A 114,056-nucleotide genomic window follows, 5' to 3' on the forward strand; every position below is an offset into this window, starting at 1 on the left:
GATCCGTCGAGACCGAGGCCGGCTCTTCGGGCTATGCTATACGGAGTGCACCAGGGTTTTTCGCACCGCAGGCCCGGCCTGCGCGGGGCGTGCAATGCGGCGAAAAACCCACGTGCGCTCGGTATAGATCATGTCATGCCGGACGCGGTTTAATCGGGAGTGATTCGTGGATATCGCCGAACTGCTGGCTTTCAGCGTCAAGAACAACGCCTCGGACCTCCATCTATCGGCCGGCCTGCCGCCGATGATCCGCGTCGACGGCGACATGCGCCGCATCAATGTCCCGCCGCTCGAGCATCGTTCGGTGCACTCGCTTGTTTACGACATCATGAACGACAAGCAGCGCAAGGACTACGAGGAGTTTCTGGAAACGGACTTCTCGTTCGAGATTCCGGGTCTGGCCCGGTTCCGCGTCAACGCCTTCAACCAGAAGCGCGGTGCCGGTGCGGTTTTTCGGACCATTCCGTCCAAGGTTCTGTCGCTCGAAGAGCTCAACGCGCCCGAGAGCTTCAAGGAGATCGTGAGTGTCCCGCGCGGTCTCATCCTGGTGACCGGGCCGACCGGCTCGGGCAAGTCAACGACCCTCGCCGCGATGGTCGACTATCTCAACGAGACCGAGTACGCGCACATCCTCACCATCGAGGACCCGATCGAGTTCGTGCACACCAGCAAGAAATGCCTGGTCAACCAGCGCGAGGTTCATCGCGACACGCTCGGCTTCAGCGAGGCGTTGCGCTCCGCCTTGCGTCAGGATCCGGACATCATCCTGGTCGGCGAGATGCGTGACCTCGAGACCATTCGGCTGGCCATGACTGCGGCGGAGACCGGTCATCTGGTCTTCGGGACGCTGCACACCACCTCGGCGGCCAAGACCATCGACCGCATCATCGACGTCTTTCCCGCGGCGGAGAAGGAGATGATCCGTGCGATGCTCTCGGAGTCTCTGCGCTCGGTCATCGCGCAGACGCTGTTGAAGCGCGTCGGCGGCGGGCGGGTTGCCGCGCACGAGATCATGATCGGCACCCCGGCCATCCGTAACCTGATCCGCGAGGCGAAGGTGGCTCAGATGTATTCGGCGATCCAGACCGGGCAAGCGCACGGCATGCAGACCCTGGATCAGAACCTCAAGGAGCTGGTCCAACAAGGCTTGGTGTCGCGCAAGGATGCGCGGATGAAGGCTCAAAACAAGGATGGCTTTACGTGATCCCGCCCCGCCGAAGTCTGCCGGATCGAGCGCTGCCCGAGGGCGCGATCCTGCACGATGCCGATTTCGGCGTTTGTCGATCTTCTGCAAGATCGTAGCTCCGGCCGAGGATGGATGGCTGCCGCCGGTGTGCGTCTTTCTTGACTAACGAGGTCTCGTATGGACCTGAATCGTGCGATCGAACAACTGCTGTGCATGGTGGTCGAGCGCAAGGCGTCCGACCTCTTCATCACCGCGGGCTGGCCGCCCAGCGTCAAGATCGACGGGGCTATCTATCCCGCCACGAAGCATCCCTTGTCGGCCGAGCAAGCACACGACATGGTGGTCGGTCTCATGAACGATCGCCAACGCGAGGAGTTTCAGGCGACCAAGGAGTGTCAGTTCGCGATCGATCGCCCGCATCTGGGGCGGTTCCGTGTCAGCGCATTCGTCCAGCGCGAGGCGACCGGGATGGTCCTGCGCCGGATCGAGACCGATATTCCGACCATCGAGGCGCTCAAGCTCCCCTCGATCCTGCGCGAGCTGGCCCTGACCAAGCGCGGCATGGTGATCTTCGTCGGCGGCACCGGGACGGGTAAATCGACCTCGCTCGCCGCGCTGGTGGGGTATCGCAACCAGCACAGCTCGGGCCACATCATCACGGTCGAGGACCCGATCGAGTTCGTCCACGAGCATCACGGCTGCATCATCACGCAGCGCGAGGTCGGCGTGGATACCGAGTCCTACGAGGTTGCGCTCAAGAACACCCTGCGGCAGGCCCCGGATGTCATCCTGATCGGCGAGATCCGCACGCGCGCCACCATGGAATACGCCATCGCGTTCGCCGAGACCGGCCATCTCGTCTTGGCGACCCTGCACGCGAACAACGCCAACCAGGCGCTGGACCGGATCATCAGCTTCTTTCCGGACGACTCGCGCAACCAGCTTCTGCTCGATCTCTCGCTGAATCTCAAGGCCGTCGTGGCGCAACAGCTCGCCCCGCGCAAGAGCGGTCAGGGCCGCCGGGCCGTCGTGGAGATCCTGTTGAACACGCCGTTGGCTTCAGATCTCATCCGCAAGGGCGAGGTGCACAAGCTCAAAGAGCTGATGAAGAAGTCCAGCGAGCAGGGCATGATCACCTTCGATCAGGCCCTCTTCAATCTCTATCGAGAGGGCGAGATCAGCTACGAGGATGCGCTGCGCTACGCCGACTCGGCCAACGAGGTGCGGCTTGTCATCAAGCTCCAAGGCGGTGCCGCGCAGCGCGAGGCGACCGATCGATTGATCGACGAGGTGTCCCTCGTGCACGACACCGAGTACCGCGGGCGGCGACCCTGATCCGAGCATCCCCGGTGTCCCCGACTCGGTGTCCCCGAGCCGGTCTCCGCAACCGTTCGCCGAGAGCCTATCGCATCATGCCCAAACCGACCGAACGCGATCACGCCGCCTTACCGACCGCCCGCGAGGATGCCGCACGGGCCGCCGAGACCAGCTCGACGCCCCAGACGCGCTCCGCGGCCTACCGTCTGGCCTACACGGACGTCGATTTTTTGATGCGCGACGAGGCCCGGCCGCTGCGCCTGCAGCTCGAGCTGCTCAAGCCCGAGCTGGAGCTGCAGGATCAGCGGGTCGAGTCGACCATCGTGGTCTTCGGCAGTGCTCGGATTCCCGATCCCGAGACGGCTGCGCAGAACCTGGTGGATGCCGAGCGGGTGTGGGCTGGCGCGCCGGCGGACGCGCAGGCCCAAGCCGCGGTCGAGCGCTGTCGGCGGGCGCTCGATCGCTCGCACTACTATGCGGAGGCGAGGCGTTTCGCGCGCATCGTCTCCGAGCAGGAGCAGGACGCGGAGTCGCGCTGCTTTGTGATCGTCACGGGTGGCGGGCCCGGCATCATGGAGGCCGCCAATCGCGGCGCCGCCGACGTCGATGCGGTCTCGATCGGACTCAGCATCACGCTCCCGCACGAGCAGGCTCCGAACCCCTACATCACCCCGGAGCTGTCGTTCCAGTTTCACTACTTCGCCCTGCGAAAGATGCATTTCCTGCTGCGTGCGAAGGCGTTGGTGGTCTTTCCGGGCGGTTTCGGCACCTTCGACGAGCTCTTCGAGACGCTCTGCTTGATTCAGACGAAGAAGATCCGACCCATGCCGGTGATGCTCTTCGGGCGGGCGTTCTGGGAGCGCGTCATCGACTTCGAGGCGTTGGTCGATGAAGGGGTGATCGGTCGCGACGACCTCGCCCTCTTCAGTTTCGTCGAGACCGCGGAGGATGCCTGGTCACGGATCTGTGCGCATTACGACGGGTTGGTCTGCGAATCCTGATCGGGATCCCCGAGTGACTCGCCCCGCCGGCCCGACCATCGGTCGCACCGTGCGCGAGACCGGGTCGACTCTCGGTGGCCTCGCGGTCGTGGTCGCGGCTCTCCAATGGGGGAATGCGTTCGCGCAGGGGCTCCCGACGGTGGAGTCCGATGCGGAGACTATCGAGCTGGCCCCTTTGGTCGTGACCGCGACACGCTCGGGCGAGAGTACCTTCGACCTGCCGGTCGCCATCGATGTCCTGGACAAGGCGATCATCCAGGATCAAAAGCCGATGGTGCTGATCTCCGAGGATCTGCCGCGCGTCCCCGGAACAGTGGTGACCAACCGCGGGACCTACGCGCAGGAAGAGCAGATCATGATCCGCGGTTTCGGCGGGCGTGCCCAGTTCGGGACACGCGGGGTCAAGCTGATCGCAGACGGCATCCCCGCGAGCACGCCTGACGGACAAGGCGGACCCGGGCTCTTCGATCTGGGCTCGGCGCGGTCCATCGAGGTGATGCGCGGCGGTTTCTCCGCCCTCTACGGCAACCACTCCGGCGGCGTCGTGCAGGTCTTCACCGAGGACGGTCCGCCCGAGCCGACCCTGTCGGTCCGTCTGATGGGCGGCAGCGACTCCACCTGGATCGCCGGGACCAAGCTCGGCGGCCAGACGGGGCGTCTCAACTATGTCGTCGATCTCTCCCGCGCGCAGACCGACGGCTACCGCGACTGGAGTCGAGCCACCAAGGAGCAGGCCAACAGCAAGCTCGGGATCGCGCTCGACGGCGGCGGTACCCTCAGCCTGATCGTCAACGCCTTGAATCTGCCCGAGGCCAGGGATCCGCTCGGCCTGACGGCGGAGGAGGTCAAGCGCGATCGCCGCCAGGCCGCGCCTGCGGCACGGACCTTTCAAACAGGGCGCACGCTCGACAACCTCCAGGGCGGTGTCGTCCTGGATCAGCCGATCGGTGCTGCGGACGATCTGCGCGTGATGGCCTACACCGGGACACGCGGCAACGAGCAGTACCTCGCCATCCCGCTCGCCAACCAGAATGCGATCACGGCCTCGGGCGGCGTGAGCGCATTCGATCGCCGTTTCGCCGGCGGAAATCTACTCTGGACCCGTTCGACGACGTTCGCCGACGGCCCCCTGACGTTGATCTTTGGCGGGGAATACGACCGGTCGGCGGAGGCGCGCAAGGGCTATCTCAACGACTTGGGCGAGCGTGCCGCGCTCAAGCGGGACGCAGACAATACCGTAGACAGTTGGGGCACCTTCGTGCAAGGCACCTGGGGTTTCGCGCCCCGCTGGAGTCTGGACTTGGGCTTGCGCTACACCGAGGTCCGTTTCGACTCCGACGACGGCTTCATCTGCACACCCGATCGGGTGACCGCACCCGGCACACGGCCAGGCACCTGCAGCGGCTCGACCGTCCCGATCACGGCCACCAACCTCAACCCCGACGACAGCGGCAGCCGGACCTACGGTGCCTGGACGCCGGCCCTGGGTCTTCTCTACAACCTGACGCCATCGATCAATCTCTACGCCAACCTCGGCAAGACCTTCGAGACGCCGACCTTCATCGAGCTGGCCTACCGTCCCGACGGCGGCGCGGGGCTGAACCTGGGTCTGGATCCCGCCGTGAGCCGGCATTACGAGATCGGCGCCAAGGTTTTACTCGGATCGGATGCCCGCCTGAACCTCGCGCTCTTCCAGATCGACACGGACGACGAGCTGACCGTGGCGACCAACGGGGGCGGACGTGCAACCTATCGGAATGCGCCCGCGTCGCGTCGCCGAGGTGTGGAGCTGCTGCTGGAGTCACCCCTCGGTCGGGGCTTCGCCGGCTCTCTGGCGGCGACCTACCTGGAGAGCGAATTCACCGAGAGCTTCGCGGCCTGCGCGGGCATCCCCTGCCGCACCGTTGCGCCGACCCTCAATGTGACGACCGTCGAGGCGGGCAACCGCATCCCGGGCGTTCCCGCGTTCACGCTCTTCGGCGAGCTCTCCTACGCCTACGAGCCCCTGGGGTTCGAGGCCGCGATCAGCCTTTACGGTCAGGACAAGGTCTATGTGAACGACCGCAACAGCGAGACGGCGCCTGCCTATTGGCTCGCCAACCTCCGCGGCGGCTTTACGCAGGATCTGGGCGGACTCAGGCTCTCGCAGTTCCTGCGCATCGACAATCTGCTGGACGAGCCCTACATCTCCGCCGTCAGCGTGAACGCCTCAAACGGCCGGTTCTATGCGCCGGGCCCCGGCACCAATTACCTGATCGGCATCACCGCGAGCTACAGCTTCTGAGTCATTGCGCAGGGCAAGCCGCCCGTCACGCCGCCCCGAGCCTCTCCAAGAGGGTCTGCACGGCGTGCAGGACGTGCCCGGCGATCAGGGTGATGAAGTCGGTTTTGTCGGCCTCCAGGTTGGCCTTCTCCAGGGCATCGTAGTAAGCGCGACGGCTTTCGGTGTCGCCGGGGATATTGGCGATGCAGTAGCCGTCGGCCAGCAGGCCCAGGTTCATGACCAATCGCGCCGTTCGGCCATTGCCGTCGAGAAATGGATGGATCGTCACGAGCCGCTCGTGGGCCTCGGCGGCGCGCACCACTGGATGCAGGTCCAAGGATTGGTCGGTAAGCCACCGCCCGTAGTCCTCCATCAGCTTGGGCACGGCCCAAGGCTGCGGCGGCAGATGGCGGCTACCGGAGATCATCACCGGCAGGTTGCGGTAGCGTCCGGCGTTGTCGCGGTCGATGCCGCGCAGCACCAGCGCATGAATGTTGCGCACCTCCGCTTCATTCAGCGCCGCGCCGCGGGCTGCCAGCTGGCGGATATAGAGGATGGCCTCGTAATGGTTGATCGCCTCGAGATGCTCGCGAAGGGGTTTGCCGCCGATCGTGAGGCCCTTGTTGACCACCAGATCGGTCTCGCGCAGGGTGAGGGTGCTGCCCTCGATACGGTTGCTTTCGTAGGTGTACTCGATATCCAGCGCCTGTTGCAGTTGTGCGCTGGTCAGTGGCCGAGCGGCATCGAGCCGGGTCTTCAGACCGTCGATCTGCTTGAGTAGGGTCTCGAGGTCAGCCATCGTCGTGGTCTCGGTGTATCACCAATGCTCGGGGATCCATCGCCGATCGACCATCGACGCTTGGTCGTCGTAGGCGTCTTTCATGTCGCGATCCGGCAGCTTCACCTTGGTCTTGGGGAGCGGGTCGTACGGGAATTGGCTGAGCAGGTGGCGGATCACGTTGAGGCGCGCCCGCTTCTTGTCGTCGGAGCGTACGATCGACCAAGGGGCCGCATCCGTGTCGGTGGCGCTCAACATGCGGTCGCGTGCGCGCGAGTAGTCGTACCAGCGCTTGCGGGACTCCAAGTCCATCGGCGAGAGCTTCCACTGCCGCACGGGGTCTTCGATGCGGGCGCGGAAACGCCGCTCCTGCTCGGCGTCGCCGACCTCGAGCCAGTATTTGATGAGCGTGATGCCTTGCTCGACCAGGTTGTTCTCGAACCAGGGCGCCGCCGTTAGGAAGTGATCGCGCTCGTCCTCGGTGCAGAACCCCATCACGATCTCGACCCCGGCGCGGTTGTACCAGCTGCGGTCGAAGATCACGACCTCGCCGGCGGCCGGGAAATGTTGCAGATAACGCTGCATGTAGAGCTGTGTCTTCTCGCGGTCGGAGGGCGCCGGCAGCGCGACGACCTGGAAGACGCGTGGGCTCAGGCGCTCGGTGATCGCGCGAATGGTGCCGCCCTTGCCGGCGGCATCGCGTCCCTCGAAGACGATGACCACGCGCTGTCCGGTGCGCTTGATCCATGCCTGGAGGGCGCTGAGCTCGATCTGGAGCGCGCCGAGCTCGCGCTCGTAGTCCTTGCGGCGCATCTTCTCTCGGGGGGCGGCCGTTTCCGGAGCCGTCTCCGCGTGCTTCCCTTTCTTCTTCCCGTCGTGTTTCGACATGCGCTCGCCTCCTCGTCGTGATTAACCTCGCCCGGAAATCCGTCCACGTCGCTGCAGAGCGGTCGGGTGGACAAGCGCTGTAGGGTGGACAAGCGCTGTAGGGTGGACAAGCGCTGTAGGGTGGACAAGCGAAGCGCAGTCCACCCATGCACCGGCGTCGTCGCAGGGTTCGGTGGACTTCGCTCTCGCTCGTCCACCCTACGTGGTCTGCAGCGTCGTCGGTCCTGCCCGGAAATGACCTTAAACCGCGCCGGCTCCGGCGGTCCTCAGGTCTGCCGGGGCCGATCCCATCCAAAAACTCGCATACCGTGCCGGGCGCGGTTTAACTCTGCATCTGATGTGGACCCTCGGCCTCGGGGCCACTTGCCGTGCTCGGTTGTTCCCACGGGAAGTGGGGGAGGCCGAAGAAGGCATGGCGCAAACTCTCCATCCAATCACGCGTCATTGTTTCCAGCTCGGCGGACTGCTCCTCGAGCCGGAGGCGTTGCGACGGCGCCAAGGCATCTTTCGGGCAGATGGCCACCTCGAAGGGCGGTCCGACGGTCAGGTTTGAGCGCGCTGTTCCGGCAAGCGAGACCAGACACACGCGTGCTCCGTCGTTGAGGGAGAGGTCCGGCGTCACGATCTGATCCAGGATCGGTTTGCCGTACTTGCTCTCGCCGATCTGCAAAAAGGGTGTCTCGGGGGTCGCGGCGATGCTGTTTCCTTGAGGGTAGATCATGAAGAGTCCGTGCGGTTGACCGGCGATCTGTCCACCCAGGATAAAGGTGGCTTCCACGCTCGCGCCGATCTGCCGCAGCGCCGGACCATGCTCGTTCTGGACCGCCAGGTTGACTTGGCCGATATAGTTTGCCGCCTCGAACAGGTAGTTCACGCTCGCGAGCGTGACGGCGGGGCCCGGGTCGGTTTGATTCGGATTTGCCGCTTGATCGAGATCGCGGCGGATCCTGTTCAATACCTCTTGAGTCGTCGCCAAGTTCCCGGCTGCGAGCAGGACAAACATCCGATCGGGCGCGGGCTGGAAGAGATGCAGCTTGCTGTACGAGGAGATGTAATCCACGCCCGCATTGGTGCGGGAGTCGGATGCCATGACGAGCCCCTGGTCGAGACAGAGTCCAACGCAATAGGTCATTCGGGTGAGTCTCCGAGGAGTGGACGTCGACTCGGGTGACGCGGAGCGACGAAAGACACCGTTCCACCCGAGCGGAATTACGAGAGCCAGAGCAGCATCGAACTTCATCCGGGCGCCGTCAAGATGCGCCACGCAGAACGTCACGTCGGTTGGCGAGGCTTGGGCGGGATTGTCATCGCGCCTTGCGCGCGCGGACAATGCAGACGACGGTCGGGTCATCCGGCAGCTCAACCGTGTCCAGAATGACATGCGTCATGATCATGGTGTCCGGGGCTCAAGGGCTTTTCCGAACTTTGTGGGGGTTTCGTTGAAAAGTTTTATTTTTTAATATTTTAGCTCATTTCGGGTCCGACGGTTATCGGAGCTGGCGCGGCCGAGCCGCTCCACAACATACGACGCATACCGCACCGGGCGCGGTTTAATCCGAGGAGAATCAGGTGAAAGAACGCAACGTCGACGTCGCCATCATCGGCTCCGGCAGCGCCGGACTGAACGCCATGGGGCAGGTCCGCCGGGCGGGCAAGAGCTTCGTGCTGATCAACGGGGGCGAGCCGGGGACCACCTGTGCACGGGTCGGCTGCATGCCGTCGAAGGCCATGATCCAGATCGCCGAGGATTATCATCGGCGCACGCATCTGGGCAAGTTCGGCATCGACGGTCACGAGGAGATGACCCTGGACATCCCCGAGGCGCTGGAGCATGTCCAGGACCTGCGCGACACCTTCGTGGATCGTGTCCTCGGCAGCAGCACCGACGACATGCCGGAGGATCTCTTTGTCCAGGACTACGCCCGCTTCATCGAGCCGACCCTGATCGAGGTCGCCGGTCAGCGGATCCGCGCGAAGGCGGTCGTCATCGCGACCGGCTCGCGACCCTTGGTACCCGAGCTCTGGAAGGCGTTCGGCGACCGCGTCATCACCACCGACGAGATCTTCGAGCTCGAGGATCTACCCGCCGCCATGGCCGTGATCGGACTCGGGACCATCGGTTTGGAGATCGGTCAAAGCCTGGCCCGGATGGGGGTGAAGATCACCGGGTTCGATGCAGTCGATCACATTGCCGGGGCTCAAGACCCGGAGGTCAACCAGTCGGCCATCGAGCTGCTCGGCAAGGAGTTTCCCATCCATCTGGGCGCACCGGCCGAGATCGCAGCGGAGGGCGATCGGTTGCGCGTCACCGCGGGCGAGCAGAGTGTTTTGGTCGACAAGGTGCTGTGCAGTATCGGGCGCGTGCCCAACGTGGAGGGCCTTGGTCTGGAGATCCTCGGGGTTCCCCTGGACGCTCGCGGTATCCCGTCCTTCGATCCGAACAGCATGCAGGTCGGCGATCTGCCGGTCTTCATCGCGGGGGACGTCTCCGGGTACCGGCCCATCCTCCACGAGGCCGGCGACGAGGGCAAGATCGCGGGCTACAACGCGGCCCGCATCGACAGCGGCGCCGCGCCCGCGCGTTTCCGCCGCAAGGTGCCGCTCTTCATCAACTTCTGCGACCCGAACATCTGCGCCGTCGGGACGCGCTGGAACGCGCTCGACCCCGAGACGGCCGCGGTCGGGCAGATCAAGCTGGCCCCGGTCGGACGCGCGCTCATCATGGGCAAGAACAAAGGGGTCATCCGCGTCTATGCGGACAAGGCGACCGGCCGCATCCTCGGCAGCGAGATGATCGGACCCAAAGGCGAGAACCTCGCCCACCTGCTCTGTTGGGCAATCGAGCAGGGCTTGACCGTCGGCGAGCTGCTGCGCATGCCCTTTTATCACCCGGTGATCGAAGAGGCCCTGCAGGCCGCACTCTACGACCTCTATTCAAAGGTCGAGGCCAAGAACAGCGGAGGGATTACGGAGCTGGAGCCTCTGGCGGATTGAGACGACGGCGGCATGATCGGCTCGCTTTCTCCTCGGCGAGCTGATCGGAAGCACCCTGTTGTATATCGTCGCTGTAAGATGCAGTCTTTTCCCTGGGATGTTCCATCCGCGAGGTCCAACGTGAGCCCCAAAAACCTGCCTGTCCTGACCATTGGCCCTCTGCTGTTGGCGATCGCGCTTGCCGCCTCCGCTGAAGAGGAGGTCAGCACAGATGGGATCGACGTGGACGTCCGTCAGTCTATCGATGAGAATCCCCAAGGCCGAACTTACCCGGGCATCGACGATGTCCAGGATCTGGGCGATGGAATCACGGACGAGGGCGGATTCCCCGACGTTCTTGTCGACCCGCGGGACGCCGCACTCGAGGACGAGAAGAACCTGGGCCCAAACGCCCCGGGCTACATCCCGTAAGGGGATGAATCCGTCGGCGATGCCGTGTATTTTGACACTCCCGCCCCTTCGGTGAAGGGCGGCTGAATACTTGCGGGATCTCAACTGCGCTGGTGCGTGGCGCGCGAGCCGACGGTGGTTGGTGCCGTGCTTCAGCTCTTCCTGCGCGTCATCGAGCACCCGCAAGCACAAGGCGGATAGACACGAAGCCGCGCTTTCGCTTGTGCGTTCCCCAACAATCACGAGGCACGACTATGGAGCTGTTGGACGGCATCATCCGGATCGAGTCATTCCTTGCCGTGACGATCGGTATCATCGTGCTGTTCGTCGGCAAGCTGTTGAATACCAAGATCGGGTTTCTGCGCGAGTTCAGCATCCCCGAGCCGGTGACCGGCGGCCTGCTCTTCTCTGTCCTCTTCGGGCTGCTCTATGTTGCCTCGGGGCACGCGATCGAGTTCGAGCTGCGTGCACGCGACGTCCTGTTGGTCTACTTCTTCACCACCATCGGCATCAACGCGAGCGCGCGCGATCTGCTGGCCGGCGGCCGGCCCCTCTTGATCCTGCTGACGATCACGATCGCCTTCATGTTTGCGCAGAATCTCACCGGGATCGGGGTGGCCTCGCTGTTCGATCTGCCTGCGGCGGTCGGTGTGGTCGGGGGCAGCATGTCCTTGATCGGCGGACACGGTACGACCATCGCCTGGGCGCCCTCGATTGCCGAGAACTTCGGCATCTCCAATGCGATGGAGATCGGCATCGCCAGCGCGACCTTCGGCTTGATCCTCGCCAGCATCATGGGCGGGCCCATCGCCAAGTTCCTGATTACGCGGCACAAGCTCACGCCCGCGCCGCAGGTCATCGAAGAGGTTCAGGACGTGGGGCTGACCGAGAAGCAGCGCAAGGTCGGCGTCGATCACATGGATTTTCTGGGCGCCGTGCTTGCCATCCATATCTGCATCATCATCGGGTACGCGCTGAACGAGGCGATCGCGGAGGCTGGTCTCATGCTGCCGCTCTTCGTCACCTGCCTCTTCGCGGGCATCCTGATCACCAATCTGGTGCCCAAGAACTTCTCCAAATGGAGCGGGGTCACTTGGCCGACACGCACACCTGCGGTCGCGCTGATCGCGGACATCTCGCTCGGTGCCTTTCTCGCCATGTCCCTGATGAGCATGCAGCTCTGGACCCTGATCGATCTGGCCGGACCCATCTTCACCATCCTGGCGGCTCAGTTCGTCCTGGCGGTGACGGTCACGATCTTTGTTCTGTTCCCGTTGATGGGCAAGAACTACGATGCGGCGGTCGTCTCGGCAGGGTTCGGCGGTGTGACGCTCGGCTCGACGCCGACGGCCATGGCCAACATGGCGGCGGTGACCCAGCGCTTCGGTCCATCGCACCGGGCCTTCATTATCGTCCCGCTGGTCTCGGCCTTCTTCATCGACCTGACCAATGCGATGGTGATTCCCTTCTTCCTGAGGACCTTTTAGGGTTCGGTCGATTCAAGTAGCCGCCGGGGATCGAGCGATCCTCGGCGAGCTGTTCGTCTCTGTTCGCGACCTACATGTCTTGAGGGATGTCGACGTACGCGGTCGGGGCGTCGGCGCCGACGACCTTGATTGCGTTGCTTCCGAACAAGCTGCCGAGCGAGACCGTAAACCGCGCCAGCTCGGACGTTCCAAGAGCCCGGCGGGTGAGCTCTAATCCACACACGATCCATGCCATTCTGGACGCGGTTTAATAGAGCGGCAGCAGCCAAGGCACCAGCAGCACGCTCATGACCATGACCAATAGCGTCAAGGGCAAACCGATGCGAATGAAATCCATAAAGGTGTAATTGCCTGCGGTCGCGACCAGTGTATTGATTGGCGAGATCGGCGTCATGAAGGCGGATGATGCCGCGAGCGCGATGATCATCGCAAAGGGATAGGGCGATGCGCCCAAGGCTTCGGCGACGGCAAGTGCAACCGGGATCATCAGGACCGCATTGGCCGTATTCACGATGAAAAGGCCCAGCAACACCGTGATCGCGAACAAGACGCCGAGCACCACATAGGGACCGGCACCCCCGATCCAAGCCACCAAGGCGTTCGCCGCGATGTCGACCCCGCCGGTGCGGTCCAGTGCGAGGGCAAAGGGCATCATCCCCACGATCATGACGATGCTTCTCAGCTGGATCGAGCGGTACGCCTTGTCCAGATCGATGCAGCGAAAAAGGCCCATCATGAGACAGCCGATCAGGGCGGCCTGGACGTTCGGGACGATACCGCTCGCCATCAGGGCGACCACCACGACGAGGGTCAGGACTGCATAGGGTGCGCGCTTGGCCGCCGGCAGGTACTCGTCGAATTCTCTCGGGAGGTTGAGCACGATCAGGTCCCGCGTATCCTCCTGCAGGCGGCGGATCGTCTTCCAGGGCCCGACGAGCAGCAGCGTATCGCCGACCTTCAGGGTCTCCCCGCGCAGACCGTGCGGAGCATGCGCCTCCGGGCCGCGCCGCATCCCGACTACGGTCAGCTCGGAGCGGACCATCAGCTCCGCCTCCGCGATCGTCTTGGCGGCAAAGCGCGACTCGTCCGCGATCATGATCTCCACCATGCCGATGTCCTGCGACCGGTCGACGAAATAGCGGCCCGTCCGCGGCAGGAGATCGACCCCGTAGCGCTCGCAGAACTCGGTCACGTCGATCCGTTTCTCCTCGAGATCGACGTCGATCAAGAGGATGTCGTGCGCCTGCAGAAAGGTCAGCGACGTGCGCGGGAGTAATTGGCGTGCGCGGCCGAGACCGCGCTCGATCAGGATGATCCGCACGCCGATCTTCGCCGGCAGATCCAGCTCGCCCAGCGTCTTGCCGAGCAAGGGCGAGTCGGGTCGCACCCGCACTCGATATTCGCGATCGGCGAGCCGGTAGCGCTCGACCCACTGCATGAGCTTCGGGCGCATCCGTGTCGTCGGTGCCTCGGGCGCCTTCGGACGCAGCCAGCGCTGCGTGATCAGCATGTAGAGGGTCGCCACCAGCAGAATCGGCAGCCCGAACGGCGTGAACGAAAAGAAATTGAACCCCTCCGCACCGGTGCGGACGAGCTCGTAGTTGATCACCAGATTGGGCGAGGTGGCGACCAAGGTCATCATGCCGCTGATCAGTGCGGCGTAGGCCATCGGCATCATCAGCTGGCTCGCCGGGATGTGACGGCGACTCGCGATTCGCAGCACCACCGGGATAAAGATGGCGACCACACCGGTCGAGCTCATGACCGAGCCCAGGAGACCGACCGACAGCATCAGCAGCACCAGAAGCCGCCAGGCGCTGTTGCCGCCTCGATGGGCCAGCCAATCGCCGATGCCGCGCGCCACCCCGGTCCGAGCCAGCGCCTCGCCGATCACGAACATGGCCGCGATCAGGACAATGTTGGGATTGCTGAAACCGGCGAGTGCCTCCTGCATCGAGATCACGCCGGTAAAGGGCAAGGCCACCATCATGATCAGGGCGACGGCATCCACGCGCGGCTTGTTGAGCGCGAACATCAGGATCGCGGCGCCAAGCATGAGAAGGACGATCAAAAGGTCTTGCGACATGCCCTTTCCTCCGTGGCGCTGCGACCCGTGACCGGCCCGGCGCGTTGGCCCTCGGGTCCGGAGCCCCGCGCTCCGACCCGAAACGGGTTTATCCTATCGGAAATAGCCAGGGATCTCGCACGCACTGCCGTGCGAGCATCGACGGCGATGTGCGCGGCGTGAACCGATCGACACCGGAGACCACCCCCCATGTCCATGCAAGCCCGGTATCAGCAACCCGACCCGCAACCGACCCAGGACGGCATCGTCCATTTCTCCGGCGTGAGCTGGGAGGACTACGAGCGCCTGCTCGTGATGCGTGGCGATCATTCAGCCCCGCGGATCGCCTACCTGGATGGAGAGGTCGAGATCATGAGCCCGTCGCAGACCCACGAAAGCATCAAGTCCCTGATCGGCTGCTTGGTCGAGACCTATTGCCTGGAGCGCGACATCGTCTTCTCGACCTACGGCTCATGGACACTCAAGGACAAGGCGCGCAACCGCGGTGCCGAGCCGGACGAGTGCTATGTCTTCGGGACAGCGCCGGCCGAGCGCCCGCATCTCGCCATCGAGGTCGTTTGGACCCACGGCCGTATCGACAAGCTCGAGATCTACCGCCAGCTCGGCGTCGCCGAGGTCTGGTACTGGCGCCAGGGTCTCATCCAGCCCTACTGTCTGCGCGGCGAGCGTTACGAGCCGGTGAGCGAGAGCCAGATCCTGCCCGGCCTGGACCTGGCGCTCCTGATGCGCTTCATCGACGAGCCGACCACCTCGCATGCGATTAGGGGCTATCGCGATGCGTTGCGAGGCGATGCAAGCGGCTGATCGCCGAAAGACTCAACAACGGCCGCCCCCGGGATAGTCGACTTGCAGTCGACCTCTTCCGCAGACCCGACGGCCAGGCGATCCAGCTCAAGGCTGGCATTCGTGATCCGGCGTGAAGTCCGCCTCCCCGGGTGCCGACTGACGTCGGCTTACCCGGGCGCGCGCCTCGAGTCGCGCGACCGGTCGGGGAACCCAAGATGTCTGGACGAAAGGATGACCACGGCCCCTCGGGGCCGTGATCAGGACAACAGCGGATCGATCCAATCCCAGCGCTTATCCTTGACCATCACGAATCTGCAACGGCCCTCCGAGAGGTCGGCCCAAAGGCCACCGATCAGACGGTCGTCTTCCGACGCCTTCCAGCGGTCCGCCCCCTTGTATTCGACCGCGAGGGTCGGTCCCGGCTCGTCCTCCGATCCGGGCAGGCGACACAGGAAGTCCGGGTAGAAGCGCCCGTCGGCCTTCTGCAGAAAAAAAGCGCTGCCTTCACGTCTGACAAGATTGCGAACCCAGAACAGGATGCGGCCTTTTTGCGCCTGTATATCTAGCCAGCAGGCGCATTCGAATTCCTCCTTGCTGTCGAAATCGCCGATTCGCCCGTAGAAGTGCTTGCGAAACTCGAAGGAGCCGTGAGGCGATGTCCGCGGATCGTAGTCGCGGCTCGGCGCATAGGCTTGGTTGTGGAATTCGAAGGGGTCTTGGTCGCTGACCGACACCCGTGATTCGACATCGTCGCCGAACAAGGTGTGTTGGAACGCCTGACCGATCGCTGTCTTACGCAGGTTCCGGATCCGTGCCTCGATACGCTCTCGGATCAGGAACTTCTGTAGATTCGCTCGGGCGAGATTGAAGCCATCTCGCTCCAGGAGATCGCTCAGCCATGCGGCGACATAGGACCGTTTGGCGGCATGTGTCAGGGATTGCTCCGGCAGATTGCGGCACAGCCACGTCGCCAGTCGGATCGCGTCCCAATGCTCGGGCTGGTAGACCAACCCAAGATCCCGCTGCAGGTCCGGCAGAAAGCGGGACACCATCTTGCCGCTTGCATTGTCGACATCGATCTCGCCGCCCTCGGACACTTGAAGAGCGGCGCCCAAAGCAGCGATGTCGTCGGCCGTTGGCGCCGCATCGTGAAGCGAAAGATTCCAGGAGTATTCGAGCACCTCCGGGTCGTCGAACAATCGCAACTGCTCCGATCCGTCCGCGGCACGCACTCGCAAGGCCAGTTGCGGAATCCGAAAGCATTCGCCCGACTCGGCGGGTGTTTGGAAGATTGCGAGGGCGGATGTTCGACTGGTCTCTGCGGCAACGGCGATCGCCGCCGCAGCGGATAGACTCTCGACCGATGCCTTGAGCAGCTCGGTCTCGTCTTCCGCCAAGGGGGCATTGATGGTCAGCGTATTGCGCTTGCCGTCCCAGCTCACCTTGTCACGGATGGCTTTGGGGACACTCTTCAGATCGGGCTTCTCGGTGAGAGGCGTCGACACCGGTTGCATGACCACACGTCCGGCATGGCCGGCAAGATCCAGGCGTCCTTGGTCGGGTTTGGCCGCCGTCACGAAATCGCTCACTTCGCGCCGCTCGAAACCGGCGCCGGCGACCAAGCGGTCGCGAAGCGTGCCCGCGGTCTCGGCGAAATGGCGCGAGACGACGAACGCGTAAGACTGATTCAGCTCCCGTGCGTGTCGATGACTCGCCTCGGGCTGGCGCAGCACGCGCCCGAGCAACTGCTCCACTGCCGTGGCCGAGGAGAGCGAGGCCATGCTGACCAGAATGTAGGCGAACGGGCAGTCCCAACCCTCCGCCAATGCTTTCTGAGTGATGATGAATCGCACCGGACAGGCCGGGTCCGCCAAGCCGAGCCTGTATTCGGATTCGACCTTTTCCAGCCCTCTTTCTTCGCCGGTAGCGACCAGGATTGCCTCGGGCGGGATGCGATGATTCGTGATCAGCTCCTGTCGTACACGATCGAAGTCGAGTGTCTCGACCCCGGCACGGCGCGGCTCGGACTGAATCAACACAATCGGCCGTAGATAGGCGGCCCCTGTGCGGTGCTCGTCATCCGCCAGCCTGTGCAGCTCCTCGCGTCGGCCGATGGCGTCGGCAAGACACTGTTGCCAGTCCGGCTCGGTTTGCAGCACCACCGGCAGCTTGATCATTTCTTCCGCTTTCAGCTCTGCGGCAGAGACGCTGTGCAGCACGTTGCTCGGGGTGCGCTCCAGATCCGGAGTGGCCGTCAACTCCATCACGCCGCTCGGGCGCAAGCGCGCCAGCATATCGAAGGCGAGCTCCGTGCGGCTGTTGTGCGCCTCGTCGACAATCACGAAGGGGCGGCGCAGACGCAGCACATTGGCCAGCGAGCAGGGCGGAGTGCGCTCCGGTCCGGTGTCGTCGGTTAACAACGCGTCACGCTGCACCGGCGACAGGTTGTCGAAGTGATGCATCAGTGCCCCGCTGGACTGATACACCTTGCGACATTCCTCGTCCTCCACCTGGAATGCCTGTCGGGTCGCCACGATGACGGTCGTCGCGGTATCGAGCGTCGAGCGGGTCAGGCTCTTGGCTTCATCCAGATCCATCACCGCGATCGGACCGGTCTCGCGCAACGCGGTGTAATAGGGGTGGCGCCGGTTCCGCAACGCCCTCAAGGTCTGTTCGCGGATCGGTTTGCTCGGAACCAGCCAGAGAATCACGCTGTGCTCGCAACGCAAGAGATCCCGGTTGACCAGCGCGACGCTCTTCGCCGCCAGCCAGGTCTTGCCGCCGCCCGTGGGAACGCGCAGACAGAAATAAGGCATGTCCGGCGGGAAGCCGGACAGCGGGTGATAGGACAGACTCCGTCCCCATAGACGCTCTGTCGTGGCGCTGAAGGCAAGCGACGGCGATGGTTGCGCGTGACACGCTTGGAAATAGGTCTCCAGGGTTTCGAGCAGCTGCGATTGGTAGCCTTTTGGCGTGAACGTGGTCATGACTGATTGCGCCCGACCCAGTATTCCGGGGCACGGTGCGTGTGGGCCACGGCAACGATGTAAATGCGATCCGCCTCGATCGCGTAGAGAAGCTTGTAAGGGAAGCGGCTGAGGAGCAAGCGGCGTATCTCGCCGCGCTCGACTTGGGCCGCAAGCGGCCAGTGTCGTAGGCGTACCAGTGCGTCTCGGACATCCGAGCGAAACTTTCGGCCAAGCCCCGGCACCTGCCGCTCGTGATAGCGAACGCCGTCTTCCTACTCAGCCTTCGCCTCGGGTGAGAATTCGAAACGCATCAAAATTCCCCCAGAACGTCCTCCGCGGGAATCCCCTTGACCTGACCGGAGCGATAAGCTGCGAGACGCCGCTCGGCTTCCTCGATCCAGAGACGGTCGATTTCCGGATCAGGACGGTCCAGGCTGTGCAAGAGCTCGTCAATCAGCTCAAAGCGCTCGGCAGAGGAGAGTTTCAGAGCCGAATCGATCAGCGCCTTCGCGTTCATGGTTTCATCGACCTCTTGGGATTTGATTGCACGATCTGCCGATGACGCAGTTACCAACCTTTCCGATATCCTCGCCCTCGGGCCTCACATATTCAATGGCGCAGGCTCGGATGATCACGAGTGTGGTGTCCGTTCTCGCTGAATTCTCCTATGCACGAAGGGCGGCGCGTTTCAGCACGATCCAGAAGAGCCGCAGATCGGCATCACACGCGTTTTCAATTAGTGATGCTTGATTTCTCAACCGTATCATTTCAGGTCGTGCGCGGGGGTGGTAAGGTCGTCACGGTAAGCATTATTAAAAGCGCCAGTTACGCGTGGACTCTAAACGCATCCGCCCCAATTCTTGCGCGCGATACCTGCATCGATATGATTGCAGGTGCTATATGTCTTCCTCAAAAAAATCGGAGTCTATTTTCTTGAGTTCGAATACGTCCATAACGGATACTCCAACACCGTAGTCAATCATGTACTTCGCGAGTTGACTCCCGTCGATTAAAACGATGCGAGAAGTATAATCTTTCAAAGATGCCTGAGCGTCTTTTGTAAACGTTGATGTCGTTATGAAAATGCCTTTTGTCGCCTTTTTCTTCGAGAGGGCTCCGGAAAACTGATCGAGATCCGGACTGCCAACGGGCTTGTCAACCCAGCGTTTTGCTTGGATGTAGATGTTGTCAAGACCCAGCTTGTCTTCTCTGATGACTCCGTCTATCCCACCGTCCCCGGTTTTCCCGAGAGCCGCTCCGGCATCCTTGAATGAGCCACCGTACCCCATCTTTAAAAGAACGTGAATGACAAGGCGTTCAAAAAATTGAGGCGAGCATTTCTTGACTCGATCAAGCAACTCCGTTGCGAGTGCTTCTCGAAACTGTTCGTAAAATGAGGATATGGATTCAATCGGTGTCTCTTTCGAGTGGTCTCCGGACTCCACTTTAGGCGATTTCTTTTTGCCCTGAAAAGCCGCGAACTCTGGAAACTGCGACAAAATTTTGTTGTCGATTTTGACGGGAGATTGCTTGAGTATTCTTATGCCTCGCTGAGTGAGTCGAAAGTAGCCTCGCTTCGGGGCTTCGAGTAACCCAGCTTTCTGCAGATAGGTGCGGGCCCAGGACGCTCGAGAGGAGAACTTAAAGGTGCCTCCGCTCGGCAACAACTCCGTTCTCTCACTCTCGCTCAACTTGAATCGTGAGGCTAGCTGATCAACTGCATCGGATAGCTTGACGTCTTGACCCTGGGCTGAGGCTGCGATTTCAAGTAACGGCAACATCAATGTTTCGTAATCCGGTATAGGCATGAGTTCGGCGAGAGCTTTTGAGGTGTGATTCGGGAGTTTATTGGGGTCTCTCTCAAGGTGGTGGCAGCCAAACCATTCTTGTGGGTATCCATTTGTGGGCGGATGGCTTCTTTGATCTAAGCGCGCCGAACCTCAAGGTCGCGTTGATTGAAATGCTCATCGCCTCTGTCCGGCACGTCAAGTCGTGTATGTGGATTCGACTTGAGCACTATCTCGACGTTTATTGAGTATCGATGCTTGACTCCTGATCTGGTGTGAATGGGCTGCACGATGCGACTGATCTAGCACGTCAAGCCTAAATCCCCGATCTCCTAAACCGCGTCCCCGCAAAGGCGCCAAGAACCCGCAAGCCTCGACCCGGACGCCAGCAGCGCTCATCCCGGATGACGCGGTTTAGTGCTAGAAACGCCCGATCAAAGACACCCCCAGCATCGCCGCCGGATCCTGATCCTCCTCGTACAGACGCCGACCCTTCTCGTCCTCGACCCTCAACCGGGTCTCCATTGCAGCACCGGCGTAGAGATTGATTCTCAGGTTCTCCGTCAGGTCACGCCCGACCTGGACGAAGACGGGGATGAATCTGTGCTCGCCGACGCCGTCCGGGAAGGGACCGTCGGAGTCGAGTCGAAAGCGATAAGATCGGTAGGCCGCGCCCGCGCCTGCGGTCCAGCCCGAATCGAGCGTATAGGACAGCTCCAACCCCGCCGGACCGGCCGGGCCAGCCGGGAAGGGGTTGGTGAGTCGCAAGCGATCGTTGATCCGCCAGTCGATGATCAGGAAGGGGAAGGCGCTCGTCTCCTCGATGCGCTCGAAGACGCCGACGCCCAACCCGAGGGTCAGATCAGGCCGCACGGCGCGCGACACGGAGGCCGTGGCGCCGTATTCGAGCGTCTCCGAGAAGTTGGCGCCGGATTCCCCCGAGGACTCGATCGTCGGGTTTAGCCCCAACCGCCAGCCGCTCTCGGTCGTAAAGCCGTAGGGTACGGAGATGCCGGCTCGGTAGAGCCTGTCCCAGGGCTGCTCGCCGCCGAATCCGAGTGGCTTGTCGAAGTCCCAGTCCTCGTAGTCGAGGCGCAGGCGCACCCCGAGAGACGATCGCTCGTCGATTCTCCAGCTTGTTCCGAGCGATGTGAGGATCGCGGCATATGCGGCATCGCCGCCGGAGTCCAGGTCGCTGTCGAATTGAACGAGGGGGGCGATCGAGAAGCTGGCGCCCGGCGGCGATTGCGCCATCGAGACCGCGGCGATCCCGGTCGACAATACGATGGTACCGGCGACACGAGCGAGGCAAGGCGCTGGCATCGGAGACACTCCTTAAAGTTAGAAGTCAGCAGTGATGAAGATGGGTGGCTGAAGCGCCGTGACCATAGCATCCCGAGATCGAGCAGGACCAGCACCGGCGCCGGCCATCCGAGCCGGGTTGCGTTGCGCGTCCGCTTCGAGGACGATTTCCGGCGATTCGCGACATGGCCACACGCGCATCCGGCGGCGGATCGATCACCCCCGCGGCTGCGACGGCCTGCGTCGGTTTCTCGGAGGTTGCCCGGATCGCGCACGCCGAGGGATCCGAGTCATCGACGAACAAAGCGCAAATCAGGGCAGAGAACCCGGATTGTAAGGTGACCGCGATAAGGCCCGCGACGTTTCAGAGGAGGACCGAATGACGCTGTTTCAGCAGCTCAAGGGGCTCGGCGCAACGGCGCTGATGGCGGCGACCCTGATGCAGGGCGGTCCGGTTCGCGCCGATGCCCCATTGCCGAGCATCGCTGAATGCGCGGGGATTCAGGCGGATCAGGCGCGGCTTGCCTGTTACGACCGCGCCAGCGGGCGTCTTCCCGTCGCCGTGCAGGCATCGCGCGACGCGGCCCCGGAGCGAGCCGCGATGGTCGCGCCCTCGGCACCCGCGTCGGGCGGTGTCGCGCCGGGTCCGAGCGAGAGCCGAACCCCTGGGGAGACCTCGTCGATCGACAAGGCATGGGCCTTCGATCCGGGATCGAGCCCTTACGATATCAGCTTCTACAACCCCAACTATCTGCTGGTCGGCAACTATACCGACCGCATCAACAACCGGCCTTTCTCGCCGCTCTTCGATGCCCTCGAAGTCGACGAGCAAGACCTTGACAACACCGAGGCGCGTTTTCAGCTCAGCTTCAAATTCCGGGTGTGGACGACGGATGATCGACGCTGGGGGGTGTGGGCCGCCTACTCGCAGATGAGCCAGTGGCAGGTCTACAACGACAGGATCTCGCGCCCCTTTCGCGAGACCAACTTCATGCCCGAGTTAATGGTCAGCTTCAGACCGGACATCAGTTTCGGCGGTTTCGATTGGCGCCTGCTCAACGTCGGCTACAATCACCAATCCAACGGCCGATCCGATCCCATCTCGCGCAGCTGGGACCGCCTCGTCGCCTCGATCGGTATCGAAAGGGGCAACTTCGCGTTGGTGTTGCGGCCCTGGGTGCGCATCGATGACGGCGATGCCGACGACGACAACCCCGACATCACGGACTACTACGGCTACGGCGATATCACGGCCTTCTATAAATGGCGCGATCACAGCTTCACGCTCATGGGCCGCGGCAATCCGAGCACCGATAAGGGTGCCGCGCAGTTCACTTGGATGTTGCCGCAAGTCCTCGGGCCCTTGCGCGTCTATGTCCGCGCCTTTACCGGCTACGGCGACAGCCTGATCGACTACAACTGGAAGCAGAATACGATCGGGATCGGCATGGCATTGAACGACATCCTCTGATGGGTTTGAAGTAGGGAAATACGGCATCTGCGGGATCGAAGCCGGTGTCGCCGTCGCTTGCTGCGACCTCCGACCGCCGTTACCATCCAGGCACACCGCACGCCATTCCATATCCTGTGTGGCCGACGTCCCCGGGATCCCCCGCCCGCTCGGCTCGAGACATGCAGCACCCATCGGGAGTCACCATGCAACGCATTCCGGGAACCATTGTCACGATGTTTGCACTGGCCCTCGCCGGTTGCGAGCAAGGCGCCGTGACGGTACCGGTCGCGGGTCCGCCGCCTTCGGTCGGCGTCGCCGCGGCAACCGTGCGCGAGGTGACGCCCTCGATGGAGTTCGTTGCCCGCGTGGAGGCGACGGATTCGGTCGATCTGATCGCCCGCGTCAACGGGTTCCTTTCCGCGCGCGAGTTCGAAGAGGGCGCGAGCGTCGAGGCAGGTCAGCTCCTGTTCCGCATCGAGCGCGAGCCCTTCGAGGCGATCGTGGCGGCGCGCCGCGCGGATGTGGAGCGTGCGGAGGCGACACTCCTCAATGCCCGACTGCAGCGCGAACGCATCGAGCCGCTGGTGGCGCGCAATTCCGCATCCCAGTCCGAGCTCGATCAATCGGTTGCCGCCCAGCAGGAGGCGGACGCGGCTCGCAGCGCCGCCCTGGCAGCGCTGCAAAGCGCCGAGATCGACCTCGGCTACACCGAGATCCGCGCCCCCTTCGAGGGCACCATCGGTCGCGCCAACTTCGCCGAGGGTGCCGTGGTCGGTCCCGCGGCCGGGCCGCTGGCGCGTCTGGTTCGGCTCGATCCCATCTTCGTGACCATTCCCGTCACCGATCGCGCCATGTTGGCCGTGCGCCAAGCGCAGACATCGAACGACTTCGCGCCCTATCTGCGTCTCGCCGATGGGACCATGCTCGAGGAGCCCGGCGAGTTTCAGTTCTTCGACCCCGAGGTGAACGCGACCACGGATACCGTGCGGGTCCGGGCGCTCTTCGACAATCCCGGCGGGGTGTTGTTGCCGGGCCAGTTCGTCACCGTGAAGGCGCGCGCACTGCAACCCGAGCAGGCCCTGGTGATCCCGCAGGTGGCGGTTCAACAGGATCAGGCCGGCCGGCTGGTGCTGACCCTGACCGATGACGAGCGCGTGCAGGTGACCCGGGTCACGCTCGGCGATCGCATCGAGACCGATTGGGTCGTACTCTCCGGCCTCGAGCCGGGCCAGCGGGTGATCGTCGACGGCATCCAGAAGGCCCGGCCGGGCATGATCGTGCAGCCGGTCTCGTCCGAGCTCTACAGCGGAGACTGACCCCATGTTCTCCGCCTTCTTCATCTCCCGCGCCCGCTTCGCGATGGTGATCTCGCTCGTCATCATCATCGCGGGGGTCATCGCCATCCGCGTACTGCCGGTCGCGCAGTTCCCGGACATCGTTCCGCCGCAGGTCTCGGTGCAGGCCTTCTATCCCGGCGCCAGCTCCGAGATCGTTGCCGAGACGGTCGCCGCACCGATCGAGGCCGAGGTCAACGGCGTCGACGACATGCTCTACATGACCTCGACCACCGACAGCTCGGGTGGTTACCGGCTCGACGTCACCTTCGCCGTCGGCACCGACCCGGACATCGCCGCGGTCAACGTGCAGAACCGCGTGGGTCTGGCGCTGCCGACTCTGCCGAACGAGGTGACCCAGCAGGGCGTGTCGGTGCGCAAGCAGTCGACCAGCATGCTGCTGACGGTAAACCTGCTCTCGCCCGAGGGGACATTCGACCGGCTCTTCCTCTCCAACTACATGGAGATCAACATCCGCGATGCCTTGGCGCGTCTGCCCGGCGTCGGCGAGGCGAGCCAGTTCGGCGCGCTCGACTACGCGATGCGCATCTGGCTCGACCCGCAGGTGATGACCTCCCTCGGGGTCAGCGAGGCGGAGGTGGCCGATGCGATCCGTCGCCAGAACCTCCAGGCCGCTGCCGGTCGGCTCGGGGCACCGCCGGACAACGAAGGGCGCGCCTTCACCTACACGCTCCAGGCCAAGGGGCGGTTGACGACACCCGAGGAGTTCGACCGCATCCTGGTTCGCGCCAACCCGGACGGCTCGGTGATCCGCCTTGCCGACGTCGCGCGCATCGAGCTCGGCGCCCAGACCTACGACTCGAACGCCTGGATCGACGGGGTGCCGACCGCCGCGCTCGGGATCTATCTCGCCCCGGGCGCCAATGCGCTCGAGACCGCCGATCGGGTCTACGCGACCCTGGACCAGCTCGCGGAGCGCTTCCCGGACGACCTCGAATACGACATCTACTACGACACCACCGACTTCGTACGCATCAGCATGCGCAACGTGGTCATCACCCTCCTGCAGGCGCTCTCGCTGGTCATCCTGGTGACCTACGCCTTTCTCGGCGACTGGCGTGCGACCCTGGTGCCGGTGCTGGCGATCCCGGGCTCCATCATCGGGACCTTCGCGGTCCTGTTGGCCGCGGGCCTGTCGATCAACACCGTCTCGATGTTCGCCGTCATCCTTGCGATCGGCATCGTCGTGGACGACGCCATCGTCGTGGTCGAGAATACCCAGCGCCTGATCGACGAGGAAAAATTGAGCGCGAAGGAGGCGGCCAAGCGTGCGATGCAGCAGGTGACGGGCCCCGTCATCGCAACGACCCTTGTCCTCTACGCGGTCTTCGTGCCGACCGCCTTCCTGCCCGGCATCACCGGCCAGCTCTATCTGCAATTCGCGGTCACCATCTCGGTCGCGGTGACCCTGTCCTCGCTCATCGCGCTGACCCTGAGTCCGGCACTCTGCGGTCTGCTGCTGCGTCCCTCGCGCGAGCCGCGGGGCCCGCTGCGCTGGTTCTTCAATGCCCTGGACTGGAGCCGCGACGGCTATGCACGCGGGGTCGCCTCGCTCGGGCGGCGCTCGTTCGTTGCCGTGCTCATCATCGCCGCCTCCATGGCCGGCACCGTCTGGCTCTTCGAGAAGGTGCCGACCGGCTTCATCCCGACCGAGGACACCGGCTACTTCTTTATCGACGTCTCCCTGCCGGACGCCTCCTCCGTCGACCGCACGGGTGCGGTCCTGCAGGAGGTCCAGCAACTCCTCGCCGCCGAGGAGGAGATCGATCACGTGATGACCGTCGCGGGCTTCAGTCTGCTCGCCGGGGTGCGCTCGAGCGGCGGTATGGCCATCGCCGTCCTGAAGAGCTGGGACGACCGACCGGGTGCGCAAAGTACGTCCGACGCGGTGCTCGCCCGTGTTCAGCCGAAGCTCTTGGCGCTGCCGCAAGCGACCGTCTTCGCCTTCGCCGCCCCGCCGATCCAGGGTCTGGGCACCGCGGGCGGTATCGAGATGGAGCTCTTGGACCTGGCCGGGCGTTCGCCGGATGAGCTGGCGCAGGCGCTGCAGGGCTTCATCATCAACACCAACGAGAACCCCGAGATTCAACGCGCCTTCTCGACCTTCAGCGCCCAGACGCCGCAGTTGTTCCTCGACATCGACCGTGAAAAGGCCGAGACCCTGGGCGTGCGCCTGTCCGATCTCTTCGTGACCCTGCAGGCCAACCTCGGCTCGCTCTACGTCAACGACTTCAACCTCTTCGGGCGAACCTACCGCGTCTTCCTGCAGGCCGATGCGCCCTTCCGGATGACGCCGGAGGATCTGAACCGGCTGCACGTGCGCAACACTCTCGGCGAGATGGTCCCGATCCAATCCCTGGTGACGGTCGAGCCGGTGCTCGGCCCCGAGAGTACGCGGCGCTTCAACATGTTCCGCGCCGCCAGCGTCAACGTCACCCCGGTCGGCAGTACCGGCGAGGGCATCGAGGCCTTGCGCGAGATCGAGCGCAACACCCTGCCGCCCGGTTTCGCCGTCGACTGGAGCGGCACGACCTTCCAAGAGGTGCAGGCCGGCGGCGAGGCCGCCGTGGTATTGATGCTGGCCCTGCTCTTCGTCTATCTCTTCCTGGTCGCCCAATACGAGAGCTGGACGGTACCGACCGCGGTCATCCTGTCGGTCGTCATCGCGGCCCTCGGGGGGTTGGCCGCGACTTGGCTCACCGGGCTCGACAACAACGTCTATACCCAGATCGGGTTGGTCATGCTGATCGGGCTCGCCAGCAAGAACGCGATCCTCATCGTCGAGTTCGCCAAACAGTTGCGCGAGGAGGGCCGCTCCATCCAACAAGCCGCCGCCGACGCTGCACGCATCCGCTATCGCGCGGTGCTCATGACCGCCGTGAGCTTCATCCTCGGGATGCTGCCGCTGGTGCTGGTGACCGGCGCCGGTGCCGCGAGCCAACTCTCGCTCGGTGTCGTGGTCCTGGGCGGCATGAGTGCCGCGACATTTCTCGGCATCTTCGTCATCCCGCCGCTCTATGTCTTCGTGCAAGGTCTGCGCGAGAGGGTGCAAGGCAGCCCGGCACCCGTTGTTGAAAAGCCGGCGGATTCATAGCCCACCGGGGATCATCACGTCGAGCTCGACCTGCTCGCCGACAGGCGAGCATGAGGCCGGGGTGCCGTTCATTCGTCGGACCGGCCACCTAAACCTTAAGGGACTCGTGACACCCGCTCCGCGGTGTCACGCATGCTGTGGCGCTCTGCGCCACGAGCCGTATTGGCCGGCGCTCGAGCAACCCCATCATCCCGCACCTGTCCAAACCCTCGACGACGGGCCGGATCAAGAACACAATCCCGAGATGTCCGCCCGATCAAGCCTTTTTGCCCCGATCAATTGCCCCGCAGGCACACCCTTTACGCCGGGGGAGCAGCAACTGTTGGCGATCTTTGTCACAAACAGTCTGCACCGGTTCGACAGCACCGCCATCGAGCGCATCCTGGTGTTCGGCAGCCGCGCTCGGGGCGAGGGTGGCGAGGATTCCGACCTGGATCTCGCGGTCTTCGTCTCGGGCGCCGCGGACCGGTCGATCGCGCGAGACCTATCCGACATCGCGGAGTCCGCTCAAGAGGGCTGGGAGGATCTCCCGCACCTACGGCCCATCGTCATCCGCGACGGTGACGGGACGAGCCGCCGACTGCTGGACGACATCATGCAAGACGGGATCGAGCTATGGGCGAAGACGAGCGCTTAAGTGCAGTGACCGATGAGCTGGGGCTGCTGCTCGACGAGTTGCGCAGCTTCCGCGCGAATCGTCAGGTCGGCGTCCATCGCAAGTGCATCTCCAACCTCTATTACGCCGCGTTTCATGCGGTCCGCGCGCTCTTGTTCAGCCATGGGTTGGAGACGAAGACCCATGAAGGGACTCAGCGGCTTTTCGCGGCCCACTTCGTCCGATCCGGGGCCTTCGATCGGCAGCACTTGAAGACGCTCGGGCAGCTCGAGGCCGACCGACTTCGCGCGGACTACCAAGGCTTCCACCAATTCGATGCCGAGGACGTTGCCCGCGCGCACGCGCCTGTCATGGCGCTGGTCGCCGCCGCGATGGACGATCTCGAGGTTCGTGTACCCGCATCGATCGAAACGATAGCGCCGTCGATTCGTGCCGAGATCGCCCGCGACGGTTGATGGACAGAGGCCGTCGAGTCGCGTCGGCTGCTTGTCCAAGCAGACATTGCGGGGTATGTTCAGTCCCCAGTTGCGATCCGCGTGCGCTCTCGTTCGAGCGTAGTTTCGGTCCGGACCCGGAGTCCAATCATGTCTATTCAGCCCAAACACCACCTTGATTTTGCAGACTGGCTCGCCGCCGAACGTACATTGGATCAGGGACGTACCGAATATTTGAATGGCGAGGTCTTCGCCATGGCGGGCGGCTCCGAGGGACACAACCTAATCTGCGGAAACGTCCTGCGGGAGCTAGGGAATCATTTCAAGGGCCGCCCTTGCTATGTCTACACCAGCGATATGAAGGTCCGCGTCGAGTCCGCCAAACTGGGCGCTTATCCGGACGTGATGGCGACCTGCGGAGAGCGGCAATTTCTGGATGACCGCCGCGACGTCATCACAAACCCGGCACTCATCGTCGAGGTCCTCTCCGACAGCACCGAGGCCTATGACCGGGGAGATAAATTCGCCTACTACAGGTCCATCCCCAGCCTACGCGCCTATCTGCTCCTGTCCCAGCAACGGGTGAGCGCCGAGCTCTTCCTGCGCCAACCGAGCGGCGATTGGCTACTTTCCGTCTACACCGACCCGAGCGACCTCATCCCCTTGGCGGCGCTCGACACCGAGCTGTCGCTGGCCGAGGTTTACGACAAGGTCGAATTCGCCGCCGATCATTAGCGTGTACATCGCGTGTTGACCGATTCGTGTCGAGCAATCAGCTCTCGATCGATCCCTCCGGCCGAGCTGCATCGACCAATATGAAGCGCTGATTCGTCCGCACCGAAACAACTCTGAAGGTCAATCGGGCTTTCTTGTTCTCCCAGTTCGCCTCGAATGCTCCTAGGTTTTCCAAGTCACGGTCGACCCGTCCCGTGATCAGTTGGCCCTCGTCCAGCCGACACTCGAAGCGCCGTGACTCAGGAAGGATCCCCATCAATACGCCGGAGTGCTCTTCGGTCCGCTCGGCAATGTCTTCGTCCTTGAGTGCGTCGAGGACATGCTCGACCTCGATTCCCCGGTTCAAATGCACGCTCTTGCCGTCGAACTCGGCGGCGAATCCGGCATCGTGATCGGACAGCACCTTGGCGAAGGCGCGCACCTTGGCCGCCGCACGCGGATGGATCTCCGCTATCAGGTCCGACATCCCCACGTCATCCGATGAGGCTGCATCTTTGATCAGCTCGAAGGTTCTTTCGATGGCCTGAGCATAGGGGTCCTGCGCCTCGCCCGGGATCGGCGGCGGGATTTGTGCCGGATCCGTGACCGGCGGAGGGAGCTCCAGCTCGAAACCGAACGAGCCTTGTGCGGTGTCGATGATTCGCAAGGAGCGGCTTGCACTAGGGAGTCGACCGCGGCCCTTAAGCCCTTCCGATGTCAGACTGGCCGCCACCGTATCGGTTGCCTCGATAAACGCCCTGAGTGCCGCGGCCGCAAAGCCGGCAGCGATCGAACGTGTGCCCTCGACCGGCGCACCGCGGAACGTGATGGGCAGCGCCTTGGCCAAGGGGCTGGCCTCGAGCACGGCGAGCCGCTCTTGGGCTTGCCTCGAGCGCTCCTCGAATCCGATACGCTCGATGATTCTGTCTTCCGGCAGGTTGCCGAGGAGTCCCTCGAGTGTCGTGACTTCGGACCGTAGGAACTCGCGTTCTTTAGTGCTCATCGCTCGTCCCTCCGTCTTGTCATCGTGCGCCGGGCGACCGAGGGCGAGGGATTCCGGTTCGACATCCTGGAGCCCCACGACCCGAGCCTCGGCGACAATGTCGAGAAGGCCGTCGGGCTGGCGCGTTTCGCCGAGCGCCACGGGCATCTGTTCGGGCGGATCCAGTTGATCCGCCGCCGGCATTCGCCGGCGGGCGGGGACGCATTCTTCCGGCTCGAGATCAACCGGACAGCGATGCAGAAAAAGCTGCTGTTGGTGACGACCAATCCGCAGCTCGACGCCTTGTTTGCTGCGGAAGCGATGAGCGTCGGCTCGAGTGGAGGGTAGCCAGCAGCAGTCCAGGGTGCGCTATTTCTCCTTCGCGTAAGGCCAAGCGACAACCGCTGTCGCACGACTGCGCAATTTTTTTGCCTAACCGCTCGTGGACAAACGGCACGTCCGAGCATCAATTGAAGCTACGGACATCCGTCGCTGTGTGCGCACGGGACCGAGCCAACCCCAACCGAGAAGACGCCCATGACCCAAACCGACGACAACGCGACCTTTGCCGATCGCGCCCGTGCGGCGCTGTTCGCCCACGCGTGCGGCGATCGCTTCGGTGCCCCGCTCGAGTTCGTAAAGGACGCGAGCGTGCGCACCCGTCCGGTCCACCTGGGCCATTGGACCGACGACACCCACATGTCGCTGTATCTGGGCGAGGCGATCCTGGAGCATGGACCGGGGACGCTCGATCCCGACCGTTTCGGCACGCTGGTCGGCGAGGCCTTCGTGCGCTGGAGCCATGACCCGCTGACCCCGTCGACCGCGCCGGGCAATACCTGCCTGACCGGGGCTGCCCGCTTCGAGCGCGACCGTGATTGGACCACCAGCGGGGTGCGCGCGTCCGACGGCTGCGGGGCGGTGATGCGGATCGTGCCCTTGGCGCTGGTCTATCGGGGTGACGAGTTGATCGAGGCCGCGCGCATCTCGGCGCTGCTCACACACGCCCATCCGAACGCGGTCGAGGCGGCGATCGCTGGGGCCTGGCTGGTGCGGGCGATCCTGGAGACGGGATGCTGGGACACGACGTTGGTGGAGGAGGCGATCCGAGGGCTCGACGGGCCTTGGCACCAAGGCGGCGAGGTCGCGTCAAGCCTGCGCGCGGCCATCGCTTGGGCTGAGCGCGGCGAGGACTGGCTCGACGAGGAAGCCATCCCGCCCGGCGACGGCGGTTGGCGCTCCGGCAGTGCGTTGGGCCTTGCGGTCGCCGCGGCGCTGCGCTGGCCGGAGGATCTGGGTTTGGCGGTCGAGAAGGCTGCGCGGATCCGAGGTGATTCCGATTCGGTTGCCTGCCTCGCCGGGGCTCTTCTGGGCGCGGCGCTGGGCACGGCGGCGATCCCTACGGAATGGCTCGACACCCTGCCGCAGCGCGACGAGATCGCCGGGCTTGCGGATCGCCTGCTCGGGCTCGCAGCATGACGGCTACACGTCCGCCGCTGGTGGGGATCGGCGATCTGCACGGCCATCTGGATCTGTTCGAGCTCCCGAGACGCGCAGGCCTTGGTGACATATCCGAGCGATCGCGGCATCGCGGCTCGTCGTGAGCACGACGAGGCTCAGAGCACCAACAGCAGCACGGCCGGCAGCGTGACCAGGGCCGCGGCGTTGCCGAGGAGGACGATGGATGCGACGCGCTCGGGTTCTTGGGCGTAGCGCTCGGCGAAGATGGCGTTGAGCACCGCGGGCGGCAGGGCGGCGAAGACGATCAAGATGCTCGCCTGCTCGGGGGGTAGGACAAGCGCTAGGGTAATCGCCCAAGCCAGCAGGACACCGACGAGCGGTCGAACGATGGCGCCGAGAAGTCCGACACGCCAATCCGCGAGGTTGACATCGACGAGACGCACGCCGAGGGTGAAGAGCATGAGCGGAATCGAGACCTGACCGAGCATGTCCACGGGCCGGGCAATCAGCTCATGCAGGGAGATGCCGGAGAGGTTCACGGCGAGTCCGGCAATGCAGGCCAGCATCACCGGGGTGCGCAGAACACCGAGGATGTCAGCATGTCGGTCGAGCATCCGGGTCCCGAGCGAGAAGTGCAGGACGTTCTCGATCAGAAAGAGCACGACCGCTGCGGGCATCGCCTGCTCGCCGAAGGCGAGGACAAGCAAGGGGATACCCATGTTGCCCGAGTTGACGAACATCATGGGCGGGACAAAGGTGCGCACCGCGATACCGCTCGATCGGGCGATCGGCCAGGCGATGAGGCCCGAACCCAGCACGAGTGCGACGCCGGCCACCGCCAGTAGCCCGTAGGCACCGAGGTCCGCGTCCTTCGCGGCGAGCGCCGAGAAGACCAGGGCGGGCACGAAGATGTCCATATTGAGCGCGGTGGCCGCGCGCATGTCGGGGCGGTGGCGACGGGCGTAGAAAAACCCGACCGCGACCACGGCAAACAGCGGCAGGACGATGAGGAGAATGCGCTCGAGCAGGATGCGACCTCGTCAACGCAACGAACGAAGCTGGTTGGACACCGGACCGACCTAAACCGCGTCCAGAGTGAAATGCGTCATTTCATGCTGTGTCGGGCTCGAGGATTTTTCCGATCTTCGGAGTGACGCGGTTTAGATGCGTCGCGCCACGCAGGCCATCAGAAGCCTCCGCCGGTGCGAAAGCCGCCACTGCTCCCGCCGCGCCTGGCGGCGCCACCCGACCGACCCCCGCCGCCGGGGCGTGCGGCGCTCCCGCGGCCCAAACCGCCGAAGATGTCCCCTCGGGGGCGTGAATCGCCGAGGCCGCCGCCCCAGACCGTACCGCGACCGAAGGCGCCGGATCCGAAACCCGGGTCGGAGCGCTCCGTGCGGTAGCGCTGCTGCTCCTGCATGACGCGCCAGAGGTTGCGTCGGTCCAGGGCACCGTTCAGGAACTGCCCCAGCATCATGGCGATCATGGCCTCGTTGCCGAATTGCGAGTCGGCACGGTCGTAGCTGCTGCGTTTGAAGTCCGTCCGCAGACCCTCGACCTCGTCGAGACGTTGCCGAGCCTGCACGAGCGACTCGCGCAGCGGCTGGAGTGCGCCCTCGAGTCGGCGCCGCTCGTCCTCGCGCTCCAAGAGGCGGGCGACGATCAGGTCGTCTTCCGGGAAGGGCGTCGCGAGTGCCTCGCGACGCAGCTCCATCAGGTCATCGCGCTGCATCTCGGACGTCATGAGCTCGAGCGCCTTGGCGCTGTAGTCGTCCTGTCCGGCGGCATAGAAGGCCTTGCGTACCTCGAGGCCCTGGAGGTCGTTCTGCGCTTCGGCGATACGCGTGTCGATGGCCTCGATCGCCGCCTGTGCGTCGAGGACATCGGCTTCGAGTGCCGGGATCCCGTCCTCGATCCGTGCGGCTTCGTCGAGTGCCTTCAGGGCGGCAAGCTCGGACTCGGCGGCGCTCGCGAGCGCGGTGGCGTGCTCGCGCAGGCGCTCGGGGATTTCGTTTAAGCGGGCATAGTTCGCGCCGGCGTCGGCATAGCCGATCAGGCGGGCGACCTTGCCGTCGAGCCACCGGGTCAGCCGCCATGCCTTGTAGCCGGGCTGGCCGTAGCGGCGTTTCCAGAGATACATGAAGAGCGGATCTGCTCGGTACGAGACACCCTTTTCTTCGCGTTCCTCGTCGCTGCGGTCTGCCTTCTCGGCGGCGTGCGCGGCCTTGCGTTCGGCATCGGTCGCACGATCGAGCCGGGCCTTGTAGGCGTCGTCGTCTGCGAGCCGAGCCTGGGTACGGGCCTCGGCGGCGTCCACCGCCCCAACCGCGGCATCGACCCGATCCGCCTGCTCGCCGCGCTCGGACTCGAGGGTGCGGAGTGCTGACTCCGCAATCCGGATCTGCTCCTTCAGCAGCGTCAGCGCGGTCTCGCGTTGGGCCAGAAGCGCAGCAACCTGCTGGTCGGATTGGTCCAGGTGCTCGAGCAACGCGGGGTCCGCAAGCAATCCGACGCGAAGCTGCGCGAGCGCCTTGTAGTCTTCGAGCTGTCCCTGGCGTTGCGCCTGCAATTCTTGCTCGGCGGACTCGACACGGGCTTCGACCGCGGCAACCCGAGCGCGTGCCTCCGCGACCGCCCGATCGATCTCGCCGAGGGCTTGTCTGCCGGACATCATGTGCGGTCTCCAGAATAAGCGGTGTCTGTCGTGAAGGTGGGCCGAGCCGCGTCTCGGCCGGTTCCCCCAAGCGTCGGATCTGGACTTACCACCGTGTGATCGCCCCGCCGGTTGTCGGCATGTCGTAGCGCGGAACCAACGCTCCGCGGCCCTTGTAGCCGAAACGGTCCCGCTCGATGATGCCGTCGTCGCGTTTGTCGCGCGCAACCGCATTGAAGGTCTGCTCGTCTACGCGCAGCCCCCAGATGGCGACGGTCTCCGTCTCGCGGGTCTCCTCGTTGCGAATCGGCACGCGGAGCACCCGCCCGGTCGGATCCACGGCCTCGACCAGGATGTAATAGTTGCGCGCGTTCGTGTTCAGGTCAGGGACGCGCCAAACGCCGGTCTGCTCGCCCGGACGGTTGACGATGCGCAGGTTGTATTCCTGCTCCAAGGTCGTCAGGGCTGTTTCAAGCTCGCGCAGCGCAAGGCGGGCGCCCGGGGTGTCGTCGTTGCGCAGCGCGGACCGACCTGCATCGAGATAGCGCTGGAGGGTTTCGCGCGCTTGGTCGTTCTCGGCCAGCGCGATCGCCTCGGAATGGACGCGCGCCAAGTCCTCCGGCAACTCGGCATCCGGGGCCACGAAGGAGACATAGTGGATGACGGCGGCGAGGATCATGACGCCCAGGATCCCGCCGACCCACTTGCCCCAATTGCCGCGGTTCACGTAGATGCGGGCAAGTCGGGTCGTCAGCGATCGAGGTGGCGGGGCATAGGTGAAGCGGCCTTCCTCGAGGGCCGCCACGCCTTGCTCGATGACATGGTCCGGCACATCGATCCCCTGGGCTGCGTAGATCTTGCGCAGCCGCTCCTTGAGATCCTCCTTGCGATCCAGGTCGTCGAGCTCGGCCGTGACGAGGCGCTCCCGGCGTCTGAGCGTATCCACGACGTCCATCGCGAGCATGACCTCGTCGAGCGGATGGCTGCTGCCCGCGATCATGGCGGGCGCCGCCGTTTCGCCGACGGGTCCCGCCCCGGTGTCCGCGGCGGCTTCCGTGCTCATGCGTCGACCTTGAGCTCGAGTCCCTTGCCCTCCTCGGCGAGGCGTGCGAGCTTGCGTTTGCCCTCTTCGACCGCGTCGCGGATCTCCTCGGCGTTGCGGGTGCTTTGGGTGCGCATCTCCTCGATGATCTCGTGCGATCGGGTCTGCCAGGTCACGACGGAGTCGACCAGCTTCTTGACCGCATCGGCGCGCACGGTCGGTCCGTAACCCGCCCGAACCGCCGCTTCCTGGACCTTCCCGCCGATATCGGCCAGGACCTCGAGCGACTGGCTCACGCCCTCCTTCATCGCCTCCACCGTCTGAGTGGCCTCGTGCAGCCCGAACATCCCGGTGAATGAGGCCGTGAGTGCGGTGAGGACCACCTCGTTGGTGCTGAAGAAGCTCACGGCCTGCGCATAGACGCGCTCCTTGGCGTTCGTCGTCTGGAGCAGACGCGCCATCACCACCTCGGAGGTGTTGTACGAGATGGTCAGGTTGTCGGAGAGATCCTTGGCGATCTGATAGCGCTTCTCTTCGAGCTGCAGGGCGCGGACTTGCTCGTCGCGGGCCAGCTCGAGGCGCGCGCGCTCGGCCGGCTCGCCCGAGGTGTTCGCCTCGACCTGCTTCATCGCCGCGTCCAGCGACGCCTTCGCCGCGTCCAGCCGACCCTGCGCGGTCGCGAGAACCTCGAGCGCCAACACCTCGGACTGTTTCAGGGCACCGCGAAAGTCTTGATAGGCCTCGAGGATCTGGTGCTCGCGCCGAATCTGGTCGTCGGTGGCGGAGGTGACGTCCAGATAGGTTGTCTTGATCGTGTCGAAACGCGCGGCGATGTCGCCGCGCGTGACCTTCATCCAGACGTTGCTCATGCGCTCGAAGGTGTCGAGCTTGCCGTCCTCGATCTGATCCACCATCGTCTTGGCATCGTCGCGGATGCTGTTGAAGGCGTTGGTGATGTCCTCGTAGCGACTGCCGATCTCCATGGCCTGGACCTGCTGGCGGACCACGTCGTTGAAGAGCGACGCTTGGCTCAGGGTGCGCGCGATGGCGGTCACGCGGCCTTCGTCGAGGGTCGAGATCTGATTCAGAAGCGCGATGATCGGATCGGCTTGCCGATCGGCTTCGGTCGGGAGCAGGCCCAGATCGTCAAGGCCGTTCATGGCCTTGTCCAGATACTGCATGGGGGTCACGGTTGCGACGGCAGTGGTGTCGGTCATGCTCAGGCTCTCCTCCCGGCGGACCGCCCTGGTCGGTCCGCTTATGCTTGTTGTGGACGGTCTCGGGTCGGGGTTGCCCCTGAGAGAGGCAGCCCATCGCACGCGGTCGATCCCGGATCCGGATCGGCGACCCGGGCAGTGACCCGGCTAAACCGCGCCCAGCGCGGCATGCGATGTTTTTAACTGGGATCAGCCCCGGCAGACGTGACGACCGCTGGAGCCGGCGCGGTTTAGGATACTAAAAAATCGATCATGTTGAAGCGCGTGTCCGGTGAGGGTTTTGGATGCACCGAACGTCGAGCTCGCTCGAAAACGAGCCTCTCGCTCTGGACGTGCTTTACGTCAATATCGCGATTGTGCGTGTCGGGCACAAGTCTTAGCCGACGGCTGACACCGCCGCGGCGGGGTGTTCCGCAATGGCTCGCCATTGCCGAACGCCGTCGCGTGTGCGAGCATTTTCGAGGCAATGCGGCACCGCGGTCTAAACCGAACACACCACCGGAGGACTCCATGGGACTCTTCGATTTCGCGAAAGACATCGGCAAGAAGCTCTTCGGCAACGATGCCGAGGCAGGAGAGAAGATCAAGGCGGAGATCGAGCAGGACAATCCCGGTATCAAGGGATTGACCGTGAATTACGACAACGGCGTGGTCTCGCTGACCGGCGAGGCCGAGAGCCCGGAGGCGATGGAGAAGGCCGTTCTCATGGCCGGCAACGTCAAGGGTGTCGCGGAGGTCAAGATCGATCAGCTCACCGCACCGCCTCAGACCGCCGAGGTCGACTTCTATGTGATCGAGAAAGGCGACACGCTCTCGGCCATCGCCAAGAAATATTACGGCGATGCCAACGCCTATCCCCGAATCTTCGAGGCGAACCGGGAGGTCATCAAGGACGCCAACCTCATCTACCCCGGACAGAAGATTCGGATTCCCAAGTCGGCGGGTTAGCCGGGTCGGGTGGACGAGCGAGAGCGAAGTCCACCGAGCCCTGCGCCGGCGATGGTGGACTGCGCTGCGCTTGTCCACCCTACGGCTCCGACCCGCGACGTGGACGGAGGATATGAGCAAGGAGCGTCACTCCCCTATACGGCCACGTCGACGGGGTCGGGACCTGGCAGCCCCCCTGGATAGTCGACTTGCAGTCGACATCTCGCGCTGGCCTGACGGCCAGCGGGTCGACTGCAAGTCGACTATCCCGGGGAACGCGCTCTTAACCGCACCCCGGAACGACACAACCGCAATTCACAAGCCTGTTTTTATTTTCCTGAATCGCGTCCCCGCCGAGACCTCGCACTGCTCGGCCCTTACCCGCCACGCAAACCCTGCTGTTGACCGCAAGACGCGATTCAGCCGCGCACCAACGCCAGCATATCCGCGTAACTCAACCGCCCCCCGCCCTCGCTTCCTTCCAGCAACCCATCCGCTAAATCCCGCTTGGCGGCATGCAGCGCCAGGATTCGCTCCTCGATCGTATTCTTGGCGACCAGCCGATAGACGGTGACCGGACGCTGCTGCCCGATCCGGTGGGCGCGGTCGGAGGCCTGATCCTCGACGGCCGGGTTCCACCAAGGATCCATGTGGATCACATAGTCGGCGGCAGTGAGATTCAGACCGACGCCGCCGGCGCGCAGGCTGATCAGGAAAAGGTCGCCTTCTCCGGCCTGGAAGGCGGCGACGGCGGCACGCCGCTGCGGCTCGGGGGTGGAGCCGTCGAGATACTGGTAGCGGATGCCGCGGGCGTCGAGATGGGCACGGATCAGTGCGAGATGGTCGACGAACTGGCTGAAGACGAGCGCCTTGTGGCGGTTCTCCAAGAGCTCGTCGAGGATCTCGTTGAAGGCATCCAGCTTGGCGCTCGACAGATCGCTGTCCGGAAGCGCCAGACGCGGATGGCAGCAGGCGCGGCGTAGACGCATGATCTCGGCGAGGAGCTGGATGCGTTGCTGGCCGGGGTTGGCCGCTGCCTCCGGGTCGGACAGGCGTTCGACGGCCTGCCGGCGCATCGCCTCGTAGAGGGCCAGCTCGCCGTCGCTCAGCTCCAGCCTCAAGGTGATCTCGGTGCGCGGCGGCAGTTCGCTGAGAACCTCGCTCTTGAGCCGACGCAGGATGAAGGGGCGCAGCAGTTGGCGCAGACGCTGCCGCGCGCCCGCGTCCTTGTTCTGCTCGATCGGGGTGGCGAAGCGTCGGTTGAAAGTCTCCAGCGAGCCGAGCAGACCCGGATTGATGAAGCGGAAGAGGTTCCACAGCTCGCCGAGATGGTTCTCGACGGGCGTGCCCGTGGTGATCATCCGAAAGCCGCCCTTGAGCCGCATGATGGCCTGCGAGCGCTTGGTCAGGGCATTCTTGAAGGACTGGGCCTCGTCCGCGACGATGGTCTCCCAGGACACCGCGGCCAGGCGCTCCCCTTCGGTCTGCAGCAGACCGTAGCTGCAGATGATCAGATCGAAGGGGCCGGCGGCGTCGAGCATCGCGGCGCGATCGCCGGGGCCGAAGCGAAGCGGCTGCAGGGTCGGCGCGAAACGCTGCGCCTCGTCGACCCAGTTGCCGCAGACCGAGGTGGGCGCCAACACCAGGGTCGGACCCTTGGGTGCGCGCGACAGGATCAGGGTCAATGCCTGGAGGGTCTTGCCGAGACCCATGTCGTCGGCGAGACAGGCGCCGGCGCTCCAGTGCGCGAGCCGGGCGAGCCACCGGTAACCCTCGATCTGGTAGTCGCGCAACTCGGCCTGGAGCGTGGACGGGATCTCCGGCTCCAGATCCTCGACGGCGGCGAGGCGATCGAGCAGGGACTGCCATGCCTTGTCGGCATCGAGCGTCATCCCGTCGATTGCCTCGGCGATAGCCGGTGCGGCGAGCGGGTGGAAGCGGCCGGTGTCGGTTAGACCGCGCAGGCCCTCGAGCTTGCGCCGCAACGCCTGACTGAGGACGAGAAAGTTGCGCTCGCCGAGCGGGATAAAACGTCCCTTTGCGGCAGCCGCCAGATCCAGTAGCTCCTGCATGAGGAGGATCCGACCGCTGTCGAGCCGGATCTGGCCCTGCAGGTCGAGCCAGTCGCCCTCCTGCTCGATCTTGATGCGCAGAGACGCCATCTGCATCTCGGGCGTCAGTCCGATGCGCTTGCCCTCGGGCCAATCCAGAACGACCGCCTCGCCGAGCGCGTGGAGCTGCTCGAGCGTCGTCAACGCCGTTTCCAGGTCGTCGAGCGACCAGGTCCAAGCCTCGTTGTCGCGGAGCGCTGGACAGGCGTCGAGCACCTCGCGGGCCGCCGTTCGCTCACCCTCGAGGTCGCGGGTACAGCGTACGGCGCGCCCCTCGATCTCGGTGAGCAAGGTCGCCCGTCCCTGCCCCGGCAGGAGCTGAAGAGCGCTGTCGCCGAACGGGTGCATGCGCAGCTCCAGGCTCAGACCGGTCGCGAAGGGAATGAGATGCAGGTGGGGCCGGGCGTCGGCGGGCATGGTCTCCGCGGCGCTCTCGTCCCCGGCGATATCCGAATGGACGGTGACCATCGGGGCCACGGCAGCCAGCCCTTCGAGCAGCCGCGCCTCCGCGCCTTCGGGAACCTTGAGGCCCTCGGGTCCCAAGATGCGGGCGATCTCGCGATGGGCAGGCTCGAACCGGACCAGACGGACGCGTTTCGACGTCTCGTCGACCGGCAAGAGCGAACGGCCTTCCGGCGGGAAGGGCTCGATGGTCACCAGGATGTCCCGATTGCGCCGAACCACCGAGAGCGCGGGGTCGCCGAGCACCAGCTCCAGCGGGAGCTCGGTGACGCCGTTGCCGCCCTGCCGGCGCACCGTCAGCAGCGGGTGACCGACCGCGGCGAGCAGAGCGCGGTCCGCATCGAAGCGATAGCTCAGGCGGTCGGAGCCGCCATACCAGGACGACCCTTGCTCGCGGACGATACAGGCGCAGATCTCGCGGTCCTGCGGGGTCAGATAGCCGAAACTCTCCGGCTCTTCGACGAGCTTCTGCAGCGCCACGGCACGCCCGCTCGTCCAACCGCCCCGCTTCATGCGTTTCTGCTCGCGCGGCTCCAGCATGCCGTGCGTCTTGATGAAACCAAGCTGCCAGGCCATGCGCCGGTCGGTGCCCGCGGAGGTGTCCACCCCGGGTGCGGCATGGGCGCCGAGTCCCTTGAGCGCATCGAGCGCGATCTCCCAGGTCGCCTTGCGCGCGAGCAGATCGGTCATCGACACCAAACCGGCGGGCCGCTTGCCGAGCTCAGGTCGCTCGCCTTCGAAACCGAAGGCATCCAGGAGTGCGGCTGCCTCGTGGGCGTACCAGAGAAACCCGGCCTGATTCGCCTTCGCAGTCCAGCCGGCCAGGACGTCGAGCGCCTCGGGCGCCGGCCGCTCGCCGAGCCAATGCAGCATCAGGGACTGGAACAGGAGCACGAAGGCGCCGCGCAAACCGAGGCGTTGTTCCAGCCAGGCGCACTCGTCCACCCGTCGCTGTCCGGCCAAGACGGCCGTCAACTCGCCGAGCAGCCGATACACGGGTTCGACAGGGTCTGTCACATCGGCGCGCAGCGCGATCGCGACCTGCTGCTGAACAAATTCGAAGTCCTCCCGCTCGCCACGCCGCAGCCGCGTCAGCAAGGCCAGAACACCCGGAATTCCGGGCAGATAGACCTTGCGCTTGCGGGTCGTTTTGCGGATGGTCTCCCGTGCTGCATCGAAGACGTCGAGTGACTGCTCGTAGTGGCCGAAGAGGAACTGCAGCCAACCGCGCTGAACCAAGGCCGCTGGATCGCTGCGTCCGTCCAGCAAGGACGGAACCTCGGCAAGCCGGCCGCGCTGTAGTCTCTGCTCGATCAGTGCGTCGGCGACCTCGGGATGAGTTCCGACGAGCGGGACGAAGAGCTCTTCCATGAGGGCATAGGCGCCGGTGCGCTCGATCATGTCGCGTGCGGCCAGGCGCAACGGGGGAACGAGACCGGCGATCTTGAGCCGCGGGTCGAGCGTTTCCAACCAGGCGCGGTCCGTCGAGGACGTCAAGACCTGCGTCAGCGGCATGACATGGGCCGCGGACAAATTGCTCAACGACACCTGATCGCTCAAGGCGAACATCCGCAGCGCCTCCTCCTGACGCCCGGCGTACAGGGCAATACGGACCATCCGCAAACGCCGCTCGGGGCTCGGCACGAGCCAGGTGGATGCGTTCGTGGGGACGACCGGAATGACCCGCTCGGCCGCCGCGACGATCGACTCGAAGGTCCCGTCGGCGAGCGTCTCGCGCGTCAGGGGCTCGAGCAGATCACGACGACACGCGAGTGTGCTGCGTTCCGTCTCGATCTGGCCCGCTGCGGCTAAACGTCGGTACAGCGCCTCATCGACGCGCCGACTCAAGGGCTCTCCCGCCCGATCGCGCCAATCCAAGGCGTCCAGAATCTGGTGCAGCCGATCTCGGGCAATCGGCTCGCAGACGACCGAGAGCACACGCAGGATCCGTTGGTCCTCGATACCCAGCGCGGCGAAGGCGGTAGGTGCATCAGCCATTGCCGGTCTCCGGGAGCACGAAACCCAGCTTGGCAAGTCCCTTTCGGAAGGCGGCGAGCTTGGGCTCGGGGACGCATACCAAGCGCTCGCCCGCGCGGGTGCAGTGCGGCGCCGTGACGGGATCCGAGGTCAGCATGACGGCGATGGCGGGATCACGGCATTTGACGAGCCGAGCCGCTCCTGCATCGACGAGTGCGCTCGCGCGCTCCTCGACGTCGCGCAGCAGTTGGACGACCTCGGCCGGCAGGCCTTCGTCCGTCGACGACTCGATGAACGTTCGGATGCGTCCTCGCTCGCCGGTGTCGGCGCTGTGCCGCAGCACGGCATCGGGATCCAGATGCCAAAGCCTTGGCGAGAGCGGCTTGGCAATCTGCTCCAACACCAGCCGCTCGGCCGGCTCGGGCTCGCGCTCGAGGGTCACGAGCAGATCGGCCCCGATCGAGCACAGCGGCGGTCGTTTCGGGAGCACGGGCTCGTAGGTTTCGGCGAGTCCCAAGCAGTAGAGACCGAGCGCGTTGAGCCGGATGTACCTTAGCCCGTCGTAACGGCTCAGAAAGGCAAACTCGTCGACCCCCCAGGCGTCGTCGTAGTCAGACCTCGCGCCGTAGGGCGAGGTGTAGGCGACATCGATCATGCCCAGTGTGGCGAGATACTCGAAGAGATAGGCAAGGATGTAGCGACCCTGGAGGATCTCGAATCCGTCGGCGCCGTTCATGCCCAAGCTGCCGTAGTTTTGTTCGACGAAATAGAGGCCCCAGGCGTTCTCGGTCACCGCGAAACGGCGGCCGCGGAACTGCATCTGTCGGAAGAGCTCGTCGATGGCCACCCAGCGACCCGGCGGACAGCAGTCCCGCAGCGCATCGGCGATGACCGCTCGGCGCTCCGACACCGCGCTGAGCCGCACCCCTTTTGCCGTCTGCCCCTTGATCAGGTCGACGCGCCGCAGCTCATCGGGTGTGCCTTTGTATTGCCAGCGCGCGAAAAGGTGCGAGACCACCTCCTCGACCGGCTGAGACAGTGCCTTGTTGCCGCGCGCAGTCAGGACGAGCTTGCTGCCGTCGGCCTTCGCGAGCCCGCCGGCCTGCAGCAGGAGTGGCCAGGCAAAGGGGCGAATGGGCCGGATCGGACCGCCGGCCGAGCGTGGCTCGTCCAGGTCGTCGTCCGCGCTGTACCAGTCACCGCCGAGCAGGACGCTCTCCACTTTGGTCATTGAGGCGCTGCTCGGTAGACCCGTCTTGGCGCCGACGCTGATGCGGCCCTGACCGATCAGGCGCAGCACGCCGGGCAGGTCGTGATGGATCAGGGTCTCGGTTGCGAGACGCCGCAGCGACTCGGATGCCTCCTCTTCGGGCTCCAGGATGATCGCCGAGGCCATGCGCGTCGGCAGGTCCTCGTCGGCGAAGCTTACGGTCTCGAGCGGCGTCGGCACCGCGACGATCGACGCCAGTCGTTTGCACAGATCCTCGGGGATCGAGCCGTCGTAGAAGAAGAGCGTCAGCAGCGAACGCCGCTCTTGGCGGTCACGGTCGGGCCGCGAATAGGAATAGGCCACCGGCGGGACGAGGTTCGGAAGCGAGCCGTAGCGTGCCTTGAAGCCGGCACGGTCAAAAAAACCGCCCCAACGATGGACGCTCTCGGCAACGGCGTTTTGCTCGAGCTCGGAGAGTCTCCCCCAGTACTGGCTTAGATCCGCCGATAAGAGCTCATGGGAGATCGCCTCGACCATCTCCGCTTTCCGAGTCGAGCGGTTCCCGCTCAACAACAGGTTGCGGCGCTGTTTGAGTTGCTCGGCAGTCAGGGACCAGAGGGCCTGTTGTAGTGTCATGGGCGGACTCGGCAGAGGGTGTCGAACGTGCGAAGTCGAGGAGGGCGGAGACGAAAGTGCCCCCCGACAAGGCCCGCGCCTGCTTCAGATCGCGGATGGCGCCGGTCCTGTCGTCCTCGGCGAGACGACGAATCGCGCGTGTGAGGGCGGCATCGCCGGCACGATCCACCGCGTACAGCAGATGGAGATCCAGGCCGCAGCGGCGACACTGCTCGGCGCCGTCGAGACGGGCGCGACAATTGGGGCAACGGTCCATAACCTTAACCTGGCAGAGCCGGAACCAAGAGATGTGGTCGAAGGCTTTACTCGTTGTCGTTATCGTTGTCGTAATCGGATTCCGGACGAACACGACAACGACAACGACAACGCACGTTTCTACGACGGTTTGTTCAAGATTTGCGGCATAAGGGACGAACGCCCAACGCGCCGCGCGCGGTTTAGGATTCCAGATAGAAGATCAGATCGGAGAGCCCGTCCATCGCCTCGTGGATGGCGACATCATCGTGCGCCGCGACCGCGTCGCGCAGGGTCTCGATCAGGTTTACCAGGTCTTCGCGGTCCTCCGCATTGGCGGCCTCCATCAGACGCTCGGCCTTTTCGATCAGCGCCGTGGCCTGGACGCCGTCGCGCCGCTCGGCGCTTGCTCCGACGCTCTCCCCGACGTTGTCTCGGTCCTCGTTCGGCTCGGTGCTGAAGTCGCCGTCGATGAGCGCGCCGATGCGCGCGCGTGCGGCGGCCATGGTGTCCTGCTCGAAGCGGGCGGTGGCGTTGTCGATGACGATGCGCTGCTCGAGTCCGGTGCTCTTCTCGCGCGAGGTCACCTTGAGGATGCCGTTCACATCCAGGGAGAAGGTGGTGACGATGACATTGCCGGCCGGCGCGTCGCTCAGCCCCTCGATGCGGAAGGCGCCGATCTCGGTGTTGTTGAGTGCGTCCGGGTCCTCGCCTTGGTAGACGCGCACGTCGATCGCGGGTTGGCCGTCCTCGATGGTGGAGAAGGCCTCGCTCTTGGTGACCGGGATCGGGGTATTCTTACGGATCAAGGGGACATACACGAAGGGGTAATAGTCGCCGTTGAGCTCGCCGAGCGCGCTGGTCCCGAAGGTGTAGGGCGTGACGTCCACCAACACGCGCGAGACGCGCTGCCCCCCGATCACGGCCGCCTGGATGGCCGCGCCGCTCGCCACGCACAGATCCGGGTCGACCTCGCTGCGCGGTTGCATCCGCAGCAGCTCTTCGAGACGCTGTTGGATCAAGGGGGTGCGGGTCGCGCCGCCGACCAACAGCACCTCGCTGAGGTCGTCGATGCCCAGACCGGCCCCTTCGAGCGCGGTGTGCACCGCGTCCATGGTCTCGTCGATATAGGGCGCGATCATCGCCTCGTAGTCGTCGCGCGAGAGCTCGAGCGAGAGATTGACCGGTTTGCCCTGATGCTCGAGGAGATATTCCTCGTCGATACGGACGTAGGGGGCGTCGCTCAGCGCGATCTTGGCTGTTTCCGCCGCGCGGGTCAGGCGCGCCATGGCGACGCGATTCGCACTCGGGTCCGTGCCCTGCTCCTTCAGATGCGCGACCAGGTGATCCAGGATCCTGCCGTCGAAGTCATCTCCGCCGAGCTGGTTGTTGCCGTGGCTCGACAGGACCTCGGTCACCTCCTTGGCCAGACGCACGACCGAGACGTCGAAGGTGCCGCCGCCCAGGTCGTAGACCAGGATGGTCTTGGGCTCATGATGATCGACCTCGTAGGCCAGTGCCGCGGCCGTGGGCTCGTTGATGATGCGCACCACCTCGAGCCCGGCCAGCTGACCGGCATCGCGGGTTGCCTGGCGCTGCGCATCGGAGAAATAGGCCGGAACCGTGATGACCGCCTTGCTCACGGGCTGGCCCAGATCGGACTCCGCCGCGCGCTTGAGCCGGCCGAGGATGAGCGCCGAGATCTCCTGCGGGCTGTAGCGTTGCGCGCCCATCTCGATGACCGTGTCTTCGCCCATACGCCGTTTGACCGAGCGGATGGTGCGCTCCGGGGCCAGGATGTATTGGTTGCGTGCGCTCTGACCGACCAGGAGGGCGCCGTCGTCCGCGATCCCGACCACGGAGGGCAGGATGGGGTTGCCGTCGACCGGGATGAGTCGGACGCGCCCCTCCTCGACCACCGCGACCTCGGAGTTGGTGGTGCCGAGATCGATGCCGATGATGATGTCGCTCACTGGGTATGGTCCTCGAATTTGTTGACGATGACGTCGGCGAGCCGCAAGAGCGACTCGCCGTGGCGGTAACCGGTGCGCAGCTCCGCGAGCACCGTGCCGATCGGCAGGGCGGGATCACGCCCGACCTCGAGTGCACGCATGATCCGCGGATCGAAGGGCCGCCCGACGGTCTCGATCGGACGCACCTCGCGCCGATCCAGGGTCTCGTCGAGCCGGCGCAGGTTCATGCTCAAGCCTTGGGTCATGCCGGCGATGAACTCGGCAGCGCCGCTGGCGTGGGCAAGCCAGTTCGGCCGATAGGCGGCGGCCTGACCGCGGCCGTCCCGCAGCCGGTCGCGCAGCTCGATGAGCTCGAGCAGGATGTCGCGCTCGGCGTTCAGGGCGATGTCGCGGGCATCCTGCTGACGTCGGCCGAGCTCGGCGGACAGGTGCTCGTTCGCCTGCCGGAGGCTGTCGAAGAGGTCGCGAAACAGCTCGAGCGCGCTCTTCACCTGACGCGACTCGAGCTTGACCTCGTTCTTGAGCGCGGCCAGCTCGGCAAGCAGGGTGAAGAGATCCGGCGCGTCGGTCTCGTCCGTGTCCTCGATGCCCGAATCCGAGCCCTCGCGAGAGCCCGGCTCGTCCTCCAGATAGGCCCGGAACCGCTCGAGCAACGCCGCCTTTGCGTCCTCCATGCGTCAGACCTCGCCGCGCAGCAACGCGGTCAGCGTGGCCCGCTTCGGGCGTCGCGGATCGCTCAAGGGCGCGGCCTTCGCCAGGATGTCGGCGGCGGTCGGCGGTGTCTGATCGAAGAGCGCATACGCAAGCCGATCGCGACGCGTGCGGATCTTCTCGTAGGCCCCGCGCAGCGCCTCGAAACCGGCCGGATCGCGCTCGGGAGAGGCGCGGCGCAGACCGGCGAGATAGGCCGCTTCGATGGCGGCGTCGTCCGCATCGAGCGGGACGCCGAGGATGAGAAAGGGGTCGGTCATGAGATCAGGGTCCGATGGTTGTTGAACCGCGTCCGGCGGATCATGCGTTGCTGTCGTTTGGGTTCGATCTCGTGCGGGCCCGCGGGGTCGACGGGGACGCGGTTCAGAGAGTCGAGGTTCGGATGTCCCGGGGTCGCCGCGCCGGGCCGCTCAGCGGCGCTTTCGTTTGGCGCGAGCGCGTTTGCGTGTGCTCGGAGACGGCCCGGGGTTGAAATCGCCCGGATCCGCGAAGGGCAAATCTCTGGCATCGAGGTCGGCCGCCAAGGCATTGATCAGGACATCCAATGCCTCCTTGCCGATCTCGCGCTCCATCGCGCGCATCGATTCGCCGATCGGCCCCGGCATCTGCATCATGGAGCGAAAGCCGCTCGGCCCGAGGGTGCGAATCATGTCGGCCAAGAGCGCGATCGACCTCCCGGCCATGCCGCCGTCGTCGAACGCATCGTCGATGTCCTCGTCCTCGTCCTCGTCATCCCACTCATCTTCGATGAATCCGCCCCCGAAGCCACCGCGCGGCGGTCCACCGAAGGGCAGCGAGGGTCCGCTCAGGATCTCGATGATCCGATGCACGAGACGGGAGTCACCGTTGTCGCGGGCGCGCTCGAGCGCCTGCTCCAAACGCAGCATTTCGCGCATCGGGATGTTCCAGGGCACGACACCGTGGTGACGTGCCTCGAACGCATGGAGCTCGAAGACGGGCTCGCCGCGCCAGCGCTTCAAGGCGGCCTCCGCGAAGGCCAACCGCACGTCGTGCAGATCGGTGCGGCGCAGGGTTTCGCAGATCGACTCCATCTCGCCCTGATCGAGCTTGAGCCGGGCGGTCTGCTTGAGCGGCGCCTTCAACGTGCCCCCGACCTCGCTCGGGAGCTTGGCACCCGTATCCAGATGCGCCCGAACGCGCGAGAAGAAGGCACGCAGGTCCACCACGTCGGGCGTGGGTGCCTTGGTGAGTCCGAGCTGTTTCAGCAGCCGGGCGCCGGGAATACCGCAGGCGTCGGCCTCCAGCAGGAGAATGAGGCGTGCGGCCAGCCCTTTGCCGAGACTCTCGGCCACGGCCTGCAATCGCGCCTCGCCCTGCGGATCGAACGCGAGCAGCTCGGCCAGACCGCGCACTAGATCCAATCGTTCGCGCGTGCGCTCGGTGCGGCTCCAGTCCTCGGCCAGGGCGAGTGCACGCATCGCCAAGTCGGGCCGTTGATCTTTGAGGTTTTTGCGCGCATGGGCGAGATGCGCCTCCACCAGCCGCTCGCGCACCCCGCTGTTGATCGGATCCACCGCCAGGATGTCGGCGGCGATGGTCGCGGCCTTCTTGAAGGCCCCGCCCGCAATGGCGGTATCCATGGCGGCGGTCAGAACGGCCTTGTCTGTCGGCCAGCGCTCTTGGGCGCGCTTGAGGATCCGGCGGGCGTCCTTGAGCGCCTTGCCGCCGCGCAGGTAGTAGGCGATCAGGCCGAGATAGGTGGCGCGGTCGTCGGGGTCGTACTCGAGGCTGGATTCCAGCTCCGCTGCAATGGTTCCCGGCAAGGACTCCGGGTCGGAATCCGGCTCCATCCGCTGGAGGACCTGAAAGAGGGTCTCGGCGCGACGACGAACGAGCGCGATCCGCAACGCGGTCTCGCTGCCCGGCTCGACGCGATGCTCCGCGGCAGCCAACAGGAGGTCCGCGTAATCCTGCCAGTAGGTGACGACCTTCCAAGGATCGGGATCCGCCTCGCTTTCCCAGGCATCCAGCAGGTAGCCGTCGATCTTGCGCAGAGGCTTGCCGCCGACCTCGATCCACCATTTCGCGCCGGTCTGCGGCTTCGGCAAGAGCAGACGCAGCCCACGCTCGTGCACCCAGGTCTCGCCGAGTACCCGACGATGCCGAAACATCAGACGCAGAAGCTCTTTCGGTTGCGGTGAGTCGCCGAGCGTCTGAAGCTCGTTCCAGAGGACCGCGCGCTCGGCCGGCCAGCCGCGCAGAGAGAAGACCAGATCGCGTGTCGCCGGGCCGGCCTCGCGGAGCTTGGGCGCCAGCTCGATCTCCGAGAGCAGCGCCAGGCGTGCAGCATCGCGTAATCGGGCGAAGCCCGAGTCGTCGTCGATGCGGTCCAGGAGCTTGGCCGCCTCGCTACGCGCCTCCTCGGTCCAGTCCCCGCGATGATCGCGCGCGGCAGGATCGAGACGGCTCAATGCCTTGAGGATCTGAACCAGATCGCGATAGGGCGAGCGGAACGGGATCGCCTTCAGCGCCTGCGCGAGTGCCTGATCGTTGCCGACGCAATAGGCGTCGAGGGCCTCCTCGGCGACGGTCGCTTGGACCCGTATGGGGTCCTCGGCGGGCAGGGCCTCGGCAATCCCGGCCGTGCCGGCGAGCATCTGGGCCGCCAGATGGCCGAGCAGCAGCGCTCCGGATCCCGGGTCGGCCTTCAACGAGCGATCCTCCAGCATCGGCATGACCTGCGCGACACGGCCCAGACGGAGCAGGCAGACGGCATGGTCGGGATGCGCCGGGAGGGCCCCGAGGGCAGCGCGGTTTTCCCACATCACCAACGCCTCCTTGTGCATGCCTTTGGCGCCGAGCTGCCGGGCGCGTCCCGCGTAGGCATGTGCAAGTCCGTCGCGGAGCGATTCCCGGTCTTCACCCGCCGGGGCGCTTTTCAGCAACGCCTTGAAGCCTGCCGTCGCCTCGCGAAAACGCCCCGCATCGAGATCGGCGCGCGCCGACTCGGGCGTGACCGAGCACGCCTGCTGCAGGGCCTTGACCGACGGTCGCTTCTGCTTCTTTGCCATATTCGGATCGAATTCAGGGGGGAGAGGTGGCTGCCGACCATGCAGTATATATCGGTTGCCCTGACGTCTTCAGCTCGAACGGACCACGCGCGTTTCGATCCCGAGGCCGCTCGGAGCGCCGGTGGCTCGGTCGGAGCTTTGAGGTCGGCGTGCAAACATTGCCGCTCACACGGAAAGCCTCTAACCTCTGGCGGATACGAAACAACGCAGAGAGCACGCCATGGATTTCGTCGCCGACAAAGATGCGGATCTGATTCCTTTCGTGTTGTCTCAGATCCTCGATACCTCGATCAACGGCATTACACTCTCGGATCCGGATCAGGAGGACAACCCGATCGTTTACGCCAACGAGGCGTTCGAGCTGATCACGGGCTACAGCCGCGAAGAAATCGTCGGGCACAACTGCCGCATCCTCCAGGGTCAAGACCGCGATCAGGAGGGGTTGGAGAAGGTTCGCGAGGCGATTCGCGAGCGCAAGCGGACCACGGTCACGCTGCGCAACTATCGTAAAGACGGGACGCTGTTCTACAACCGATTTTCCATTCGGCCGCTGTACGATCGGCAAGGCAAGCTGATCTATTTCCTCGGGGTCCAGTACGACGTAACCGAGCAGGTCTACGCCAGGGAAGAATTGGAGCGGCTCAAGGAGATGTTGCGCGTCGCCGACCGGGAGACCGGCTAGTGCATCACGGGGGCCGGCTTGGCCGGTTTCTCGAGACCCTCTGTCATGGTGATGCCTTCCGCAGCCGGGCCTCGACCGGCGACGGCGAGCGTCCATGCGAACCACGCCTTGCCGTTCGAGAACGGGCAGGGAACATCGTCCGGATGCCTGATGAAGATCACGGCACGAGCGGCAAGGCACGACTAAACTCCATGGCCGTCGCGACTTGGCCTCGGCCGCTGTAGGGTCGCCTTGGAACCCCGTCGGGCCGATCTCGGCCGTCAAGCCGGTCCGGTACAGGAACGGGCGTCAGTGACCCGGCAGCGCAGGAGCCACAGGAACAATCCATCATGTCGAAGGTGATCGAAACCGAGCAGCCACAGGGCGAGCGCACGCGAGCGGGGCAGTTCCACGGCTATGTGGTGGCGATCGGCGCGTCGGCCGGCGGGCTCGATGCGTTGGAGCGTTTCTTTCAGTCCTTGCCGGCCGATCTGGGCGCCGCCTACGTCGTGATCCAGCATCTCTCGCCGGATCACAAAAGCATGATGGCCAATCTGCTCGGCCGCCATACCTCGATGCCGGTCGTGACGGTCGAGCACGATATGCGTATCGAGCCCGACCGGGTTCATCTGATCCCGCCCGCCAGCATGATGAGCGTCTCCGGCGACGCTCTGCGACTGACGCCGAAAAACCCGCGCGGGCTCACGCTGCCGATCGACCTCTTCTTCACCTCGGTGGCGAAGGAATTCGGCAAGCATGCCATCGGCGTGGTGCTCTCCGGGACCGGATCCGACGGCACACGCGGCGCGGTCGCCATCAATGATGCCGGAGGTCTGCTGCTCGCCCAAGAGCCTGAGTCCGCCAAGTTCGACGGCATGCCGCGCAGTGCGATCGCGACCGGCTTGGTCGACGCCATCCTGCCGCCGGACGAGCTGGGTCCGCGCATCGTCGAGCACATCCATCAGATCCACCGAGCCAAGGTCCAGCCCGACGGGCGCGCCCTGGGCATCGACAAGGACGACGCCTTCGAGGAGACGATGCACCTGTTGCAGCATCAGGGCGGCATCAACTTTCGGGAATACAAGCCGGCCACCGTGATGCGCCGAATCGAGCGGCGGATGCAGGTCCGTCACACCCCGGATCTCGCCAACTATGTCCGGCTGCTCGATAACGATCGGGGGGAGCTGGCGGTTCTGCGCCGGGAGATGCTGATCCCGGTGACCAGCTTCTTCCGGGATCCGGAGACCTTCGACATCTTGGCCGAGACGGTCGTGAAGACGATCGTCGCGGAACGGGGCGAGAACCAACCGATCCGGGTTTGGGTGGCGGGGGCCTCTACCGGCGAAGAGGCCTACAGCCTGGCGATCTTGTTCGCCGAGGCCTTCGACCGGGCTCGGCGCTGGCCGAACTTCAAGCTCTTCGCAACCGACGTGGAGCAGCAAAACGTCGAGGTCGGGGGGGCCGGGGTCTTCTCCGAGGCGATCACCGCGGAGCTCTCCCCGGAGCGCCTCGAGCGCTTCTTCTACAAGCGCGGCAACCACTTCGTGGTCAAGAACGAGATCCGCCAGAGCATCGTCTTTGCCAAGCACAATCTGCTCGAAGATCCGCCCTTCACGCGGATGGATCTGGTTTCGTGCCGCAATCTGCTGATCTATTTCCGTACCCAGGCCCAGGAGCGCGCGCTTCGCCGTATCCAGTACGCGCTGGCGCCCGGCGGCTTCCTCTTCCTGGGTCCGAGCGAGACCCTGGCCGAGCTCCAGTCGGATTTCACCGCCGTCAGCTCCAAGCACAAGATCTACCGCATCCTGCGCCATCTGTCGCTGCCGCTTGATCTGGCGCATACGCCGCTCGCAGCGCGCGTCGCCGGCGCCCCGGGGCGCCGGCCCGGGGGGCGCGGCCATCAGCTCGCCAGCGATGCCGCCGTCATCGATGCCGGACAGTCGATGCTGCTGCGCGGCTATGCGCCGGCCAGTCTCTTGCTCGGCAGTCGCTTCGAGCTGCTCCACGTCTTCGGCGAGGTCGGCGACTATCTGCGTATCGCCGAGGGCAATGCGACCCTGGATGTGGCCAAGCTGCTCGCGGCTCCGATCGCCCCGGTCGCCCAAGCACTGCTGCACAAGGCGAAGCGCAGCGCTGCGCCCTTGCGCTCCGACGTCCTGACGGTCGGACTCGCGAACGGCACCTCGCAGCGGCTGCGTTTGGTGGCGCGTCCGTTGGACGTCATCCAGGGCGAGTCGCATCTGCTGCTGTCCTTCGAGTCCGAACCCGAGCCGCTGCCGATCGAGACGCTCTCGACCTCGGCCGCCATGGAAACGATCAACATCGATCGCGAGACGATCCAGCGCATGGAGACCCTCGAGCGCGAGCTGAACGCCACGCGCGAGAGTCTGCAGGCGACGATCGAGGAGCTGGAGACCGCAAACGAAGAGCTGCAGGCGACCAACGAGGAGCTGATGGCCTCCAACGAGGAGCTTCAAAGCTCCAACGAGGAGCTCCAATCGGTCAACGAGGAGCTCTACACCGTCAACGCCGAGAACCAGGAGAAGATCGAGATCCTCAATCGGCTCAATGCCGATCTGGACAGCATGGCCAAGGCCGCCGCCATCGCCACCGTCTTTGTGGATTCGTCGCTGCGCCTGACGCGTTTCACGCCCGAGGCGACCAGCCTCTTCAAGATTCGCAACGGTGATCTCGGGCGGCCCATCGACGATTTTGCGAATCTGCTTCAGTATCCGAGCTTCATCGAGGAGCTGCATCGCACCGTCGACAGCGGCGAGATGCTCCAGCGCGAGATCCATGCCGCCAACGGGCGCGTCTATCTCGTGCGCGTTCTGCCGTATGCGGTGCGTCCGGGGGATGCGCGCGGCGCGGTCGCGACCTTCGTCGACATCACCACGCTCTACGACAGCGAGCGCATGCAGGCCGTGCTCGACTCGCTGCCCGAGCATGTCGCCGTGCTTGATCCTAAGGGTGTCATCACGCTTGTGAATCGCGCCTGGTGCGAGTTCGCCGCAGCCAACGGCGACCCCGATCTGAAGGTCTCGGGCGTGGGATCCAACTATCTTTCGGCGTGCGATGGCGGCTTGGGCGAGGACAGCCCCGGGGGGCGGGCCGCATTGGAGGGCATCTGCGCGGTCCTCGAGGGGCGGCGCGACGGCTTCTCGATGGAGTACCCCTGCCACTCTCCGCTGGAAAAACGTTGGTTCTCCATGCACGTCGCGCCGATTCGACACGCCGGCGGCGGCGCGATCGTCAGCCATATCAATGTCAGTCAGTGGTCCGAAGGCGACAACGAAGGTTAGCGGCGTGACGACGGCAGACGATCAGCCGGGAGCGGACCCCGGCCACCCGTTCGAGATCCCAGACGAGGAGCTGCGCGCGCGCGCGCTTCTCGCGCTGCGGCAGGGGCGCTTCGATCTGGCCGAAAAACTCCTCGCCGGCAAGGACGTCGACCAAGCCGCCCTGGTCGAAAGTCTGCGGATCTATCAGGCCGAGCTCGAGATCCAGAACGAGGAGCTGCAGCACAGCCATCAGCGGACCCAAACCGCCCTGAACCGCTTCATGGCCTTCTTCGATAGCCTGCCCGTGGCGGAGCTGGTCGTCGACGGACAGGGGCTCGTCAAGGAGGCCAACGAGGAGGCGCGACGTCTCTTCGGTCTTCGCGACACGGTCTACCACCAGTACTTCTTCGTCCGTTTGATCGAGGAACCCGATCGGGGAGTGGCCATTCATGCGTTCGCAAATCTGCATCCCGACGCGCCGATCGATCTTCACGAGCTGAGATTCCGTACCAAGTCCGCAAAGGTCTTCATCGGCGATCTGCACATGGCTGCATTGCCGAGCGACGCGGATGAAGGGCGGCGGGTCCTCTGTGCCGTCGTGGACCGAACCGACGCTGTCCTGCAACGCGAGGCGTTGCGCGAGAGTCGCGAGCGCTATCGGGTCATCGCCGAATTCAGCTCGGACTGGGAATACTGGATCGGGCCCGACGCGCAATACCGCTACGTCTCACCCGCCTGCATGCGCCTCACCGGCTATCCGTCGGCGGCGTTCATCGCCGACCCGGACCTCTTCGCCCGCCTGCTTCATCCGGACGATCGCCACCTTTGGACGCAACACCTCGGGGCCCATCTCGGCGACGAGTCGGGCGGCATCGCGCCGCTCGAGCTGCGTATCCGCCACCTCGATGGCCATGAGTATTGGATCGAGCATTCCTGTACCCCCGTCTTCGGCGAATCGGGAGATTTTCTCGGACGCCGAGGCGTGAATCGAGACATTACGGAGCTGAAACGCTCGCGCGAGCAGCTGCACTTTCTCGCGCAGCACGATGCCCTCACGGGACTGCCGAACCGGAGTCTGTTCCGCCAGCGCTTGGAGGAGGCGATCCCCCGCACGATCCGACGCGGCGGCGAGACGGCACTCCTCTTCCTGGACTTGGACCGCTTCAAGATCGTCAACGACACGCTCGGGCACCCGGTCGGCGACCGCTTGCTCAGACAGGTCGCAGCGCGCTTGACGCAAGCCGTCCGGGCGAGCGATACCGTCGCACGCTTGGGAGGCGATGAGTTCGTCGTCATCTCCGAAGAGGTTGGAGAGCCCAACGACGCGGCGCTCCTCGCAAGACGTCTGCTCGATCTCTTCGCGACACCCTTCGACGTGGACGGTCGCGAACTCTTTCTCAGCTTAAGTATCGGCATCGGCATTTATCCGCTCGACGGAATGGATGTCGACACCTTGCTCCGACATGCCGATATCGCCATGTACCGCGCCAAGGCGGCCGGCCGCAACGGTTTCAGGTTCTTCGATCCCGAGATGTCGGAAGGTGCAGCCGAGCGCCTGCGCCTGGAGCAGGAGTTGCGAAACGCGCTCCCGCGCGACGAGCTGCTGCTCGAATATCAACCCCAGGTCGGTTTGCCCGACGGCAAGCTGTGCGGCGTCGAGGTGCTGTGCCGCTGGGACCATCCGAGGCTGGGGCTGCTGTCTCCCGCGCATTTCCTGCCCTTGGCGAACGACATCGGGCTGATCGATCAATTGGATCTCTGGGTCCTCGAGCATGCTTGCGGTCAGGTTGCGGCATGGGATCGAGGCGGCTTTTCGGTGCCCCGGCTTGCTGTGAATCTATCGGTCCAAAGGATCCAGAGCAACGATGTCCTGGAGAAGATCAAATCGATCCTTGCCCGGACGGGTATGGATCCGCGGCGTTTGGAGCTGGAGCTGACCGAGGCATCGATCATGGATCGCCCGGCGAGCACGATCGCCAATCTGGGACAGCTCAGCGGCCTCGGTATCGGCTTGGCGGTGGACGACTTCGGTACCGGCTGTTCGTCCCTGGCATGCATCAAGCGCCTGGCGATCAGACGCCTGAAGATCGACCGCTCCTTCATCGAGCGGCTGACGACCGGCAGCGACGATGAAGCCATCGTGCATGCGGTCATTGGTCTGGCGCGTAGTTTGGGGCTGGCCGTGCTCGCGGAAGGCGTCGAAACAGCCGGGCAGGCCGATCTGCTGATTCGCGGCGGCTGCGACGAGGCGCAGGGCTATTTCTTCGGCAGAGCGGTCGGAGCGGCGGAGCTCGCATCGCGCTACAGCTCCGGAAAGACTTAAACCGCGTCCCAGCGAAGAGCCATGGATGCATTAAACGTCGAGCTCACCTGAACGTGAGCATCGCGCTCTGGACGCGGTTTGGAAACGTGGCAGAAATAAGCCGAGCACCGAATCGAATCCTTGTCGTTGTCGATTACGACAACGACAACGACAACGACAACGACAACGACAAGCGTGGCAAAGGTATTTTCTCGTCGAGTCGTTTTACCTATTTCTGAACCAAGCCTTATGCGGATGTCCGCGCTTGCGGGTCCGTCAAACCGCACGCGTCGCATCTGCGGGAACGCATCGAGCTTCGCACCGACACCGATCAGGCTCGATCAACCGAGCCGCTCGAGACCTGCACCCCGCTACCGGCATGGGAGATCGAACACGCCGACCCATCCGTCACGGCAAGCCAAAGCGACTCTCCGTTCTTACGCTTCATGTCGAGCACCAGGGTCCGCGGCAGATCTCCGACATACCGAGTGATGGCATCCATGACCCAACCGTGCGTGACGGCAAGGACGTGCCCGCCCGCATTCAGGCGTGCAATCCCATGCAACGCCGCGATGACCCGATCGGCGAACTGATCCATCGATTCGCCTTCGTCGAAATGACAGGCGGGATCTCTGCGCAGGATGTCTGCATGCAGGCCCGGGTGCAGCACGGAGAGATCCTGCTTGGTCATCCCCTGAAGACGGCCGAAATTACGCTCCTTCAGGCCTTCACAGCAGATCGGCGCCGGGAGCCCCAGGAGCTCGGCGACGATCTGCGCGGTCTCCGACGCCCTGCTCAGGGGGCTCGTCCAGACACGCGAAAAGCCGGCGTCCTTGAACGCATCGGCCATCTCGAAGGCCTGCTTTCGGCCGTTGGCGTTGAGTGGAACATCGAGCCATCCCTGCAAAACCCCGGTGATGTTCCAGTCGGTTTCGCCGTGACGGGTCACGCAGATCGTCGCGGGGGCGTGCGCTGAGTCCGTGTCGGTCATGAGGGTCATATCGTGTGGCGAGTCGGATCGCATCCTAGGCGGGCGGGCGTCCTTATGTTATACCGAGCGCCCACGTGCGCTCGGTTTTATCCGGCGCCGAAACCGTCGGGCGTTCGACGGCATCAACTCAAGAGACCGGGGATGACGGGATGAGCGAGAACATCAATCTGGTGCAGCGCCGACGTGCGCAGCTTCAGAGTGCGGTCGGCGGCCTTGGAAAGCTGGTCATCGCCGCCTTGAACCAATCAGTGACCTGCCTGAGCCAACATGACCTCGAGCTTGCCGAGCGCATTATCGAAGGGGACGCTCAGATCAATCAACAGCGGCGTGTGCTCGAGCAGGAATGTCTGGTGACGCTCGCGGCCTATAAGCCGGCCGGTGCCGATCTGCGCGCCATCGGCGCGTGCATGGAGCTGGTCTCGGAGCTCGAGCGCATCGGGGATTATGCCGCGGATGTCGCTCGGATCCTGCGCAGGGCGGGGGAGACGCGGTTCCCGAGCGAATCGGTCGAGGCGATCGTCGAGGTCGCCGCGGATGCGATCGCCATGCTCGGCGAGGCATTGGATGCCTTCACCTGCGGGAGCGACGAGCAGGGTGCCCGGGCGAGCATTGCACGCGAGGATCAGGTCGATCGCAACGAGCAAGCCGTCATGCAGCGAGTGCTCGCCATGATGCGCGCCGACCCGGATTTCGCCGCGACCGGAACCTATCTGCTCTGGATCGTGCACAACTACGAGCGGGTCGCGGATCGGGCGACCAACGTCGCCGAGCGTGCTGTCTATGTCGCCTGCGGCGAGACGCTCGAGCTTGGCTAAACCGCGTCCGGCGCGGTATGCACTGTTGTTGAACGGGGTCGGCCTCGGCGGACGTGACGAGCGTTGGAGTCGGCGCGGTTTCGGTCGGCACGCGACGTCGCGACCGGCGCCGGGCGTCGCGCTTACTTGATCGGGATCGTCATCGCATCCTTGCCGTTGCGTTTCAGCAGGGCGCGCACCTTGTCGACGGCGGCCTGATCGGCATAGGGGCCGGTGCGTACACGATGGTAGGTCTCGCCGCTCGGGATGGTCGCTTTCTCCACGCGACTGGAGATGCCGAGGAGCGCGAGCTCCGCCTTCAGCCGCTCGGCGTCGCTCGCGCGCCTGAAGGATCCGACTTGGACGAGGAAGCCCTTGCCGTTTGTCGAGGTCGGTACCGCGGGCGGCGGCGCAGGCTGCACCGTCTCGACGGCGGCCGGAGGCTCGGGGCGCGGCGCGGCCGGCGGTGGTGGTGGGGGCGGGGCGATATCGACCTCGGTATCGCGCAGAAGGTTGGGAAACTCGAAGCTCGGAGGCGCGGCCGCCGGCCGTTCGACCTTGGCCGGCAAGGCCGCGGGCGGTGTCTGCATGGCGTCCGGGTTCTGGGTCCAATAGAGACCGACCCCGAAGGCGCCCAGCATGCCGCCGAGCAGGAACGACCACAGACAGGAATGTCCCTGCTTGCCGCGCCGCGGCGTCGCCCGCGCGAGGCTGGCCCGCCGATAATCCTTGCTCATCTCACATGGCCTCCGGGGCGGAGACGCCGAGCAGACCCAACCCGTTGCGCAGCACCTCGCGCACCGCCAGGATCAGTTTGATCCGCGCGTCGCGCAGGTCCGCATCCGCGACCAGGAACTGGTGCGCGTTGTAGTAGGTGTGAAGCTCGTTCGCCAGCTCGCGCAGATAATGGGTGAGCAAATGCGGCTCGGCCTTGAGCGCAGCCGCCTCGACCACCTCCGGATAGCGCGCGAGGGTGCGTTGCAGCGCCAGCTCGTGCGTCTCGGTCAGTCGCTCCAGATTCTGGACATCCGGGCTGGGTTCCACCGGCATCCCCTTTTCCGCGGCCTGCCGCAGCACGCTGCACACCCGTGCGTGGGCGTATTGGACGTAGTAGACCGGGTTGTCGGAGGATTCAGACTTGGCCAGATCCAGGTCGAAATCCAGGTGTTGCTCGCAGCGACGCATGACATAGAAGAAGCGAGCGGCATCGCGCCCGACCTCCTTGCGCAACTGGCGCAGCGTCACGAACTCGCCGGAGCGGGTCGACATCTGCGCCTTCTCCCCCCCGCGGTAGAGGATCGCGAACTGGACCAGAAGGACCTCGAGACGCTCGACCTCGTCGCCCATTGCCTGGAGCGCGGCCTTTACGCGCGGCACATAGCCGTGGTGATCGGCGCCCCAGATGTCGATGACGCGCTCGAAGCCGCGCTCGAGCTTGTCCATGTGATAGGCGATGTCGGAGGCGAAATAGGTGCTCTGACCGTTCTCGCGCACCACCACCCGATCCTTCTCGTCGCCGAAGGCGCTGGAGCGGAACCAGAGTGCACCGTTGCGCTCGTAGACGTGGCCCGCCTCGCGCAGGCGCTCGATCGCGCGGGTGACGGCCCCGCTTTCGGCGAGTGTGCGCTCGGAATACCATTCCTGATATTCGACGCCGAACTGGGCCAGATCCTCGCGAATGTCGTCGAGGATGGTGTTCAGCCCCAGCTCGAAGACGTAGCGGTAGCGGTTGTCGCCCAGAAGATGCTTGGCGGCGGCGATGACCCCGTCGATATGGGCCTCCTTGTCGCCGCCGTCCTGTCCGTCGGGCAGCGCATCGGGCGGCAGACCGGCAAAGACCGCGGCGGCATCCACCCGATAGGCGTCGCCGTGCTCGCGATGCAGCGTCGCGGCGATGTCCCAGACATAGTCGCCCTTGTAGCCGTTGCTCGGAAAGGTCAGCTCCTCGCCGCACAGCTCAAGATATCTCAGCCAGACGGAGCTTGCGAGGATGTCCATCTGCCGCCCGGCATCGTTGACGTAATACTCGCGGTGGACATCGAACCCGACGGCTGCGAGCAGATCGGCGACGACCGCGCCGTAGGCGGCCCCGCGACCGTGTCCGACGTGCAGGGGCCCGGTCGGATTGGCCGAGACGAACTCCACCTGCACGCGCCGCCCGGCACCGATTCGGCTGAGCCCGAAGGCGGGGCCGGCGCTCAGGATCTCGGGGATCAGCCTGCGGTAAGCATCTTCGGCGAGAAAGAAGTTGATGAAGCCCGGGCCTGCGATCTCTGCGCGCGCGATCAGCGGGGAGGGGGGCAGGGCGTCCAGAAGGCGTTGCGCCACCTCGCGCGGCTTGGCGCCCAGTCGCTTGGCGAGCACCATCGCGACGTTGGTCGCGAAATCGCCGTGAGACGTGTCCTTGGTTCGATCCACTTGAGGGGCGGGAAGCCCGTCGGCGTCGCCCGTCGGGGCGTCGACGAGGCTCGCCAGTGCCGTGCGGATCAGATCGGTGATGGCCTGTTTCATAGGGACTTCATTGGGTTTCGGTCGGGTCTGCAGGCAATATAGCCTGCGAGGCAGGTGGCGTGCCGCAGAGGGATGCGTCGTCGGGACGATAGAATAACCGAATCCGCCCCTCAGAGGGATCGACCGGGCGGGCGTTGATCCAAAAGACCGACCCGTAGGGTGGACGAGCGAGAGCGAAGTCCACCGATGCCTGCACCGGGGCTGGTGGACTGCGCTGCGCTTGTCCACCCTACGGCGTTTGTTCACCCTACGGCGCTTGTCCCTTCCGGTTCGATCGGGGTGTCGACGGGCGCACCTGGACACCCCGACGATCCGAGCGCCGGAGCGCGCCCCGCTCAGAACAAAAAATACCGCTGAGCAAGCGGCAGCACCTCGGCCGGCTCGCAGGTCAGAAGCTGTCCGTCCGCGCGCACATGGTAGGTCTGGGGATCCACCTCGATCATCGGCTGATAATCGTTGTGGATCATGTTGGACTTGCGCACCAGTCGGCTGTCGCGCGTGATCCCGACCAGACGCTTGAGATCCAGACGCTGAGGCTCGCCGGCCTCCAAGGCCCATTGCGAGACGAAGGTCATGCAGGTCGCGCTCAAGGCACCGCCGAATGCCCCGAACATGGGGCGATAGTGAACCGGCTGGGGCGTGGGGATGGAGGCGTTGGGGTCGCCCATCGCGGCCGCCGCGATCAGGCCGCCCTTGATGATGAGACTGGGTTTGGCCCCGAAGAAGGCCGGCCGCCAGAGCACCAGATCCGCGAGCTTGCCGACCTCCACCGAGCCGACCTCGTGCGCGATGCCGTGGGTGATCGCGGGGTTGATGGTGTATTTGGCGATATAGCGTTTGGCGCGGAAGTTGTCGTGCTCGGCCGGATCGCCCGGTAGCGAGCCGCGCTGGACCTTCATCTTGTGGGCGGTTTGCCAGGTGCGGCAGATGACCTCGCCGACACGACCCATCGCCTGAGAGTCCGAGGAGATCATCGAGAAGGCACCCAGATCGTGCAGGATGTCCTCCGCAGCGATGGTCTCGCGGCGGATGCGCGACTCGGCGAAGGCGACATCCTCCGGAATCGACGGGGACAGATGATGGCAGACCATCAGCATGTCCAGATGCTCGTCGACCGTGTTCACCGTATAGGGTCGGGTCGGATTGGTCGAGGACGGCAGGACGTTCGGCAGGCCGGCTGCCTTGATGATGTCCGGGGCATGGCCGCCGCCCGCGCCCTCGGTATGGTAGGTGTGGATGCAGCGATCCTTGAAGGCGGCGATCGTGTCCTCGACGAAGCCGGACTCGTTGAGCGTGTCGGTGTGGATCGCGACCTGCACGTCCATCTTCTCGGCAACGCCGAGACAGCAGTCGATCGCGGCCGGGGTCGTGCCCCAATCCTCGTGCAGCTTCAGCCCCATGGCGCCGGCGCGGACCTGTTCCTCGAGCGCGTTCGGCAGACTGCCGTTGCCCTTGCCGAGGAACCCGAGATTGACCGGAAGCGCTTCGGCGGCTTGGAGCATACGGCGGATATTCCAGGGCCCGGGTGTGCATGTCGTGGCATTGGTGCCGGTCGCCGGTCCCGTCCCGCCGCCCAGCATCGTCGTCACACCGGACATGAGCGCCTCTTCGATCTGCTGGGGGCAGATGAAGTGGATGTGGGCGTCGATGCCGCCTGCGGTCACGATCTGACCTTCGCCTGCAATCACCTCGGTCCCCGGTCCCACCAGGATGTCCACGCCGACTTGCGTGTCCGGATTGCCGGCCTTGCCGATCCCGACGATGCGGCCCTTCTTGATGCCGATGTCGGCCTTGACGATACCCCAATGATCTAGGATCAAGGCATTGGTGATGACGAGATCCACCACCTCGTCGGCTTGCCGTTGGCACTGTCCCATGCCGTCGCGGATCACCTTGCCGCCGCCGAACGTCACCTCCTCGCCGTAACAGGTGCGATCCTCCTCGACCTGGATGAAGAGCTCGGTGTCGCCCAAACGCACCCGATCCCCGACGGTCGGACCGTACATGGACGCATACGCCGCCCTGCTGATCTTGCTCATGACTGATCTCCGTCGAGCGCGCCCATGACTTGGGCGTTGAAGCCGTAGACGATGCGGTCGCCGGCATAGGGAATCAGGGTCACGGTGCGGGATTGACCCGGTTCGAAGCGCACGGCCGTGCCGGCGGGGATGTCGAGCCGACAGCCTCGGGTCTGCTCCCGATCGAAAGAGAGCGCCGAGTTGGTCTCGTAGAAGTGGTAGTGCGATCCGACCTGGATCGGACGGTCACCGGTGTTGGCGACCGTGATGGTCAGTCCGGGCCGGCCGGCGTTCAGCTCGATGTCGCCCGGAACCGTGATGATCTCACCTGGAATCATGGGCCTACTCCTGACTAAACCGCGCCCGGCGCGGTATGAGATGTTTTTGGATGAGATCGCTCCCGGCAGACTTTATGACCGTGGGAGTCGGCGCGATTTAGGACATTAAAGTTATCAAATCCGAAAAACACATGAACCGCGTCAACGACGACGGTAGCGAGTCGCTTCAAGGTCGATCCCGAACACGGATAAGAACCTGTCCTGCCGGACGCGGCTCATTAGACGATCGGATCGTGAACCGTGACCAGCTTGGTGCCGTCCGGGAAGGTCGCCTCCACCTGGATCTCGTCGATCATCTCCGGGATGCCGTCCATCACATCCTCGCGGGTCAAGAGGGTCCGGCCGTAGTCCATCAGCTCGGCCACGGTGCGGCCGTCGCGCGCGCCCTCCAGGATCGCGCAACTGATGTAGGCGATCGCCTCGGGATAGTTCAGCCGCACGCCTCTTGCCTTGCGCCGCTCGGCGAGCAGTCCGGCGGTAAAGAGCAGCAGCTTATCCTTCTCTCGGGGGCTAAGGTCCATGATCGGCTCCTGGTCGTCGCTGTCTGGATGACCAATAATATACCGAGCGTGCGGGGGTTTTTCGACGCATTGCACGCTCGGCGCACGCCGGGCCGTCCGTCCGCCTTCTCGCCTGAGTGACCGCGACGCCTCGTCGGCGCGCTCCTGCATGGTTCCCCTGTGTGGCTCAGGTTGCCCAAATCCGGGGCGCGCAGGCGGGCAGCCCGAGCAGGCTCGGACGCAGATCGGACCACAGAGCGACGAAAAGACGGCTCACCGGCTCGACCTCGGGGGCGAGCGCGCGGATCATCAGGAGGTCGTCGATAAGTGTCGCTCCGACCGGATATCCCGCGGAATCCGTCAGACGCCGCCGGGCGATCGCCAAGGCATCTCGGTCGGCGCCTGTCGCGAGGAAGGTCGCGGCGATCGGGAAACCGCGCAGGCCGGCCGGGCAATTAAGGCTCGCGTTGCCGGCGACCCGCAGACGCTCGGTCAAGAGCGGACGGGCGTCGCGCAGCACGGTCAGCGCGATCTCGGCGCGTCCTTCGTCGAAGCGCTCGGCGATCACCGGCCGCCCGAGACATTGAATCTCCCACCCCATGAAGCAGGCGGTCCCGGAAAGCTCGACGCGGGTGTCGAGCGTGCAGACGGCGCCGGGGAAGAGGATGTTTTCGTGCGGAAACCATTCAACGATACCGCCTGTAGCCACGCTCAGGCGCTGTCTCTGACGGCATCGGGGTCCGGCGCTTCGATAGAACTTCGTCGCCCCGGGCGACGTGACCAAGGCATGTGCCCCGCTCCCGACACGGATATCGACCTCGAGCGCGTCGCCGCCGACGACGCCGCCCGGCGGATGCAGCAGATAGAGATGGCAGGGCGCACCTTCGGGATGGAAGGCGCGTTGGATCGTCAAGGGACCGAGCTGATGCTTGCCGACGACCCGGCTGCGACCGTGACGCAGCGCGATCTCGATCTCCAGACGGGCCTGCCAGCCGGTGCTCGCGGCGGGCTCGTGCATTCCCGCGGTCACCGAATCTGTCGCGAGAAGCGGGGCGACCGAGCGTGCCGGCGACACACCGCGCGTCGGTTGTCGAGCACCTCGGCACATCGTCCGGGATCGGACGGATCAGTCCTCGCTGACATAGACCTCCACGCGGCGATTCTGAGCGCGCCCCGCGGTCGTCGCGTTGTCCGCGATCGGGCGCTCCGGCCCGAGGCCCTGAGCCGTCAAACGCTCGGGCGCGACGCCCCGCTCGATCAACGCCTGCTTGACCGCCTCGGCGCGTTGCTGCGACAGGGCGAGATTGGCCGCCGCGTCACCGAGGCTGTCGGTATGACCTTCGATTCGAACATCGAGATCGGGATAGGTCTCAAGCAGTGCGGCGACGCGATCCAGGGTCGGAAAATCATCCCCGGTCAGGGTCGCCTTCGCCGGTTGAAAGGTCAGCTCCGTGTCGGCGAGCTTGAGCAGGACGCCGCGCTCGGTGTGGGCGCCGCCAAGCTGCGAGAACCGCCGGTAGAGCTCACGCACCTCCGCCACCTTCCGATCGGCCTCCTGCCGAGCGGACGCGCGCACCCGATCGGCCTTGCTGCGTTCCTCGGCGATCCTCGCCTCGAGTGCGGCGACCCGTTCCGAGGCCTCGTCCAACGCCTTCGAGCCGGTCTGCAAGGACGATGCTCGCACGGCCGTCAACTCGGTCTGCAGGTCGGCCAGCTCGGCTCTTGCGCCATCGAGCGCGGCATTGAGCTCGACGGCCAATGCGTCCTTCTCTTGGGCGACCTTCGCCTTCGCGGCCTGCTCGCTCCGGAGCTGTTCGGCCAGGGTGGCGACCTTCTCCTCGCTCTCCTCGATCCGACGTGCCAGGTCGTCCTTGGTCTGCGCCAGCGCGGCCTCGGCAGCTTCACTGCGCGCCTGCAGAGCCGCCAGGGCATCCGGGGCGACCGACTGTTTCAATTCTTCGGAGAGGGCTTCGATCCGCGCCTGCGCGTCGGCCAACTGCGCGGCGGCGGTGGCCTTGGCCTCCTCCAGCGCAGCGACGGCCTCTGCTTTTGCCGTCTCGTGCTCGGCTTCGGTCTGCGCAAGCCGCTCTTGAAGCGCGCCGAGCGCTTCAGTCGACTCGGTCTGCTCGCCTGACCTGGCGAGCGCCGCCCGGGCTTCGGTCAACTCGCCTTCCAACACGGCGATCCGTTCGGACTGCTCGTCGCGGAGGGCGGAAAACTCGGCCTGCAAGGCATCGAGTGCCGTCTGAGCCGAGGCCGATGTCTCGGCCAGATTCGTGCAGAACGCGGCCGTCTCATCATCCAAGGCGACGGCCTCGGGGAGCAAGCCGGCCTTCTGAGCAGCACGCATCAGCTCGCTGTCCTTCGGGGTGGCCTTCGCCAGTTTTACCCGTTCGTTGAGATGGCGCTCGAGCTCCTCGATCTGCGCGCGATGCTCCATCGCAGAGTCGGCGATCACCTGTTGGAGCCCTGCCAATTCGGTTTGAAGGTCCTCGGCCTTCGCGACAGACATCTCGTACTGGCCTTGCAGGGCCTTGAAGGCGGCGATTCCGCGGTCACGCTCCTCGATCGCCGCGGCAGTCCTATCCTGCTCCTCGGCGAGCGCGCGCGCATCGGTACGTCGCAGCACCTCGATGTCTTCTTCGAGCTTCGAGTTGCCCTGCTCGAGGGCCGCGATACGATCCGCCAGGTCTTGCTTTTCTTTCGAATGCAGGTCGGATAACTGCTGTTTTTCCCCGGAGTGCTGCTCGCTCAGCGCGGCGATCCGTTCCTCGAGCTGTGTGGCTTCTCGGCGAAGGTCGGAGATGCGGGCGTCTCGTTCCTGGACCTGCACGGCCGCTTCGGCGATCTGCGCGTCCTTTGCGACCAGCTGTTCCGCAAGATGGCCCGAATACCAATCGTAGAGCAGATAGATGCCGATCAGCGCTGCCAGCAGCACCCAGACAAGCGGACGCACCAACGAGGAATTGGAACCGGGCATCGTCATCTCCTAAGGCGATCATTGTTATAAGGTATTCGAGCCCGCGCGATTATCCGTGAAAGGGGCGCAGGTGGCCAGCCGCCGTCCGACGGCAACCAGCCATCGAATGGCTCGGAGGACGGCGGTTCTCGCGCGACGACGTATCGGTGTCGTCGATCCTTCTTCAGCCGCCGACGCGGAAGGTCTCGGACAAACCGTCGCATGGTGCTTCCGAGGTGGCCGCGAGGGCCTGCTGAGCGATCTCCAGCTCCTCGTTGGTGGGAATCACCAGCACCTGCACGGTGCTCTCGGGCGTGCTGATGCAGCGCTCGCCGCGCCCTTCGAGCGCATAGTTGGCGGTGTCGTCCATCTTGATCCCGAGGTTCTCCAAGCCCTCGCAGGCGCGACAGCGGATTTCGGCGGCATTCTCGCCGATGCCGCCGGTGAAGACGACGGCATCGACCCGGCCGAGCTCCGCGGAATAGGCGCCGATGTACTTTTTGATGCGATGGGCCGTGATGCCGATGGCAAGCTCCGCGGCGTCGTTGCCTTCCTCGGCAAGACGGTCGATCTCGCGCATGTCGTTCACGCCGCAGATCCCCAGGAGGCCGCTTTGGCGATTCAGGAGGTCCTCGATGGCATCGATCTCCAGGCCGAGGTTCTTGGCGAGATAAAAGTGGATCGCCGGATCGATATCGCCGCAGCGCGTGCCCATCACCAAGCCTTCCAGCGGGGTGAGCCCCATGGAGGTGTCCACGCTCTTGCCGTCGCGGATCGCGGTCGCGCTGGATCCGTTGCCCAGATGCAGGGTGATCAGATTGCAGGTCTCCAACGGTCGATCCAGCATGGCCGCGGCGCGTTTAGCGACGTAATAGTGCGAGGTGCCGTGGAAGCCGTAGCGGCGGATCCGGTGCTCCCGATAGAGCCACTCGGGGATCGCATAGCGGTAGGCGGTCCGCGGCATGGTCTGATGAAACGCGGTATCGAAGACCGCCACCGAGGGGACCGTCGGAAAGAGCCGGCGAGCGACCTCGATACCGGCGAGATGAGCCGGATTATGCAGCGGCGCCAAGGGGACCACGCCTTGAATCGCCTCGGCGACGGCATCGTCGACGATGGTCGGGTGCTTGAAATGCTCGCCGCCGTGGACAACGCGATGACCGATCACGGCCAGCTCGGAGACATCGCCCAAGACCCTCGTTTCGTGCAGCGCCTTGACGATGCGGTCGATGCCGTCTTGGTGGGTCGGGATCGTCACCCGGGCGCGCCCGGATTGCCGAATCCCGGATGCATCCAACCACTCCGCCTTGATCTCGCCCTCCGGCTCTCCGATGCGCGAGACCGAGCCGGAGGCGAGCGCCACCCAATCCTCGCTGCGGAAGAGCTGATACTTGATCGAAGAGCTGCCTGAATTGAGGACGAGTACCTTCACGTGAGTCTCCTGATCAGTCCCGAGCCACATGGGTGATATCGGTGTCGGCTTGCGCCGCGGCGAGTGCGTGATCGTTCTGTGCCTGGATTGCGGTGATCGTCACCGTATTGACGATGTCGGTCACGGTGCACCCTCGGCTCAGATCGTTGACGGGTTTGTTCAGGCCCTGCAGCACCGGGCCGATCGCAACGGCATTGGCGCTGCGCTGCACAGCCTTGTAGGTGTTGTTGCCGGTATTGAGGTCCGGGAAGACGAAGACGGTGGCGCGACCGGCGACCTCGCTCTCGGGCATCTTCGAGCGGGCGACGCCGATGTCGACCGCCGCGTCGTATTGGATCGGACCTTCCAGCTTGAGATCGGGGCGACGCTCGCGCGCGATCCGCACCGCCTCGCGCACCCGCTCCACGTCGGCGCCCTTGCCCGAGCTGCCGCTGGAATAGGAGAGCATGGCCACGCGCGGCTCGATTCCGAACGCGGCTGCCGTCCCGGCCGAGGTGATGGCGATGTCGGCGAGGTCTTCCGAGGTCGGGTTCGGGTTGACCGCGCAGTCGCCGTAGACCAGGACCCGATCGGCGAGACACATGAAGAAGACGCTGGAAACGAGCTTCACCCCCGGCTTGGTCTTGATGATCTCGAACGCCGGACGGATGGTGTGCTGAGTTGTGTGCATTGCACCCGAGACCATCCCGTCGGCATCACCCGTGTAGACCATCATGGTGCCGAAATAGCTCACGTCCTCCAAGGCGTCGCGCGCCATCTGCTCGGAGATGCACTTGTGCTTGCGTAACTCGAAATAGGTCTGGGCGTAGCGCTCGCGATCGGGGGCGGTCGTCGGATCGATGATGGGGATTTCGTCCAGCTTGAGCCCGAGCTCGCCGATCCGCCGGCGGATCTTTTCGGGATCGCCGAGCAGCGTGAGATCCACGACCTGGCGCAGCACGAGGATCTCAGCCGCGCGCAGGATCCGCTCGTCGGTGCCCTCGGGGAGAACGATGCGCTGACGGCGGGTCTTGGCGCGACGCACCAGCTCGTACTCGAACATGAGCGGCGTGGTGCGGTCGGAGTGTCGCACCGCGATCCGAGCCCGCAGCTCGTCCACATCCACATGGCCTTCGAAGACGCCGAGGCCGGCCGCGATCTTGCGCTCGTCGCCGGGGAGGATGGTCGCCTCGATGCCGTTGACCCGCATGGCCGTGGTGAAGGTGTCGGTCGGTACGCGCAGGATCGAGACCTTGGTCCGGCGCAGCCCCTCGAGCAGACGCTGGACGTTCTCGGCCGGTTGCAGTCCGCCGGTCAGCAGCAGCCCGGCCACGCGCGGGAAGGACGAGGACACATCGGCCGCAAGACTCGCGAGGATGATGTCGGAGCGATCGCCCGCGGTGATGATGAGGCAGCCGTCCTCGATGTAGCTGAGGAAGTCCGGGACCTCCATCGCCGCGATCTTGTAGTTGGAGACGACCTGGTTCATCGCATCGCCGTCGCCGCAGAGACACTCGCAGTCGAGTGCCTGTCTGATCTCGCCCACCGTCGGCATCCCGAGTGCCGCCTGGCGCGGCAGCACGTAGACGTTCTCTCGCTCGGGCAAGAGTTTACGGGCGCGGGTCTTGACCGTTTCGACGTACTCCGGGTCGACCCCGTTGATGACGCTCGCGAGGAAGTCCCCGCCGCGATTGCGCATCGACTCGTGGGCCATGTAGAGCGCCTCGAGCGCCTCCTCCGGGCTGCGCCCGAAGCCCTTCACCACGACCACGACGTTGCAGCCGAGGTTGTTGGCCAAGTCGGCGTTGAAGTCGAACTCCAAGGAGGGCACCAGACCGTCGAAGTCGGTCCCGGCACAGACGACGAGATCGCAGCGCTCCTCGAGCATCTTGAATTTGTTCAAGATCATCTTGAGCAGCTCGTCGTACTGACCGGCCGCGACCAGATGGCTGGCGGTCTCCGCCGTGCAGCCGTACAGCATCTCCGGGGAGAAGGGCAGATCGTAACGGCTGCGGATGAGGGTGGTCAGATTGTCGTTCTCGACGCCTTTGGAGACGATCGGGCGGAAGAACCCCACCTTCCGATTGATGGCGTAGAGCATCTCCATGAAGCCCAGAACAACCACGGACTTACCGCTGCCGGAACCGGCACCGGCGATGTAGACGCTTTGCATGGATCTTCCTCTTGCGCGAAACAGGCTGGACGGGGTCGGGCGACCCGATCGAATGATTGGATGCTTCGGCACGACGAACGCCCCGAATGCTGCACTGCGCAAAAATACCAGATAACGCCTACCGGCCGCGACCTCGTTAAGCCGCGTCCGCGCAACATGTGGATGTTGCGCTCAAGTCCGCACCCTCGAGTGCATCAAATGCGTTTTCCCTGACGCGGCTTAAGTCATTAAGATTTTTATCATCTTGAACCGCGTCGACGTGGACGCCTGCCGGTATCCACGAGTCCGACGCAATCTTCGCGCCGTCCATGTCGCGCCGGACGCGGTTCAACTGCCGTTCAAAGGGCCTCGGACAGGCGCCACTCCCCGAAGCTCTCGGTGAGATACGCCTTGCTGCTGATGTAGTTCAGAACGTTGCGCAGCCGATAGAAGCGCACCACCGAATCGACCCGCAGCAGCTCCTTGCCGTGCTCGTCGAAGAAGAGGATTGACGGGGCATAGAAGAGTCCGAGATCGGCGGCCCATTCGCGCGCCGTGGTGCGCTCGCCGGAGGGCGTGACGACGGGCGTATCGGACCACATGTCGAGCTGGACGCTGTCGAAGTTCCCGAAGTAGCCGGTGATCGCGGGCTCCCTCAGGGCTTGGCCGTGCAAGACGTCGCAGGCATGACAGTCACCCTGCTCGAAGAAGACGGCGAGAGGACGCTCGCTCGGGAAGCGTCGATCCAGGTTGTACGGGGGTTTGGCGAAGAAGGGCTGCTCGTTGAGATCCTCGGGCTCGAACACCATCCGATTCTCGCCGCGGGCGAGATAATCCCGAAAGCTCTCGCGGGCGTAGTGGCCGTCGGCGACATATTCGAGCGCTGCTCGGAACTGGTAGGGCGGATAGTACCCGCGCAAGCGCAGTGCGAGCTTGCCCTCGGCGTCGTAGAAGAGCAGGGAGGGGGTGAAATTGGTGTCCTCGCGAACGGAGAGCTCACGCTCTGTCATCACCTCGCCGTCGATCGCCGTGACCTCCTCCACACCCCAGACGTCGATGGCGACCAGATCGAAGTGGCGCTGGGTGTACTCGAGGACATCGGAAAGGCCGAAGTTTTCGTTCAGGAGCTTATGGCAGTAGGCGCAATGTTTTTGCCCGAAATAGACGATGAGCCCCTGTTTGCCCGCGGTGATCGCCTCCTCGAGGTCGCTCGGCAGATCGAGGAACCCCTTCTTGAACCAGTCCGGATGCTCGAGGAGATCCTCGCGGGGGAAGTCGTCGAAGCTGTAGACGGAATCATCCGGTGTCGGCGTGTCTTGGGCCTGCGCGTCGTCGATAGCCGTCGGGGAGCCTGCAAGAAGTCCCAGTGCGAAGACGAATGCGAAGGCTGCGTGCAAACGAAACATGCGGGGTCTCCGTTGGGGTTTAAACCGCGTCCAGAGCGAGATGCTCGCCTTCGAGTGAGCTCGACATTTGGCGCATTCACGGCCCTTAACGGGGACGCGGTTTAAAGAAATTTATTTTTTAATATCTTAAACCGCGCCGCCTCCAGCGGTCGTCAAAACTGCCGGGGCCGATCCCATCAAAAATATCGCAGACCGCATGGGGCGCGGTTTAATCGTCAACGCCGTCCGGGGCGCGCCCGGATCACCGGGCTCGGATCCGTCCCGGTCAGGGCTTGCGATCCAAGATACGCAAGGCGATGAAGAGGGCCGCCACCGACCGGGCCTCGTTGAAATCCTCGCGTGCAATCAGCTCGTCGATCGCATCGAGTCTCCAGGGCACCACCTCGATCGGCTCCGGCTCGTCGCCGGGGAGTGACTTGGGATAGAGGTCGCGTGCCAGCACGATGAGACTATGATGCTCGATGTAACCGGGGACCAGCGAGACGCGTTTGATCATCTGCAAGTCGCGCGCGCCGTAGCCGATCTCCTCCTGGATCTCCCGATCCGCCGCAGCCAACGGATCTTCGCCGGCTTCCACGACGCCCTTGGGCAGGCCGAGCTCGTAGCGGTCGCTGCCGGCGCCGTATTCGCGGATCAGGAGCACCGTCTCGGGGTCGAGCATGGGGACGATCATGACCGAATCCGTGCCGCCGGGCACGCGCTCGAAGGTGCGGCGCGCGCCGTTCGCAAACTCCAGATCGACCTCTTCCACCCGAAACAAGCGGCTCTGGGCGACGATCCGCCGATCCAGTATCTTCGGTTTGCGAAACATGAACGACACTCCGATGGGTCAAGTCGCTGCGAAGCGACGCTGATAACAGGATTCGACAAGGGGCCCGGCATGATCGATTGGCAACGTATCGACAGCGTCTTCCTGGATATGGACGGCACCCTGCTCGACCTGCACTTCGACAATCATTTTTGGCTCGAGCATGTCCCCAAGCGCTACGCCGAAGCCCGCGGGCTCGCGCCCGAGGTGGCCAAGGACCAGCTGCTCGCCCGCTATCGCGACGTCGAGGGCACGCTCGAGTGGTATTGCGTCGACCACTGGAGCCGCGAGCTCGGTCTGGATATCGCTCTGCTCAAGAAGGAGGTCGAGCATCTGATCGCGGTCCATCCGCATGTGCTCGACTTTCTCGAGGCCCTCGAGCGGCGCGGCAAGCGGCGCGTCCTGGTGACCAATGCCCATCAAAAGGCGCTCGCATTGAAGCTCGCGCGGACCCGACTCGGCGGACACCTCGACCGGGTCATCTGCTCGCATGAGCTGAAGGTCGCCAAGGAGTCCCCGGGGTTCTGGTCGCTGGTTCAGGCGATCGAGCCTTTCGACATCGAGCGCACCCTTTTTATCGACGACAGCACAAGCGTCTTGCGGGCGGCGCGCGACTACGGGTTTCGCTGGTTGATGGCCGTTGTCGAGCCCGATTCGAAAGGGCCTCGGCGAGCGGTCGCCGACTTCCCGGCGATCGCTCACTTCGGCGATCTGCTCGCGGGTCTGCATGCGGATTGACCCGCGCACAGGCCGCAGGGGCCGCAACGGAGCGGTTCAAGAATAAGCAAAAAGTGCGGCTCCGCCGCTCAATCGACCGGCTCGGGCGCGGGAGCAGGCGTCTGCGGATTCGTGCCGTCGGCGCTCGGTTTTTTGGACCGACGCCGCCGCCGTCGCTTCTTCGGCTCACCCGTCGAGGTCTCCGTGCGCGGCTCACCCGCCTCCGGGCGATCGGTTGCCGAGCGGCTCGCCGCCGAGGGGTCCGTGAGCGCAGCGATTTCGGGTTGTCTCCGAGGCGCCGCGACAGGGGGGGCGGCCGGAGTCTCCGCGGACGGCGCCGGGGCCGGTGCCTCCGACCGTGCTGCCGGCCGGGACGGCGACCGACGCTCCCCGCCTGTGCGCGGGCGGCGCTCGCCGCGCTCTGTACCGCCCCCGCGGGGCCCGCGTGCAGGCCGCGCCTCGCACCGATCCTCTCGGTCCGGGCGCATCCGGCTGCGCGGATTCACCTCGGCGAGCAGCGCCGGATCGACGGGCTCGACCGGGATCTTCGCACCGATGAAGGCCTCGATGTCCGGCAGACAGAAGGCATAGGTCTCGCAGACGAAGCCGATTGCATCGCCTGCGGCACCGGCACGCGCGGTCCGCCCGATGCGGTGGACATAGTCCTCCGGATCCTCGGGCAGATCGTAATTCACGACATGGGTCACGTCCGGGATGTGCAGCCCGCGCGCGGCCACATCCGTGCCGACCAACACGGGGAGCTTGCCGTCGGTGAAGTCCTTCAGGAGCTTCAAGCGCTTCTTCTGGGGCACGTCCCCGGAGAGGACCGCGGTGTTGATGCCGTTGCCCTGAAGGAAACCCCAGACGCGATCGGCCTCCCGCTTGGTGTTGACGAAGACCATGATGCGCGCATCCTCCCAGCCGCGGACCAGGCCGAGCAGCAAGGCGATCTTCTCCTCGTTGGAGGTCATATAGCAGCATTGGCGCACGCGATCGGCCGTGATGGTCTCGGTCTCGATCTTCACCAGCTGCGGGTGATTCATGTGCTCGTAGGCGAGCTCGGTGACGCGGTAGGAGAGTGTCGCCGAGAAGAGGAGCCCCTGTCGGTTCTCGGGCGGCGGCATCCGTCGGAGCAGGAAGCGGATATCTTTGATGAAGCCGAGGTCGAACATTCGGTCCGCCTCGTCGAGGACGACCGCCTCGATTGCCTGCAGATCGAACACCTTTTGCTTGAAGTAGTCGATCAGGCGCCCGGGTGTGCCGATGAGGATGTCGATGCCTCCGGCGACCCGGTCGCGTTGCTCCTGATAGCCGGCACCGCCGTAGACCACCGCGATACGCAGGCCCGTGTGCGTGGCGAGGAGCTCGGTATCGCGATGGATCTGCACGGCGAGCTCGCGGGTCGGGGCGAGGATCAGCGCGCGCGGACGTGCGATCTGCGCCTGAGCGGGCGCGGGATTGGTCAGCAGGCGCTGCATCAGGACGATCAGGAAGGCCGCGGTCTTGCCCGTTCCGGTCTGGGCCTGACCTGCGACGTCTCGGCCCGACAAGGCGAGCGGCAGGGTCTGTTCCTGGATCGGGGTACAGCGCGCGAAGCCCGCATCGGCAAGCCCGTCGAGGATCCGTTGATCGAGCGCGAAGCTGTCGAAGCGGGTCTGAGTGAGGTGTTTGTCGGTCATGACGTGGGGAGTCCCTGGAGCTACGCGCCTCGCGGAATGGGCAAGGCTTGCAAAATCTCTTCGCTTTGGATCAAATAGCATCTTACTCAAGGGCACATTCCAACGCCAATTCGCCCGCCTGCTCCACGACCCGTTCGCGCCGCGCCCCAGCGACCCCGCTCCGCCGTCATCCGCCGAACGTGAACCGAAACAACCGCCCTTGCCGCAAACACCCTATGGGAGATCACTTCAGTGAGCGATAGCATCGTCCATGTGACCGATGATTCATTCGAAGACGAGGTTTTGAAATCCCTCGAACCCGTGCTCGTGGACTACTGGGCCGATTGGTGCGGCCCCTGCAAGATGATCGCACCCGTGCTCGACGAGATCGCCGGGGAGTACGCGGGCCGCATCAAGGTCGCGAAGCTCAACATCGACGAGAACCCCAACACCCCGCCGCGCTACGGTATCCGCGGCATCCCGACCCTGATGCTGTTCCGTCAGGGCGAGGTCGAAGCAACCAAGGTCGGAGCGGTGTCGAAGTCCCAACTGACGGCCTTCATCGACAGCAATCTGTAACGGCCTCCGGCAACGGCACCCGGTTCAATCCGGCCGGCCGCCCCGCGGACCGGAACCGACACCGGCAACCATGCCTACCGACCGACACTCCCGAGGGGCCGCCGCCAAGGCGCCCCGTCCCCGTAAAGCGACCACCCCCAACCGCGTTCCCCCGCAACACGGGCCCTGCCCCGGGGCGTTGCCGAACACCCCCCCACCTCCGCCGACGACAAAAAATGTGATGAACCTAACCGAATTGAAGAAAGCGCCCGTACCCGAGCTGGTCGCACTGGCTCAGTCCATGGAGATCGAAGGCGTCGGGCGGTCGCGCAAACAGGACCTGATCTTCGCCATCCTCAAGGCGCAGGCCAAGCGCGGCGAGGACATCTACGGCGACGGGGTGCTCGAGATCCTGACCGACGGCTTCGGATTCCTGCGATCCGCGGATGCCTCCTATCTCGCCGGGCCGGACGACATCTATGTCTCCCCCAGCCAGATCCGCCGCTTCGCGCTGCGCACCGGCGACACCATCTCCGGGAAGATTCGGCCACCCAAGGACGGCGAGCGCTATTTTGCGCTGCTCAAGGTCAACGACATCAACTTCGACCGGCCCGAGAACGCCAAGTCGAAGATCCTCTTCGAGAACTTCACGCCGTTGTTCGCCAACAAGCGGCTCACCCTCGAGATCGGCAACGGCAGCACCGAGGACATCACGGCGCGCACCATCGATCTCGTGGCCCCCATCGGCAAGGGCCAGCGCGGACTCATCGTCTCGCCGCCGAAAGCCGGCAAGACCATGATGTTGCAGAACATCGCCCAATCGATCGGCCACAATCACCCGGATTGCTACCTGATCGTGCTGCTGATCGACGAGCGCCCGGAAGAGGTCACCGAGATGGCCCGCTCGGTGCGCGGCGAGGTCATCTCATCGACCTTCGACGAGCCCGCGACGCGTCACGTCCAGGTCGCCGAGATGGTGATCGAAAAGGCCAAGCGCCTCGTCGAGCACAAGCGCGACGTGGTCATCCTGCTCGACTCCATCACCCGACTCGCCCGCGCCTACAACACCGTCGTACCCTCCTCCGGCAAGGTCCTGACCGGCGGTGTCGACGCCAATGCACTGCAACGCCCCAAGCGCTTCTTCGGTGCCGCGCGCAACGTCGAGGAAGGCGGCAGCCTGACCATCCTCGCGACCGCCCTGGTGGACACCGGCTCGCGCATGGACGACGTCATCTACGAGGAGTTCAAGGGCACCGGCAACATGGAGATCCACATGGATCGGCGCATCGCCGAGCGCCGCATCTTCCCGGCCATCAATATCAACCGCTCCGGTACGCGCCGCGAAGAGCTGCTGATGAACCCGGCGGAGCTCCAGAAGATGTGGATCCTGCGCAAGATCCTGCACCCGATGGACGAGCTCGCCGCGATGGAATTCCTGCACGACAAGCTCAAGGCGACCAAGACCAACGACGAGTTCTTCTCGTCCATGAAGGGTTAAACCGCGTCTTGGTGCAACATGCATCGCTCCGAGTCAGTCCGCCGGCCTTGCGCGCGCCAACGAGCAACGCAGTTGACGCGGTTTAAGTCATTTTTTTCTTTGTTTCTAAACCGCGTCCGACTCGGATCTTCCGGTTCCCGCCCGATGGCAATTCCAGACTCGGCCTCAAGGTGCACTCAGGACGCGGTTTAGCATGTACGCACCGAAGCCGATGCGTCCGCTCTGGCCGCCGCCGATCAAGCGGGACAAGCCCCCTAGGGTCGGAGGCACCGAAGATGCGCGCCGACAGCCGAGAATCCCGCTCACGCATCATGAGATCCTGGCCCTTGCGGAGCCCTTCACGCGTCGGGGTCGGCATGTCGATCTCGCCGGGAGCGACCGACTGGCGCGCCGCATCCGTTTCAAGCCGACCGAGTATTCGGCTACGTCGGATAATCCGGGCGGGCTGACCGAGACGCTCGTCCTCGAAAATCCGGGTCGACAACACTTCCGTTTGATCCGGACGCTGACCGACGCGGCCGGGCGCGTCGCGACCCTGCGCAGCGACGGGCCGGATCCGAAGGTCCTGATCGAGCGGGTCGAGGCGGTTGATCCGAGGGGTCAGTTCCCGACGCTCGGCGGCGTTTGCGTGGCTTGCAGCTATCGGGTCGAGACTGATCCGGACGCCGATGGCGGCTCGAACGGGAAGGCGCGTCTCGTCCTCCTACGCGCCTCGACGGACTTCGACGGGCTCGGGATCGAGCTCGACGCACAGGTCGGGCATGGGATGCCTGCCGAGATCCGGCTCCTTCCGACCCCGCAGCGAACGCTGCGTCCACCGGAGGATCTACTGGCGGTCTTGGGCTGGGCGTGGCGGTCCCTACGTCCGTTTGAAGCGGGGTGGCGCGCCCACCTGCGCATCCCGGCTGCCGAGCCGGCACGCACGCCGGATGTCGAGGCCAAGCTCGCGCGGACCTTGGAGCATCTCGTTGGGACACTCGGCTCGCCCCCCGCCGACTTTCACCGGACCTGGCTACGTCAGCGTTGGTTCGCTCTGGCGAGACGCACGCTCGGATTCCTCACGATCGCAAGCCTGCTGGCCATCGGCCCGGGGATCCTGATGCTCGGCGCCCCCGAGGGCTCGCCGTTGCGCCTCTTGTCGTTCGTGATGCCCGCGCTTCTGGTCCTCGTCCTCATCGCGCGGCACGAGGCACCGAGCATGAAGATCACCCCGCTGCCGCGGCCTTTGCCCGGAGACGCCTGGGGTTCCGAGCCGGCTCACCGAGACGGACTCCCCGAGGCAGGTCGTCGGGATCCATCCGTCGCGCGATAGAAGCCGACCTCGGCGATACAGACGTCGGCGTGAAACACGCGACCGATGCCGAGGACCCCGAGCTTGGTCAGTCGACGGGTATCGAGCCTCTGGACCAGCCGATGCGGCTCGAAGGATTCGAAGGGCAGATAGACCTCGCGCCACTCGGGTCCGGCGACGAAGGTGGCGCGATAGGATTGCCAAGGCAGAAGGGTTGCCGTTGATTTGAGATGGAGGTTGTAGACCTCGCGGTTGCCGTGCACCAGGAGCCGAACCCCGTCGAAGGCGCTCGCATCCAACCCGGTCTCGGGACCGCCCGGCGGTGTCAGGTCCAACATCGCCTGTACGAAACCGCCGTTGTTCGCCAGACTGACCTCCCCGGCGAGACACAGCGCCTGCCGCCCGTCGACCACTCGGCGCACGATGGCCCCCTCCGAGCGCCCGCCCATCACCTGATCGGTCACGGCGCGCCAAGGCGTACCCATCGCCGAGAGTCCGTCCGGGCGTGAGAAATCATCGATCAGACCCTCGTCCGCGAGGGATGGATTGAGGATGGCAAGCATGAGCAGCAACCCCGCGATAATGGAACCGAATGAGCGACCTTGATACATTGGCTGAATGAACGATAGGTGATTCCCGACATCACGCAACCTGGACCCCCCATGATCGACCGAGTGAGAAGCCTGATTCTCATCGTCCCGGCCGCCACTGCGGCACTCTGGTTGTCCATGAATATCGCGATGGGCGATGCGCCGGCGAGCGAGCCCCAATACCTGCCGGTCTCGGCCAAGGCCGAGCTGGGCTCGGAAACCATTCTCTTGGAGGTCGCACGCACGCCGCAGGAGCGCGCACTCGGCCTCATGTTCAGGCCTGCCCTTCCGGACGATCGCGGGATGCTCTTCCCCGCCGATCCCTCGCGCCCGATCCGGATGTGGATGAAGAACGTCCCGGTCGCGCTCGACCTGATCTTCATGTACGAAGGTCGGGTCGTGGCATTGGCCGAGCAGGTGCCGCCCTGTCTCGAGGCGTCCTGTCCGAGCTACGGCCCCTTCAGACGAGCGGTCGATCAGGTGCTTGAGCTGCGTGCGGGGCGTGCCGCGGAGTTGGGGCTGCGCGCGGGCGATCCGATTCGAATCAACGACATAGCCCCGTAGGCGAAGAGGGGCGATCTAACGTCGTCCGATCTCCTCGATGCGTTCGAGCCTTGTGAGGCTGTGATCCGGGCTGGACCGCCGCAGTCAGTCTCCTTCACGCCCCCCATGCTCGAAAACGACCTTATTGTAGATCTCCCGCAGTGCGACCCGGCACCCGAGAGAGGCAAACACCGCCTCCGCATCGAGACCCTCGCTCTCGCTCAGCACCCAACGGCCGTCGGACTGGCGGCTGAAGACCTCGACGAGCGGCTGATCCTGGCTGACCAGGGCGTATTCTTCGAGGCTCGGCAGTCGGCGGTAGGCCGCGAACTTGCCGCCGCGATCGTAGGCTTCGGTCGATGCGGACAAAACCTCGACGATCAGCGCCGGATTCAGCAGTACATCCTGTCGATCGTCGTGGAAACGAGGCGCGTCGCAGAGCGCCGTCAGATCCGGATACTTCCCGGCGTTCGCCGCCTCGATACGAACCCGCATGTCGCTCGGCAGCACGTAACAGGGTGAGCCCTTCAGTCGGGCGCGCAGCTCGCTTCCCAGATTGAGCACGATCAGATTGTGATTGAACGAGGCGCCCGTCATGGCGAACACCTCGCCGTTCACGTACTCATGCTTGACGTCGCGACCCGCGCGCTCGGCAGCGAGGTAGTCCTCGAATCCATACTGCGGTTGGGTCTTCAGCGTCATTGATCGTGTCCCGTTCGGGATGCTGCGCCGCCTGATCCGTCAGGCTACAAAAGTCGCGTCAGCGCGCTCAGAAAGGCGGCGTTCTCCTCGGCCCGACCGACCGTGACCCGCAGACACTCATCCAGCATGGGGTGCGCGCCGTTGAGGTTCTTGATCAAGATACCCTGATCCTTCAGCCCCTCGAAAATGGTGTCGGCGCGATCCTCGCCGACACGCATCAGGATGAAGTTGGCCTCGCTCGGATAGGCGTGGACGCCGTTCAGGGTCGAGAGCGCGGTGTGGAGACGCTGGCGCTCGGCTCGAATCATCCGTGCCTGCTCGTCGAGGAGCGGCTTGTGCTTCAGTGCAAAGGCCGCGGACGCCTGGGTCAAGACATTGATGTTGTAGGGCAGGCGCACCTTGTCGATCTGCTCGAGCCAGGCGTGCGGACCGACCAGATAGCCCAGGCGGATCCCCGCCAGCCCCATCTTCGAGACCGTGCGCATGACCAGGAGGTTCTGCCAGTCGCCGAGCAGACCCAGGAAACTGCAATCGGTGAAGGGCGCATAGGCCTCGTCGACGATGACCAGTCCGGGCGCCGCCTCGATGATGCGCACCATGTCGTCGGAATCGAAGCGATTGCCGGTCGGGTTGTTCGGATACGCCAGATAGACCAAGGCCGGCTGCTCGCGCTCGATGGCGTCGAGCATGACCGGCAGATCGATCGAGAAGTCCTCCGAGCGCAGGGGCACGCCGACATAGTCCATGCCGGCGAAGCGGGCGATCATGCGGTACATGACGAAGCCGGGATCGAGCGACAGGACCTTGCGTCCGGGCTGCGCGACGGCCATGGCGAGCATCTGGATCAGCTCGTCGGAGCCGTTGCCCAAGAGCAATCCCATGTCCTCGGGAATGGCCATCGCCTCGCGCACGGCCGCCTGGACAGCCGCACCCTGCGGGTCCGGATAGCGGTTCAGGGCGACCTCGCGCAGGACCTCGAGCCACTCGGCCTTGAGTGCGTCGGGCCAGCTGTAGGGGTTCTCCATGGCGTCGAGCTTCACCAGTCCCGCCGGGTCGGGGACATGGTAGGCCGTCAGTGCACGGATGTCGGGACGAATGAGCTGGCTGATCAGGTCGTGCATGGGTGTCTCGTGAAGATCTTAGGATACGCTCGGCTCGGCCGGCGACTGCGCGTCGCCGCGAAATTCGGCCGAGCGCGCATGGGCGGTGAGCCCCTCCCCTCGGGCCAGGACCGAAGCCGTCTCGGCCAATTGCGCCGCACCGGCGGCCGAGGCCATGATGAGGCTGGATCGCTTCTGAAAGTCATAGACGCCCAGGGGCGAGGAGAAGCGCGCCGTGCGCGAGGTCGGCAGGACATGGTTGGGCCCGGCGCAATAGTCGCCGACCGCCTCGGCGGTGTAGCGCCCCATGAAGATGGCGCCGGCGTGGCGGATGCGGCCCACGATGGCCTGCGGATCCTCGACCGACAGCTCCAGATGCTCGGGCGCGATCCGGTTGGCGACGGCGATGGCGTCGTCCAGGTCGCGCGCCTGGATCATGGCCCCGCGCCCGCGTAAGGCGGTCGCGATGATCGTCTCGCGCTCCATGCTCGGGAGCAGCCGTTGGATGCTCGCGGCGACTCGATCCAGGAACGCGCCATCCCAGCTCAGCAGGATGGACTGGGCGTCCTCGTCGTGCTCGGCCTGCGAGAAGAGGTCCATGGCGATCCAGTCCGGATCGGTCTTGCCGTCGCAGACGACCAGGATCTCGGAGGGACCGGCGACCATGTCGATGCCGACCTGCCCGAAGACGGCGCGTTTGGCCGTCGCCACATAGATATTGCCGGGCCCGACGATCTTGTCGACACCCGGGATGGTCTCGGTCCCGAAGGCGAGCGCGGCGACCGCTTGCGCCCCGCCGACGGCGAAGGCGCGATCCGTTCCGGCGATATGGGCCGCGGCCAGGACCAGCTCGTTGAGCTCCCCGTCGGGTGTGGGCACCACCATGACGAGCTCGCCGACACCGGCGACCTTGGCCGGGATGGCGTTCATGAGGACCGAGGAGGGATAGGCTGCCTTGCCGCCCGGCACATAGAGCCCGACGCGATCCAGCGGCGTGACCTGCTGCCCCAGCAGGGTCCCGTCGGCCTCCGTGTAGCTCCAGCTCTCGAGCCTCTGATGCTCGGCATAGGCGCGGATACGCGCGGTGGCCGTTTCGAGTGCCTCGCGTTGCGCCGTCGGGATGCGCCCCCAAGCCGTCTCCAGTCGCGCCCGCGGGATCTCGAGATCGGCGGCGCAGGCGGGTGTCCAGCGGTCGAAGCGCGTCGTGTAGTCGAGCAACGCGGCATCGCCGCGCGTGCGCAGGTCGCGGATGATGTCGGCGACCGTTTGCTGGACCCGGTCGTCCGAGACCGAATCCCAAGCCAACAGGCCGTCCAAGCCGGCATCGAAGTCAGGGTCGGTCGTCGAGAGACGTCTCATGGTGCTCATGGATGCTCAGCTCCTCGGTCCATTCGACCGGTCCGATTGGATTTGGGCGGATTGGGTCGGTGCCGATTGGGTCGGTGTCGAGCGGCCGGCGACAGCCTCGCGCAGCGCGCCCAGCAATGCCGTCACAGCGGCATGTTTCATCTTCCAAGAGGCCTTGTTGACCACGAGGCGCGAGCTGATGTCGGCGATGTGCTCGAGCGGAACCAGACCGTTGGCCTTCAGGGTGTTGCCGCTCTCCACCAGATCGACGATGCGATCGGACAGATGGACCAGGGGAGCCAGCTCCATCGAGCCGTAAAGCTTGATGATCTCGACCTGCTCGCCCTTGGAGGCGTAATAGCGCTCGGCGCTTTTGACGTACTTGGTCGCGATGCGCAGCCGCCGTGTCGTCGGTGCCGCCACATCCGGTAGACCGGCCACCATCAGCCGGCAGCGGGCGATGCCGAGGTCGAGCGGCTCGTAGAGCCCCTCGCCCCCGTGCTCGAGCAGCACATCCTTGCCCGAAACGCCGAGATCCGCGGCGCCGTATTGGACATAGGTCGGCACGTCGCTCGCGCGGATGATCAGGAAGCGCACGTGTGCAAGGTTGGTCTCGAGGATCAGCTTGCGGCTGGTCTCGGGGTCGTCGAGGGGCTCGATCCCTGCGTGGGCCAAGAGCGGCAGGGTTTCGTCGAAGATTCGGCCCTTGGAGAGCGCGATGGTAAGCGGCGTGTCGAGGCTCATGCTGTTGCTGTCCTGCTGGTTCCGATTGACCCCGAGAGGTCCCTATCGGTTGGCGCCTGTGCCTGCACCCGGGATCCGGCGAATCGCCGCGCCCAGGCTCGAGAGCTTTGCCTCGATGTTGTCATAACCGCGGTCGAGGTGATAGATGCGGTCGATCAGTGTCTCGCCGGAGGCGACCAATCCCGCCAGCACCAGACCGGCCGAGGCGCGCAGATCGGTCGCCATGACAGGCGCGGCGGTCAGGCGCTCCACACCCCGGCAGATGGCCACATTGCCCTCGATACGGATGTCTGCACCCATACGCTGCATCTCCAGCACATGCATGAAGCGGTTCTCGAAGATGGTCTCGGTGATGGTCCCGACCCCCTCGGCGATGCTGTTCAAGGCACAGAACTGGGCCTGCATGTCGGTCGGGAATGCGGGATGCGGGGCCGTGTGGATGTCGACCGCACGGGGGCGCCTGCCCTGCATGTCGAGCCGGATCGAATCGGTGCCGACCGTGATCTCGGCCCCGGCCTCGCGCAGCTTCTGGAGCACGGCATCCAGACAATCCGGACGGGTGTGGGTGACCGTGACACAGCCGCCCGTCATGGCCGCACCGACCAGGAAGGTCCCGGTCTCGATGCGGTCGGGCATGACCTCGTAGCGGGCACCGCCGAGACGCTCCACGCCCTGCACATGGATCCGATCTGTTCCGGCGCCCTCGATCCGCGCGCCCAGTGCGATCAGAAACTCGGCGAGATCGATCACCTCCGGCTCGCGTGCCGCATTCTCGATCAAGGTCTCGCCGTCCGCCAGGCTCGCGGCCATCAGCAGGTTCTCGGTGCCCGTGACCGAGACCAGATCCATCACCAGACGCGCGCCGTGCAGGCGTTGGGCACGCGCACGGATATAGCCGCCCTCCACATGGATCTCCGCGCCCATGGCGCGCAACCCGTCGATATGCAGGTTGACCGGCCGCGCACCGATCGCGCAGCCGCCCGGCAGAGAGACGTCGGCCTGACCGTAGCGCGCGAGCAGCGGCCCGAGGACCAAGATCGAGGCGCGCATCGTCTTCACGAGCTCGTAGGGCGCGGCGAAGCTGGTCAGCTCGCGGGGTTGCACCTTCACCCGGCACCCGTCCTCGAGCGACAAGGAGGCCCCCATGCGTCCGAGCAGCTCCAATGTGGTTCTGATATCGCGCAGACGCGGGATATTGCCGAGCGTCACGGGCGCATCCGCCAAGAGTGTGGCGGCGAGGATCGGCAAGGCGGCATTCTTCGCGCCCGACGCGCGAACCTGACCCTGTAACGGGGCACCGCCTGTAATGAGAAGTTTGTCCATGAAGACCTTAAACCGCGCGCAGAGCGGTATGCGATGTTTTTGGATGGGGTCGACGGCGGAACCGCGCAGGGCGCGTCCACATCCGGGCAAAGACACCCCGTGGCGCCGGAACCTCAGCGACCGACGGCGGATTCCACCGGCAAGAGAGTGGCGATGTTCGACACGGCGGCGATTCGCATCAGCGAATTCGGCAGGTTCCGATAGGTCACCCGGGCGCCGCGCGCACGGGCAACGTCAAGCCACTCCAGCAAGAGCGCGAGCCCTGCGCTGTTCGCGGACTCCACGCCGGCGAGGTCGATATCGACCGAGGCATTCCGTTTGAACAACGCGATTCCGCCGACGGCGATACGGTTGACCGTGGAGAAGTCCAAGACGCCGTCGAGGGCGTAACGCCCCTCGCCGAGGGGCGTCAGTCGTGCCTCCTTCATTCGCCCGTCCGCGTGTTCATCTCGCCGAGCTTTGCGATCAGGCCGTCGATCCCGCCTTGGCGGATCTCGTTGGAGAAGCTCGTGCGGTAGTTCCCGACCAGGCTGGCGTTGTTGATGACTACGTCGTAGACCTTCCAGCCACCGGAGTTGTTGTGCATCCGATAGTCCACCGGGATCGGCGCGGAACCGGGCGAGAGGATCTCAGTGGCGACCGTGACGGTGGACGGCTGGCGACCGGGCTTGACCGGCAGGTAGCGGATCTCCTCGCCCGAATAGCTCAAGATCGAGCGCGCATAGGTCCGGATCAGTACCTGTTTGAAGCCGTTGACCAGTGCACGTTGCTGTGCGGGCGTCGCATTGCGCCAGGATTGCCCGACCGCACCCTGCGTGATGCGCTCGAAATCGAAATGGGGCGCGACCCCGCTCTCGATCATCCCGAAGATCAGCGAGGGATCGCGGTCGACCTCCGAGCGGCGTGCTTCGAGCGTCTTCAGCATATTTTCGGTGGTCCGCTTGACCAGGGCCGTCGCGTCGTCCGCATAAGCGAAGGACGCACTCGTCCAGAGCACGCCGAGCAGGGCAAAAAGTACGAAGAAGGAACGTCGGTACGGCATTAGTCACCTCCGGCTTTACTGAATAGGAATTGTCCGATCATCTGCTCCAGGATCAGGGCCGACTGGGTATGGGCGATCTCGTCGCCGTCGCGCAGATAGTCCATGCTTCCGCCCGGCTCGAGGGCGATGTACTGTTCCCCGAGCAGCCCGGCGGTGAAGATGTTCGCGAAGGTGTCGTCCGGGATCGTGTCCGTGGCCGTATCGATGCGCATGGTGACGACCGCCTCGTAGGTGTCTTTGTCGAAGCTCACGTCCTCGACACGCCCGACGCGCACGCCCGCCATACTCACCGGCGACCTCGCCTTGAGGCTGCCGACGTTGGAGAAACGCGCGGTCAAGCGATAGCCTTCGCCGTTGACCGCCGCGCTCAGATTGCTCACCTGCATCGCCAGGAAGAACATGGCGACGAAGCCCACCGCCATGAAGAGGCCGACCAGGATCTCGATGCCGCGTTGTTTTGCCATACCCATCACTCCCCGAACATCAAGGCCGTCAAGACGAAATCGAGTCCCAGCACCGCCAGTGCGGCATGAACCACCGAGCGCGTGGTCGCGCGACTCACGCCTTCGGACGTCGGAACCGAGTCATGCCCTTGAAAGAGTGCGATCCAGGTCACCACGACACCGAAAACGACGCTCTTGATCACGCCGTTGACGATGTCTTCCTGGAAGTCGACCTTCGACTGCATCTGACTCCAAAAGGATCCCGAGTCCACGCCGAGCAGACCGACACCGACAAAATAGCCGCCGAGCACACCGACCGCGCTGAACATGGCCGCCAGGAGCGGCATGGCGAGCACTCCGCCGAAAAAGCGCGGGGTCAGGATGCGGCGCACCGGATCGACCGCCATCATCTCGAGACCCGAGAGCTGCTCGGTTGCTTTCATCAGACCGATCTCGGCGGTCAGGGCGGAGCCGGCGCGCCCCGCCACCAAAAGGGCAGTGACCACCGGGCCGAGCTCGCGCACCAGCGAGGACGCGACCATGACGCCGAGACTTTCCGCCGCGCCGAACTGGGCGAGCACGTAATAACCCTGCAGACCCAGCACCATGCCGACGAACAACCCGGACACCCCGATGATCAACATCGAGAGCACCCCGATATTGAAGAGTTGTGCGACGAGCAGACCCGGACGTCGCAGCACCTCGCCGACGCCCAGCACCATACCGGCGAGCAGCAGGTGCGCCCGCCCGAGTCGCTCCAAGGTGCCGAGCCCGCTGCGTCCCAGCCGCGCCAAGCCGTCGAGAAGCATCAGGCGACACCCCGCTGCAGCAGATCATCCGCCAAGGGCGGTGCCGTGTAGTGGAAATGCACTGGCCCGTCCGGCAGGCCGTCCATGAACTGACGCACCCAGGCCGAGCGGTCCGCGGCGATCTCCCGCGGCGTCCCCTGCGCGATGACCTCTCCGTGAGAGATGACGTAGATGTGATCGGCGATACTGGCCGTCTCGTCCACGTCGTGGGACACCAAAATGCTCGTCAGGCCCGCGGCGTCGTTGAGCTGTCGGATCAGGGTCACCAGCATGCCTTTGGAGATGGGATCCTGACCCGTGAAGGGCTCGTCGTAGAGGATCATGTCGGGATCCAGCGCAATCGCGCGGGCCAGGGCCACGCGACGTGCCATCCCGCCCGAGAGCTCGCTCGGCATCAGGTCACGTGCACCGCGCAGACCGACCGCCTCGAGCTTCAGCAGAACCAGCTTGCGCAGCATCGAGGGACCGAGGTCCGTATGCTCGCGCAGCGGATAAGCGACGTTCTCGAAGACATTCAGGTCGGTCAGAAGGGCGCCGCTTTGAAACAGCATCCCCATCCGCCGACGTAGCCGAAACAAGGCCGTTTTCCCGAGCGTGTGCACGGACTGGCCGTCGACCTCGATGGTGCCGGCATCCGGGCGTAGCTGCCCGGTGATGAGTTTGAGCAGGGTCGTCTTTCCCGTGCCGCTCGGCCCCATGACGGCGGTGACGTCGCCGCGCCGGATATCCATATCGACGCGGTGGAGCACGACCTGCGAGCCGCGGCGGAAAGACAGTCCGCGAATCTTCACCAGAACATCGCCGCCGGGACGCGAGCCCTTCTCCGGCGAAGAGCCGGGGCCTGCGGCATCGGGCTGAGCCGCGGGCTCGGAGGAGCCGATCGCGGAGACTGCGGCGGGGCGCGCCGCTCGGGGGCGTCGACTTCCCATAGATCGTATCGCTGTCGGCGCGGTTGGAAAACACGCCATTCTGGCGGGCTTGCGCCGGAGCGTCAACCTCCGCCGGAGCCGCAACCGCCGGATCGTCAACCTAGGCCGAGCAACTCCACGAGTGATTGCCAACGGCGCACGTCCTCGAATCGCGCCCTGCCCATCAACGCGAGCGCGGGGCGCCCTTGGGCCGCCGAGGCAAGCTCCTCCAACCAGCGGCGCGCCGCGCGCAGATCCCGATCGAGCCCCGCGGGCACCGCACAGGCAAGGGCCGATGCGCGAGAATCCGCTACCGATAGGGCGTCGAGCAGCAGGTACGCGGGCTCGTGAAGGCAGCCGGCGGCGACTTGATCCGGACAGAGGATCCACCCGCCGAAACGCTCCCCGATGAGCGCTTGAACCCCGGCAGGCGTTGCGAGCGCCTCGGCGGAGGGGTCATGGTGGAGATAGAATGCGAAGGAATCCGGCACATCGCTGCACCATTGCGCGATGCGCCCCGAATCGACAGGTCCCCAGGCAGCAGCGTCGAGTGCAACGCCGTCGAGCGCGTTGGCGAAATAGGTCAACCGCCAGTCTTCGGGGAGGTCGTCGGGATAGAAGTCGGCGTCGCCGGGCGTCGGATCCCAGCCGGTTCTGACGGGACGAATGCGACTCATGATTTCGATGTCACTCCGATTGGTTGGTCCCGCGCCCCGGCGCCGCGCTGCCGTGCCCGGATGAAGCGAGCCGAGCCGCGTCGTGGCGGGACACCGGGGCGCTCATTGGTGTATTTTGCATCGCGCCGTCGCCGATGCGCAGACGGCGCAACGGAGGACCTCGGAGCAGCATGACAGATCCACGCAGACTCGGCAGCCCGCAGGCGCAGCTCGAGATTGGCGAATCGTCCAAGATCAAGGCGCTCGGGCGCGCCGTCGTCGAGACCGAGGCCGGCGCGGTGACCGCTTTGGCCGAGCGGATCGACGACGATTTCGTGGCCGCGTGCCGCTACATGCTGGCCTGCGAGGGCCGAATCGTCGTCCTCGGAATGGGTAAGTCCGGCCACATCGGCGGCAAGATCGCGGCGACCCTTGCGAGCACGGGCAGCCCCGCGTTCTTCGTGCATCCGGGTGAGGCCAGCCATGGCGACCTCGGCATGATCACGCCCCGCGACGTGGTCCTGGCCCTGTCCAACTCGGGCGAAACGGCCGAGCTGCTGACGCTTCTGCCCTTGCTCAAGCGGCTCGGCGTGCCGCTGATCAGCATGACCGGCAAGCCCAAGTCGACCTTGGCGCGAGAGGGCGACGTCCATCTCGACGTGAGCGTCGCAAGCGAGGCCTGTCCGCTCGGCCTTGCCCCGACCTCGAGCACCACCGCAACCCTGGTGATGGGCGATGCACTGGCCATCGCGCTGCTCGAGAGCCGCGGCTTTACCGCCGAGGACTTTGCCCGCTCCCACCCGGCCGGCAGTCTCGGACGGCGGCTGTTGCTGCATGTCGGCGAGGTCATGCATCGCGACGAGCAATTGCCGTCGGTTCCCCTGGGCACGACCCTGCGCGCGACCCTGGAAGAGATGTCCCGCAAAGGCTTGGGCATGAGCGCCGTGGTCGAGGACGACGGCCGCCTTGCCGGAATCTTCACCGACGGTGACCTGCGACGCGCGCTCGACCGCGGGATCGATGTCCATCGCACCGCCATCGACACCGTTCTGACCCGCAACTGCATCACGATCAAGGCCGACGCCCTCGCCGCCGAGGCGCTGCGCCTCATGGAGTCGCGATCCATCAACGCGCTGCTGGTCATCGACGACACCGGCCGACCCGTCGGCGCACTGAACATGCACGATCTGCTGCGCGCCGGGGTTATGTGAGGAAGCTGCCAGCCGCCAGCCGCCAGCCAAAGGTTGGCACCCGGAAGCTGAAAGCTGATAGCTAATCGCAGGAAGCTGGAAGCTAGAAACCGGAGCCTCCCGCCACCCAACTCGACACCCAAGAGGACCGCCCCCATGCAAGACATCCTCGAACGCGCCGCCCGGATCCGCCTGGTCATCTTCGACGTCGACGGGGTGCTGACCGACGGCAGCCTCTATCTCGGCGACGACGGCCAGGAGTACAAGGCATTCAACTCGCGTGACGGACACGGCATGGTGATGCTTCAGGAGAGCGGTGTGCGGATCGGTATCATCACGGGCCGTACTTCGCAGGTGGTCAGCATCCGCATGAAGAGTCTCGGTGTGGAGCACCTCTTCCAAGGCTGCCGCGACAAGCTCCCGGCCTACGAGGCGCTCAAGCGCGAAATCGCCCTTGACGACGACGCCATCGCCTATGTCGGGGACGACCTCGTGGATCTGCCCATCATGCGTCGGGTCGGACTCGCCATCGCGGTCGCCGACGCGCACCATCTCGTGCGCGGTCACGCCCATCTCTGCACCCAAGCGCGCGGTGGTCGCGGGGCTGCGCGCGAGGTCTGCGAGCTGATCATGGAGGCGCAGGGCACCTGGGCGGGGATGATCGCCGGCACGCCATGAGCGAACGTCCTCGGGTCAGCGACCTGCCCATCTGGTCGGCTCGGCAGTGGATGCTCGCCGCCTTCTTCGTCGCTTCCGGGCTCTTGGGGTGGTGGCAGCTGCGCCCCGAACCCGAGCCGCCGGCACCCGAGGTCGAGCGTGCGCGGCTGCCGGACTATGTCGTCGTGCGCTTCAACGCCGTGGAGACCGACGACACGGGCAACCCGAGCCGGAGCCTGGTCGCCGACGAGCTGCGCCAATACGTCGAGGAGGACGTCTCGGAGCTCGATCGCCCGCGCATGACCCTCTATCAGCGCGAGGGCGAGGTCGCCGTCGAGCCCTGGCGCGCACGTGCGAATAGCGGTCTGGTTCTGCCCGGCGGCGAGGAGGTCCGGCTCGAGGGGGCGGTGGAGCTCGAGCGCAGCGGTGACGCGACCCGACCCGGCACCCACATGGAGACCGAGCTGTTGCGTATCTGGCACAAGAAGGCTTTCGCCGAAACCGATCGGCCGGTCCAAGTCACCAGCGCGTCGGATCGCCTGACCGCCACCGGGATGCGCCTGTGGTACGACGAACCCGTGCGTGCCCAGTTCGACGGACGCGCATACATCTTTATCGCACCCGAGCAGATCGAGGAGCCATGAGCGAGAGAGGATTCAACGACCGGCGGCGCCGGGTCACCGTCACGACCGCGACCCTGGCCTTCGCCGTGGCCATCGCGTGCGCCCCGGCGGCGGCGCTCGAGGAGGATGCGAGCCAACCCATCTTGATCGAAGCAGACGATGTCGAGGTCCTGGAGGCGGAGAACACCAGCATCTATGTCGGAAACGTCCAGGTCGACCAAGGGAGTATGCGACTCCTCGGCGATCACGTGACCGTTTATCATCGCGACGACCGCCGCCCGCGCTTCATCATCGCACTCGGCGCCCCGGCGAGCTTCAAACAGCTCCTCGACAACGACGAAGGCGAGGTCTTGGCCTTCGCCAAACGGATGGAATACGACGCCGACAAGGACGAGCTCACACTCATCGATGATGCCTTGCTGATTCAGGGGGCCGACCGCGTCGCGAGCGAGCGCATCGTCTACGATCGCGCTCGCGCCCATTTTCGCGCGGGGGGCAGCGGACGGGTCAAGATCACCATCACGCCGGAGGAGGAATGAGACCACACCGTGCCGGAAAGCGATCACCGGGGGCGATGCGGGACAGCATTGCGGATGCCGCCAAAAGTCTCCGAGCCAGCGCGGTTTAGATGAACGACCTTCTTTCGGACGGCCGGTCTTACACGTTGCGCGCGGAGCATCTGAAGAAGAGCTATCGCGGCCGTCAGGTCCTGCGCGACGTCAGCGTCGGTGTGGATGCAGGCGAGGTCGTGGGTCTGCTCGGACCGAACGGCGCGGGTAAGACCACCTGCTTTTATCTCATCGTCGGCCTGATTCCGGCCGATGAGGGGCGCATCGCGCTGAGCGGGCAGGACATCACCCTCAAGCCGATGCATGCCCGTGCCCGCGCCGGACTCAGTTATCTCGCGCAGGAGCCCTCGGTCTTTCGCAAGCTCAGCGCACGCGAGAATATCCTTGCGGTCCTGGAGGCGCGCGGCGACCTGTCCCGTGCCGAGCGCAACCAGCACTGCGAGCGCCTGCTCGAGGAGCTGGGAATTGCCCATGTCGGCGGATCGCTTGCGCTCAGCCTTTCGGGCGGGGAGCGAAGGCGTCTGGAGATCGCGCGCGCGCTTGCGGTCGACCCCGTGGTGATGCTGCTCGATGAGCCTTTCGCCGGGGTCGATCCCATTGCCGTGGGCGACATCAAGGCCATCGTGTCGCATCTGCGCGATCGCGGGATCGGTGTGCTGATCACCGATCACAACGTACGCGAGACCCTCGATATCTGCGACCGCGGCTACATCATCAGCTCCGGGTGCGTCATTGCGGCAGGCACCCCGGCGCAGCTCTTGGCGGATCAACAAGTGCGCGATGTCTACCTGGGCGCGGATTTCTCCATGTAGGCGCCAGCACGCCCGCACGCCGACAGGCCAATCGCTTGGCTGCTCTTTCCGAGATGTTGGGTGTAAGATGAGGCTCCTGCCTCGGCTGATGACGCCTTCACCGGACTGAAACGGCTAGAATCGAGCAGTATTGGCCATGGCGGCCACCTGATCGAACACCTCGAAAAGCGCATCCGCGATCCATGAAGCAATCCATCCAGCTTCGGCTCGGCCAACACCTGACCATGACGCCTCAGTTGCAGCAGGCGATCCGTCTGTTGCAGCTCTCGACGTTGGAGCTCCAAAAGGAGATTCAGGAGGCGCTGGATACCAACCTGATGTTGGAGGAAGGCGACGAAGCGGACCGATTCAACGTCGGGGAGGAGCCGCAGTCGGGCACGATCCAGAGCGAAGACATCGAGACGCCGCGCCCCGTGGTCGAGCAAACCGTCGATCGCGAGATCCACGCCGAATCCAACGAAATGCCCGAAGAGCTGCCGGTCGACACGCTCTGGACCGACGTCTTCGACTCACATCTGCCGAGCACCTCGCACGGCTCCGACGACGGCTCGGATTACGATCCCTTTGCCCAACAGAGCCGCCCTCAGACCCTGCTCGACCATCTTGCCTGGCAGCTCAACCTCTGTCGGCTGAGCGAGCGCGACAACATGATCGCCCAAGCGGTCATCGATTCGATCGACGTGGACGGCTACCTGCGCATCGATGTCGAGGAGCTGCTCCTCACCGTCGACCATCCCGAGATCAGCGCAGAGGAGGTCGAGGCAGTCGTTCACCGCATTCAGTCCTTCGACCCCCCGGGCGTGGGTGCACGCAATCTCCCCGAGTGCCTGCTGATTCAACTGAGCCAGCTGCCCGCCCAAACGCCTTGGCGAAACGCTGCGATGGCGATCTGCCGCGACGGGTTCGAGTATTTGGCGAAGCGCGACGTCGCCGCCTTGGTCCGCCAGCTGAAGGAGTCCGAGGAGACGGTTGCCGGTGCGCTGGCCTTGATCCGCCGTCTCAATCCGCGACCCGGAAGCCTGATCGCCGGCGCACCGGCACAGTATGTCGTCCCCGATATCTTCGTGCGCAAACGCGAAGGGCGATGGTCGGTCGAGCTCAATCCCGAGTCAATGCCTAAACTCAGAGTGAACGCCGACTATGCGCGCCTGATTCGGCGTGCCGATCAAAGCGCGGACGGCGTCACCATGAAGAGCCATTTGCAGGAGGCACGCTGGTTCATCAAGAGCCTGGCCAGCCGCAACGACACGGTGCTGCGTGTCGGCGCGAAGATCGTCGAGATGCAGCAGGAGTTCTTCGAGCACGGGGACGAGGCGATGAAGCCGATGGTTCTGCGTGATGTCGCCGAGGCGTTGGAGCTGCACGAGTCGACCGTATCCCGGGTGACGACGCAGAAATACATGCATACGCCGCGGGGAACCTTCGAATTCAAGTATTTCTTTTCCTCGCACGTCAACACCGCGTCCGGCGGGGAGTGCTCGTCGACCGCGATTCGTGCCCTGATCCGCAAGCTGATTGCCGGCGAGTCCGCGAGAAAGCCGATGAGCGACAGCAAAATCGCACAAGAGCTCGCCGATCAGGGGATCAATGTCGCGCGGCGAACCGTCGCCAAGTACCGCGAGGCCATGGGGGTACCACCCTCGAACGAGCGCAAGCGCCTGGATTAGCAGGCGGTCTGAACCATAAGGAGTCACCAGATGCAGATCAACTTGACGGGTCACCACATCGACGTCACCGAGGCGCTGAAGGGCTACGTCGACACGAAGTTCGAGCGCCTTGCGCGGCACTTCGACCACGTCATCAACGCGCATGTCATTCTCAGCGTCGAGAAGCTCGCCCAAAAGGCGGAAGCGACGCTGCACATCAACGGCAACAAGCTCTTTGCCGACTCGGTCCACGAGGACATGTACGCCGCGATCGACGGGCTGATCGACAAGCTCGATCGCCAAGTGCTTCGCCATAAGGAGAAAAAGAACGATCATCGCGGTGCGAGCCCGAAGATCAGCGAGGGCGAAGAGCCCGACCAGATCTGACGCTCCCGGCGTCGCGCAGACGCCTCCGAGACCTCCGGCGGGCACTTGCCCGTCGGAGGTATTCCACGAACGGGATCGGTTACAAAGGCGGGCAGGCGCAAGTGCCGACCCCGGCCGAACATTCGAGGATACTCAGGATCCATGATCACATACCCTCGCTCGCCATCGCTGCGCGGGCCTCTATTCAAGAGCCAGCCGAAACGCCCGTTACCCGCGGCGCACGGGAGCCGATATCGATGCTCAGCCCCGAACTGATCAACGAGGCCCGAATCGGTCAGGGGCTCGAGATTTCCAGCAAGAAACGCTTGCTCGAGACCCTTGCCGAGCTGCTCGCCAACGACCATCCGCGCTTGAGCACGGAGAATGTCTTCGAGCGTCTCCTCGAGCGCGAACGCCTCGGCAGCACCGGGCTCGGCCACGGTGTGGCCCTGCCTCATGCGAGGATCAAGGAGGTCTCGCAGGTCATCGGGGCTTTCGTGCAAACGACTCGGGGGGTGGATTACGACGCCGCCGACGGCGAACCGGTCGATCTTGCCTTTGCGCTCTTGGTTCCGGAGACGGCGACCGAGGAGCACCTCCAGCTGCTCGCCTATCTGGCAGGGCGATTCAGCGAGTCGGCAACGCGGTCGCAGCTGCGCGACGCCGACTCGCCCGCGGCGATTCTGGACCTTTTGAAGGCCACCTAGCGGCCAAGCCGGGTCGCCAGCGATGATCGAAAGCCTTCAATCCCTGATCGCACAAACCGGCCCCCGGCTCAAGCTGCGCTGGATCACGCCGGAGCCGGCGAGCGCACGCTTGCTGCGCACAGAGGCTCCGGGCAGCACACGGCAGTCGCTCATCGGCTCCCTGAACTGTATCCATCCGAATCGGCTGCAGGTGATCGGCAATGCCGAGTTGATCTACCTGGCCCAACTGGGCCGGACCGCCTTCGGCGAGACCGTGCAGAAGCTCTTCTCGGATCACCCGGCCGCCGTCATCTTCTCCGACGGCATCGAGCCGGAGGCCGCCTTCCGCGAGGCCGCCGAGCAGACACGTACGCCGCTCATCGGCTCCTCCCTCGGCGACGAAGAGCTGATCAACCACCTGCGCTATTTTCTGACCCATGCACTCGCCGAGCGCCGCACGGTGCACGGCGTCTTCATCGAGGTCCTGGGCATGGGCGTCCTTTTGGTCGGCGATCCGGCGGTCGGCAAGAGCGAGCTGGCGCTCGATCTGATCTCGCGCGGCCACCGGCTCATCGCCGACGACGCGCCGCGTTTCGCACGCATCGCCCCGGAGACCCTGGAGGGGACCTGCCCCGAAGCCCTGCGCGATTTTCTCGAGGTCCGCGGTCTGGGGATTCTCAACATTCGCGCCATGTTCGGCGAGGGTGCCGTCGTGCGCAGCAAGACACTGAATCTCATCATCGATCTCCAGCCGCTCGACCAGCAGCAGCTCGAGTGCATCGACCGACTCAGCGGCAGCCTCTCGGTGCGCAATATCCTCGGCGTCGCGGTCCCCAAGATCACGATGCCGGTCGCCCCCGGCCGCAATCTGGCAATCCTGGTCGAGGCGGCCGTGCGACACCAGATTCTGCGCATCCGCGGATACGATGCCGGCGTCGACTTCGTCGACCGCCAGGCGCGTGCCATCAGCATCGATCGACCCGATCCGCCGAGAACACCGTCATGAGCCGACCATCCGCACCTGAGCCGGGGCGCGAGCAGCCGCAGGCCGTCGGCAAGCCGATGAGGCTCGTTATCCTGAGCGGTCTGTCCGGCTCGGGAAAGAGCGTCGCGCTCCATACCCTGGAAGACGTGGGTTTCTACTGTATCGACAACCTGCCGCTGTTCTTGCTGCAGGATCTCGCGCTGGGACTGCACGAGGGGCTCGATGATGCCTTCACGATGACGGCGGTCGGGATCGACGCCCGGACCAGTCCGGGCAGTGGCCCCGAGGAGCTCCGACACCTTCCAGAGCTGGTTCGCTCGGCGCGCGAGCGCGGCATCGGTTGCGATGTCCTCTTCCTCGACGCCCACACCGAAACCCTGATCAAGCGTTTCAGCGAGACCCGCCGCAAGCATCCCTTGACCCGCGGGGACCGTTCGCTGCCCGAGGCGATCGCGCTCGAGCGCCGCCTCCTCGAGCCGATTCGCAGCTGTGCGGACATCTGCATCGACACGACCCAGACCAACGTCCACGAGCTGCGCGATCTCGTGCGCAGCCGCTTGGTCGGCGGCGACTCGCCGAAGGCATCCATCCTGCTCCAGTCCTTCGGCTTCAAGCACGGTGTTCCGCACGACGTGGACTTTGTCTTCGACCTGCGCAGCCTACCCAATCCGCATTGGCAACCCGAGCTGCGCCGCTTGACCGGACGCGATCGGCCGGTGATCGAGTTCCTCGATTCCGCGGAGGCCTTTTGTCGGATGCGCACCGACATCCAGGGGTTCTTCGATCGTTGGATCCCCAGCTTCGAAACGGACGGGCGCAGCTATCTGACGATTGCGATCGGCTGCACGGGCGGGCAGCACCGCTCGGTCTATATGACCGAATCCCTGCGGCATCATTTCGAGTCCGAAGGCCATCAGGTGATGGTGCGGCATCGGGAGCTCCCTTGAGCGTCGGTCTCCTCATGATCACCCATCGGCCGCTCGGCATGGATCTGCTGCGGGTCGCGACCGCGATACTCGGCGCACGTCCGCCGGGCGTCGAAGCGATGGAGGTCGTCAACGACATGCCGTGCGAGATCTTGGCCGCCCAAGCCGCCGAGTGCGTGGATCGACTGGATGTCGGAGACGGCGTCCTGATCCTGACGGATCTCTACGGCGCCACACCGGCGAATGTCGCGGTATCGCTGCTCGCGATCCACGAGCGTTTGAGGGTGATTGCCGGATTGAACCTGCCCATGTTGTTGCGTGCCTTGACCTACGCCTCGCTCGACCTGGACGCCGTGACCGAGAAGGCGTTGCAGGGCGGGCGCGACGGCGTATTGCTCTGCGCGCGACGAGACGACCGCACATGATTCGCAAAGAGATCGAGATCCTCAACAAGCTGGGTCTGCATGCCCGTGCGGCGGCCAAGCTCGTGCAATGCGCCGGACGATTCGCCAGCCATGTCGAGATCGAGCGGCGCGGTCAGAGCGTCAACGGCAAGAGCATCATGGGCGTGATGATGCTGGCCGCGAGCCAAGGGACCCGGATCACGGTCGAGGCTTCCGGCGAGGACGAGGATGCCGCCATGGCGGCGATCGAGGCGTTGATCGGCGAGCGCTTCGGAGAGTCGGAATGACCACCGCTTTTCAGGGGATCGGCATCTCGACGAGCCGCTCGCTGGCGCTCGGACCCGCCTTCGTGGACGGACGCGGCGGCCGTGCCGCCTCGCAATCCTCGATTGCGGTCGACGAGGTCGCCGCCGAGATCGAGCGACTCGACTTGGCCGTCACCGCAGCGCGCCAGGCATTGAAGGCCGTGCGCAACCAGATCCCTCGCCATACGCCGCTCAACATTGCCGAGTTCATCGACACCCACCTCCTGATGCTCGAGGATGCCGCCTTGGTCGAGGAGGTGCGCCGCATCGTTGCCGAGGAGCTCTGCAATGCGGAGTGGGCGCTGCAACGCCAGCGCGACACCCTGGTGGGGATCTTCGACGAGATGGACGACCCCTATCTGCGCACCCGCCGCGACGACGTCGAGCATGTCGTCCAGCAGATTCAGACCTTCCTGCAAGGCGCCGTCGAGCAAAGCGAGCCATCGGCTCAGGATCTGGCAGGTCGCGTCGTGGTGGCGCGCGACCTCACCCCCGCGGATGCGATCCTCCTGCACCATCGCGGTGCGGTCGCCTTCGTGACCGAGTTCGGCGGGCCCATGTCCCACACGGCCATCCTGGCACGCAGTCTCGGGGTGCCCGCCGTGATGGGCATCCACAACATCACGCGCTACCTGCGTCAAGGCGAGCTCATCCTGGTGGACGGCGAGACCGGCACCGTCCTTGCCGATGCGGACCCGCTGACCCTGACCTTTTTCCGTGACCGGCTGCGAGCAGCAGAGGCCCGTCAGTTGCGTTTGCGTGGGCTGGTCGGGCGCGCCTGCGTCACGCGCGACCGGGTCGCGATCGATCTCCTGGCGAATCTCGAGCTTCCCGAAGACGTGGAGCTTGCGACCGCCAACGGTGCCGGCGGGGTCGGACTCTACCGCACCGAGTTCCTCTACATGAATCGCCGTGATCTCCCCGACGAGGAGGAGCACCTGGCGAACTACGCAGAGATCGTCGCCGGGCTCGGCGGCATCCCGGTGACCATCCGCACGCTGGACCTGGGCGTCGAGAAACGCATCGATACGGCGTCGGAACCGGCGCCCGGGGTCTCGAACCCCGCGCTCGGACTGCGCGCGATCCGCCTCTGCCTGAAGGAGCCCGACCTTTTTCGCCCGCAATTGCGCGCGATCCTGCGCGCCGGCGCAATCGGACCCGTTCGACTGATGTTGCCGCTCGTCTCCAGCGTGCACGAGGTCGATACCGTTCTCGCGCTGATCCGGCAGATCAAGGCTCAGCTCGACCGCGACGGTCTCCAATACGATCCGAACCTTCCGATCGGGGCCATGATCGAGGTGCCCGCGGCGGCCCTTTGCGCACGTGCACTGGCTCGGCGTCTGGACTTTCTGTCGATCGGCACGAACGATCTCATCCAGTACACCCTTGCGATCGACCGACTCGACGACGGCGTCAACTATCTCTTCGACCCCACGCATCCGGCCATCTTGCGGCTGGTGCGCATGACCATCGAGGCCGCGCGCGACCTGAAGCGACCGGTCAGTATGTGCGGCGAGATGGCCGGCGATCCACGCTTCACCCGCCTCCTTCTGGGAATCGGGTTACGTGAATTCAGCATGCAGCCGGGCGCCATCCTGGACGTCAAAGAGGTCGTGCTGCAGGCCGATACACGCGACCTGGAGCGCCGTACCGCCGCGCTCTTCGCCCGTCTCGACGACACGGACCCCGGCGCCTTGATCGACGAGCTCAACGCTGCTTAAACCGCGCTTAAACCGCGTCCGAGGGTCTAAATCGATGTCGGCCGGAGCATGGCGCCCTCGAGGCCACGAAGGGCCTTATCCCTGACGCGGTTTAAGCACGCCACTTGGCGAGGATATCCATGCAGATCCGGTTCATCTCCTCGGCGCGCTGCGGACTGTCCGCCTCGGTGTAGGCCCGCAGCTCAGGGGCGTTTCCCGACGGGCGCAGATGCGCGATCTCGCCGCTGACGAAGGTGATCCTCAGACCGTCCGTGGCGTCGAGATCCGCGACCGGACCGAATGCGGCGCCGAACACGGCCTGCGCCGCGGCCTTGTCTCGGGCAGGATCGCCGCGATGCATCTCGGCAAGGCGCGCCCGAGCGATCTCGGTCGGGAAATCCTTCAGACGATCGCTCCGCGTGACGCGGCGCGGGAGCGCGGCGGACAGGGCCGACACGGGTTTTCTCTGCTCCACGGCCGCGCGCAGGATGGCGATCGCGACCAAGACCGCGTCGCGTGTGGGCAGGGCAGGGAGGATTCGGCCATCCTGCTCGATGTCGGTGGCGAGCAGGAAGCCCCCGTTCGCCTCGTAGCCGACCACCCGGTCCATGCCCCGGTCGATGAGATCCTGCATCCCTTCGATGACGAAGGGCGATCCGATCCGGGTGCGCAGCACCGTCTCGAACCAGCCGGATCGCTCGACCGCCGTGTTGCTGCTGACCGGTGTCACCACCCCGCGGGCGCCGAGTTGGCGCGCGCACAGGATCCCGGCGATGTCCCCGCGCAGCCAGTCTCCCGTCTCGTCGCCGATCAGCGGACGGTCGCCGTCCCCGTCGGCGGAGACCAGGGCATCGAAGCTCCCCGTCGCGGCCCACTCGCGCGCGAGGGCGACGTCTTCGGGGCGAATCGCTTCGGTATCGACAGGGACAAAGACCTCCGAGAATCCCAGCCGTGTCACGCGTGCCCCGAGCCCCTCGAGCACGTCGACATAGGCTCCCCGCGCGACGCTGGAATGCTCGTAGACACCGACCCGCAAGCCGTCCAAGCAGCCCGACGGGAAGAAATCCAGATAGCGAGCGAGGTAGTCCCGATAGGCGAGGGGGTCCTCGTTCGGAAGTGCACCGGACTGGTCTACGACAAAGCCGCCGGCCGGATCGAAGAGCGTCTCGTCGACGTGGAGCGGTTGCCCGCGGATGCCTTCCTCGTCGCGTTTGAGGATCTCGCCCGTCGGCAGATTGAACTTGATGCCGTTGCGGTCGTCCGGGATGTGGCTGCCGGTGACCATCAGGCTCGGGGCGCCGCGGGCGAGTCCCCACGCGGCTACGGCCGGACTCGGGATACGCCCGAGGTAGCGGGGTCGGCAGCCCAGATCCAGCGCTGCACGGGCGCAGGCGACCAGGATTCTGCTTGTGCTGGGTCTCAGGTCGCCGCCCAAGCCGACCTCGGCATCGGCGCCGAGCAGGCCGCCGGCGCGAAGATAGCCGAGAAACCCTGCCGTATAGGCGTAGCACACCCGATCGGTCATCGCCTGCGCCAACCCGCGGGCACCGCTGGTTCCGAACGCCACGCCGCTCATGCTCATCAAGTCGCCGATCTGCATACACGCTCCTCGTGTCAATTTCGGGGTATCGCAACCCACGCGGTCAATCCTAACCCGGGGAGCCTGCGTGTGGCTCGCCTCCGCGCATGGGGCCGCTGCGCGGCCGAGCACGACTCCCGTTCAACCGCAGGATCCCGGGATCATGCAAATCACCGTCCGCAAGGGAGCAGGAAGGGGGGTGTCGCTCGGGGTCACGGATCGGTTAAGCTCGGTGGCGCTGCCGCGTTCGTCCGGGGTGTTCAATGACCCTGCAAAAGCACGAAACGATGCTGATTCCCGACGGGCACGGCGGCAACCGTTGCAGGTTTACGGAGATGGGTTCGGCCACGCCTGCCCGGTCGATCGACACCGAGCCGAAGGCGACGGATCCGCCGAACTTCCCTGACGATCACCACTTCGAGGAGTACCTCCATGCCCGACACGTCTCGCATGATCCCGCTCGTCTCGGCGGCAACCCTGGCGCTCGTCATCGGCCAAGGGGCCTTCGCCGATCCGCAGGCGAGCGAATCGAGCCAACCCCCGGTCGCGCCCGCCAACGAAGCGCCTGCGGCACCCGCTCCGGTTGCGGCGCCGGCCGATGTACCGGCCGATGCGTCGACCGATGCATCGACCGATGCGCCCAAGCCCGGCGAGGTGGCTAGAGCCAAGGCCGAGGAGCGTCGCGCCGCCATGATGGCGGAACGGGAGAAACGCTACGAAGAGCTGCGCGCGCGTGCCGCCGAGATCGGCCTGGCGCTCCCCGAGATGCCGCCATGGGAGTCGGTCGATCTGCCGCAGATGCCCGAGCCTCCGGCCATGCCGGAGCGTCACGGCATGTCGGCGGAGGACATGGACGCGATGCGCGAACAACGACGCGTGATGCGTGAGCAGATGCGTTCCATGACCCCCGAGGAACGCCGTGCGATGCGCGATGCGCATTGGCAGCAAATGCGCGCCGATGCGGCTGAGCGCGGGGTCGAGATGCCCGAAACGCCGCCGTGGGCCGCGGCGGAGGAGCGCCGCAAGGAAATGGAGGAGCGGTTCGAGGCGTATCGCAAGACCGTCGAGGCGATGAGCGAGGAGCAGATCGAGGCGGCCCGCGCCCTGTTCGGCAGCACTCCCGAGATGCCCGAGATGCCGCGCATGCCGCCTCACGGCGGCTATGAGCCGCAGGGTTATGGTTACGGCTACGGCCCGCAGGGCGGCTATCCCGGCGGCATGCCTTATCCGGCCGAGCGCCGCGGCATGGGGTATCCGCCGGTGATGCCCGATTACGGTACCCCCGGTTATGGCGTACCCGGCTACGATCAGGGGGCGCTGCCGCAGGGTATGGGCTACTGACCCGAGGCACCCGGCTCGCGGGCCGACGGAGCGCCGGTGCAGTCCGGCCGGCACCGTCGGCCCGTCTCGGCCTCAGTCGTCCGTGCGATTGTCCGACGGACCCGCGGGCGGGATTGCATCATCCAGCCGGAGCCACCGATCGAGCAGGCGCTGGACGGACTCGACACCTTGGCGCTTCAGGGCGGAGAAGAGCATCACCTCGACCTGCCCCGCCATATTCGAGACCGCCTGCTCGACCGCATGCTGAGTCGCGCGGGCCGCCCCGGTTTTGAGTTTGTCGGCCTTGGTGAGCAGAACGAGCATCGGCAGATCGGCCCGTCCGCCCCAATGGAGCATCTGACGATCGAACTCGGCCAGCGGATGGCGGATATCCATCACGACGACGAGGCCGCCGAGTGAGCTGCGCTGCTCGAGATAGGCCGCCATGTGCTGTTGCCAGTCGCGCTTGACCGAGTCCGGAACCTTGGCATATCCGTAGCCGGGGAGATCGACCAAGCGTCGCGTCTCGTCCAGTTGGAAAAAGATGAGCTGCTGCGTCCGCCCGGGCGTCTTGCTCGTGCGCGCGAGGGCGTTTTGATGGCAAAGTGCATTGATTGCACTGGACTTGCCGGCATTCGAGCGCCCCGCGAATGCAACCTCGCGACCCTCGTCCGCAGGGCATTGATCGACCCGTGCGGCAGCCGTCAGGAAATGGGCGCGTTGATAGAATGGATTCATCTTAAACCGCGTCCGGATTGAAGCGCGCGACGTCGATGGTGTGTCGTGCTCAGGGATTTCTCGGACCTTTTTGGGGTCGATTAAAAACTTAATTTTTTCAGAATCTTAAGCCGTGCCAGCTGCGATAGCTATCGGAGCTGGTGCGGCCAAACCAATCCACCAAACGATGCGTATTGCGCCGCGAGCGGTTTAGGCTGATACCGGACGTGGCTCAACTCCAGCATTTCGAGCCGCAGAAGTACAAGTGGTCCCACATCCGGGTCGACCAGGACGGTTTTTGGTGTCGCGACAGGGCGCCTGCGGCGAGAAAGAATCGGCTGTAATCCTGATCGCTCTGCAGGATGTGATCGAGCAGCCAATGCTTGAGGTGCCGCATCAGGCCTTCGTCGATCGGCGCCTCCTGCTCCAGCGCGAGTCGACGCTGCACCTCAAGCATGTTGCGTACAAGCCCCTCGTGCTGCATCTTGTGGCGCTCGTAATCCGGATAGCCGAAGATGCGCATCAGGCTCTCCTCGACGGCGAAATGGATCTTGGTGTACTCGGCGAGCCGGCCGAGCGCATCGAGCTGACGCTCCCGCGCGACACCCCCGACGACGGCATCCTGCACCTCGTTGATCAGGTCGATCAGGGCCTGATGCTGTGCGTCGATCTCGTCGATCCCGACGCTGAGCGCGGCGGACCACTCCACGAATTGAGTCATCGCTTGTTCCATGACGCGCCGGGCTCGTCAGAGCCACCCTGGCCGAGATCGCCCGCAAGAGGATCGCCCGCATCAGGTGCGCGGGTGCCGGCAGGCGCAATGCCTCGGATCCAGTGGCCGGATTGCCCTCCCTCCTTCTCGAGCAAGCGTACGCCTTCGATACTCATTCCCCGATCCACCGCCTTGCACATGTCGTAGATGGTCAGGAGGGTGACCTGAACAGCGCAGAGCGCCTCCATCTCCACCCCGGTGGACCCTCTGGTCTCGACCGTCGCCGAACAATAGACACTCGAGGTCTCGGCGCGCGGCTCAAGCTCGACACCGACCCGGGTCAAACTCAGGGGATGGCACAAGGGCACCAGGTCCGCGGTTCGCTTTGCGCCCATGATCCCCGCGATCCGCGCGACTCCGAGCACGTCGCCTTTGCGGTTTTCGCCGCCGAGGATCAGGTCGAGCGTGGAGCTCTGCATCCGGATGCTCCCCTCCGCCACGGCCCGCCGTCTGGTGACCGCCTTGTCGCCGACATCCACCATTTGCGCCGCGCCCTTCTCGTCGAAATGTGTGAACGGCATTTGTGATCCGCGCAGTGATGGAGCCGCGGGCGGCAAGGATGCCGACACGGCGAGACGGCAGGGGGCTCGGCGAATGACCTGATCGAGACGCCGCATCGAGCGCTCGCCCCACGGAAGGGCGAGCGACGGGCACATCAGAACGCCGGTTTCTCGGGTGCTTCTTCGAACATTTTCACGCTGTTCATGATCTCTTCGCGTGCGTCCTCGCGGCCGCCCCAGCCCATGACGCGGACCCACTTTCCTTCATCCAAGTCTTTGTAATGCTCAAAGAAATGTGAGATTTGGTCGAGCAGGTGGGCTGGCATGTCGCGGAAGCTCTCGATCTCGCGGTAACCCTTGAAGAGCTTGTCGATCGGGAGCGCCAGGATCTTGGCATCGTCGCCGGATTCGTCGGTCATCTTGAGTACGCCGATCGGCCGGCACTTGATCACGGATCCCGAGATCAGCGGATAAGGGGTCACCACGATCACGTCGACCGGATCGCCATCAGCGGACAAGGTGTTCGGCACATACCCGTAGTTACAGGGATAGTGCATCGCCGTGGACATGAAGCGATCGACGAACATGGCGCCGGTCGCCTTGTCCATCTCGTACTTGACCGGCTCGGCATGCGACGGTATCTCGATGATGACGTTGATCTCGCTCGGGATATTGTCGCCGCGTGGGACGCGCTTCGGATCCATGGGTCAGCCTCTGTGGTTCGGATGGAATCGCCGAGATGCGACCGTCCTGCCGATGCACGGCGGGTCGCGTTGGCGGGGTCAGGTCGAATCCACTCGATTGTAGCTCATCGCGTGCCGGGAAATCCCAATGATCGCGCGCGGATTGAGCCGCGCCCGGGGGGCGCGCCCGAGATCGACACGGCATTCGATCGTTGAGCGGGGTCTGCCGTTTGGCTCCGGCCGCCTGCCTCCAGCCTCCAGGCGCCTGCCTCCAGCTTTCAGCCTAAAGGCTCAAGCTCTGAGGTTTATCGCTGATCCTGAATCCGGCAGCGAAAAGCGAGAAGCAAAAATCCGGAGGCAGGCGGCTGGAGGCAGGCCGCCGCAGGCCCGCCCCGAGCCGCCTCAGATCTCGAACGCCGGCAGCCGCTTCTCGACCGCGACATTCTTGAGGGTGACGTACTTCGGCAGCCCCTTCTCGAACGGCGGATAGTCCTCGCCCTGGATCAGCGGGATCAGATAGTCCTTGCAGACCGGCGTGATCCCGAAACCGTCTTCCGAGATGAATTCGCGCGGCATGAACTTCTCGACGTTGGCGACCTCGGACAGCGGCGCTTCGCCGACCTCCCAGCGGTAGGGGTCCTGGCTGACCCGCTTGATGGTCGGCATGATGGCGTTGTGCCCCTCGAGGGCGAATTGGACGGCGGCGCGGCCCATCGCATAGGCCTGCTCGACGTCGGTCTTGGAGGCCAAATGACGAGCCGCGCGCTGGAGGTAATCGGCGACCGCCCAATGGAACTTGTAGCCGGTGGCATCCTTGATCATGTTGGCCACGACCGGCGCCGCCCCGCCCAGCTGGGCGTGTCCGAAGGCATCGCGCGTGCCCTGCTCGGCGAGAAAACGTCCGTCCGGATATTTCGCGCCCTCGGAGACCACGATCGTGCAGTAGCCATGCTGCTCGACCTTCTGCTTGACCGCGGCGAGGAAGCGCTCCTGGTCGAACTCGATCTCCGGAAAGAGGATCATCACGGGGATGCCGTGGTCTTCGACCAATCCGCCTGCCGCGGCGATCCAGCCGGCATGACGGCCCATGACCTCGAGCACGAAGATCTTGGTCGAGGTCTTCGCCATGGAGCGCACGTCGAACGAGGCCTCCAGGGTCGAGGTGGCGATGTATTTGGCAACCGATCCGAAGCCCGGGCAGTTGTCGGTGATCGGCAGATCGTTGTCGACCGTTTTGGGGACATGGACGGCCTGCACCGGATAGCCCATGGTCTCTGAGAGCTGGGAGATCTTGTAGCAGGTGTCGGCGGAGTCGCCGCCGCCGTTGTAGAAGAAATAGCCGATGTCGTGGGCCTTGAAGACCTCGATCAGACGCTCGTACTCGCGCTTGTTGGCCTCCAGGCTCTTGAGCTTGTAGCGGCAGGAGCCGAATGCGCCCGAGGGCGTGTAGCGCAGCGCGGCGATGGCCTCGTCGGACTCGCGGCTGGTGTCGATCAGATCTTCGGTCAGGGCCCCGATGATGCCGTTGCGTCCGGCGTAGACCTTGCCGATCCGCACCGAGTGAAGACGCGCGGTCTCGATCACGCCGCAAGCCGAGGCGTTGATGACGGCGGTCACGCCGCCGGATTGTGCGTAAAACGCGTTCTTGGCTGTCATGTCTGTCCCCTTGTTTTTAGGATGCTTGTCGTTAGGTGCCGGCGCTTGTCCGACGATGCGGTCCGTGGGTGTCCGCTCTGTGCTCAGTGCTTGCGGCCAGGCAGGTCCCCGCGCTGCTCCGCGACGGCACACTCGGGCTAAGCCGTGTCACCGGCAACACGCGGGCCTGGTTGGTTGCGCAGCGCCGTGCGATCGTGGATATCGTGCCCGGCGCGGCTTCGAATTAAGAATAACACCGATAACTGAAGTCAAGTCAGTCGAGCGGCTTCCGAGTGTTGCGAATCCGAGAGACGGGATGGCTATACCGAGCGCGCGTGGGTTTTTCGGAAAGCAGGGTGCGTCCCGCGCGCGTCGGGACAAGGCGCGCCGACGAGGCGTAGCGGCCCCTACGGCGAGGAGGCGGAACGCCGGCCCGGCGTGCGCGGGGCGTGCAATGCGGCGAAAAATCCACGTGCGCTCGGTATATATGCCTGTGGTTCGAACCCGGTCTAAACCGCGTCCGGAGCGCGATGCTCGATGTCGAGTGAGCTCGACGCTTGGCGCCCCCATGTCACTTCGCACGACGCGGCTTAAATTTTTTATTTGTCAATATATTAAACCGCGCCGATTCCAGCGGTCGTCAAGTCTGCCGGGGCCGATCCCATCCAACAACAGCGCACACCGCGCAGGGCGCGGTTTAAATCGGACGCGCCAGCGGCGGCAGGTCGCTCCCGAGACCCAGCGCCCGCTCCATGAAGAGCGCCTTGATGGGGCTGATCCGGTCGGTCAGGGTCAATCCCAGGCTGCGTGCCGCAGCCAACGGCGGGAGATCGTTGCTGAAGGTGCGCTTGATCAGGTCCATGGCGGCGAGCATGGCGGTGTTGTCGCCGCGGCGCGCCCGCTCGTAACGGCGCAGCGCCCAGAGACCGGCGATGTCGCGTCCTCGTTCCAGCGCGAGATCGATCGCTGCGGCCAGCTCGGCGGCGTCGAGGAACCCCAGGTTCACGCCCTGTCCGGCGAGCGGATGGACCGCATGCGCGGCATCGCCGACGAGGGCCAGCCCCGGCAGGACATACTGCTTGGCGTGTTGGAGTCGAAGCGGAAAGGCGGCGCGCGGGCCCTCGACGACGAGCGGGCCGAGCCGCGCCTCGGAGGCGTCCGTCAGGGCGGCCGAGAAGGCGGCATCGCCCATCGCCAGCAACTCGTCGGCACGCGCTTCGGTGGCGGACCACACGATCGAGCAGCGCCCGTCGGCCAGCGGCAGCAAGGCCAGCGGTCCGGTGGGCAGGAAGCGCTGCCAAGCGGTCTCCTGGTGCCATTCCTGCGGCAGGACGTTCGCGACGATCGCGCGCTGGTCGTAGTCCCGGCCCTCGGTCTCGATGCCCGAGAGCTCGCGCACCAGCGAATCACGCCCGTCTGCGGCGACCAGCAGGCGACCCGCGATGACCTGCCCGTCACCGAGCACCACCCGCGACTCGGTCTCCGTGCGTTCGATCTCGACGATGGATGCGGGGCAGACGAGCCGGATGTCGGGCGAGGACTCGAGCGTCTCCCACAAGGCCAGTTGGATGACGCGGTTCTCGACGATATGCCCGAGGTCGGGTTCCCCGAGCGACTGGGCGTCGAAATGGATGCTCCCGCCGCCGGAAGCATCCCAGACACACATCTTGCGATAGGGGTTCGCACCGAGCGCCGCGATGCGCTCCCAGGCGCCGAGGCGTGCGAGGATCCGCTGACTGGCCCGACTCAAGGCGGAGACGCGCAGGTCGATCTCGCCCGCGGGCCAATCGCGCCGCGGCGCACGGGTCTCGATGACCGCGATCCGCAGCCCCTTGCCCGAGCAGGCGCGGGCTAGCGCGGCCCCGACCATGCCGCCGCCGACCACGACCAGATCGAACAACGCATCTTGCGGCGCGGTCGTATCCGGAATACTCGATGACATGGATTCAGTCTCTTGCATCGGCCTTCTCCAGAGGGACCCCGCAGGCGAGGCGCGGTAAGCGCCCGCCGACGCCCATGAATCGCTGCGCCACCCGGTGGCGTGCCGGGGGGGTGAGATCCAGGCCCAACATGGCCGCATTGCGGGCGAGCCGCAGCGGCGTCCAGGGGTTGACGAAGACGCGGGCGAGCAGATCGGTCAGTCGCGCGGTGCTCGGCTGATCCGACCCGCGCCAGGCCCGATAGTCCGAGAGGGCCGCCGGACCGCCGAGATCCGCACCCGCACGGGCGCTTTGGGCGACGACCTCGGCGAGCGCGGCGACGTCGCGCAGACCCAGATTGAAGCCCTGGCCGGCCACCGGATGGAGCGTGTGCGCCGCGTTGCCGATGAGCACGACACGCGGCTGTACCGGGTTGCGCGTGAGCACCAGCTTCAGCGGATAGGCGCGACGCGGGCCGACCCGCAGAAAACGCCCGACCCTGTAGCCGAAGCGCGCCTGCAGGCGCTCGAGGAAGGCGTCGTCCGAGAGTGCGAGCAGTGCGCTCGTCTCCTCGCTTCGACAGGTCCAGACCACCGAGTAGCGTCCGCCCGTCATCGGCAGCAGGGCCAACGGCCCGGTATCGGTAAAGCGCTCGAAGGCCACGCCGGTCCGGGGGCGATCGGGCGAGACCGTCGTGATCACGGCGTCTTGCGCATAGCGGTCGTCGCGGGTCTCGAGGTCGAGCTGCCGGCGCACCGCCGAGTCGCCGCCGTCGGCCGCGACCAGCAGGGGGGTGCTCAGACGCAGGCGCTCGTCGGCGCACTGCACTTCGAGCTCGACCCGGTCGGCCGCGACGCGATGCTCCGAGAGCCGCGCAGGGCAGAGCAGCTCCACATCGGGAGACAGCGCGAGCGCGGAGCGAATGGCCGCCCCCATCACACGCGCCGGGGCGACATAGCCCAGGGCCTCCACGCCCGCATCCTCCGGACCGAGCCGCGTGAACCCGCAATGCCCGCGATCGGAGACGTGGACCTGCCGAATCGGCTCCGCCTCCGGGGCGATGTCCGGCCAGACGCCGATCGCTTCGAGGATCCTGCGACTGCCCCAGGACAAGGCAATGACGCGCTCGTCGTAGCTCGGCTGGTGCTCGGCCGAGGCCGGCACCGCCTCCACGACCGCGATCCGCAGACCGCAGCCGGACAGGGCGCACGCCAAACTCCCGCCGACCAAGCCTCCGCCGATGATGACCAGATCGTATTCGTGCATGCTTGCCTTTAAACCGCGCCCGGTGCGGTATGCGTGATGTGTTTGAGTGGTTTGGCCGCAGCAGCTCCGACGACTGTCGGAGCCGGCGCGGTTTAAAGTACTGAAAAATCTTAAATTCTAAACCGCGTCTCACCGAGATCGTGGACATCTCCAAAGCCAAACGCAAAATGAAAATGACGCATGTCGCTCCGGACGCGGTTTAGTTGTCCGCCATGAGGGATTCGATCGCATCGGGATCCTTCGGTGCCGCGGCAGAGAGGACCTCGTTGCCCGATTCCGTGATCAGCACGTCGTCCTCGATGCGGATCCCGATCTGCCGATAGGGCTCGGGGATCGCATCCGAATCGGCCAGATAGAGCCCCGGTTCTACCGTCAACACCATCCCGGGCTCGAAGGGCCGCCATGCACCGCCTTGTTTATAGCTTCCGACGTCGTGGACATCCATCCCCAGCCAATGTCCCGTGCGGTGCATGTAGTAGGGCTTGTGCGCCTCGTCCTTGATCAGCTTGGCGAGCTTCCCTTTGAGCAGACCGAGATGGATCAGACCCTTGGTCAAGACCTTGACCGCCTCGTCGTGCGGCTCGTTCCAGAGATTCCCGGGCTTGGCCTTGCCGATCGCCGCGGCCTGCGCCTCGAGCACCAGCTCGTAGAGCTCGCGCTGCGGCGCGCTGAAGCGTCCGTTCACGGGAAAGGTCCGGGTGATGTCCGAGGCGTAGCCGTCGAGCTCGCATCCGGCGTCGATCAGCACGAGATCGCCGTCGCGCAACGGCGCCCGGTTCTCGACATAGTGCAGGATGCAGGCATTGGCGCCCCCGCCGACGATGGGCGAGTAGGCCTGGTCGCGCGCACCCGAGGCGGCGCAGACGTGATGGAACTCGGTCTCGAGCCGCGACTCGTTCATGCCGGGCTCGCAGATCTGCATCAACCGCCGGTGGGCCGCGGCGGAGATCTCCGCGGCTCGGCGCATCTGTTTGATCTCGGCCGTGCTCTTGCGCAACCGCATCTCGTGCAGGACCGACTCGATGGTCACGAAGGTCTCGGGCGCGGAGGCGCCGGCGCGGATGTTTGCACGGACCCGGTTGACCCAGCCCATGACCTGCGCGTCGAGCGCCGCATCGCTGCCGATCGCGAAATACAGTCGCTCGCGCCCGTCGATCAGGGTCGGCATGACCGTGTCGAGCTCGCTCAGCGGATAGGCCTGATCGGCTCCGAAATCCGCCGTCGCACCGTCCACGCCCGCGCGCCGGCCGTCCCACTGCTCGCGCTCCGGATCGCGAGGCCGACAAAAAAGAACGTACTCGCCGTCTTTGCGTTTCGGCGCGATGACGGCGAAGGCGTCGGGCTCGGCAAAGCCGGTCAGATAGACGAAGTCGCTGTTCTGGCGAAAGGGGTAATGGACATCGCGGTTGCGCACGACCTCGCGCGCCGCCGGAACGATCGCGATGCCGTTCGGGCCGATCGCGTTGGCCAGCGCGCGACGGCGTCGCTTGTACTCGGCCGCCGTCATGACTCGGGCGACCGCGCGGGAGCGACGACGCGCTCCTGATAGATCGTCATGGCTGCTACCCGGATGAATTCGCTCACTTCGGTCAGGGCCTCTTCGTTTTGCTCGTCGTCGTCGAGTCCGTCCAGATCCATGCGGGTGACGTCGGTAAAATCACGCAGGATCTCGTTCGTCTCGGCAGAAAGCGGCGCGCCGGCGAGGTCAATCGTGCCCCAGGCGTAAAGAAAGCCGCGCACCCAGTCATAGAGGGCCATGGCCCGTTCTGCAAGGGGTCGAGTGTCGTCGGGCAGGAACAGCGTGAGGCCGAATTCGGAGCCTTCGAGCTCCTCGCGAGTCAGCCTTGCCAGCTCCGACAGGGCCTCGCGGCCCTCGTCGCCCTGCGGATCGGCCGCTTCGGGGGCGGACAGGAGCTGTTGCAACCACGTGGACTCGGGGTCCGCATCGCCTCCGCACATCAGACCACAGAGGATGCCGTGGGCCTCGCTGGGCGTCGCACAGAGAGCGCCTTCTGCCAGATAAACGGCAAGCCGATCAGCGTCGATATTCGTGGCGACCTCCTCTCGATGAAACAGGGCGGTGAAATCGGGGACGGGGCCGGGAGAGCGACCACCCGGACGGCCTCGGATAATACCATGCGCCCCCTTGCGATTGACCGTCCTCCGCACGCCTTCTATAGTGCGACGAAATTCAACGGAGTCGTGGACTTTGGCACATTTCGACCTCGACCAATTGGAGCAGCAGGTGGAGGCTTTGATCCGCCTGAACCAGCGCCTGCGCGACGAAAACAAATCCCTGCGTTCTCGCCAGGACAGCCTGGTTGCCGAGCGCGGCGAGCTGATCGAAAAGACCGAGCAAGCACGCAGCCGAGTCGAGGCCATGTTGTCGCGGCTGCGCGCGATGGAGGAGAGTCTGTGAGCGAAGAGGCGGTTCAGGTCAACATCAGGATCCTCGACAAGGATTACCGCATCGCCTGCGCGCCGCATGAAGAAAACGGACTGCGCGAATCGGCACGCCTGCTCGACGGGAAGATGCGCGAGATCCGCAAAACCGGTCGCGTCATCGGCACCGATCGGATCGCCGTCATGGCGGCCCTGAATATCGCCCACGATCTTTTTCAGCTTCAGAAGACCCGCGCCGTCGACAGCGGCGAGCTTGACCCGCGGCTCGCACTCCTGCAAGAGCGAGTCGAGCAAGCTCTGGCGGCCGAAGAGGCGCTGGACGCGTCAGGCGAAAGGGTATAGCCTTTCGTCTCAGACATCCCCTGCAGTGTCCGATCGTGGCCTGGGTATTTTCTTGAGCCTAATCGCTGCCCTGGGGACATAGAAGCGAGGCCGTTGCGCAAGTCCGCCTTCGAGCGGGAAGCCTGAAGCCGAGCCGAGTGTTCCCACTTGAACCTCTTGGTTCAAGAACAAAGGTCTGCAACGGCACAGGCGGGGGGTGTCCCTTCCTTTTCCTCCATGGCTGACCCGAAACATCTCCGCCAAGCATTGCGCGCGAGCCGGCGAGCATTGTGTCCCCAGACCCAGCGTGAGCATGCGCATCTGGTTGCTCGACTGCTTCGTCGCGAGAATCGTTATCGACGTGCCCACCGAATCGCGGCATATTGGCCCGCCGACGGCGAGCTCGATCCACGTCCCTTGCTGAACGCCGCCCGCGAGGGCGGAAAAGCGGTCTATCTTCCGGTCTTGAGCGGAAGCATCGGGCACCGATCCAGCATCAAACTTCGCTTCGTGCGTTGGATCACCGGCGAGACGATGCGACCGAATCGCTTCGGCATTCCCGAACCGACGCGGCGCGGCCGCCACAGCCGCCCGGCTCGCCATCTCGACCTGATCCTGGTTCCGCTGGTGGGATTCGACAGCGCCTGCAATCGTATCGGCATGGGCGGCGGCTACTACGACCGCACCCTGGCCTATCTGAAGCCCCCTCGATCCTGGCGGCGGCCCCGACTGATCGGTTTGGCCCATGAGTGCCAGCGCCTGGAGAGGATCGAGCCTCGCCCCTGGGACGTCCCGCTCGACGCCGTCGTGACCGAACGGCGCGTCTATTTTAAATCGCGTTTAAATCGCGTTTAAATCGCGACGCGAGCGATAAATCGGGTGTGGAGATCCGCTCGGCTTCTTCTTGAGCCTGCCCCCTTTGCGCGGCGCGATTTAAAGTGAGCTTCGAGAAAAGTGGCTCCAAGCCGCACCACCGCCCGAGATGCCGGCGCCGTGTTGAAAACGCTGCGCTTTGCCCGACCTACGGGTAACACCATTTCCGGGTAACCACTTAAACCGCGCCCGGTGCATTATGCCTATTGAGTTGGCGCGGTTTAGATTTCCTTGTCATCATCTGAACCGCGCCCCGCCGAGGCCGCCTAATCGCGACGATCCAGCGACCCCGCTGCACCCTCGCAAATCACCCCGAGCGCGGTTCAGATCCGGCAAAGAGCCGATAGGCCGGGTTCTCGGTCTCGTCCCAGTATTGATAGCCCAGGGTATCGAGCGCTTGGCGAAAGGCACCCGTTTCGTCCGCCGGAATCTGGGCGCCCATCAGGACTCGCCCGTAGGCGGCGCCGTGGTTGCGGTAGTGGAACAGGCTGATGTTCCAACGCTTTCCGAGGGCCGAGAGAAAATCCAAGAGTGCACCGGGGCGCTCGGGAAACTCGAACCGCACGAGCGTCTCGCCCTCGATCCCTTCGGCATGCCCGCCCACCATGTATCGGATATGTAGCTTCGCCGTCTCGTTCTCGGTCATGTCGAGCACCCCGAAGCCTTTCTCCACGAGGCGGCCGATCAGCTCGGCGCGCTCCTCGTCGGCGCGCGCGAGCTCGACACCGACGAAGACCTGCGCCCGCGTCGCATCCGAGTAGCGATAGTTGAACTCGGTGATCTGGCGCCGCCCGATCACGCGGCAGAAGGCGAGAAAGCTCCCCGGACGCTCGGGGATCTCGACCGCAAGCAACGCCTCGCGCCGCTCGCCGAGCTCGGCACGCTCGGCGATATGACGCAGCCGATCGAAGTTCACGTTGGCGCCGCTTTCGATCGCGATCAGATGCTCGCCCTTGATCTTGTGTGTCTCGACATACCGCTTCATGCCGGCAACCGCCAGCGCACCGGCCGGCTCGGCGATCCCGCGGGTGTCGTCGAAGATGTCTTTGACCGCGGCGCAGATCTCGTCGGTGCTCACGAGAACCACCTCGTCGACACGCTCCCGGGCGACGCGAAAGGTCTCCTCGCCGATGAGCTTCACGGCCACGCCGTCGGCGAAGAGTCCGACCTGGGCAAGCTCGACACGCCGTCCCGCGGCGAGCGCCGCATGCAGCGTCGGCGCATCCTGCGGCTCCACCCCGATGACACGCACCTCGGGCATGAGCCATTTGACGTAGGCCGCGACCCCGGCGATCAGTCCGCCGCCGCCCACCGGGACGAAGATCGCGTAGGGAGGGACCGGATGCTGGCGGAGGATCTCCATCCCGATGGTCCCCTGACCTGCGATGACGTCCGGGTCATCGAAGGGGTGCAGGAAGGTCAGCCCCTTCTCCGCAACCAAGGTCATCGCATGGGCGAATGCCTCGTCGTACGAGTCCCCGTGCAGGACGGCCTTGCCGCCGAGACGGCGCACCGCGCGCACCTTGATCGCAGGCGTGGTCCGCGGCATGACGATGGTCGCCGGCACCCCGAGCTTCGCGGCACCGAGCGCAACACCCTGTGCATGATTG

General features: G+C 65.0%; 100 protein-coding genes and 1 other RNA gene (1 of these 101 cut by a window edge). 45 read left to right on the plus strand and 56 right to left on the minus strand.

Translation table 11 applies throughout. The features are described from left to right. The first annotated feature begins 166 nt into the window (after positions 1–166). The 4 genes from THIMADRAFT_RS06530 to THIMADRAFT_RS06545 all read left to right on the plus strand — a co-directional run bounded on the left by THIMADRAFT_RS06530 (position 167) and on the right by THIMADRAFT_RS06545 (position 5,788). Entirely contained in the window at positions 167–1,204 is a 1,038-nt protein-coding gene (locus THIMADRAFT_RS06530; RefSeq protein ID WP_007192195.1) for a type IV pilus twitching motility protein PilT, read from the plus strand. Positions 1,205–1,363: 159 nt separating this feature from the next. After that, entirely contained in the window at positions 1,364–2,521 is a 1,158-nt protein-coding gene (locus THIMADRAFT_RS06535) for a PilT/PilU family type 4a pilus ATPase (protein ID WP_007192196.1), read from the plus strand. Between the two features lie 77 nt (positions 2,522–2,598). Continuing rightward, the gene (locus tag THIMADRAFT_RS06540) at positions 2,599–3,504 is read left to right on the plus strand and encodes an LOG family protein (RefSeq protein WP_007192197.1); all 906 of its coding nucleotides are present in this window, start codon (positions 2,599–2,601) and stop codon (positions 3,502–3,504) included. A 13-nt stretch (positions 3,505–3,517) separates the two neighbouring features. Next, positions 3,518–5,788: a TonB-dependent receptor family protein gene (locus tag THIMADRAFT_RS06545; protein ID WP_007192198.1), complete on the plus strand. Its 2,271-nt coding sequence runs from the start codon at positions 3,518–3,520 to the stop codon at positions 5,786–5,788. Between the two features lie 25 nt (positions 5,789–5,813). On the opposite strand, the gene THIMADRAFT_RS06550 is transcribed toward THIMADRAFT_RS06545, so the two are convergent. From THIMADRAFT_RS06550 to THIMADRAFT_RS06560, 3 genes are all read right to left on the minus strand, one after another. Beyond that, positions 5,814–6,566: a Fic family protein gene (locus THIMADRAFT_RS06550; RefSeq protein WP_007192199.1), complete on the minus strand. Its 753-nt coding sequence runs from the start codon at positions 6,564–6,566 to the stop codon at positions 5,814–5,816. Positions 6,567–6,584: 18 nt separating this feature from the next. Next, the gene (ppk2, locus tag THIMADRAFT_RS06555) at positions 6,585–7,433 is read right to left on the minus strand and encodes a polyphosphate kinase 2 (RefSeq protein ID WP_007192200.1); all 849 of its coding nucleotides are present in this window, start codon (positions 7,431–7,433) and stop codon (positions 6,585–6,587) included. A gap of 322 nt (positions 7,434–7,755) precedes the next feature. After that, positions 7,756–8,565 (minus strand): hypothetical protein, encoded by an 810-nt coding sequence (locus tag THIMADRAFT_RS06560; protein WP_007192201.1) that lies wholly within the window; start codon positions 8,563–8,565, stop codon positions 7,756–7,758. A 437-nt stretch (positions 8,566–9,002) separates the two neighbouring features. On the opposite strand from THIMADRAFT_RS06560, the gene THIMADRAFT_RS06565 reads away from it, so the two are divergent. The 3 genes from THIMADRAFT_RS06565 (at position 9,003) to gltS (ending at position 12,304) form a co-directional block, all read left to right on the plus strand. Further along, entirely contained in the window at positions 9,003–10,427 is a 1,425-nt protein-coding gene (locus THIMADRAFT_RS06565; protein WP_007192202.1) for a dihydrolipoyl dehydrogenase, read from the plus strand. 120 nt (positions 10,428–10,547) lie between these two features. Then, positions 10,548–10,838 carry a hypothetical protein gene (locus THIMADRAFT_RS06570; RefSeq protein WP_007192203.1) on the plus strand — a complete coding sequence of 97 codons (291 nt, stop codon included), beginning with the start codon at positions 10,548–10,550 and terminating at the stop codon, positions 10,836–10,838. A 233-nt stretch (positions 10,839–11,071) separates the two neighbouring features. Then, positions 11,072–12,304 carry a sodium/glutamate symporter gene (gene gltS / locus THIMADRAFT_RS06575; protein ID WP_007192204.1) on the plus strand — a complete coding sequence of 411 codons (1,233 nt, stop codon included), beginning with the start codon at positions 11,072–11,074 and terminating at the stop codon, positions 12,302–12,304. Between the two features lie 247 nt (positions 12,305–12,551). On the opposite strand, the gene THIMADRAFT_RS06580 is transcribed toward gltS, so the two are convergent. After that, on the minus strand, positions 12,552–14,390 hold the full coding sequence (locus tag THIMADRAFT_RS06580) for an SLC13 family permease (protein ID WP_007192205.1): 1,839 nt from the start codon (positions 14,388–14,390) through the stop codon (positions 12,552–12,554). A gap of 189 nt (positions 14,391–14,579) precedes the next feature. On the opposite strand from THIMADRAFT_RS06580, the gene THIMADRAFT_RS06585 reads away from it, so the two are divergent. Beyond that, entirely contained in the window at positions 14,580–15,194 is a 615-nt protein-coding gene (locus THIMADRAFT_RS06585; RefSeq protein ID WP_007192206.1) for a Uma2 family endonuclease, read from the plus strand. Between the two features lie 239 nt (positions 15,195–15,433). Here THIMADRAFT_RS06585 and THIMADRAFT_RS06590 read toward each other — a convergent pair whose 3' ends face one another. From THIMADRAFT_RS06590 to THIMADRAFT_RS06610, 5 genes are all read right to left on the minus strand, one after another. Further along, positions 15,434–18,163, minus strand: a complete 2,730-nt coding sequence (locus THIMADRAFT_RS06590; RefSeq protein WP_007192207.1) for a DEAD/DEAH box helicase — start codon at positions 18,161–18,163, stop codon at positions 15,434–15,436. After that, the gene (locus THIMADRAFT_RS27390) at positions 18,160–18,387 is read right to left on the minus strand and encodes a hypothetical protein (RefSeq protein WP_007192208.1); all 228 of its coding nucleotides are present in this window, start codon (positions 18,385–18,387) and stop codon (positions 18,160–18,162) included. Before THIMADRAFT_RS27390 ends, THIMADRAFT_RS06590 begins: the two co-directional genes overlap by 4 nt. Positions 18,388–18,455: 68 nt before the next feature. After that, the gene (locus tag THIMADRAFT_RS06600) at positions 18,456–18,662 is read right to left on the minus strand and encodes an addiction module protein (protein ID WP_007192209.1); all 207 of its coding nucleotides are present in this window, start codon (positions 18,660–18,662) and stop codon (positions 18,456–18,458) included. 379 nt (positions 18,663–19,041) lie between these two features. After that, on the minus strand, positions 19,042–19,926 hold the full coding sequence (locus THIMADRAFT_RS06605) for a restriction endonuclease (protein ID WP_139052725.1): 885 nt from the start codon (positions 19,924–19,926) through the stop codon (positions 19,042–19,044). A 426-nt stretch (positions 19,927–20,352) separates the two neighbouring features. Continuing rightward, positions 20,353–21,255: a DUF6268 family outer membrane beta-barrel protein gene (locus THIMADRAFT_RS06610; protein ID WP_007192211.1), complete on the minus strand. Its 903-nt coding sequence runs from the start codon at positions 21,253–21,255 to the stop codon at positions 20,353–20,355. Positions 21,256–21,613: 358 nt separating this feature from the next. Between THIMADRAFT_RS06610 and THIMADRAFT_RS06620 the strand changes: the two genes are divergently transcribed. The 6 genes from THIMADRAFT_RS06620 to THIMADRAFT_RS06645 all read left to right on the plus strand — a co-directional run bounded on the left by THIMADRAFT_RS06620 (position 21,614) and on the right by THIMADRAFT_RS06645 (position 28,921). After that, positions 21,614–22,705 (plus strand): phospholipase A, encoded by a 1,092-nt coding sequence (locus THIMADRAFT_RS06620; protein ID WP_007192212.1) that lies wholly within the window; start codon positions 21,614–21,616, stop codon positions 22,703–22,705. Between the two features lie 185 nt (positions 22,706–22,890). Further along, on the plus strand, positions 22,891–24,003 hold the full coding sequence (locus THIMADRAFT_RS06625) for an efflux RND transporter periplasmic adaptor subunit (protein WP_007192213.1): 1,113 nt from the start codon (positions 22,891–22,893) through the stop codon (positions 24,001–24,003). A gap of 4 nt (positions 24,004–24,007) precedes the next feature. Continuing rightward, entirely contained in the window at positions 24,008–27,136 is a 3,129-nt protein-coding gene (locus THIMADRAFT_RS06630; RefSeq protein WP_007192214.1) for an efflux RND transporter permease subunit, read from the plus strand. Between the two features lie 244 nt (positions 27,137–27,380). After that, positions 27,381–27,773, plus strand: coding sequence for a nucleotidyltransferase family protein (locus THIMADRAFT_RS27000; RefSeq protein ID WP_040730116.1), 393 nt, complete (start codon positions 27,381–27,383; stop codon positions 27,771–27,773). Beyond that, on the plus strand, positions 27,752–28,207 hold the full coding sequence (locus THIMADRAFT_RS24500) for a HEPN domain-containing protein (protein WP_007192216.1): 456 nt from the start codon (positions 27,752–27,754) through the stop codon (positions 28,205–28,207). Before THIMADRAFT_RS27000 ends, THIMADRAFT_RS24500 begins: the two co-directional genes overlap by 22 nt. Before the next feature lie 129 nt (positions 28,208–28,336). After that, positions 28,337–28,921 carry a Uma2 family endonuclease gene (locus THIMADRAFT_RS06645; protein ID WP_007192217.1) on the plus strand — a complete coding sequence of 195 codons (585 nt, stop codon included), beginning with the start codon at positions 28,337–28,339 and terminating at the stop codon, positions 28,919–28,921. 37 nt (positions 28,922–28,958) lie between these two features. Here the strand turns inward: THIMADRAFT_RS06645 and THIMADRAFT_RS06650 are convergent, their stop codons facing one another. Further along, entirely contained in the window at positions 28,959–29,903 is a 945-nt protein-coding gene (locus THIMADRAFT_RS06650) for a hypothetical protein (protein WP_007192218.1), read from the minus strand. A gap of 24 nt (positions 29,904–29,927) precedes the next feature. On the opposite strand from THIMADRAFT_RS06650, the gene THIMADRAFT_RS06655 reads away from it, so the two are divergent. Together THIMADRAFT_RS06655 and THIMADRAFT_RS06660 are read left to right on the plus strand one after the other, a co-directional pair. Continuing rightward, positions 29,928–30,230: a hypothetical protein gene (locus THIMADRAFT_RS06655; protein WP_007192219.1), complete on the plus strand. Its 303-nt coding sequence runs from the start codon at positions 29,928–29,930 to the stop codon at positions 30,228–30,230. 189 nt (positions 30,231–30,419) lie between these two features. Then, entirely contained in the window at positions 30,420–31,361 is a 942-nt protein-coding gene (locus tag THIMADRAFT_RS06660; protein ID WP_007192220.1) for an ADP-ribosylglycohydrolase family protein, read from the plus strand. A gap of 137 nt (positions 31,362–31,498) precedes the next feature. Here THIMADRAFT_RS06660 and THIMADRAFT_RS06665 read toward each other — a convergent pair whose 3' ends face one another. From THIMADRAFT_RS06665 to THIMADRAFT_RS06680, 4 genes are all read right to left on the minus strand, one after another. Further along, positions 31,499–32,284: an AEC family transporter gene (locus THIMADRAFT_RS06665; protein ID WP_083829240.1), complete on the minus strand. Its 786-nt coding sequence runs from the start codon at positions 32,282–32,284 to the stop codon at positions 31,499–31,501. A gap of 245 nt (positions 32,285–32,529) precedes the next feature. Continuing rightward, the gene (locus THIMADRAFT_RS06670) at positions 32,530–34,017 is read right to left on the minus strand and encodes a coiled-coil domain-containing protein (protein ID WP_007192222.1); all 1,488 of its coding nucleotides are present in this window, start codon (positions 34,015–34,017) and stop codon (positions 32,530–32,532) included. An 85-nt stretch (positions 34,018–34,102) separates the two neighbouring features. Further along, positions 34,103–35,059, minus strand: a complete 957-nt coding sequence (locus THIMADRAFT_RS06675) for a DUF6384 family protein (RefSeq protein ID WP_007192223.1) — start codon at positions 35,057–35,059, stop codon at positions 34,103–34,105. Then, positions 35,056–36,255: a hypothetical protein gene (locus tag THIMADRAFT_RS06680; protein WP_007192224.1), complete on the minus strand. Its 1,200-nt coding sequence runs from the start codon at positions 36,253–36,255 to the stop codon at positions 35,056–35,058. The genes THIMADRAFT_RS06675 and THIMADRAFT_RS06680 overlap by 4 nt, the downstream gene beginning before the upstream one ends. A gap of 510 nt (positions 36,256–36,765) precedes the next feature. Between THIMADRAFT_RS06680 and lysM the strand changes: the two genes are divergently transcribed. Beyond that, positions 36,766–37,203, plus strand: a complete 438-nt coding sequence (gene lysM, locus THIMADRAFT_RS06685) for a peptidoglycan-binding protein LysM (protein WP_007192226.1) — start codon at positions 36,766–36,768, stop codon at positions 37,201–37,203. Positions 37,204–37,601: 398 nt separating this feature from the next. Here the strand turns inward: lysM and THIMADRAFT_RS06690 are convergent, their stop codons facing one another. From THIMADRAFT_RS06690 to THIMADRAFT_RS06715, 6 genes are all read right to left on the minus strand, one after another. Continuing rightward, a complete protein-coding gene (locus THIMADRAFT_RS06690; protein ID WP_007192227.1) occupies positions 37,602–41,753 on the minus strand; it encodes a DEAD/DEAH box helicase in 4,152 nt (1,383 codons plus the stop codon). After that, on the minus strand, positions 41,746–43,578 hold the full coding sequence (locus THIMADRAFT_RS06695; protein ID WP_007192228.1) for a hypothetical protein: 1,833 nt from the start codon (positions 43,576–43,578) through the stop codon (positions 41,746–41,748). The genes THIMADRAFT_RS06690 and THIMADRAFT_RS06695 overlap by 8 nt, the downstream gene beginning before the upstream one ends. 437 nt (positions 43,579–44,015) lie before the next feature. Next, the gene (locus tag THIMADRAFT_RS06700) at positions 44,016–45,785 is read right to left on the minus strand and encodes an Hsp70 family protein (RefSeq protein WP_007192229.1); all 1,770 of its coding nucleotides are present in this window, start codon (positions 45,783–45,785) and stop codon (positions 44,016–44,018) included. Continuing rightward, positions 45,782–46,459 (minus strand): nucleotide exchange factor GrpE, encoded by a 678-nt coding sequence (locus THIMADRAFT_RS06705; RefSeq protein WP_007192230.1) that lies wholly within the window; start codon positions 46,457–46,459, stop codon positions 45,782–45,784. The genes THIMADRAFT_RS06700 and THIMADRAFT_RS06705 overlap by 4 nt, the downstream gene beginning before the upstream one ends. A gap of 3 nt (positions 46,460–46,462) precedes the next feature. Next, positions 46,463–46,756: a hypothetical protein gene (locus THIMADRAFT_RS06710; RefSeq protein ID WP_007192231.1), complete on the minus strand. Its 294-nt coding sequence runs from the start codon at positions 46,754–46,756 to the stop codon at positions 46,463–46,465. A 150-nt stretch (positions 46,757–46,906) separates the two neighbouring features. After that, on the minus strand, positions 46,907–49,528 hold the full coding sequence (locus THIMADRAFT_RS06715) for a tetratricopeptide repeat protein (protein WP_007192232.1): 2,622 nt from the start codon (positions 49,526–49,528) through the stop codon (positions 46,907–46,909). 220 nt (positions 49,529–49,748) lie between these two features. Here THIMADRAFT_RS06715 and THIMADRAFT_RS06720 point away from each other — a divergent pair, with 220 nt between their 5' ends. The 4 genes from THIMADRAFT_RS06720 to THIMADRAFT_RS27005 all read left to right on the plus strand — a co-directional run bounded on the left by THIMADRAFT_RS06720 (position 49,749) and on the right by THIMADRAFT_RS27005 (position 56,011). After that, entirely contained in the window at positions 49,749–50,210 is a 462-nt protein-coding gene (locus THIMADRAFT_RS06720) for a PAS domain-containing protein (RefSeq protein ID WP_007192233.1), read from the plus strand. Positions 50,211–50,539: 329 nt separating this feature from the next. Further along, complete coding sequence (locus tag THIMADRAFT_RS06725; RefSeq protein ID WP_007192234.1) at positions 50,540–53,491, plus strand: chemotaxis protein CheB; 2,952 nt, start codon at positions 50,540–50,542, stop codon at positions 53,489–53,491. A 4-nt stretch (positions 53,492–53,495) separates the two neighbouring features. Beyond that, on the plus strand, positions 53,496–55,793 hold the full coding sequence (locus tag THIMADRAFT_RS06730; RefSeq protein ID WP_007192235.1) for a bifunctional diguanylate cyclase/phosphodiesterase: 2,298 nt from the start codon (positions 53,496–53,498) through the stop codon (positions 55,791–55,793). Positions 55,794–55,846: 53 nt separating this feature from the next. Continuing rightward, positions 55,847–56,011 (plus strand): hypothetical protein, encoded by a 165-nt coding sequence (locus THIMADRAFT_RS27005; protein WP_158308361.1) that lies wholly within the window; start codon positions 55,847–55,849, stop codon positions 56,009–56,011. A 92-nt stretch (positions 56,012–56,103) separates the two neighbouring features. On the opposite strand, the gene THIMADRAFT_RS06735 is transcribed toward THIMADRAFT_RS27005, so the two are convergent. Then, positions 56,104–56,763 (minus strand): histidine phosphatase family protein, encoded by a 660-nt coding sequence (locus THIMADRAFT_RS06735; RefSeq protein ID WP_139052727.1) that lies wholly within the window; start codon positions 56,761–56,763, stop codon positions 56,104–56,106. Between the two features lie 149 nt (positions 56,764–56,912). On the opposite strand from THIMADRAFT_RS06735, the gene phoU reads away from it, so the two are divergent. Then, the gene (gene phoU / locus THIMADRAFT_RS06740) at positions 56,913–57,578 is read left to right on the plus strand and encodes a phosphate signaling complex protein PhoU (RefSeq protein ID WP_007192237.1); all 666 of its coding nucleotides are present in this window, start codon (positions 56,913–56,915) and stop codon (positions 57,576–57,578) included. A gap of 122 nt (positions 57,579–57,700) precedes the next feature. Here phoU and THIMADRAFT_RS06745 read toward each other — a convergent pair whose 3' ends face one another. From THIMADRAFT_RS06745 to nudE, 11 genes are all read right to left on the minus strand, one after another. After that, positions 57,701–58,294, minus strand: a complete 594-nt coding sequence (locus THIMADRAFT_RS06745) for an SPOR domain-containing protein (protein WP_007192238.1) — start codon at positions 58,292–58,294, stop codon at positions 57,701–57,703. Position 58,295: 1 nt separating this feature from the next. Further along, the gene (gene argS / locus THIMADRAFT_RS06750; protein ID WP_007192239.1) at positions 58,296–60,068 is read right to left on the minus strand and encodes an arginine--tRNA ligase; all 1,773 of its coding nucleotides are present in this window, start codon (positions 60,066–60,068) and stop codon (positions 58,296–58,298) included. Positions 60,069–60,403: 335 nt separating this feature from the next. Then, entirely contained in the window at positions 60,404–62,107 is a 1,704-nt protein-coding gene (gene ureC, locus THIMADRAFT_RS06755; protein WP_007192240.1) for an urease subunit alpha, read from the minus strand. Continuing rightward, positions 62,104–62,424: an urease subunit beta gene (locus THIMADRAFT_RS06760; RefSeq protein ID WP_007192241.1), complete on the minus strand. Its 321-nt coding sequence runs from the start codon at positions 62,422–62,424 to the stop codon at positions 62,104–62,106. Before THIMADRAFT_RS06760 ends, ureC begins: the two co-directional genes overlap by 4 nt. Before the next feature lie 218 nt (positions 62,425–62,642). Next, positions 62,643–62,945 (minus strand): urease subunit gamma, encoded by a 303-nt coding sequence (ureA, locus tag THIMADRAFT_RS06765; RefSeq protein ID WP_007192242.1) that lies wholly within the window; start codon positions 62,943–62,945, stop codon positions 62,643–62,645. 166 nt (positions 62,946–63,111) lie between these two features. After that, the gene (locus THIMADRAFT_RS06770; RefSeq protein WP_007192243.1) at positions 63,112–63,942 is read right to left on the minus strand and encodes an urease accessory protein UreD; all 831 of its coding nucleotides are present in this window, start codon (positions 63,940–63,942) and stop codon (positions 63,112–63,114) included. A gap of 108 nt (positions 63,943–64,050) precedes the next feature. After that, the gene (locus tag THIMADRAFT_RS06775; RefSeq protein ID WP_007192244.1) at positions 64,051–65,904 is read right to left on the minus strand and encodes an OmpA family protein; all 1,854 of its coding nucleotides are present in this window, start codon (positions 65,902–65,904) and stop codon (positions 64,051–64,053) included. Between the two features lie 163 nt (positions 65,905–66,067). Beyond that, on the minus strand, positions 66,068–67,315 hold the full coding sequence (locus THIMADRAFT_RS06780) for an acetate/propionate family kinase (RefSeq protein ID WP_007192245.1): 1,248 nt from the start codon (positions 67,313–67,315) through the stop codon (positions 66,068–66,070). A 13-nt stretch (positions 67,316–67,328) separates the two neighbouring features. Then, positions 67,329–69,467 (minus strand): phosphate acetyltransferase, encoded by a 2,139-nt coding sequence (pta, locus tag THIMADRAFT_RS06785; RefSeq protein ID WP_007192246.1) that lies wholly within the window; start codon positions 69,465–69,467, stop codon positions 67,329–67,331. A gap of 338 nt (positions 69,468–69,805) precedes the next feature. Then, positions 69,806–70,852 (minus strand): thioredoxin family protein, encoded by a 1,047-nt coding sequence (locus THIMADRAFT_RS06790; protein WP_007192247.1) that lies wholly within the window; start codon positions 70,850–70,852, stop codon positions 69,806–69,808. A 265-nt stretch (positions 70,853–71,117) separates the two neighbouring features. After that, on the minus strand, positions 71,118–71,663 hold the full coding sequence (gene nudE, locus THIMADRAFT_RS06795) for an ADP compounds hydrolase NudE (RefSeq protein WP_007192248.1): 546 nt from the start codon (positions 71,661–71,663) through the stop codon (positions 71,118–71,120). A gap of 69 nt (positions 71,664–71,732) precedes the next feature. Here nudE and yrfG point away from each other — a divergent pair, with 69 nt between their 5' ends. Continuing rightward, positions 71,733–72,398, plus strand: coding sequence for a GMP/IMP nucleotidase (gene yrfG, locus THIMADRAFT_RS06800; RefSeq protein WP_007192249.1), 666 nt, complete (start codon positions 71,733–71,735; stop codon positions 72,396–72,398). Between the two features lie 68 nt (positions 72,399–72,466). Here yrfG and THIMADRAFT_RS06805 read toward each other — a convergent pair whose 3' ends face one another. After that, the gene (locus tag THIMADRAFT_RS06805; protein WP_007192250.1) at positions 72,467–74,056 is read right to left on the minus strand and encodes a DEAD/DEAH box helicase; all 1,590 of its coding nucleotides are present in this window, start codon (positions 74,054–74,056) and stop codon (positions 72,467–72,469) included. Positions 74,057–74,287: 231 nt separating this feature from the next. On the opposite strand from THIMADRAFT_RS06805, the gene trxA reads away from it, so the two are divergent. The 3 genes from trxA to THIMADRAFT_RS06820 all read left to right on the plus strand — a co-directional run bounded on the left by trxA (position 74,288) and on the right by THIMADRAFT_RS06820 (position 77,403). After that, entirely contained in the window at positions 74,288–74,614 is a 327-nt protein-coding gene (trxA, locus tag THIMADRAFT_RS06810) for a thioredoxin TrxA (protein WP_007192251.1), read from the plus strand. Positions 74,615–74,834: 220 nt separating this feature from the next. After that, a complete protein-coding gene (rho, locus tag THIMADRAFT_RS06815) occupies positions 74,835–76,091 on the plus strand; it encodes a transcription termination factor Rho (RefSeq protein WP_007192252.1) in 1,257 nt (418 codons plus the stop codon). Between the two features lie 193 nt (positions 76,092–76,284). Then, complete coding sequence (locus tag THIMADRAFT_RS06820) at positions 76,285–77,403, plus strand: hypothetical protein (protein WP_007192253.1); 1,119 nt, start codon at positions 76,285–76,287, stop codon at positions 77,401–77,403. Here THIMADRAFT_RS06820 and THIMADRAFT_RS06825 read toward each other — a convergent pair. Further along, on the minus strand, positions 77,349–77,945 hold the full coding sequence (locus THIMADRAFT_RS06825) for a CIA30 family protein (RefSeq protein ID WP_050799512.1): 597 nt from the start codon (positions 77,943–77,945) through the stop codon (positions 77,349–77,351). The two genes, THIMADRAFT_RS06820 and THIMADRAFT_RS06825, sit on opposite strands and share 55 nt — an antisense overlap. 99 nt (positions 77,946–78,044) lie before the next feature. Between THIMADRAFT_RS06825 and THIMADRAFT_RS06830 the strand changes: the two genes are divergently transcribed. Beyond that, a complete protein-coding gene (locus tag THIMADRAFT_RS06830; RefSeq protein WP_007192255.1) occupies positions 78,045–78,536 on the plus strand; it encodes a DUF192 domain-containing protein in 492 nt (163 codons plus the stop codon). Between the two features lie 84 nt (positions 78,537–78,620). Here the strand turns inward: THIMADRAFT_RS06830 and THIMADRAFT_RS06835 are convergent, their stop codons facing one another. The 11 genes from THIMADRAFT_RS06835 to THIMADRAFT_RS06885 form a co-directional block, all read right to left on the minus strand. Further along, positions 78,621–79,217: a Uma2 family endonuclease gene (locus THIMADRAFT_RS06835; RefSeq protein ID WP_007192256.1), complete on the minus strand. Its 597-nt coding sequence runs from the start codon at positions 79,215–79,217 to the stop codon at positions 78,621–78,623. Positions 79,218–79,261: 44 nt separating this feature from the next. Then, the gene (hisC, locus tag THIMADRAFT_RS06840; RefSeq protein WP_007192257.1) at positions 79,262–80,338 is read right to left on the minus strand and encodes a histidinol-phosphate transaminase; all 1,077 of its coding nucleotides are present in this window, start codon (positions 80,336–80,338) and stop codon (positions 79,262–79,264) included. An 18-nt stretch (positions 80,339–80,356) separates the two neighbouring features. Then, positions 80,357–81,685, minus strand: coding sequence for a histidinol dehydrogenase (gene hisD, locus THIMADRAFT_RS06845; RefSeq protein ID WP_007192258.1), 1,329 nt, complete (start codon positions 81,683–81,685; stop codon positions 80,357–80,359). Between the two features lie 6 nt (positions 81,686–81,691). Beyond that, positions 81,692–82,408 carry an ATP phosphoribosyltransferase gene (gene hisG, locus THIMADRAFT_RS06850; RefSeq protein WP_007192259.1) on the minus strand — a complete coding sequence of 239 codons (717 nt, stop codon included), beginning with the start codon at positions 82,406–82,408 and terminating at the stop codon, positions 81,692–81,694. A gap of 42 nt (positions 82,409–82,450) precedes the next feature. After that, complete coding sequence (gene murA, locus THIMADRAFT_RS06855; RefSeq protein WP_007192260.1) at positions 82,451–83,731, minus strand: UDP-N-acetylglucosamine 1-carboxyvinyltransferase; 1,281 nt, start codon at positions 83,729–83,731, stop codon at positions 82,451–82,453. Between the two features lie 113 nt (positions 83,732–83,844). Further along, positions 83,845–84,159, minus strand: coding sequence for an STAS domain-containing protein (locus tag THIMADRAFT_RS06860; protein ID WP_007192261.1), 315 nt, complete (start codon positions 84,157–84,159; stop codon positions 83,845–83,847). Continuing rightward, positions 84,156–84,773 (minus strand): MlaC/ttg2D family ABC transporter substrate-binding protein, encoded by a 618-nt coding sequence (locus THIMADRAFT_RS06865; RefSeq protein ID WP_007192262.1) that lies wholly within the window; start codon positions 84,771–84,773, stop codon positions 84,156–84,158. The genes THIMADRAFT_RS06860 and THIMADRAFT_RS06865 overlap by 4 nt, the downstream gene beginning before the upstream one ends. Further along, positions 84,773–85,237 carry an outer membrane lipid asymmetry maintenance protein MlaD gene (mlaD, locus tag THIMADRAFT_RS06870; protein ID WP_007192263.1) on the minus strand — a complete coding sequence of 155 codons (465 nt, stop codon included), beginning with the start codon at positions 85,235–85,237 and terminating at the stop codon, positions 84,773–84,775. The genes THIMADRAFT_RS06865 and mlaD overlap by 1 nt, the downstream gene beginning before the upstream one ends. A gap of 5 nt (positions 85,238–85,242) precedes the next feature. Next, on the minus strand, positions 85,243–86,025 hold the full coding sequence (gene mlaE, locus THIMADRAFT_RS06875) for a lipid asymmetry maintenance ABC transporter permease subunit MlaE (RefSeq protein ID WP_007192264.1): 783 nt from the start codon (positions 86,023–86,025) through the stop codon (positions 85,243–85,245). Beyond that, on the minus strand, positions 86,025–86,954 hold the full coding sequence (locus THIMADRAFT_RS06880) for an ABC transporter ATP-binding protein (protein WP_007192265.1): 930 nt from the start codon (positions 86,952–86,954) through the stop codon (positions 86,025–86,027). The genes mlaE and THIMADRAFT_RS06880 overlap by 1 nt, the downstream gene beginning before the upstream one ends. A 95-nt stretch (positions 86,955–87,049) precedes the next feature. Continuing rightward, positions 87,050–87,610 (minus strand): hypothetical protein, encoded by a 561-nt coding sequence (locus THIMADRAFT_RS06885; RefSeq protein ID WP_007192266.1) that lies wholly within the window; start codon positions 87,608–87,610, stop codon positions 87,050–87,052. A 170-nt stretch (positions 87,611–87,780) separates the two neighbouring features. Here THIMADRAFT_RS06885 and THIMADRAFT_RS06890 point away from each other — a divergent pair, with 170 nt between their 5' ends. From THIMADRAFT_RS06890 to ptsP, 13 genes are all read left to right on the plus strand, one after another. Beyond that, on the plus strand, positions 87,781–88,800 hold the full coding sequence (locus THIMADRAFT_RS06890) for a KpsF/GutQ family sugar-phosphate isomerase (protein WP_007192267.1): 1,020 nt from the start codon (positions 87,781–87,783) through the stop codon (positions 88,798–88,800). A gap of 135 nt (positions 88,801–88,935) precedes the next feature. Continuing rightward, positions 88,936–89,457: a 3-deoxy-manno-octulosonate-8-phosphatase KdsC gene (gene kdsC / locus THIMADRAFT_RS06895; protein ID WP_007192268.1), complete on the plus strand. Its 522-nt coding sequence runs from the start codon at positions 88,936–88,938 to the stop codon at positions 89,455–89,457. After that, positions 89,454–90,080 (plus strand): LPS export ABC transporter periplasmic protein LptC, encoded by a 627-nt coding sequence (lptC, locus tag THIMADRAFT_RS06900; RefSeq protein ID WP_007192269.1) that lies wholly within the window; start codon positions 89,454–89,456, stop codon positions 90,078–90,080. The genes kdsC and lptC overlap by 4 nt, the downstream gene beginning before the upstream one ends. Beyond that, positions 90,077–90,598: a lipopolysaccharide transport periplasmic protein LptA gene (gene lptA / locus THIMADRAFT_RS06905; RefSeq protein ID WP_007192270.1), complete on the plus strand. Its 522-nt coding sequence runs from the start codon at positions 90,077–90,079 to the stop codon at positions 90,596–90,598. The genes lptC and lptA overlap by 4 nt, the downstream gene beginning before the upstream one ends. An 89-nt stretch (positions 90,599–90,687) precedes the next feature. Next, positions 90,688–91,440, plus strand: coding sequence for an LPS export ABC transporter ATP-binding protein (lptB, locus tag THIMADRAFT_RS06910; RefSeq protein ID WP_007192271.1), 753 nt, complete (start codon positions 90,688–90,690; stop codon positions 91,438–91,440). A 182-nt stretch (positions 91,441–91,622) separates the two neighbouring features. Beyond that, positions 91,623–93,107, plus strand: a complete 1,485-nt coding sequence (locus tag THIMADRAFT_RS06915) for an RNA polymerase factor sigma-54 (protein ID WP_007192272.1) — start codon at positions 91,623–91,625, stop codon at positions 93,105–93,107. A 30-nt stretch (positions 93,108–93,137) separates the two neighbouring features. Then, positions 93,138–93,473 carry a ribosome hibernation-promoting factor, HPF/YfiA family gene (gene hpf / locus THIMADRAFT_RS06920; RefSeq protein ID WP_007192273.1) on the plus strand — a complete coding sequence of 112 codons (336 nt, stop codon included), beginning with the start codon at positions 93,138–93,140 and terminating at the stop codon, positions 93,471–93,473. Between the two features lie 236 nt (positions 93,474–93,709). Next, positions 93,710–94,159 (plus strand): PTS sugar transporter subunit IIA, encoded by a 450-nt coding sequence (locus tag THIMADRAFT_RS06925; protein ID WP_007192274.1) that lies wholly within the window; start codon positions 93,710–93,712, stop codon positions 94,157–94,159. 22 nt (positions 94,160–94,181) lie between these two features. Beyond that, positions 94,182–95,144 (plus strand): HPr(Ser) kinase/phosphatase, encoded by a 963-nt coding sequence (gene hprK / locus THIMADRAFT_RS06930; RefSeq protein ID WP_007192275.1) that lies wholly within the window; start codon positions 94,182–94,184, stop codon positions 95,142–95,144. 56 nt (positions 95,145–95,200) lie between these two features. Next, positions 95,201–96,070 (plus strand): RNase adapter RapZ, encoded by an 870-nt coding sequence (gene rapZ / locus THIMADRAFT_RS06935; RefSeq protein ID WP_040730239.1) that lies wholly within the window; start codon positions 95,201–95,203, stop codon positions 96,068–96,070. After that, positions 96,067–96,474 carry a PTS sugar transporter subunit IIA gene (locus THIMADRAFT_RS06940; RefSeq protein WP_007192277.1) on the plus strand — a complete coding sequence of 136 codons (408 nt, stop codon included), beginning with the start codon at positions 96,067–96,069 and terminating at the stop codon, positions 96,472–96,474. The genes rapZ and THIMADRAFT_RS06940 overlap by 4 nt, the downstream gene beginning before the upstream one ends. Further along, positions 96,471–96,740: an HPr family phosphocarrier protein gene (locus tag THIMADRAFT_RS06945; RefSeq protein ID WP_007192278.1), complete on the plus strand. Its 270-nt coding sequence runs from the start codon at positions 96,471–96,473 to the stop codon at positions 96,738–96,740. The genes THIMADRAFT_RS06940 and THIMADRAFT_RS06945 overlap by 4 nt, the downstream gene beginning before the upstream one ends. Then, positions 96,737–98,479 carry a phosphoenolpyruvate--protein phosphotransferase gene (gene ptsP, locus THIMADRAFT_RS06950; RefSeq protein ID WP_007192279.1) on the plus strand — a complete coding sequence of 581 codons (1,743 nt, stop codon included), beginning with the start codon at positions 96,737–96,739 and terminating at the stop codon, positions 98,477–98,479. The genes THIMADRAFT_RS06945 and ptsP overlap by 4 nt, the downstream gene beginning before the upstream one ends. A 91-nt stretch (positions 98,480–98,570) precedes the next feature. Here ptsP and THIMADRAFT_RS06955 read toward each other — a convergent pair whose 3' ends face one another. Next, a complete protein-coding gene (locus THIMADRAFT_RS06955) occupies positions 98,571–100,058 on the minus strand; it encodes a phosphomannomutase (RefSeq protein ID WP_007192280.1) in 1,488 nt (495 codons plus the stop codon). 411 nt (positions 100,059–100,469) lie between these two features. Here THIMADRAFT_RS06955 and THIMADRAFT_RS24505 point away from each other — a divergent pair, with 411 nt between their 5' ends. Then, positions 100,470–101,378: a hypothetical protein gene (locus tag THIMADRAFT_RS24505; RefSeq protein ID WP_007192281.1), complete on the plus strand. Its 909-nt coding sequence runs from the start codon at positions 100,470–100,472 to the stop codon at positions 101,376–101,378. Positions 101,379–101,450: 72 nt separating this feature from the next. On the opposite strand, the gene yihA is transcribed toward THIMADRAFT_RS24505, so the two are convergent. The 9 genes from yihA to THIMADRAFT_RS07005 all read right to left on the minus strand — a co-directional run bounded on the left by yihA (position 101,451) and on the right by THIMADRAFT_RS07005 (position 111,018). Further along, positions 101,451–102,095 (minus strand): ribosome biogenesis GTP-binding protein YihA/YsxC, encoded by a 645-nt coding sequence (gene yihA / locus THIMADRAFT_RS06965; protein WP_007192282.1) that lies wholly within the window; start codon positions 102,093–102,095, stop codon positions 101,451–101,453. 211 nt (positions 102,096–102,306) lie between these two features. After that, on the minus strand, positions 102,307–102,795 hold the full coding sequence (locus tag THIMADRAFT_RS06970; protein ID WP_007192283.1) for a bacteriohemerythrin: 489 nt from the start codon (positions 102,793–102,795) through the stop codon (positions 102,307–102,309). Continuing rightward, a complete protein-coding gene (gene moaC / locus THIMADRAFT_RS06975; protein ID WP_007192284.1) occupies positions 102,792–103,367 on the minus strand; it encodes a cyclic pyranopterin monophosphate synthase MoaC in 576 nt (191 codons plus the stop codon). The genes THIMADRAFT_RS06970 and moaC overlap by 4 nt, the downstream gene beginning before the upstream one ends. A 134-nt stretch (positions 103,368–103,501) precedes the next feature. Continuing rightward, entirely contained in the window at positions 103,502–104,050 is a 549-nt protein-coding gene (gene ppa / locus THIMADRAFT_RS06980) for an inorganic diphosphatase (RefSeq protein ID WP_007192285.1), read from the minus strand. A gap of 381 nt (positions 104,051–104,431) precedes the next feature. Beyond that, a complete protein-coding gene (locus THIMADRAFT_RS06985; protein WP_007192286.1) occupies positions 104,432–105,685 on the minus strand; it encodes a 6-phosphofructokinase in 1,254 nt (417 codons plus the stop codon). Positions 105,686–106,361: 676 nt separating this feature from the next. Next, positions 106,362–107,624 (minus strand): UbiH/UbiF/VisC/COQ6 family ubiquinone biosynthesis hydroxylase, encoded by a 1,263-nt coding sequence (locus THIMADRAFT_RS06990; protein WP_007192287.1) that lies wholly within the window; start codon positions 107,622–107,624, stop codon positions 106,362–106,364. After that, complete coding sequence (ubiH, locus tag THIMADRAFT_RS06995; RefSeq protein ID WP_007192288.1) at positions 107,611–108,849, minus strand: 2-octaprenyl-6-methoxyphenyl hydroxylase; 1,239 nt, start codon at positions 108,847–108,849, stop codon at positions 107,611–107,613. Before ubiH ends, THIMADRAFT_RS06990 begins: the two co-directional genes overlap by 14 nt. Positions 108,850–109,048: 199 nt before the next feature. Beyond that, positions 109,049–110,356 carry a Xaa-Pro aminopeptidase gene (gene pepP, locus THIMADRAFT_RS07000; RefSeq protein ID WP_007192289.1) on the minus strand — a complete coding sequence of 436 codons (1,308 nt, stop codon included), beginning with the start codon at positions 110,354–110,356 and terminating at the stop codon, positions 109,049–109,051. Next, complete coding sequence (locus tag THIMADRAFT_RS07005; protein WP_007192290.1) at positions 110,353–111,018, minus strand: UPF0149 family protein; 666 nt, start codon at positions 111,016–111,018, stop codon at positions 110,353–110,355. Before THIMADRAFT_RS07005 ends, pepP begins: the two co-directional genes overlap by 4 nt. Positions 111,019–111,058: 40 nt before the next feature. Here THIMADRAFT_RS07005 and THIMADRAFT_RS07010 point away from each other — a divergent pair, with 40 nt between their 5' ends. The 4 genes from THIMADRAFT_RS07010 to THIMADRAFT_RS07020 all read left to right on the plus strand — a co-directional run bounded on the left by THIMADRAFT_RS07010 (position 111,059) and on the right by THIMADRAFT_RS07020 (position 112,428). Beyond that, positions 111,059–111,268 (plus strand): TIGR02449 family protein, encoded by a 210-nt coding sequence (locus THIMADRAFT_RS07010; protein WP_007192291.1) that lies wholly within the window; start codon positions 111,059–111,061, stop codon positions 111,266–111,268. Then, a complete protein-coding gene (locus tag THIMADRAFT_RS07015; protein WP_007192292.1) occupies positions 111,265–111,594 on the plus strand; it encodes a cell division protein ZapA in 330 nt (109 codons plus the stop codon). Before THIMADRAFT_RS07010 ends, THIMADRAFT_RS07015 begins: the two co-directional genes overlap by 4 nt. A 14-nt stretch (positions 111,595–111,608) precedes the next feature. After that, positions 111,609–111,794: non-coding RNA, 6S RNA (gene ssrS, locus THIMADRAFT_RS25485), on the plus strand. Between the two features lie 67 nt (positions 111,795–111,861). Next, the gene (locus THIMADRAFT_RS07020; RefSeq protein ID WP_007192293.1) at positions 111,862–112,428 is read left to right on the plus strand and encodes a 5-formyltetrahydrofolate cyclo-ligase; all 567 of its coding nucleotides are present in this window, start codon (positions 111,862–111,864) and stop codon (positions 112,426–112,428) included. A gap of 325 nt (positions 112,429–112,753) precedes the next feature. Here THIMADRAFT_RS07020 and ilvA read toward each other — a convergent pair whose 3' ends face one another. Next, positions 112,754–114,056: the 3' portion of a threonine ammonia-lyase, biosynthetic gene (gene ilvA, locus THIMADRAFT_RS07025; protein ID WP_007192294.1), read on the minus strand. It continues 230 nt past the right edge of the window; only the last 1,303 of its 1,533 coding nucleotides appear in the window; its start codon lies off the right edge, out of view — the gene reads right to left on this strand; its stop codon occupies positions 112,754–112,756.

The organism is Thiocapsa marina 5811 (assembly GCF_000223985.1).
GTDB classification, from domain to species: Bacteria; Pseudomonadota; Gammaproteobacteria; order Chromatiales; family Chromatiaceae; genus Thiocapsa; species Thiocapsa marina.

What these genes read in the sequence shown, in the direction of transcription:
- THIMADRAFT_RS06955 (WP_007192280.1), bottom strand. Translation starts at nt 100,058, where the DNA reads ATGCAGATCGGCGACTTGATGAGCATGAGCGGCGTGGCGTTCGGAACC.
- ubiH (WP_007192288.1), bottom strand. Translation starts at nt 108,849, where the DNA reads ATGCACGAATACGATCTGGTCATCATCGGCGGAGGCTTGGTCGGCGGG.
- argS (WP_007192239.1), bottom strand. Translation starts at nt 60,068, where the DNA reads ATGAAACAGGCCATCACCGATCTGATCCGCACGGCACTGGCGAGCCTC.
- rapZ (WP_040730239.1), top strand. Translation starts at nt 95,201, where the DNA reads ATGAGGCTCGTTATCCTGAGCGGTCTGTCCGGCTCGGGAAAGAGCGTC.
- THIMADRAFT_RS06590 (WP_007192207.1), bottom strand. Translation starts at nt 18,163, where the DNA reads ATGACCACGTTCACGCCAAAAGGCTACCAATCGCAGCTGCTCGAAACC.
- mlaD (WP_007192263.1), bottom strand. Translation starts at nt 85,237, where the DNA reads ATGGCAAAACAACGCGGCATCGAGATCCTGGTCGGCCTCTTCATGGCG.
- THIMADRAFT_RS06660 (WP_007192220.1), top strand. Translation starts at nt 30,420, where the DNA reads ATGACCCAAACCGACGACAACGCGACCTTTGCCGATCGCGCCCGTGCG.
- yrfG (WP_007192249.1), top strand. Translation starts at nt 71,733, where the DNA reads ATGATCGATTGGCAACGTATCGACAGCGTCTTCCTGGATATGGACGGC.
- THIMADRAFT_RS06535 (WP_007192196.1), top strand. Translation starts at nt 1,364, where the DNA reads ATGGACCTGAATCGTGCGATCGAACAACTGCTGTGCATGGTGGTCGAG.
- THIMADRAFT_RS06835 (WP_007192256.1), bottom strand. Translation starts at nt 79,217, where the DNA reads ATGACGCTGAAGACCCAACCGCAGTATGGATTCGAGGACTACCTCGCT.
- THIMADRAFT_RS06860 (WP_007192261.1), bottom strand. Translation starts at nt 84,159, where the DNA reads ATGAAGGAGGCACGACTGACGCCCCTCGGCGAGGGGCGTTACGCCCTC.
- rho (WP_007192252.1), top strand. Translation starts at nt 74,835, where the DNA reads ATGAACCTAACCGAATTGAAGAAAGCGCCCGTACCCGAGCTGGTCGCA.
- THIMADRAFT_RS06990 (WP_007192287.1), bottom strand. Translation starts at nt 107,624, where the DNA reads ATGCAAGAGACTGAATCCATGTCATCGAGTATTCCGGATACGACCGCG.
- THIMADRAFT_RS06620 (WP_007192212.1), top strand. Translation starts at nt 21,614, where the DNA reads ATGACGCTGTTTCAGCAGCTCAAGGGGCTCGGCGCAACGGCGCTGATG.
- THIMADRAFT_RS06645 (WP_007192217.1), top strand. Translation starts at nt 28,337, where the DNA reads ATGTCTATTCAGCCCAAACACCACCTTGATTTTGCAGACTGGCTCGCC.
- ureA (WP_007192242.1), bottom strand. Translation starts at nt 62,945, where the DNA reads ATGGACCTTAGCCCCCGAGAGAAGGATAAGCTGCTGCTCTTTACCGCC.
- THIMADRAFT_RS06650 (WP_007192218.1), bottom strand. Translation starts at nt 29,903, where the DNA reads ATGAGCACTAAAGAACGCGAGTTCCTACGGTCCGAAGTCACGACACTC.
- THIMADRAFT_RS06760 (WP_007192241.1), bottom strand. Translation starts at nt 62,424, where the DNA reads ATGATTCCAGGTGAGATCATCACGGTTCCGGGCGACATCGAGCTGAAC.
- THIMADRAFT_RS06915 (WP_007192272.1), top strand. Translation starts at nt 91,623, where the DNA reads ATGAAGCAATCCATCCAGCTTCGGCTCGGCCAACACCTGACCATGACG.
- lptC (WP_007192269.1), top strand. Translation starts at nt 89,454, where the DNA reads ATGAGCGAACGTCCTCGGGTCAGCGACCTGCCCATCTGGTCGGCTCGG.
- lptB (WP_007192271.1), top strand. Translation starts at nt 90,688, where the DNA reads ATGAACGACCTTCTTTCGGACGGCCGGTCTTACACGTTGCGCGCGGAG.
- THIMADRAFT_RS06550 (WP_007192199.1), bottom strand. Translation starts at nt 6,566, where the DNA reads ATGGCTGACCTCGAGACCCTACTCAAGCAGATCGACGGTCTGAAGACC.
- moaC (WP_007192284.1), bottom strand. Translation starts at nt 103,367, where the DNA reads ATGCCGTTCACACATTTCGACGAGAAGGGCGCGGCGCAAATGGTGGAT.
- THIMADRAFT_RS06725 (WP_007192234.1), top strand. Translation starts at nt 50,540, where the DNA reads ATGTCGAAGGTGATCGAAACCGAGCAGCCACAGGGCGAGCGCACGCGA.
- THIMADRAFT_RS06670 (WP_007192222.1), bottom strand. Translation starts at nt 34,017, where the DNA reads ATGATGTCCGGCAGACAAGCCCTCGGCGAGATCGATCGGGCGGTCGCG.
- THIMADRAFT_RS06630 (WP_007192214.1), top strand. Translation starts at nt 24,008, where the DNA reads ATGTTCTCCGCCTTCTTCATCTCCCGCGCCCGCTTCGCGATGGTGATC.
- ppk2 (WP_007192200.1), bottom strand. Translation starts at nt 7,433, where the DNA reads ATGTCGAAACACGACGGGAAGAAGAAAGGGAAGCACGCGGAGACGGCT.
- THIMADRAFT_RS06970 (WP_007192283.1), bottom strand. Translation starts at nt 102,795, where the DNA reads ATGACTCAATTCGTGGAGTGGTCCGCCGCGCTCAGCGTCGGGATCGAC.
- nudE (WP_007192248.1), bottom strand. Translation starts at nt 71,663, where the DNA reads ATGTTTCGCAAACCGAAGATACTGGATCGGCGGATCGTCGCCCAGAGC.
- THIMADRAFT_RS06820 (WP_007192253.1), top strand. Translation starts at nt 76,285, where the DNA reads ATGTACGCACCGAAGCCGATGCGTCCGCTCTGGCCGCCGCCGATCAAG.
- THIMADRAFT_RS06745 (WP_007192238.1), bottom strand. Translation starts at nt 58,294, where the DNA reads ATGAGCAAGGATTATCGGCGGGCCAGCCTCGCGCGGGCGACGCCGCGG.
- THIMADRAFT_RS27000 (WP_040730116.1), top strand. Translation starts at nt 27,381, where the DNA reads ATGTCCGCCCGATCAAGCCTTTTTGCCCCGATCAATTGCCCCGCAGGC.
- THIMADRAFT_RS06830 (WP_007192255.1), top strand. Translation starts at nt 78,045, where the DNA reads ATGATCGACCGAGTGAGAAGCCTGATTCTCATCGTCCCGGCCGCCACT.
- lptA (WP_007192270.1), top strand. Translation starts at nt 90,077, where the DNA reads ATGAGCGAGAGAGGATTCAACGACCGGCGGCGCCGGGTCACCGTCACG.
- yihA (WP_007192282.1), bottom strand. Translation starts at nt 102,095, where the DNA reads ATGAATCCATTCTATCAACGCGCCCATTTCCTGACGGCTGCCGCACGG.
- kdsC (WP_007192268.1), top strand. Translation starts at nt 88,936, where the DNA reads ATGCAAGACATCCTCGAACGCGCCGCCCGGATCCGCCTGGTCATCTTC.
- THIMADRAFT_RS06600 (WP_007192209.1), bottom strand. Translation starts at nt 18,662, where the DNA reads ATGAACGCGAAGGCGCTGATCGATTCGGCTCTGAAACTCTCCTCTGCC.
- hisD (WP_007192258.1), bottom strand. Translation starts at nt 81,685, where the DNA reads ATGAGCACCATGAGACGTCTCTCGACGACCGACCCTGACTTCGATGCC.
- THIMADRAFT_RS06625 (WP_007192213.1), top strand. Translation starts at nt 22,891, where the DNA reads ATGCAACGCATTCCGGGAACCATTGTCACGATGTTTGCACTGGCCCTC.
- THIMADRAFT_RS24500 (WP_007192216.1), top strand. Translation starts at nt 27,752, where the DNA reads ATGGGCGAAGACGAGCGCTTAAGTGCAGTGACCGATGAGCTGGGGCTG.
- ureC (WP_007192240.1), bottom strand. Translation starts at nt 62,107, where the DNA reads ATGAGCAAGATCAGCAGGGCGGCGTATGCGTCCATGTACGGTCCGACC.
- THIMADRAFT_RS24505 (WP_007192281.1), top strand. Translation starts at nt 100,470, where the DNA reads ATGCCCGACACGTCTCGCATGATCCCGCTCGTCTCGGCGGCAACCCTG.
- hisG (WP_007192259.1), bottom strand. Translation starts at nt 82,408, where the DNA reads ATGAGCCTCGACACGCCGCTTACCATCGCGCTCTCCAAGGGCCGAATC.
- THIMADRAFT_RS06580 (WP_007192205.1), bottom strand. Translation starts at nt 14,390, where the DNA reads ATGTCGCAAGACCTTTTGATCGTCCTTCTCATGCTTGGCGCCGCGATC.
- THIMADRAFT_RS06605 (WP_139052725.1), bottom strand. Translation starts at nt 19,926, where the DNA reads ATGTTGCCGTTACTTGAAATCGCAGCCTCAGCCCAGGGTCAAGACGTC.
- THIMADRAFT_RS06865 (WP_007192262.1), bottom strand. Translation starts at nt 84,773, where the DNA reads ATGCCGTACCGACGTTCCTTCTTCGTACTTTTTGCCCTGCTCGGCGTG.
- murA (WP_007192260.1), bottom strand. Translation starts at nt 83,731, where the DNA reads ATGGACAAACTTCTCATTACAGGCGGTGCCCCGTTACAGGGTCAGGTT.
- pepP (WP_007192289.1), bottom strand. Translation starts at nt 110,356, where the DNA reads ATGACGGCGGCCGAGTACAAGCGACGCCGTCGCGCGCTGGCCAACGCG.
- THIMADRAFT_RS06695 (WP_007192228.1), bottom strand. Translation starts at nt 43,578, where the DNA reads ATGACACTACAACAGGCCCTCTGGTCCCTGACTGCCGAGCAACTCAAA.
- THIMADRAFT_RS06665 (WP_083829240.1), bottom strand. Translation starts at nt 32,284, where the DNA reads ATGCGCGCGGCCACCGCGCTCAATATGGACATCTTCGTGCCCGCCCTG.
- lysM (WP_007192226.1), top strand. Translation starts at nt 36,766, where the DNA reads ATGGGACTCTTCGATTTCGCGAAAGACATCGGCAAGAAGCTCTTCGGC.
- mlaE (WP_007192264.1), bottom strand. Translation starts at nt 86,025, where the DNA reads ATGCTTCTCGACGGCTTGGCGCGGCTGGGACGCAGCGGGCTCGGCACC.
- THIMADRAFT_RS06560 (WP_007192201.1), bottom strand. Translation starts at nt 8,565, where the DNA reads ATGACCTATTGCGTTGGACTCTGTCTCGACCAGGGGCTCGTCATGGCA.
- THIMADRAFT_RS06790 (WP_007192247.1), bottom strand. Translation starts at nt 70,852, where the DNA reads ATGTTTCGTTTGCACGCAGCCTTCGCATTCGTCTTCGCACTGGGACTT.
- hpf (WP_007192273.1), top strand. Translation starts at nt 93,138, where the DNA reads ATGCAGATCAACTTGACGGGTCACCACATCGACGTCACCGAGGCGCTG.
- ppa (WP_007192285.1), bottom strand. Translation starts at nt 104,050, where the DNA reads ATGGATCCGAAGCGCGTCCCACGCGGCGACAATATCCCGAGCGAGATC.
- hprK (WP_007192275.1), top strand. Translation starts at nt 94,182, where the DNA reads ATGATCGAAAGCCTTCAATCCCTGATCGCACAAACCGGCCCCCGGCTC.
- pta (WP_007192246.1), bottom strand. Translation starts at nt 69,467, where the DNA reads ATGCAAAGCGTCTACATCGCCGGTGCCGGTTCCGGCAGCGGTAAGTCC.
- THIMADRAFT_RS06825 (WP_050799512.1), bottom strand. Translation starts at nt 77,945, where the DNA reads ATGCTTGCCATCCTCAATCCATCCCTCGCGGACGAGGGTCTGATCGAT.
- THIMADRAFT_RS06890 (WP_007192267.1), top strand. Translation starts at nt 87,781, where the DNA reads ATGACAGATCCACGCAGACTCGGCAGCCCGCAGGCGCAGCTCGAGATT.
- THIMADRAFT_RS06945 (WP_007192278.1), top strand. Translation starts at nt 96,471, where the DNA reads ATGATTCGCAAAGAGATCGAGATCCTCAACAAGCTGGGTCTGCATGCC.
- THIMADRAFT_RS06735 (WP_139052727.1), bottom strand. Translation starts at nt 56,763, where the DNA reads ATGACCGACACGGACTCAGCGCACGCCCCCGCGACGATCTGCGTGACC.
- THIMADRAFT_RS06610 (WP_007192211.1), bottom strand. Translation starts at nt 21,255, where the DNA reads ATGCCAGCGCCTTGCCTCGCTCGTGTCGCCGGTACCATCGTATTGTCG.
- THIMADRAFT_RS06885 (WP_007192266.1), bottom strand. Translation starts at nt 87,610, where the DNA reads ATGAGTCGCATTCGTCCCGTCAGAACCGGCTGGGATCCGACGCCCGGC.
- THIMADRAFT_RS06880 (WP_007192265.1), bottom strand. Translation starts at nt 86,954, where the DNA reads ATGGGAAGTCGACGCCCCCGAGCGGCGCGCCCCGCCGCAGTCTCCGCG.
- THIMADRAFT_RS06805 (WP_007192250.1), bottom strand. Translation starts at nt 74,056, where the DNA reads ATGACCGACAAACACCTCACTCAGACCCGCTTCGACAGCTTCGCGCTC.
- phoU (WP_007192237.1), top strand. Translation starts at nt 56,913, where the DNA reads ATGAGCGAGAACATCAATCTGGTGCAGCGCCGACGTGCGCAGCTTCAG.
- hisC (WP_007192257.1), bottom strand. Translation starts at nt 80,338, where the DNA reads ATGCACGACCTGATCAGCCAGCTCATTCGTCCCGACATCCGTGCACTG.
- THIMADRAFT_RS06925 (WP_007192274.1), top strand. Translation starts at nt 93,710, where the DNA reads ATGCTCAGCCCCGAACTGATCAACGAGGCCCGAATCGGTCAGGGGCTC.
- THIMADRAFT_RS06715 (WP_007192232.1), bottom strand. Translation starts at nt 49,528, where the DNA reads ATGGCAAAGAAGCAGAAGCGACCGTCGGTCAAGGCCCTGCAGCAGGCG.
- THIMADRAFT_RS06675 (WP_007192223.1), bottom strand. Translation starts at nt 35,059, where the DNA reads ATGAGCACGGAAGCCGCCGCGGACACCGGGGCGGGACCCGTCGGCGAA.
- gltS (WP_007192204.1), top strand. Translation starts at nt 11,072, where the DNA reads ATGGAGCTGTTGGACGGCATCATCCGGATCGAGTCATTCCTTGCCGTG.
- THIMADRAFT_RS06985 (WP_007192286.1), bottom strand. Translation starts at nt 105,685, where the DNA reads ATGACAGCCAAGAACGCGTTTTACGCACAATCCGGCGGCGTGACCGCC.
- THIMADRAFT_RS06680 (WP_007192224.1), bottom strand. Translation starts at nt 36,255, where the DNA reads ATGACCGACACCACTGCCGTCGCAACCGTGACCCCCATGCAGTATCTG.
- THIMADRAFT_RS06540 (WP_007192197.1), top strand. Translation starts at nt 2,599, where the DNA reads ATGCCCAAACCGACCGAACGCGATCACGCCGCCTTACCGACCGCCCGC.
- THIMADRAFT_RS06690 (WP_007192227.1), bottom strand. Translation starts at nt 41,753, where the DNA reads ATGGCTGATGCACCTACCGCCTTCGCCGCGCTGGGTATCGAGGACCAA.
- THIMADRAFT_RS06720 (WP_007192233.1), top strand. Translation starts at nt 49,749, where the DNA reads ATGGATTTCGTCGCCGACAAAGATGCGGATCTGATTCCTTTCGTGTTG.
- THIMADRAFT_RS06770 (WP_007192243.1), bottom strand. Translation starts at nt 63,942, where the DNA reads ATGCACGAGCCCGCCGCGAGCACCGGCTGGCAGGCCCGTCTGGAGATC.
- THIMADRAFT_RS06710 (WP_007192231.1), bottom strand. Translation starts at nt 46,756, where the DNA reads ATGACCGACCCCTTTCTCATCCTCGGCGTCCCGCTCGATGCGGACGAC.
- THIMADRAFT_RS06775 (WP_007192244.1), bottom strand. Translation starts at nt 65,904, where the DNA reads ATGCCCGGTTCCAATTCCTCGTTGGTGCGTCCGCTTGTCTGGGTGCTG.
- THIMADRAFT_RS06585 (WP_007192206.1), top strand. Translation starts at nt 14,580, where the DNA reads ATGTCCATGCAAGCCCGGTATCAGCAACCCGACCCGCAACCGACCCAG.
- ptsP (WP_007192279.1), top strand. Translation starts at nt 96,737, where the DNA reads ATGACCACCGCTTTTCAGGGGATCGGCATCTCGACGAGCCGCTCGCTG.
- THIMADRAFT_RS06705 (WP_007192230.1), bottom strand. Translation starts at nt 46,459, where the DNA reads ATGGAGGACGCAAAGGCGGCGTTGCTCGAGCGGTTCCGGGCCTATCTG.